Source organism: Alteromonas sp. ABH4_456 (genome assembly GCF_056160645.1).
Genome location: NZ_JBSWXO010000003.1, coordinates 346029 through 461371, shown reverse-complemented (window position 1 = coordinate 461371; position 115343 = coordinate 346029). Strand labels below are relative to the sequence as shown.

109 protein-coding genes and 1 other RNA gene (2 of these 110 cut by a window edge) are annotated in these 115343 nt (G+C 47.9%); 42 read left to right on the top strand and 68 right to left on the bottom strand.

Annotated elements, in window-relative coordinates:
• Nucleotides 1-1513, top strand: partial view of a right-handed parallel beta-helix repeat-containing protein gene (locus tag ACXAG2_RS07365; RefSeq protein WP_474865582.1) — the 3' portion only. Its footprint begins 578 nt before the window's first position; 1513 of the gene's 2091 nt are visible here — the last part of the coding sequence; its start codon lies beyond the left edge, outside the window; the stop codon is at nucleotides 1511-1513.
• Nucleotides 1514-1559: 46 nt separating this feature from the next.
• Nucleotides 1560-3011 (top strand): oligosaccharide flippase family protein, encoded by a 1452-nt coding sequence (locus ACXAG2_RS07360; RefSeq protein ID WP_474865579.1) that lies wholly within the window; start codon nucleotides 1560-1562, stop codon nucleotides 3009-3011.
• 46 nt (nucleotides 3012-3057) lie between these two features.
• Here the strand turns inward: ACXAG2_RS07360 and ACXAG2_RS07355 are convergent, their stop codons facing one another.
• Nucleotides 3058-3897 carry a class II glutamine amidotransferase gene (locus tag ACXAG2_RS07355; RefSeq protein ID WP_474844862.1) on the bottom strand — a complete coding sequence of 280 codons (840 nt, stop codon included), beginning with the start codon at nucleotides 3895-3897 and terminating at the stop codon, nucleotides 3058-3060.
• A gap of 166 nt (nucleotides 3898-4063) precedes the next feature.
• Between ACXAG2_RS07355 and ACXAG2_RS07350 the strand changes: the two genes are divergently transcribed.
• The gene (locus tag ACXAG2_RS07350; RefSeq protein WP_474865576.1) at nucleotides 4064-5347 is read left to right on the top strand and encodes a PAS domain-containing sensor histidine kinase; all 1284 of its coding nucleotides are present in this window, start codon (nucleotides 4064-4066) and stop codon (nucleotides 5345-5347) included.
• Between the two features lie 29 nt (nucleotides 5348-5376).
• Here ACXAG2_RS07350 and ACXAG2_RS07345 read toward each other — a convergent pair whose 3' ends face one another.
• From ACXAG2_RS07345 to ACXAG2_RS07335, 3 genes are all read right to left on the bottom strand, one after another.
• Entirely contained in the window at nucleotides 5377-6183 is an 807-nt protein-coding gene (locus tag ACXAG2_RS07345) for a polysaccharide pyruvyl transferase family protein (RefSeq protein ID WP_349584529.1), read from the bottom strand.
• Nucleotides 6184-6254: 71 nt separating this feature from the next.
• Nucleotides 6255-7046: a Stf0 family sulfotransferase gene (locus tag ACXAG2_RS07340; protein WP_474844864.1), complete on the bottom strand. Its 792-nt coding sequence runs from the start codon at nucleotides 7044-7046 to the stop codon at nucleotides 6255-6257.
• Nucleotides 7047-7077: 31 nt separating this feature from the next.
• Nucleotides 7078-7938 (bottom strand): glycosyltransferase family 2 protein, encoded by an 861-nt coding sequence (locus ACXAG2_RS07335; RefSeq protein WP_474865573.1) that lies wholly within the window; start codon nucleotides 7936-7938, stop codon nucleotides 7078-7080.
• A 77-nt stretch (nucleotides 7939-8015) separates the two neighbouring features.
• Here ACXAG2_RS07335 and ACXAG2_RS07330 point away from each other — a divergent pair, with 77 nt between their 5' ends.
• Complete coding sequence (locus ACXAG2_RS07330) at nucleotides 8016-8825, top strand: sulfotransferase family 2 domain-containing protein (protein ID WP_474865570.1); 810 nt, start codon at nucleotides 8016-8018, stop codon at nucleotides 8823-8825.
• A 67-nt stretch (nucleotides 8826-8892) separates the two neighbouring features.
• Here ACXAG2_RS07330 and ACXAG2_RS07325 read toward each other — a convergent pair whose 3' ends face one another.
• The 4 genes from ACXAG2_RS07325 to ACXAG2_RS07310 are packed head-to-tail and all read right to left on the bottom strand — an operon-like array spanning nucleotide 8893 to nucleotide 13520.
• Nucleotides 8893-9882 (bottom strand): glycosyltransferase family protein, encoded by a 990-nt coding sequence (locus ACXAG2_RS07325; protein ID WP_474865567.1) that lies wholly within the window; start codon nucleotides 9880-9882, stop codon nucleotides 8893-8895.
• Entirely contained in the window at nucleotides 9882-11009 is a 1128-nt protein-coding gene (locus ACXAG2_RS07320) for a glycosyltransferase family 4 protein (protein WP_474865564.1), read from the bottom strand. Before ACXAG2_RS07320 ends, ACXAG2_RS07325 begins: the two co-directional genes overlap by 1 nt.
• A 38-nt stretch (nucleotides 11010-11047) precedes the next feature.
• The gene (locus ACXAG2_RS07315; RefSeq protein WP_474865562.1) at nucleotides 11048-12367 is read right to left on the bottom strand and encodes an O-antigen ligase family protein; all 1320 of its coding nucleotides are present in this window, start codon (nucleotides 12365-12367) and stop codon (nucleotides 11048-11050) included.
• Nucleotides 12351-13520 (bottom strand): glycosyltransferase, encoded by a 1170-nt coding sequence (locus tag ACXAG2_RS07310; protein ID WP_474865559.1) that lies wholly within the window; start codon nucleotides 13518-13520, stop codon nucleotides 12351-12353. Before ACXAG2_RS07310 ends, ACXAG2_RS07315 begins: the two co-directional genes overlap by 17 nt.
• 453 nt (nucleotides 13521-13973) lie before the next feature.
• On the opposite strand from ACXAG2_RS07310, the gene ACXAG2_RS07305 reads away from it, so the two are divergent.
• Nucleotides 13974-14387 carry a 3-phosphoshikimate 1-carboxyvinyltransferase gene (locus ACXAG2_RS07305; protein WP_474865557.1) on the top strand — a complete coding sequence of 138 codons (414 nt, stop codon included), beginning with the start codon at nucleotides 13974-13976 and terminating at the stop codon, nucleotides 14385-14387.
• Between the two features lie 56 nt (nucleotides 14388-14443).
• Here the strand turns inward: ACXAG2_RS07305 and ACXAG2_RS07300 are convergent, their stop codons facing one another.
• From ACXAG2_RS07300 to ACXAG2_RS07285, 4 genes are all read right to left on the bottom strand, one after another.
• A complete protein-coding gene (locus ACXAG2_RS07300; RefSeq protein ID WP_474865554.1) occupies nucleotides 14444-15172 on the bottom strand; it encodes a tyrosine-protein phosphatase in 729 nt (242 codons plus the stop codon).
• Between the two features lie 19 nt (nucleotides 15173-15191).
• Entirely contained in the window at nucleotides 15192-17408 is a 2217-nt protein-coding gene (locus ACXAG2_RS07295) for a GumC family protein (RefSeq protein WP_474865551.1), read from the bottom strand.
• A 61-nt stretch (nucleotides 17409-17469) separates the two neighbouring features.
• The gene (locus tag ACXAG2_RS07290; RefSeq protein WP_474865549.1) at nucleotides 17470-18018 is read right to left on the bottom strand and encodes a polysaccharide biosynthesis/export family protein; all 549 of its coding nucleotides are present in this window, start codon (nucleotides 18016-18018) and stop codon (nucleotides 17470-17472) included.
• Nucleotides 18018-19220 (bottom strand): outer membrane beta-barrel protein, encoded by a 1203-nt coding sequence (locus ACXAG2_RS07285; RefSeq protein ID WP_474865546.1) that lies wholly within the window; start codon nucleotides 19218-19220, stop codon nucleotides 18018-18020. Before ACXAG2_RS07285 ends, ACXAG2_RS07290 begins: the two co-directional genes overlap by 1 nt.
• A 327-nt stretch (nucleotides 19221-19547) precedes the next feature.
• On the opposite strand from ACXAG2_RS07285, the gene ACXAG2_RS07280 reads away from it, so the two are divergent.
• The gene (locus ACXAG2_RS07280; RefSeq protein ID WP_474865627.1) at nucleotides 19548-20954 is read left to right on the top strand and encodes an undecaprenyl-phosphate glucose phosphotransferase; all 1407 of its coding nucleotides are present in this window, start codon (nucleotides 19548-19550) and stop codon (nucleotides 20952-20954) included.
• 155 nt (nucleotides 20955-21109) lie between these two features.
• Here ACXAG2_RS07280 and ACXAG2_RS07275 read toward each other — a convergent pair whose 3' ends face one another.
• The 5 genes from ACXAG2_RS07275 to ACXAG2_RS07255 all read right to left on the bottom strand — a co-directional run bounded on the left by ACXAG2_RS07275 (nucleotide 21110) and on the right by ACXAG2_RS07255 (nucleotide 25328).
• Entirely contained in the window at nucleotides 21110-22057 is a 948-nt protein-coding gene (locus ACXAG2_RS07275; protein WP_474865544.1) for a hypothetical protein, read from the bottom strand.
• A 15-nt stretch (nucleotides 22058-22072) separates the two neighbouring features.
• A complete protein-coding gene (locus tag ACXAG2_RS07270) occupies nucleotides 22073-22738 on the bottom strand; it encodes a hypothetical protein (RefSeq protein ID WP_474865541.1) in 666 nt (221 codons plus the stop codon).
• The gene (locus ACXAG2_RS07265) at nucleotides 22725-23273 is read right to left on the bottom strand and encodes an RNA polymerase sigma factor (RefSeq protein WP_474865538.1); all 549 of its coding nucleotides are present in this window, start codon (nucleotides 23271-23273) and stop codon (nucleotides 22725-22727) included. Before ACXAG2_RS07265 ends, ACXAG2_RS07270 begins: the two co-directional genes overlap by 14 nt.
• 234 nt (nucleotides 23274-23507) lie before the next feature.
• Complete coding sequence (locus ACXAG2_RS07260) at nucleotides 23508-24416, bottom strand: hydrogen peroxide-inducible genes activator (RefSeq protein WP_119500242.1); 909 nt, start codon at nucleotides 24414-24416, stop codon at nucleotides 23508-23510.
• Nucleotides 24417-24479: 63 nt separating this feature from the next.
• Complete coding sequence (locus ACXAG2_RS07255; RefSeq protein WP_474865535.1) at nucleotides 24480-25328, bottom strand: hypothetical protein; 849 nt, start codon at nucleotides 25326-25328, stop codon at nucleotides 24480-24482.
• Between the two features lie 227 nt (nucleotides 25329-25555).
• Between ACXAG2_RS07255 and ACXAG2_RS07250 the strand changes: the two genes are divergently transcribed.
• Nucleotides 25556-26536 (top strand): universal stress protein, encoded by a 981-nt coding sequence (locus ACXAG2_RS07250; RefSeq protein ID WP_474865532.1) that lies wholly within the window; start codon nucleotides 25556-25558, stop codon nucleotides 26534-26536.
• Nucleotides 26537-26661: 125 nt separating this feature from the next.
• Here ACXAG2_RS07250 and ACXAG2_RS07245 read toward each other — a convergent pair whose 3' ends face one another.
• From ACXAG2_RS07245 to ACXAG2_RS07225, 5 genes are all read right to left on the bottom strand, one after another.
• Nucleotides 26662-27933 (bottom strand): inorganic phosphate transporter, encoded by a 1272-nt coding sequence (locus ACXAG2_RS07245; RefSeq protein WP_474865530.1) that lies wholly within the window; start codon nucleotides 27931-27933, stop codon nucleotides 26662-26664.
• A gap of 280 nt (nucleotides 27934-28213) precedes the next feature.
• Complete coding sequence (gene phoU / locus ACXAG2_RS07240) at nucleotides 28214-28933, bottom strand: phosphate signaling complex protein PhoU (RefSeq protein WP_474865527.1); 720 nt, start codon at nucleotides 28931-28933, stop codon at nucleotides 28214-28216.
• Nucleotides 28934-28945: 12 nt separating this feature from the next.
• A complete protein-coding gene (gene pstB, locus ACXAG2_RS07235) occupies nucleotides 28946-29752 on the bottom strand; it encodes a phosphate ABC transporter ATP-binding protein PstB (RefSeq protein WP_119500238.1) in 807 nt (268 codons plus the stop codon).
• 2 nt (nucleotides 29753-29754) lie between these two features.
• The gene (gene pstA / locus ACXAG2_RS07230; protein WP_474865525.1) at nucleotides 29755-31329 is read right to left on the bottom strand and encodes a phosphate ABC transporter permease PstA; all 1575 of its coding nucleotides are present in this window, start codon (nucleotides 31327-31329) and stop codon (nucleotides 29755-29757) included.
• A complete protein-coding gene (locus ACXAG2_RS07225) occupies nucleotides 31322-33496 on the bottom strand; it encodes an ABC transporter permease subunit (protein WP_474865523.1) in 2175 nt (724 codons plus the stop codon). Before ACXAG2_RS07225 ends, pstA begins: the two co-directional genes overlap by 8 nt.
• Before the next feature lie 170 nt (nucleotides 33497-33666).
• Here ACXAG2_RS07225 and ACXAG2_RS07220 point away from each other — a divergent pair, with 170 nt between their 5' ends.
• The 3 genes from ACXAG2_RS07220 to ppx all read left to right on the top strand — a co-directional run bounded on the left by ACXAG2_RS07220 (nucleotide 33667) and on the right by ppx (nucleotide 37890).
• Complete coding sequence (locus ACXAG2_RS07220) at nucleotides 33667-34173, top strand: glycine cleavage system transcriptional repressor (protein WP_474865520.1); 507 nt, start codon at nucleotides 33667-33669, stop codon at nucleotides 34171-34173.
• Nucleotides 34174-34278: 105 nt separating this feature from the next.
• Nucleotides 34279-36348, top strand: coding sequence for a polyphosphate kinase 1 (gene ppk1 / locus ACXAG2_RS07215; RefSeq protein WP_474865517.1), 2070 nt, complete (start codon nucleotides 34279-34281; stop codon nucleotides 36346-36348).
• Between the two features lie 6 nt (nucleotides 36349-36354).
• A complete protein-coding gene (ppx, locus tag ACXAG2_RS07210; protein ID WP_474865515.1) occupies nucleotides 36355-37890 on the top strand; it encodes an exopolyphosphatase in 1536 nt (511 codons plus the stop codon).
• A gap of 28 nt (nucleotides 37891-37918) precedes the next feature.
• Here the strand turns inward: ppx and ACXAG2_RS07205 are convergent, their stop codons facing one another.
• The 5 genes from ACXAG2_RS07205 to tkt all read right to left on the bottom strand — a co-directional run bounded on the left by ACXAG2_RS07205 (nucleotide 37919) and on the right by tkt (nucleotide 44603).
• Nucleotides 37919-39079 (bottom strand): GGDEF domain-containing protein, encoded by a 1161-nt coding sequence (locus ACXAG2_RS07205; protein ID WP_474865512.1) that lies wholly within the window; start codon nucleotides 39077-39079, stop codon nucleotides 37919-37921.
• Nucleotides 39080-39342: 263 nt separating this feature from the next.
• Nucleotides 39343-40242: a fructose bisphosphate aldolase gene (locus ACXAG2_RS07200; RefSeq protein WP_474865510.1), complete on the bottom strand. Its 900-nt coding sequence runs from the start codon at nucleotides 40240-40242 to the stop codon at nucleotides 39343-39345.
• A 124-nt stretch (nucleotides 40243-40366) separates the two neighbouring features.
• Nucleotides 40367-41542 carry a phosphoglycerate kinase gene (locus ACXAG2_RS07195; RefSeq protein WP_474865508.1) on the bottom strand — a complete coding sequence of 392 codons (1176 nt, stop codon included), beginning with the start codon at nucleotides 41540-41542 and terminating at the stop codon, nucleotides 40367-40369.
• A 31-nt stretch (nucleotides 41543-41573) separates the two neighbouring features.
• The gene (gene epd, locus ACXAG2_RS07190) at nucleotides 41574-42587 is read right to left on the bottom strand and encodes an erythrose-4-phosphate dehydrogenase (RefSeq protein WP_474865506.1); all 1014 of its coding nucleotides are present in this window, start codon (nucleotides 42585-42587) and stop codon (nucleotides 41574-41576) included.
• A 24-nt stretch (nucleotides 42588-42611) separates the two neighbouring features.
• A complete protein-coding gene (gene tkt, locus ACXAG2_RS07185) occupies nucleotides 42612-44603 on the bottom strand; it encodes a transketolase (RefSeq protein WP_474865504.1) in 1992 nt (663 codons plus the stop codon).
• A gap of 464 nt (nucleotides 44604-45067) precedes the next feature.
• Between tkt and metK the strand changes: the two genes are divergently transcribed.
• Both metK and ACXAG2_RS07175 read left to right on the top strand, forming a co-directional pair.
• Nucleotides 45068-46213: a methionine adenosyltransferase gene (metK, locus tag ACXAG2_RS07180; RefSeq protein WP_119500228.1), complete on the top strand. Its 1146-nt coding sequence runs from the start codon at nucleotides 45068-45070 to the stop codon at nucleotides 46211-46213.
• A 191-nt stretch (nucleotides 46214-46404) separates the two neighbouring features.
• The gene (locus ACXAG2_RS07175; RefSeq protein ID WP_474865503.1) at nucleotides 46405-46902 is read left to right on the top strand and encodes a hypothetical protein; all 498 of its coding nucleotides are present in this window, start codon (nucleotides 46405-46407) and stop codon (nucleotides 46900-46902) included.
• Between the two features lie 23 nt (nucleotides 46903-46925).
• Here ACXAG2_RS07175 and ACXAG2_RS07170 read toward each other — a convergent pair whose 3' ends face one another.
• Nucleotides 46926-47615, bottom strand: a complete 690-nt coding sequence (locus ACXAG2_RS07170) for an aspartate/glutamate racemase family protein (RefSeq protein WP_474865501.1) — start codon at nucleotides 47613-47615, stop codon at nucleotides 46926-46928.
• Nucleotides 47616-47633: 18 nt separating this feature from the next.
• Nucleotides 47634-48149, bottom strand: coding sequence for a hypothetical protein (locus tag ACXAG2_RS07165; protein WP_474865499.1), 516 nt, complete (start codon nucleotides 48147-48149; stop codon nucleotides 47634-47636).
• Between the two features lie 176 nt (nucleotides 48150-48325).
• Between ACXAG2_RS07165 and ACXAG2_RS07160 the strand changes: the two genes are divergently transcribed.
• The gene (locus ACXAG2_RS07160; protein WP_474865496.1) at nucleotides 48326-49504 is read left to right on the top strand and encodes an ABC transporter substrate-binding protein; all 1179 of its coding nucleotides are present in this window, start codon (nucleotides 48326-48328) and stop codon (nucleotides 49502-49504) included.
• A complete protein-coding gene (locus tag ACXAG2_RS07155; protein WP_474865494.1) occupies nucleotides 49501-52350 on the top strand; it encodes an ATP-binding protein in 2850 nt (949 codons plus the stop codon). The genes ACXAG2_RS07160 and ACXAG2_RS07155 overlap by 4 nt, the downstream gene beginning before the upstream one ends.
• Before the next feature lie 104 nt (nucleotides 52351-52454).
• Here ACXAG2_RS07155 and ACXAG2_RS07150 read toward each other — a convergent pair whose 3' ends face one another.
• Nucleotides 52455-54815 (bottom strand): TonB-dependent receptor domain-containing protein, encoded by a 2361-nt coding sequence (locus tag ACXAG2_RS07150; RefSeq protein ID WP_474865492.1) that lies wholly within the window; start codon nucleotides 54813-54815, stop codon nucleotides 52455-52457.
• A 265-nt stretch (nucleotides 54816-55080) separates the two neighbouring features.
• Here ACXAG2_RS07150 and ACXAG2_RS07145 point away from each other — a divergent pair, with 265 nt between their 5' ends.
• Nucleotides 55081-56046, top strand: a complete 966-nt coding sequence (locus ACXAG2_RS07145) for a hypothetical protein (RefSeq protein ID WP_474865489.1) — start codon at nucleotides 55081-55083, stop codon at nucleotides 56044-56046.
• Nucleotides 56047-56137: 91 nt separating this feature from the next.
• Here ACXAG2_RS07145 and ACXAG2_RS07140 read toward each other — a convergent pair whose 3' ends face one another.
• Both ACXAG2_RS07140 and ACXAG2_RS07135 read right to left on the bottom strand, forming a co-directional pair.
• Nucleotides 56138-56293 (bottom strand): lasso RiPP family leader peptide-containing protein, encoded by a 156-nt coding sequence (locus tag ACXAG2_RS07140; RefSeq protein WP_119500220.1) that lies wholly within the window; start codon nucleotides 56291-56293, stop codon nucleotides 56138-56140.
• Between the two features lie 11 nt (nucleotides 56294-56304).
• Complete coding sequence (locus tag ACXAG2_RS07135) at nucleotides 56305-56952, bottom strand: PEP-CTERM sorting domain-containing protein (protein WP_303573647.1); 648 nt, start codon at nucleotides 56950-56952, stop codon at nucleotides 56305-56307.
• Between the two features lie 643 nt (nucleotides 56953-57595).
• Between ACXAG2_RS07135 and ACXAG2_RS07130 the strand changes: the two genes are divergently transcribed.
• A complete protein-coding gene (locus ACXAG2_RS07130; protein WP_474865487.1) occupies nucleotides 57596-59017 on the top strand; it encodes an asparagine synthase-related protein in 1422 nt (473 codons plus the stop codon).
• Here ACXAG2_RS07130 and ACXAG2_RS07125 read toward each other — a convergent pair.
• From ACXAG2_RS07125 to ACXAG2_RS07110, 4 genes are read right to left on the bottom strand one after another with little or no spacing between them, the layout of a single operon-like run.
• A complete protein-coding gene (locus ACXAG2_RS07125) occupies nucleotides 59014-59460 on the bottom strand; it encodes a lasso peptide biosynthesis B2 protein (protein WP_303573649.1) in 447 nt (148 codons plus the stop codon). The genes ACXAG2_RS07130 and ACXAG2_RS07125 overlap by 4 nt on opposite strands.
• 5 nt (nucleotides 59461-59465) lie before the next feature.
• Entirely contained in the window at nucleotides 59466-59729 is a 264-nt protein-coding gene (locus ACXAG2_RS07120) for a PqqD family protein (protein WP_303573650.1), read from the bottom strand.
• A gap of 1 nt (nucleotide 59730) precedes the next feature.
• Entirely contained in the window at nucleotides 59731-61404 is a 1674-nt protein-coding gene (locus ACXAG2_RS07115; protein WP_474865483.1) for an ABC transporter ATP-binding protein, read from the bottom strand.
• A gap of 45 nt (nucleotides 61405-61449) precedes the next feature.
• The gene (locus tag ACXAG2_RS07110) at nucleotides 61450-62847 is read right to left on the bottom strand and encodes an undecaprenyl-phosphate glucose phosphotransferase (protein ID WP_474865481.1); all 1398 of its coding nucleotides are present in this window, start codon (nucleotides 62845-62847) and stop codon (nucleotides 61450-61452) included.
• Nucleotides 62848-63548: 701 nt separating this feature from the next.
• Between ACXAG2_RS07110 and ACXAG2_RS07105 the strand changes: the two genes are divergently transcribed.
• Nucleotides 63549-64379, top strand: a complete 831-nt coding sequence (locus ACXAG2_RS07105; RefSeq protein ID WP_474865479.1) for a hypothetical protein — start codon at nucleotides 63549-63551, stop codon at nucleotides 64377-64379.
• Nucleotides 64376-65719 carry an O-antigen ligase family protein gene (locus ACXAG2_RS07100; RefSeq protein WP_474865477.1) on the top strand — a complete coding sequence of 448 codons (1344 nt, stop codon included), beginning with the start codon at nucleotides 64376-64378 and terminating at the stop codon, nucleotides 65717-65719. Before ACXAG2_RS07105 ends, ACXAG2_RS07100 begins: the two co-directional genes overlap by 4 nt.
• Before the next feature lie 7 nt (nucleotides 65720-65726).
• Here ACXAG2_RS07100 and ACXAG2_RS07095 read toward each other — a convergent pair whose 3' ends face one another.
• The 5 genes from ACXAG2_RS07095 to ACXAG2_RS07075 are packed head-to-tail and all read right to left on the bottom strand — an operon-like array spanning nucleotide 65727 to nucleotide 72041.
• A complete protein-coding gene (locus tag ACXAG2_RS07095) occupies nucleotides 65727-68663 on the bottom strand; it encodes a CHAT domain-containing protein (protein WP_474865474.1) in 2937 nt (978 codons plus the stop codon).
• A gap of 23 nt (nucleotides 68664-68686) precedes the next feature.
• Nucleotides 68687-69151, bottom strand: a complete 465-nt coding sequence (locus ACXAG2_RS07090) for a hypothetical protein (protein ID WP_474865471.1) — start codon at nucleotides 69149-69151, stop codon at nucleotides 68687-68689.
• Nucleotides 69152-69157: 6 nt separating this feature from the next.
• Nucleotides 69158-70585, bottom strand: a complete 1428-nt coding sequence (locus ACXAG2_RS07085) for a peroxidase family protein (RefSeq protein WP_474865469.1) — start codon at nucleotides 70583-70585, stop codon at nucleotides 69158-69160.
• 51 nt (nucleotides 70586-70636) lie between these two features.
• Complete coding sequence (locus ACXAG2_RS07080) at nucleotides 70637-71248, bottom strand: hypothetical protein (RefSeq protein ID WP_474865467.1); 612 nt, start codon at nucleotides 71246-71248, stop codon at nucleotides 70637-70639.
• Complete coding sequence (locus ACXAG2_RS07075) at nucleotides 71241-72041, bottom strand: RNA polymerase sigma factor (protein WP_474865464.1); 801 nt, start codon at nucleotides 72039-72041, stop codon at nucleotides 71241-71243. The genes ACXAG2_RS07080 and ACXAG2_RS07075 overlap by 8 nt, the downstream gene beginning before the upstream one ends.
• Before the next feature lie 292 nt (nucleotides 72042-72333).
• Here ACXAG2_RS07075 and ACXAG2_RS07070 point away from each other — a divergent pair, with 292 nt between their 5' ends.
• On the top strand, nucleotides 72334-72858 hold the full coding sequence (locus tag ACXAG2_RS07070; protein WP_474865461.1) for a hypothetical protein: 525 nt from the start codon (nucleotides 72334-72336) through the stop codon (nucleotides 72856-72858).
• Here the strand turns inward: ACXAG2_RS07070 and rnpB are convergent.
• The 4 genes from rnpB to zapE all read right to left on the bottom strand — a co-directional run bounded on the left by rnpB (nucleotide 72858) and on the right by zapE (nucleotide 78415).
• An RNA gene (gene rnpB, locus ACXAG2_RS07065) (RNase P RNA component class A) lies at nucleotides 72858-73206 on the bottom strand. The two genes, ACXAG2_RS07070 and rnpB, sit on opposite strands and share 1 nt — an antisense overlap.
• Before the next feature lie 135 nt (nucleotides 73207-73341).
• Complete coding sequence (locus ACXAG2_RS07060; protein ID WP_474865459.1) at nucleotides 73342-76089, bottom strand: OmpH family outer membrane protein; 2748 nt, start codon at nucleotides 76087-76089, stop codon at nucleotides 73342-73344.
• A 381-nt stretch (nucleotides 76090-76470) separates the two neighbouring features.
• Nucleotides 76471-77193: a YebC/PmpR family DNA-binding transcriptional regulator gene (locus ACXAG2_RS07055; RefSeq protein WP_119500204.1), complete on the bottom strand. Its 723-nt coding sequence runs from the start codon at nucleotides 77191-77193 to the stop codon at nucleotides 76471-76473.
• 124 nt (nucleotides 77194-77317) lie between these two features.
• A complete protein-coding gene (gene zapE, locus ACXAG2_RS07050; RefSeq protein WP_474865456.1) occupies nucleotides 77318-78415 on the bottom strand; it encodes a cell division protein ZapE in 1098 nt (365 codons plus the stop codon).
• A 396-nt stretch (nucleotides 78416-78811) separates the two neighbouring features.
• Between zapE and ACXAG2_RS07045 the strand changes: the two genes are divergently transcribed.
• The 3 genes from ACXAG2_RS07045 (at nucleotide 78812) to ACXAG2_RS07035 (ending at nucleotide 81948) form a co-directional block, all read left to right on the top strand.
• Entirely contained in the window at nucleotides 78812-79252 is a 441-nt protein-coding gene (locus tag ACXAG2_RS07045) for a ZapG family protein (protein ID WP_474865454.1), read from the top strand.
• A gap of 80 nt (nucleotides 79253-79332) precedes the next feature.
• Nucleotides 79333-80703, top strand: a complete 1371-nt coding sequence (locus ACXAG2_RS07040) for a DegQ family serine endoprotease (RefSeq protein WP_119500201.1) — start codon at nucleotides 79333-79335, stop codon at nucleotides 80701-80703.
• Between the two features lie 240 nt (nucleotides 80704-80943).
• Nucleotides 80944-81948 (top strand): trypsin-like peptidase domain-containing protein, encoded by a 1005-nt coding sequence (locus ACXAG2_RS07035; protein ID WP_474865625.1) that lies wholly within the window; start codon nucleotides 80944-80946, stop codon nucleotides 81946-81948.
• A 62-nt stretch (nucleotides 81949-82010) separates the two neighbouring features.
• Here the strand turns inward: ACXAG2_RS07035 and ACXAG2_RS07030 are convergent, their stop codons facing one another.
• The gene (locus ACXAG2_RS07030; RefSeq protein WP_474865450.1) at nucleotides 82011-82235 is read right to left on the bottom strand and encodes a hypothetical protein; all 225 of its coding nucleotides are present in this window, start codon (nucleotides 82233-82235) and stop codon (nucleotides 82011-82013) included.
• 530 nt (nucleotides 82236-82765) lie between these two features.
• On the opposite strand from ACXAG2_RS07030, the gene ACXAG2_RS07025 reads away from it, so the two are divergent.
• The 4 genes from ACXAG2_RS07025 to ACXAG2_RS07010 all read left to right on the top strand — a co-directional run bounded on the left by ACXAG2_RS07025 (nucleotide 82766) and on the right by ACXAG2_RS07010 (nucleotide 85944).
• Nucleotides 82766-83629 (top strand): MipA/OmpV family protein, encoded by an 864-nt coding sequence (locus ACXAG2_RS07025; protein WP_474865448.1) that lies wholly within the window; start codon nucleotides 82766-82768, stop codon nucleotides 83627-83629.
• A gap of 92 nt (nucleotides 83630-83721) precedes the next feature.
• Nucleotides 83722-84009 (top strand): DUF3019 domain-containing protein, encoded by a 288-nt coding sequence (locus tag ACXAG2_RS07020; RefSeq protein WP_474865446.1) that lies wholly within the window; start codon nucleotides 83722-83724, stop codon nucleotides 84007-84009.
• Nucleotides 84009-84713: a response regulator gene (locus ACXAG2_RS07015; protein WP_474865444.1), complete on the top strand. Its 705-nt coding sequence runs from the start codon at nucleotides 84009-84011 to the stop codon at nucleotides 84711-84713. The genes ACXAG2_RS07020 and ACXAG2_RS07015 overlap by 1 nt, the downstream gene beginning before the upstream one ends.
• 1 nt (nucleotide 84714) lies before the next feature.
• Nucleotides 84715-85944 carry an ATP-binding protein gene (locus ACXAG2_RS07010; protein ID WP_474865441.1) on the top strand — a complete coding sequence of 410 codons (1230 nt, stop codon included), beginning with the start codon at nucleotides 84715-84717 and terminating at the stop codon, nucleotides 85942-85944.
• A 43-nt stretch (nucleotides 85945-85987) separates the two neighbouring features.
• Here ACXAG2_RS07010 and murA read toward each other — a convergent pair whose 3' ends face one another.
• From murA to ACXAG2_RS06975, 7 genes are all read right to left on the bottom strand, one after another.
• Nucleotides 85988-87250, bottom strand: coding sequence for a UDP-N-acetylglucosamine 1-carboxyvinyltransferase (gene murA / locus ACXAG2_RS07005; RefSeq protein ID WP_474865439.1), 1263 nt, complete (start codon nucleotides 87248-87250; stop codon nucleotides 85988-85990).
• Nucleotides 87251-87264: 14 nt separating this feature from the next.
• Complete coding sequence (locus ACXAG2_RS07000) at nucleotides 87265-87522, bottom strand: BolA family protein (protein WP_119500196.1); 258 nt, start codon at nucleotides 87520-87522, stop codon at nucleotides 87265-87267.
• 30 nt (nucleotides 87523-87552) lie between these two features.
• On the bottom strand, nucleotides 87553-87861 hold the full coding sequence (locus ACXAG2_RS06995) for an STAS domain-containing protein (protein WP_474865436.1): 309 nt from the start codon (nucleotides 87859-87861) through the stop codon (nucleotides 87553-87555).
• On the bottom strand, nucleotides 87858-88517 hold the full coding sequence (locus ACXAG2_RS06990; RefSeq protein WP_474865622.1) for an MlaC/ttg2D family ABC transporter substrate-binding protein: 660 nt from the start codon (nucleotides 88515-88517) through the stop codon (nucleotides 87858-87860). The genes ACXAG2_RS06995 and ACXAG2_RS06990 overlap by 4 nt, the downstream gene beginning before the upstream one ends.
• 84 nt (nucleotides 88518-88601) lie before the next feature.
• A complete protein-coding gene (gene mlaD / locus ACXAG2_RS06985) occupies nucleotides 88602-89084 on the bottom strand; it encodes an outer membrane lipid asymmetry maintenance protein MlaD (RefSeq protein WP_119500194.1) in 483 nt (160 codons plus the stop codon).
• A 9-nt stretch (nucleotides 89085-89093) separates the two neighbouring features.
• Nucleotides 89094-89870 carry a lipid asymmetry maintenance ABC transporter permease subunit MlaE gene (mlaE, locus tag ACXAG2_RS06980; RefSeq protein WP_474865434.1) on the bottom strand — a complete coding sequence of 259 codons (777 nt, stop codon included), beginning with the start codon at nucleotides 89868-89870 and terminating at the stop codon, nucleotides 89094-89096.
• A complete protein-coding gene (locus ACXAG2_RS06975) occupies nucleotides 89867-90667 on the bottom strand; it encodes an ATP-binding cassette domain-containing protein (RefSeq protein ID WP_474865431.1) in 801 nt (266 codons plus the stop codon). Before ACXAG2_RS06975 ends, mlaE begins: the two co-directional genes overlap by 4 nt.
• Before the next feature lie 510 nt (nucleotides 90668-91177).
• Between ACXAG2_RS06975 and ACXAG2_RS06970 the strand changes: the two genes are divergently transcribed.
• From ACXAG2_RS06970 to ACXAG2_RS06915, 12 genes are all read left to right on the top strand, one after another.
• Complete coding sequence (locus tag ACXAG2_RS06970) at nucleotides 91178-92134, top strand: calcium/sodium antiporter (protein WP_119500190.1); 957 nt, start codon at nucleotides 91178-91180, stop codon at nucleotides 92132-92134.
• Nucleotides 92135-93106, top strand: coding sequence for a KpsF/GutQ family sugar-phosphate isomerase (locus ACXAG2_RS06965; protein ID WP_474865429.1), 972 nt, complete (start codon nucleotides 92135-92137; stop codon nucleotides 93104-93106).
• Entirely contained in the window at nucleotides 93106-93660 is a 555-nt protein-coding gene (gene kdsC / locus ACXAG2_RS06960) for a 3-deoxy-manno-octulosonate-8-phosphatase KdsC (RefSeq protein ID WP_474865428.1), read from the top strand. The genes ACXAG2_RS06965 and kdsC overlap by 1 nt, the downstream gene beginning before the upstream one ends.
• Nucleotides 93657-94220, top strand: a complete 564-nt coding sequence (lptC, locus tag ACXAG2_RS06955; RefSeq protein WP_474865426.1) for an LPS export ABC transporter periplasmic protein LptC — start codon at nucleotides 93657-93659, stop codon at nucleotides 94218-94220. Before kdsC ends, lptC begins: the two co-directional genes overlap by 4 nt.
• The gene (gene lptA / locus ACXAG2_RS06950) at nucleotides 94189-94758 is read left to right on the top strand and encodes a lipopolysaccharide transport periplasmic protein LptA (RefSeq protein WP_474865425.1); all 570 of its coding nucleotides are present in this window, start codon (nucleotides 94189-94191) and stop codon (nucleotides 94756-94758) included. Before lptC ends, lptA begins: the two co-directional genes overlap by 32 nt.
• A 5-nt stretch (nucleotides 94759-94763) precedes the next feature.
• Nucleotides 94764-95489: an LPS export ABC transporter ATP-binding protein gene (gene lptB, locus ACXAG2_RS06945; protein ID WP_119500185.1), complete on the top strand. Its 726-nt coding sequence runs from the start codon at nucleotides 94764-94766 to the stop codon at nucleotides 95487-95489.
• 95 nt (nucleotides 95490-95584) lie between these two features.
• Complete coding sequence (locus ACXAG2_RS06940; protein ID WP_474844921.1) at nucleotides 95585-97069, top strand: RNA polymerase factor sigma-54; 1485 nt, start codon at nucleotides 95585-95587, stop codon at nucleotides 97067-97069.
• 32 nt (nucleotides 97070-97101) lie between these two features.
• Nucleotides 97102-97389 (top strand): ribosome hibernation promoting factor, encoded by a 288-nt coding sequence (hpf, locus tag ACXAG2_RS06935; protein WP_119500183.1) that lies wholly within the window; start codon nucleotides 97102-97104, stop codon nucleotides 97387-97389.
• 8 nt (nucleotides 97390-97397) lie between these two features.
• Nucleotides 97398-97841: a PTS IIA-like nitrogen regulatory protein PtsN gene (ptsN, locus tag ACXAG2_RS06930; protein WP_119500182.1), complete on the top strand. Its 444-nt coding sequence runs from the start codon at nucleotides 97398-97400 to the stop codon at nucleotides 97839-97841.
• A gap of 46 nt (nucleotides 97842-97887) precedes the next feature.
• Nucleotides 97888-98733, top strand: a complete 846-nt coding sequence (rapZ, locus tag ACXAG2_RS06925) for an RNase adapter RapZ (protein ID WP_474844923.1) — start codon at nucleotides 97888-97890, stop codon at nucleotides 98731-98733.
• Nucleotides 98733-99005 carry an HPr family phosphocarrier protein gene (locus ACXAG2_RS06920; RefSeq protein WP_119500180.1) on the top strand — a complete coding sequence of 91 codons (273 nt, stop codon included), beginning with the start codon at nucleotides 98733-98735 and terminating at the stop codon, nucleotides 99003-99005. The genes rapZ and ACXAG2_RS06920 overlap by 1 nt, the downstream gene beginning before the upstream one ends.
• A gap of 53 nt (nucleotides 99006-99058) precedes the next feature.
• Nucleotides 99059-99802, top strand: a complete 744-nt coding sequence (locus ACXAG2_RS06915; RefSeq protein WP_474865423.1) for a substrate-binding periplasmic protein — start codon at nucleotides 99059-99061, stop codon at nucleotides 99800-99802.
• Between the two features lie 17 nt (nucleotides 99803-99819).
• Here the strand turns inward: ACXAG2_RS06915 and yiaA are convergent, their stop codons facing one another.
• From yiaA to ACXAG2_RS06900, 3 genes are read right to left on the bottom strand one after another with little or no spacing between them, the layout of a single operon-like run.
• Nucleotides 99820-100212, bottom strand: a complete 393-nt coding sequence (gene yiaA / locus ACXAG2_RS06910) for an inner membrane protein YiaA (RefSeq protein ID WP_303573680.1) — start codon at nucleotides 100210-100212, stop codon at nucleotides 99820-99822.
• A gap of 18 nt (nucleotides 100213-100230) precedes the next feature.
• The gene (locus ACXAG2_RS06905; RefSeq protein ID WP_474844925.1) at nucleotides 100231-101004 is read right to left on the bottom strand and encodes a DUF2145 domain-containing protein; all 774 of its coding nucleotides are present in this window, start codon (nucleotides 101002-101004) and stop codon (nucleotides 100231-100233) included.
• Entirely contained in the window at nucleotides 101001-101342 is a 342-nt protein-coding gene (locus ACXAG2_RS06900; protein WP_474865422.1) for a hypothetical protein, read from the bottom strand. Before ACXAG2_RS06900 ends, ACXAG2_RS06905 begins: the two co-directional genes overlap by 4 nt.
• A 114-nt stretch (nucleotides 101343-101456) precedes the next feature.
• Here ACXAG2_RS06900 and ACXAG2_RS06895 point away from each other — a divergent pair, with 114 nt between their 5' ends.
• Complete coding sequence (locus ACXAG2_RS06895; protein WP_474865421.1) at nucleotides 101457-102212, top strand: helix-turn-helix domain-containing protein; 756 nt, start codon at nucleotides 101457-101459, stop codon at nucleotides 102210-102212.
• Nucleotides 102213-102352: 140 nt separating this feature from the next.
• Nucleotides 102353-103711 (top strand): magnesium transporter, encoded by a 1359-nt coding sequence (gene mgtE, locus ACXAG2_RS06890; RefSeq protein ID WP_303573685.1) that lies wholly within the window; start codon nucleotides 102353-102355, stop codon nucleotides 103709-103711.
• A 26-nt stretch (nucleotides 103712-103737) separates the two neighbouring features.
• Here mgtE and ACXAG2_RS06885 read toward each other — a convergent pair whose 3' ends face one another.
• The 8 genes from ACXAG2_RS06885 to petA form a co-directional block, all read right to left on the bottom strand.
• The gene (locus tag ACXAG2_RS06885; RefSeq protein ID WP_474865419.1) at nucleotides 103738-104484 is read right to left on the bottom strand and encodes a response regulator transcription factor; all 747 of its coding nucleotides are present in this window, start codon (nucleotides 104482-104484) and stop codon (nucleotides 103738-103740) included.
• A 63-nt stretch (nucleotides 104485-104547) separates the two neighbouring features.
• Nucleotides 104548-105252 (bottom strand): spondin domain-containing protein, encoded by a 705-nt coding sequence (locus ACXAG2_RS06880; RefSeq protein ID WP_474844928.1) that lies wholly within the window; start codon nucleotides 105250-105252, stop codon nucleotides 104548-104550.
• An 8-nt stretch (nucleotides 105253-105260) separates the two neighbouring features.
• Nucleotides 105261-105935 (bottom strand): spondin domain-containing protein, encoded by a 675-nt coding sequence (locus tag ACXAG2_RS06875; RefSeq protein ID WP_474865620.1) that lies wholly within the window; start codon nucleotides 105933-105935, stop codon nucleotides 105261-105263.
• A gap of 178 nt (nucleotides 105936-106113) precedes the next feature.
• A complete protein-coding gene (locus tag ACXAG2_RS06870) occupies nucleotides 106114-106572 on the bottom strand; it encodes a ClpXP protease specificity-enhancing factor (protein WP_474844929.1) in 459 nt (152 codons plus the stop codon).
• Nucleotides 106569-107201, bottom strand: coding sequence for a stringent starvation protein SspA (sspA, locus tag ACXAG2_RS06865; protein ID WP_119500171.1), 633 nt, complete (start codon nucleotides 107199-107201; stop codon nucleotides 106569-106571). The genes ACXAG2_RS06870 and sspA overlap by 4 nt, the downstream gene beginning before the upstream one ends.
• A gap of 112 nt (nucleotides 107202-107313) precedes the next feature.
• Entirely contained in the window at nucleotides 107314-108048 is a 735-nt protein-coding gene (locus tag ACXAG2_RS06860; protein ID WP_349584366.1) for a cytochrome c1, read from the bottom strand.
• Nucleotides 108045-109310, bottom strand: coding sequence for a cytochrome b (locus ACXAG2_RS06855; RefSeq protein ID WP_119500169.1), 1266 nt, complete (start codon nucleotides 109308-109310; stop codon nucleotides 108045-108047). Before ACXAG2_RS06855 ends, ACXAG2_RS06860 begins: the two co-directional genes overlap by 4 nt.
• A 2-nt stretch (nucleotides 109311-109312) precedes the next feature.
• Entirely contained in the window at nucleotides 109313-109942 is a 630-nt protein-coding gene (gene petA / locus ACXAG2_RS06850) for a ubiquinol-cytochrome c reductase iron-sulfur subunit (protein ID WP_119500168.1), read from the bottom strand.
• 491 nt (nucleotides 109943-110433) lie between these two features.
• Here petA and ACXAG2_RS06845 point away from each other — a divergent pair, with 491 nt between their 5' ends.
• Nucleotides 110434-111873, top strand: a complete 1440-nt coding sequence (locus tag ACXAG2_RS06845) for an amidohydrolase (protein ID WP_474865416.1) — start codon at nucleotides 110434-110436, stop codon at nucleotides 111871-111873.
• 130 nt (nucleotides 111874-112003) lie between these two features.
• Here the strand turns inward: ACXAG2_RS06845 and rpsI are convergent, their stop codons facing one another.
• Both rpsI and rplM read right to left on the bottom strand, forming a co-directional pair.
• Nucleotides 112004-112396, bottom strand: a complete 393-nt coding sequence (rpsI, locus tag ACXAG2_RS06840; protein ID WP_119500166.1) for a 30S ribosomal protein S9 — start codon at nucleotides 112394-112396, stop codon at nucleotides 112004-112006.
• Between the two features lie 12 nt (nucleotides 112397-112408).
• A complete protein-coding gene (gene rplM / locus ACXAG2_RS06835; protein ID WP_070123948.1) occupies nucleotides 112409-112837 on the bottom strand; it encodes a 50S ribosomal protein L13 in 429 nt (142 codons plus the stop codon).
• 334 nt (nucleotides 112838-113171) lie between these two features.
• On the opposite strand from rplM, the gene ACXAG2_RS06830 reads away from it, so the two are divergent.
• On the top strand, nucleotides 113172-114035 hold the full coding sequence (locus ACXAG2_RS06830; RefSeq protein WP_474865414.1) for a hypothetical protein: 864 nt from the start codon (nucleotides 113172-113174) through the stop codon (nucleotides 114033-114035).
• Here ACXAG2_RS06830 and ACXAG2_RS06825 read toward each other — a convergent pair.
• The gene (locus tag ACXAG2_RS06825; RefSeq protein ID WP_474865411.1) at nucleotides 113998-114450 is read right to left on the bottom strand and encodes a MazG nucleotide pyrophosphohydrolase domain-containing protein; all 453 of its coding nucleotides are present in this window, start codon (nucleotides 114448-114450) and stop codon (nucleotides 113998-114000) included. The two genes, ACXAG2_RS06830 and ACXAG2_RS06825, sit on opposite strands and share 38 nt — an antisense overlap.
• Nucleotides 114428-115343, bottom strand: partial view of a GTP diphosphokinase gene (gene relA / locus ACXAG2_RS06820; protein ID WP_474865409.1) — the end only. Its footprint extends 1268 nt past the window's final position; the window shows 916 of its 2184 coding nt (coding positions 1269-2184); the start codon falls outside the window, past its right edge; it ends in the stop codon at nucleotides 114428-114430. Before relA ends, ACXAG2_RS06825 begins: the two co-directional genes overlap by 23 nt.

Below are 115343 nucleotides of genomic sequence, written 5' to 3'. Positions count from 1 at the left end.
TGCCAGTATATCGGTATTTGATGTCACCGCTGACACCCGCGCAGAATTACTTTATCGCCGCTCAGGTACTGAACAATGGCAGCAAGGCAGGGATTTAAGTTTCGAACCGGTCAACGGTATCCTGACCGGGCCGGTTGTGTATCTTGAAGCCGGCACAGCGTACGATGTGAAGGTAGTTCTGCATGCGCCTCAGCAGCCTGTGAGGATAATTGAAAGCCAGTTTACCACCCGCGCGAATAAACCTGTGATTGACCCGGATAAGGTATATAAACTCTCCGACATTTATAAAGGCGGCATGCTGGATCTTGAAGCGCTGGGCATTGAAGGCAGCAAAGACGGGTACGCTAAAATTGTGGGGGACGCCGGCACAGTCATTACCCCTGACGATTCAGATAAATACGCTATCTTTACCGGCGACAACAGCTATATCTACTTTGAAAACATCACCATAGAAGGCGCGAGAGTGCATGCTATTTATGGTGAAAAAGGCCATGATATCTGGATAAACCAATGTGATATTTCAGGCTGGGGCCGGGCACCGAATGTCATGAAAAATGGCATTGCCTATGAAATGGAGGATGCCGGCCCGATTAACTATGACTCAGCCATTTACTTTCGTCAGTCCGGCGTGATCACGGTGGAAAACTGTCACGTGCACGATCCCCGCGCCATTGCCAATGACTGGTCTCATGGTCATCCCAAAGGACCTAACGCGTTTCTTGCACACGCAAACCATCCTGACCCGCAATTTAAAGGTCAGGTGATTGTTCGTAACAATCACTTTACCGGTACGGCAGACCACCGTTTAAATGATGTCATTGAAGGGCGCAAGAATGCAGAGCCTCTTGGCGGTTTTGTCCGTGACTCGGCGATTTATAACAATGTACTGGCATATTCCAACGATGATGCCATTGAAGTGGACGGCGGCCAGCAGAATGTACTGGTTTACAACAACGACATTTCACACACTTACTCGGGGATAAGTATTACGCCGGTCCGCGTTGGCCCGGGCTTTGTGTTTAATAACTATATCCATGATTTGGGCGACTTGCGGGGTAAGCAGTGGGCGTCAATCAAGATGGGCGGCCTGCTCACCAGTCCGCTGGGACAAAGCATTATTCTGCATAACCTGATCACCACAAAACGTAACGGATTAACCGCTTCGCGGTTTAAGGACGACAACACTTTCTGGACGCAGGTACAGAATAATGTGGTAATTAATCAGAAAGACGCGAACCGTTCAGGCTTTGCCGTTTTCGATCCGCAGGGCTACCCTGAATCAGAATATATCAACAATTACTTCTATAACCTTTCTGCGGGCAAGCCGAAAATTCAGGCAAATATTACCGTGCCCTATGAATTTGATGAGGCTAAACTGAATCAGCAAATCGCAGAAGCTTTATTTATAAAAGGCAAAACCGTATTGCTCCCAAATTCTGACAAATACCGTATAAACAACTTCACCAGACTCAATGAAGACGGCACACAAGCAATCTACGGAATTATTGAGTAACAATAAATAAGCAACATCAAGTGCAGTAACAAGGACGTCAGTCTCTATGTCGTTGAAAGCCAAGTCCCTTAAGGGCGCGTTTTTTAATTTATCCGCGAATGGCGCAGGCCAGCTGGTAAATTTTGTCGTCTACGCCATCATGGCGCGTATTCTGGGCGTTGAAGAGTTCGGTCTGGTGGCTATTTGTCTGATGGTCACCGATTTCTGTAACCTGTTCGTCACCGTGGGCGTATCGCAAAATCTCATTCAGCGCAAAGAATGGGACAATAACTTCGCCAGTTTATCCTTCTGGTTTTTGATGGGTGTGTCACTGGTCATCGCAATTTTGATGTTCGCTGTGGCAGTGCCCGTTGCCTGGTACACCTATTCCGAACTCGCCGCTCAACTTATTGCGGCGCTGGCAATTATTCCGCTGGCTAACGGTTTGCGCCTGGTCCATAAAGCAAAAATGGAACGGGATTTTGCCAATAAACGGCTGGCGGCCTACGACACAGCCGGCGTGCTGGTTGGAGGCGTAGTGTCTGTCGCCACGGCATTAACCGGCTTCGGCGCATGGGCGATTATTCTCGGAAAAGTTGTTCAGGCTTTTGTTTCTACAGCCCTGACCTGGCACGGCTCGGATTTCCGTCCCGGTAAGGTAGAGGATAAGTCCCACCTGCCTGAAATCATCCGCTTTGCGAAACCGCTGATCGCCATGTCTTTCATGAATTTCTTCTCCCAGCGTACATCAAACATCGTTATTGCGGCCTTTCTCGGGGCCGCCACCTTTGCCTACACCTCAGTGGCAAGACAAGGGTTTTCAGTATTGAACAACCTCACTTTCCAGCCACTGAACAGAATTGCTCTGGCCGGTCTGGCAAGGGTTGAGGACCACAAACTACCGGCAACCTTCGCCCGTGTGGTCAGCATGACCGCCATCTTCGTTACACCGGTGTACTTCGGTGTCGGTGCTATCGCTCATCCGTTTATTGATGTGGTGTTCGGTGATAAATGGACTGACAGCGCATACTTATTGTCTATTCTGGCGCTGCAAACGCCCTGTAACGTGATGGCGTACTATCTGCCTAACTTGCTGATTGCAAGAGGCTTACCGGCTCAGGCATTTAAACTTAACCTGATAAACCTGACCTTTAACTTCCTGTTTCCGTTAGCTGCTGTTCCCTGGGGCCTGTATGCAGTGATCTCTGCGCTGGTTGTTGCTAACTTTGTCACCCTGGTGCTGAAATTTATGCTGGTGAAAAAATCTCTGAACATTAGCCTTACAGACGCATTCAGAGAAACCTGGATGTTCACCCTTACCGGTACAGTAATGTTCTGTGTGGTGTTATATGTCGAGCGCAATCACTTACTGGGACTGGATAACGTATTTCTTGAGCTACCCGCTCTGGTTGGCCTTGGCGCATTGATTTACTGCGGCAGCCTGCTACTGTTTTTCCGCAAGAAAACCCTGGCCATTGCGAAAGAATTTAAATCAGGAAAGAAAAAGAAGAAGGTGTAGCTGTCTTATCCTGCCGGACTGACCGACAGCCATGCTGAGAGATTTGCTAAGCGCAATCTCTCGGCATGTTTGAGGGACTGATCATGGCGGCTTCAGACTTGTGTACCGGCACATCGACTTTACCACTGGCAATCACTTCACCCAGTTGCCATAACCGCCATTCTCCCCGTTCATAAATATCCCAGGTTTCATCGTGAGTCAGCGGTTCTGTTGCGATAACACTCACCACGTCTGCCGGCGTGGTTTCAGAGGCAAAATCCACTTCCACCTCCACATCTTTCAGACAGGCCGGTCCGAATGGTGCCCGGCGGGTAATGCTGGCCAGCTTGGTACTGCAAAAAGTGAACAGCCAGTCACCGTTACTCAGCAAGCAGTTAAACACACCCTGCTCAGCATATTCTTTTGACAGGGCCACCAGCGAAGCAGCCAGTTGCTCAGGCATGGCATCGCGGGGCAAAGTCTGACGGATTTGATTCATTAAATCGCAGAACAGCTCTTCACTGTCTGTGTCACCGATAGCTTCGTACATACCGGCTCTGCGGGTAAAACCGGGGATCTGGCCATTATGGGCAAACACCCAGCAACGCCCCCACAATTCACGGGTAAACGGATGCGTATTAGAAAGGTTGATGTTACCCACATTCGCCTGGCGAATATGGCAGATTGCCGTTTTGCTCTTTATCGGTAACTTCGAAACAAATTCAGCGATTTGAGAAGTCGCGCAGGGTTCGGGATCGTGAAAAAGCCGGACGCCCTTTCCTTCATAAAAAGCGACACCCCAGCCATCTTTGTGAGGACCGGTTTCCCCTCCCCTGCGGGTCAGGCCGGTAAAACTGAAACATAAATCGGTTGGAGTATTGGCACTCATGCCAAGGAGTTCGCACACTGTGCATTCCTTTCTTAGAGGCAAAGGCTGGTAGCGTAGCCAAAAAATTTGTCGGTGGCAATGCTTTGACTTGCGGCAAATGTTAACGTATTGTGAGAGACGAACGTCATTAAAAATAAGCTCTGTTGAAGTGACATTTTATGATTAATTTTGTAGTGAGGTAAAAATGTCAGAAGATTCAGTTTCAACCACCGACGATTCACTATTTTCCACTTTTCTGACCAACACCATCGATGGCGCACTTATTATCGAAAATGGTCGTATAAAAAGTTGTAACGACAGCTTTCTCCGGCTTCTGCGTTACGAAAGCAGGGACTCTCTTACCGGACGCGATTTACTACACATTTCTGCAGAATACCAGACTGCAAACGTATCGTCTGAATCGATGTTCCACAGTATTCAAAAAGAAAATGCAAAAAACTCAAGCTTCAAATTTGATTGGTTATTTCAAAAATCTGATCAAACGTTGCTCTGGACAGAAACAACCATAACCAGATTAGATTCCGGCGATGCCAGCGTATTGTTGTTGATGATTCGGGACATATCTCTGCAAATGGAACTGGAGAAGGAGATATATAAGAGAAATCAGGCTCTTGAAGCTTCAAATGTCGGTTTGAACTTTATAATAGAGAATCTGGCTGAAACGCAGGGACAGCTTATCCAATCAGAAAAAATGGCCAATATCGCCCGTCTTGTTGCCGGTATCGCCCACGAAATCAACACGCCTGCTGGCATAAGCCTGACCGGTATCACTCAACTGCTGGAGGAAAGTAAAATTGTCCAGCGTCAATATGAAGATGGCAGCCTGACTCAGGATGAATTTGAAGATTTCATCAGCAGCGTCACTGAACTCTCAGAAATGGTGAAAGGCTCAATTGATAAAGTCTCCCATCTCATCTCAAGCTTTAAGAAAATTGACATTACACAGAGCGCCGATGAGGAGCAGCCGGTAAATTTAAGGACACATATCGGAGATACTTTATACTGCCTCGAGAGTTCACTGAGCGCATCAATGATTGAAAATCAGATTGAATGTGCAGAAGATATTAACGTCATAATTAAGCCTGAATTGTTATCACAAATCATCAGCAATCTGGTGATAAACTCTATTCAACATGGCTACGGGCCGGACAAGCACGGCCATATCTATATTTCTGTGAAACGTGAATCTGCCAATCAGTTTACCTTGCTCTATAAAGACGACGGGTGTGGTATCGATGCGGAACATATTCATAATATTTTCTCTCCGTTCTACACCACCAGAAGGAAAGACGGGCACATCGGTCTGGGCCTGAGTATTGTGTACACCATCGTCACTCAGGGACTGGGAGGAACGATTGAATACATTGACAACGAAGGATGCGGCGCGCAATTTCTTATTAAAGTAAGGTTGAAGGAGGCACAGGCTTCAACAAGTACCGGTGCATTGGCAGATGCAAAGTCAGTGTGACACACTGACTTTGCTATTGGTGTTTACCGTCACTCTGCACCCCAGAGATCGAAGGGGAAAGCCTGATAAAGCTTATCTGTGATTGCGGTGAAATCCGGTGGCGCAGGTAAATTCATAGAGATGCCTTCCGCCAGGCTGGTCACCTTGGGAATTTCAGTACGACCTGTGCCCTGATAGTAATCTTCATATTTAAACATCGACTCACCACTGCCGGAATCGTAAAAAATGGCAGGCACGCCGTATGCTTCGGCAATGATGACACCATGTAATGAACTGGAAATAACCCGTTTGCTGTTCACGATAGCTTCAATGAACGAGCCGGGATACTGCATGGGTGTAACCAGATCCTTTTCATAGCCTTCATACTGCGCCATATCATCGTTCATATGGTTGATAATGATGTAGTCTTTTTTGTGCGCCTTTTCCATCAGGTGCTTTGAATAAAAATGAGGAAGCAGTAACGCCGGGTCACCGTAAACTTCCGGTACACTGATGCCACGGTTCATAAGGTATTCACGGGTAAGAGGGCCGCGTACGGCACGGACGTCGAGGTTATCAAACTGAATGACCTTATCGCCCATTTTTTTGTTATAACCTGTGCCCCACAATGTATCTCCGTCCCGCGCAAAATGCAGAACAGAACCCACACTGACCAGCTTGGTTGAGGGATCCAGTTTGTCTTTGATGAGCTTTCCTTTCATAGCGAGTACGCGCTTCACCAGATCGTAAGCCACATAATCGCCGATATTTGGCCGGTCATCTTTCTTCGACTGCCACCAGTACACCCGCTTTTTCTCTTCTGCCAGCGCCTGTTTTTCTGCCCATTGATTTAACATAGTTTTCCTTTAATACTCACGGCGGATTACGCCGTCGTTCCACTCTTTATCTGGCTCAGAACCTGTCTGAATCAGGATAATTTTTTCGACAACTTGTGCCAGAAACTTTCACGGTTAAAACGTAACAGTTCATCGTCGCCGTCAAACTCCTGCTGAAACCGTACCTGCCATTGTTTGTTTAAAATGTTACTTTGCTTTTTGGTCACCGGCGTTGGCGGAATACGGTGACTTTCCACCGCCAAATCCATAAAGTCAGCAATTCGGAGTACAGAATTAGCGGTGTTGGCTTTGACATCTGCAAAATTCAATTCCATATATTTGCTGCCGGTTGCCGCCAGGGTGTATCGCCAGGACGCATTTTCCAGGCTGACGCGGCGCAGGCCTGCTTCAATATCTTCAAAGTTGTATTCCGGATCTGCCGCCGGCTTGCCCTGCTGTGATATCCATGCCCCGGTTTGTCTGGCTACTGCCAGCGATACAGCCTGAGCCATCACATCTTCACGGGTAAGCAACACAAAATGCGGATTCGGCAGCATTTTGCACATCGCTTTGAACCCGCCGAACTCTTCGATATGCGAATAGTGCACTTTGATACCGAACACACCATTCGGGGATGTCCGCCGCGCCCTGAGTTCATCAAGCACTTCCGGCAAAGTCCTGCGGTTAAGACGCAGTTTCCATTCGTCGAGGTTTTTTCTGTTCACGTATTCAAGGGGAAAGCCAAAAGCGCCGGTTTCGTGAAGCACATGACCAAGCATATGACTGCCTGAACGCACGGTTGATGCAATCACCAGTGTTTTTTGGGTTTCCGTCTGATGAGGGAAGTCGTGTTCTGAAGAAAACTGATCCTGATAGAGTTCCATGACTCTTCTCCTGTAATGAGGGCCCGTAACCCTAACTGACCCGCTGTCGCACTTTTTTTACCGTTACCGCAGCCAGGTGGTTCAATGTCACAGACAAACCGGCAATGTGAACAGACTTCATCACCCATTTAAGCTTGTCTTTTTTTAGTGGCAAATACACCAGTAATTGAGCAGCCACCCGTTTACGGTAATTCCCGTCTCCGAGAAACTGGCGGTGTTTGTCTGCTGAGCGCAGGCGCACCACCGCTTCGTCCGGCGTCATTTTCGCTACTTTGGCGCCGATGCCGTCCATATTCATGAAGCGGTACAAAAAGATGGGCTTGGGAATATTCCATAATGAATAGCCCTGCTCTGAAAGCCTCACGTACATATCCCAGTCCTGCCCGTTGGGCAGGGTTTCATCGAAACGTTCCTTTAGAGCGATATCACGTTTCACACTGAAACCGCTCATACCGCAATATTGATTACCGGTGCGGAGTACTTCGCGCTCTACCCGTCTTGAAGGCTGCACGAACAGTTGCTCACCACCTAAAACCTGATAACCGCTGACCACAGCGTCCGCGCCGTTGTCGTAAGCTTTCTTGTGTTCCCACAAATATTCCGGCAGCCATATGTCGTCGTCATCGAGAAAGGCAATGTAATCACCTTTTGCGCTGTCCACCCCAATGTTACGAGCCTTGTTCGCACCCGATGATTCTTTCAAAAAGTGATAGTGAAAATTCGGCTTTTCTGAAAATTCAGTGAGAATGTCATCATATGGCAAGGAAGATGCATCATTCACTACAATCACCTCAAGCGGCTGCTCAACTTGTGCATATACACCGTCCAGCGCTTCTTTGAGTTCTGCAGGTCGATTGAATGTTGTAATAACAACGCTGAATTTGTCGCTCATTGGTATCCCTGTGAGTTGCAATCCGAATAGGAAGTCTGCGTAGATTTCCCGAACATGAATATGATGGAGCAAGAATCATGCAAGAAATCTTAAAGCAGCAATCAGAGAAGTATCTCGCCCGATATCCGAAAATCTTTTTCTGCCACGTTCCCAAGTGTGCCGGCGTCTCTCTGTCTAATGCCATCTATCAGTCTGTCTATCCATCACTGCTGAAAGCAACCCGCTTCACCGGCCATATTGATCTCAGAGCCAGCAGGGAGTGCGAGAAGTTACTGGGAGTGGACATGATGACCGCAAGGGAAACCCAGTTAACCTTCCAACTCAGCAGCAAACACCAGGTATTTACTACCGGCCATTGTGTGGCGCGCCCTGAGGTAGTCAGTAACTTTTACAAAGACTGGCACTTTTTGACGATACTCAGAAAGCCTGCAGACCGCTTTATTTCTGAATACGTATACAACCGCTTTAAAGAATCGGAATGGCAGAAAAACGAAACTGACATCGAAGAATATCTGCAGTCAGAAAAGGCGCTTAACTCGGCGGTCACCTATGCCCGCTATTTTTCCGGATACCGCAATGCCGCTGACATTATGGCGAATGCAGATGATGTGATTGCTAAAGCTGTTGCAAATTTGCGTCATTTCTCGGTGTACGGCACGCTGGAGCAAATGGATAAATGGCAGGAAGATTTTAATCAGCGCTTCAGTACCCGTATCAATATTGCCAGCAAAAATACCAGCCCGAATCGTGGTGCCTCATCAGCCATTACCAGTAACCCGAAATTAATGGGCGTTATTACAGAGCTGAACCGCGTTGACCAGGCCATTTATGATGCTGTGTATGCAATGGTGAATGACAAACAAACCTTGCAGGCCAGAGCAGGCTGATATTTGGCTGCAACGAAAAAGCCCTGCTACGACGCAGGGCTTTTTGTTATGAAACTGAAAGAGATAATCAGGTAGTCAGTACTACCCGCCAGGATTCTCTGATAGCTTCCTCACCGTAGCGGTCTACAGCTTGATTCACTACCACACTGGAATCAACGTACTCCAGATTGGCCAGTTGGGTTTCCAGATTATCCGGTTCAATAATTTTAACGAAAGGAAACTCTCTGGCCTTCATTCGCGCGAAGGCGGAATCGAAACACAGCACGTTGGCGCCTAAACTCATAGCCATGTAAAAGGTGCCGGAGGATATCATCGCGTTATCATCGTGGGCCATGATAACAAAGCGCGTGTCAGACACCGCGTCTTCCAGCGTTTCTTCTTTTACAAATTCATTATTCCAGTCCACCTGCAAACCTCTCTGGTCAATAATACTGTACAACCTGGCTGCATATTCCTTGTCGGAACAAAAGCCCATCACCTGCAATTTTTGATTCAGCGGCCACACCTCTAACAGTTTATCGAGGCGCTTGTAGGGCTTAATTGATCCAAAGTACAGAAAGTCGATACCTTTTTGGGTATCTCCGATGGCCTCAAAGAATTGAAATAAATCCCTGTCGTTAAAATAAAGCGGGTGCTTCACCACGCTTGATTCTATTCTGTCGGTCATTTCAAGGGTGACAACCCGGTCCGCAATAAGCGTCAAGAGCTTCAATATGAATGTGTAAAGGGTAGAGTGAGTACTTACATTGTGAGGCTTGTAGTTGTGACGTACCCAAATTACTTTGCTAATGAACAAGGGAATGGAACAGACAGTAAGAAAGAATGCGAGGAGGAAGGCCCAGCGTTTGGGCCCGCTCATGCCCTTGCGAAAGGGCTGATCTTCATACCAGTTTAATACCAGCCAGTTTTCCTTTCTGCTGAACAGGTTTGCCGGACGGAAGAGGTGTTTGAACGGGCGGATATCATATCCCAGCTCGCTGAACGCCCCTTTTATCCTGTCGACAAACCCGTTGCTATGTACAAAAGGATACAGAAACAGCTTACGTCTTTCAGTCATCAGGCCGCCGTACGTGGTTGAACAGGAATGCCCATAGCAAGGTTATTCGCAATCACGTAAGTATCATCAGAGATAGCATCCCAGTTGAAGGTGTTCAGGAACGCTTCTTTATTAATAGCCAGCTTCATATCATCCACGTGAGTAATTTTGTAGGCCAGCGCGTCAGTATCGCCAACCTTGAAGTAAGCATCTTCCGGCAAACCGATATCGGTGTTCGGTGTAATATCACTGATTATCACTTCTGTACCGGCGCTGATGGCTTCCAGTGCGACGATAGGCAAGCCTTCGTGGTAAGACGGTAATACAAATACCCGGGCGAACTTGTACAGAGCGTTCAGCTCATCCCCCTGACGGCGGCCGGCAAAAATAATTTTATCGCTGGCCTGCTTTTTCAGTTTCATAGAGTATTCATCTTCGTGGTCTGCACCACCTACAATGACCAGTTTCAAATCTGTGTCAGATTTTTTGTAAGCTTCGACTAAGTCGTGAAAGCCTTTCTCAGGAACGAGGCGACCAACAGTAAGTACATACTTACCCGATTCAATACCTAGATCCTTTGGCAATGCTTCAGCACCCATCTGAGTATCCATATCGGTTTTAGCACCGTTGGGTACGAACAGGATACGGTTCGATTTACCGGAGAAACGGTTCTTCAGCACGCCGGTGAGAGAACGGCCAACCACAATGGCGCGGTCTGAAAATTTCACCGCCATGGTTTCGCCAAACTTCAAAATATTTTTGGCAAACTGATTCCATTTCTGTCTGTCATAGTCAGCACCGTGGTGAGTAACCATAACCTGCATACCCAGCAGCTTTGCCAGTGGTGTAAACAGAGCCGGCCCGATACCGTGAATATGTAATACATCCGGCTTCACGACGAAGCGGGCGTAAAAAATAGCCAGGAAGGTGTGTAAAAATGTCTCGATGAACTTATGCTTCAAAGTCCACACAGAACGCAGTTTTACGCCTTTGTATTCTTCAACAGATTGATCCACATACGGTGAGCGGCAAATCACAGTGACATCCATGCCCGATTTGACCAGCCGCGGATACAGTTGCTGGCAATGAGATTCGATTCCGCCCATTACGTCGGGAATTCCTCTTAGTCCTACGGCACATAGTTTCATAACTTTCTCCAATATCTCAGGACAAACCTGAGTTAAAATCAATTCGCCAAACGAGACGCAAAGGCAGGTGAGTCAAACCATGCATTGCGAGGTAATTTCACCGGTCCGATGGCGTTGCCAATTAAGATGGCAAATAAAATCAACCCCTCGATATTCCAAAGAGGCATGGTGGCGAAGTTCATAATCAAAAATCCCACCATTGATGAACAAAGCATCCAGGCAAACTGCTTGTTCTTTATCCTCATCGCCTGCACTACAAAGCTGGCAGCAGCGAAGAGGAATGTGAGCAGACCAATCAGGCCATACTCATACAAATACGATACGTAGGTGTTGTGTGCGTATTTCGGGAATACGCCGGACCATGATTCAGGGCCCCACCCCACCAGCTGATGTACAAATGAACCGTTCACATACTCATAGATATACAAACTCCAGAGGTACACCCGGGCAGAGAAAATGTCTTTTTCAGCCTCGGAGTAGTAGAACGGTGCCTTGATCAGATCGTCGATACTGGTCAGGAATACAAATACATCAGCAAAACGGTCCTGCATGGTGTACGAGGCCATGAGGAACAACATCCCCATGCCGAAGAACGCGGCAAGGAAAAACACAGTCTGGTAACGCGGTGCGATTTTTGATGACATTGCGGTGTAAGCAAAAATGGCAGCCAGCGGTAATATCGCCAGAACCGAGGTGCGGTAGTTCACCAACACCAGTACAACACAACCTAATGCAAACAGCGCGCCACGAAATCGTATCGCGCCCGGAGACAGCAAACCCACTACTAAAATGAAGCCGGCGATGATCATCGAAAACGCCGCTTCGTGGTTATAGCCCCCGATATAGCTGGTTGAACCATCGGCTTCAGTGGCTTTCACCTCACCCAGCAGTACTGACATCACAGCGAGAGAAACAGGTAAAAAGAAGCTCACCAGCAGCTTCTTTAATACAAAATCTTTGTCAGTTTTTCTTATCGCCATGAACATTGCACACGCTATTGATAAGAAAAACATCCACTTAACCATTACGTTAATCAGACCGCTTACTCCGCCGTTAATCAGTCCGCTGGCTACCACAACAGCAAAGAAGGCGTAAAGGGGCAGCAAAACACGCAACTGGTACACTTTTGGCGGCAGAATCAGTAAACCGGTTGCAGCAATGCCGATTGAAGCGAGGGCATTAATAGAAAATCCGGCAATAAGCGGGTCATAAGTGATTTGATGGTACGCGGAAAGGAAAAAGCGTAACCAAATTGCGACAACTACAAAGGCAAGATACTTATTACAGTGCTGACGAATTGTCTGCCAGACCAGCCAGGCGCTGATAAGGCTGAACAGTAATTTAACGGCCAGAAACATGCTCTGTCTCCGGCTGTGATTGTTCTAATTTAAGGGCTTTAAGCAGTTTTTCGCGGAACACGGCATTACTGAATGTAGCGGCACGTTCAGCACTTCGCTGTTCGTAACGCCGTTTGTTTTCGTCCCGCGACATATAATCCAGAGCACCAGCAACGCCTGATACACTGTTTACTTCACAAATACAGCCGTATGACTGAGCTTCAAATCCTGATACTTTGTACGGATACTCACCGGTAAGAATTTCAGCAGGACCTGACTCACAGTTTGTCGCCACCACGGCCTTGCCCAAGCACATTGCTTCAGCAATGGCGTTGGGGAAACCTTCAGCGTTCGACGTCGACACAAAAAAATCTGCGCCTTTGATATAAGGATACGGATTGGACTTAAAGCCCAACAAATGCAGACGCCCGTTTAACCCTAAAGACTCAGCCCGTTGCAATAAGGCCTGCTTTTCCTCTCCCTGCCCGAGAACAACGATGTCGTGTTCGACAGAAGAAGCCGCTACGGCTTGCAGCAACAAATCAAAATTCTTATTACGAACCAGTCTGCCAGTGCCAATGATGTAAGGCTTTGACGGTAAATCGTCCACTGGTTGCTGTGCCATGGCGCTGATGTTGGCCATGTTGTAAGGGTTGTAGATAGTTTTAATCCGTTCCCGTTTTACCGAAAAGTTTTCGATAAGGTCTGCTTTTACGCCTTCGCTCACAGCAATTACGCAATCTGCAGAAGGATATGTCGCTTTCACCAGGCAACGGGAGATAAAATCTTTGATACCACCGGACAGGTGACTGGATGTATTTACCCGTTCGCTGATCACAGCGCGATACCCGAGGCGTTTAGCCAGAGAGACATTAAGCATATTGGCGCGGGTGAGAAAACTTACGCAGGTGTGCGGCGCTATTTTTTCCAGCGCTTTTTTCAATGCGCTGTAACCGCTGTGCAAACTACCTTTCGTATCGAGTACGACCTGATTCACATACTCAGGACACTGCTGTTCCTGCGGCAAATCATCAAGCAGTATCAAATGCACGTTATAGCCAGCACTCTGAAAATCCGCTTCCATGATAGTCAACAACTTACACATCACCCGCTCAGCTCCACCGCCTTCGAGGGAGTTGATAATAAACGCGATGTTGTGTTTTGCCTGTTGCATGTGCTTTTCCCTGCTGGTCACTTCCGATACATAATTAAATGCGGTATACAGGGTCTATTCAGCTTTTGTGCCAGATCGTAAAATAATGCACGGGCTTTATGTCTGGCTGAAAGAATATCTAAATCCGATGTTCTCTCTTACTAAACCAGATGTTCTTAACCAACTGATTTTGATGAAATTTAAAAGTTTAGCTTGAGTTCATTTTATGCTTGCAGGCGGATTAGGAATCCATGCACCGAACCCAGAATTGCAACTTTAGTATAAGAAATGGCATTTCAGATCTGAATGACTGTTGCTGTGAAGCAACATTTACGCTGTTGATGGCAATTTATTCCCTGTCACATGAATTTTCTCTGCCCGTGTCACAGTACTTCCTGAAGCAGAGCACATTTATACCGGCTGTCTTTTTGAGTTAAGATGACGGAAAGTCACATCACCGGAAGATTATTCGCCGTGGATAACACACCTCATCCTGTCCATGAGTCACAACTGATCCAAAAACTACTCAGTAAAATGCCACCGGATATTGCCGCATCCTTTTCAGAAGAACAGCTGATAGCCATGAACAAAGCGATTGGCGGGCGCAGCTGGGCCAGACATAAACTGGATGTCCGGGGCACAATCAATATATGGCGGACGAGTTTCTACTTTGTTGTGCTGGCCGGCAAGAACCGCCGCGAGCTGTCCCGGCTGGAGCAACAGGTTGGACGGGCGACAATGGCTCTGATGTTTGCTGTGTTCATTACATTCAGTGTTCTGAGCGGGCTGCTCATCCTTTATCTGATCAAATCAGCGCTGGGAATTAACTTGTTTGAAAACTTTTCGCTGGGGATATGGAGCTGGTTTAAAGCTAACATTCTTAATTAGAAGCTTAACAATACAAAACCCGCCGGATGGCGGGTTTGTTATTACCATTGTGTCCGTCAGGCGGTTCCACCAGCAGCAATGATGTTGCCGGGCGTAGTTTTGAACAGAGTATTCGCCACCTCTTCAGAAGCCAGTTCACTGACCACCGCAAAAGCCTCGCCCATATCGTTGGGACGACGTTTGGTATCATGGGTATCCGATGCTACCAGATCAATCTGATTATCCCGCAACATGTCCTTAGCAATCTTTTCTACATGCTCACCGAAGCGTCCGGTGAAAGCCCCTGCAGTAACCTGTAACAGACAACCCTGATTGCGCAACCACTGGATCTTTTCCGGACGTTTCCATACGTCACGATTGCGCTCAGGATGAGGGATCAAAGGCTGCACGCCTGCATTCAGTAACCAGCGAAATAGTTGATCGAGTCCTGCCGGCATATTGCTGTGGGGCATTTCCAGCAGTAGTACTTTTTTACCACGGTATTCACCCAGATAAGGTAATTTATCCTCCCTGAACCACACCGGCACCATTTCGTTTATCCGCACTTCCCCTGCACGGGATAAAGACAAGGGGATCCCTGCTTTGTCGACAGCGTCTTTCAGGGCACTGAATCCTGTGGCAATAATTTCGGGGGTATTGTCAAAAGTGCCCCAGTGAACATGCGGTGTGCACACCAGGTGAGTGACTCCGGCCGCAACAGTCTGCCGCGCCATATCCAGAGCCATGTCCATGTCGCGGGCACCATCATCGATGCCCGGTATTATATGACTGTGTAAATCAATCACAATTTGTCCTCACACTAACTCAGTTAGCATTGTAACCATACTGGTCATAGAAACCACCATAGCGCTCAGACACATCTGATTTTTTAAGGTCGACCTGGTTCAATACTACGCCGTCAACACGGTGCCCCACTTGCAGGAACCGGCCCAGACCGTTTTTAATCATCTTTTCACTGGTACTATCAGCACGCACAACATAAATAACCGAGTCACAGCTTTTCGATACAACCATGGCATCAGAGACCGCCTGTGTAGGCGCAGTATCGACAACCACGTATTTGTAGGTTTTCTTAAGATAATTGATCAGTGCTTTGAAGCCGTTACCCGCCAGCAACTCCTGAGGATTTGAAGGAATACTGCCCGCACAAATAATATCAATACCCGATTGCTCGTCATGAACCAGACATTCTTCCAGAGAGTGGGTTTTCATGATCAGGTTAGACAGTCCGGGCTGGTAATTAGGTACATCGAACCGCTTGCCAACGGCCGGACGACGTAAGTCGGCGTCGATAAGAATGGTTTTGTCCAGTTGACCCAGAGCGAAGGACAGGTTGATAGAAACCGTTGTTTTACCTTCTTTCGGTACTGATGACGTTACCAGTATCGCCTGATTCTGCTTCTCAAGATTTATCAGAGATAAACTGGTACGCAGGGTTCTTACCGCCTCGCTGAACTGATGATATTTACTGTCAAAGAAGGCGCGCAGGTCCATGTCTTTACGGCGTTTTACCGAAATAACAGGGATAAGTCCCAACATGCGCTGACCCAATTTCTTCTCAACATCGTCCACAGAGCGCACACCGCTGTTCATAGCTTCCAGCACAAAGGCCAGCAGCACGCCAAAACCAAAGCTGGCAATGAATGCCGCCACGATTAACAGCGTTTTGTTCGGTGCAGTGGGATTGTTCGGTACCGGAGCAGGATCCAACACACGGGCATTCGCTGACTCGAAGCCGCCCATCTCACTGGTTTCTTTCAGGCGGGTAAACATGGAATTGTACAACTGCTGGTTGATATCCACTTCCCGCTGTAATGCACGCCGTGTATTTTCCAGGTTAGACAACTGACGATATTCAGATTTAGCCTCTGCAACTTCTTCCTGCAAAGTCACAACCCGTTCCTGTGAAGCACGGTATTGTGTAGTAATACTGGAAATAAGATCGCGGATCTGAGTTTGCAGTGTGTCGCGGACGGAATCCAGTTCCGCATTGGCGGCTACCATTTGCGGGTGTTTAGGACCGAATACTTTGCTGAGCTCTGATACACGGCTCATGGCTTCCGCCTCCTGACGACGTACGCTTTGAATATTCGGATGATTCAGTACTTCCGGCAAGCGGGCCAGTGCACTGTAGTCAGCACCGTTACGTTGAGTTTGTTCGTAAATCGTTCTGTTCTGCTTTAACGTAGTTTCAGCTTTCAGCAATTGATTACTGAGTTGTTCAAGTTCTTCCGCTGCCAGTCCGACAACACCATTGGTAAGATTTACCAGCTGATTTTTCTCGTAAAAGTCAGATAAGTCTTTCTCAGCAGAAGTAAGCTTATCCCGCAGGCCTTCCATACTTTCAGTCAGAAAAGAGGTTGCTTTGGTGGTCATTTCCACCTTGGCCTGCAGATAGTTTTCTACATATACATCGCCCATCGTAGTGGCAATGGCGGCTGCCAGTCGCGGAGAATCACTGGTCGCAGTAATATTGATGACCTGTGTATTTTCTACCAGTGATACATTAATAGACTTCATCAATTTATTGATTGCTGCCTGGCGACGCTTTTCTTCCCGTTCGCTTTCGGTTAACTCAGTTTTGGGCGCTTTTTCAATGAAAGGCAAATTAGCGAAAAGCCAGGCTTTCGCTTCTTTAATAATTGAGATCTCCCCGTCGGAAGGCGGCATAAATACCGGATCGTTCGCGAGATCCAGCTCATCCACAGCGCGGGCTGCAACCTGCCGGGACTGGATAATTTGATACTGGGTGCGCATGTAGTCTTTGCGGGTCGTGTCAGACTTATACACTTCCTCAATAGACATCACGTTGGCCGGTTGCGATTCAATCAGCAAACTGGCTGTGGCGGAGTAAATAGGGGTCATTTTCATCACCACTATTGCCACCAGTGCAGTAAAGACAATCGCCAGCGTAATGATGCGACCAAAATAACGTTTAAATACCTGCCAGTAGTGCGCAAAGTCGATGGTTTCATCATCCAGGATGTTCGCTTGCAGCGAGTCCTTCATTTTCAACGACATACTCTATCCTTTAATTCCATTAATCTTCCCGTTGTCAGCGGGGCTGCAAAATACACTACGCTCAGAAAAAACGTTGCGAAATGGTGATGATGTCACCCGGTTGAATCATGTGACTTACGTTTACCTCGAGGGTGTCCTGACCACTTTCCTGTTCACGGACAATCTGAATGTCTGAACGGGACGCCCGTTCCGTATACCCGCCAGCTAATGCTGCGGCTTTGTTCACAGTTAAACCCGGCTGATAAGGATAACCGCCGGGATGTTTGACTTCACCATCAATGAAAAACGGGCGGTACTCAACAATAGACACGGCCACGGAAGGATTAACAAGATAATCCCCCTCCAGACCGGTATAAATCAGTTTTTCTACTTCAGAAAGTGTCAGCCCGACAAGCTTTAACTCACCCAGAAACGGATAGTTAATCTTACCTACGTCAGGCAGACGGGTTTCCATCGACAAATCACTTTGACCAAACACATTGATCAGCACTTTGTCACCAACACCCAGGCGATAGGAACTCATACTTGCATTTCCTTCCTGCGCGCCGGCAACACATGCCATGGTCAGCAGAATTAAAGTGGCAAATATCCTTTTCGCATTTGTCATCATTACAAGGTTACCTTTGCTGTTAAACCGTAAACGTTTCTGTCGAACTCAATATCGCTGCGGTTACTTTCACGATCGTTCATTGAGTAGTAAAGACCGAACGTCAACCAGCGACGAAACTCGTAATCAGCCGCTAATGTCAGTTTCTTTGTATCGTCTTCACGTAAGTCTTCTACGTCGCCAACGTAATCATCGTTCATTAATGCCATGGTGGCGGTAGTCGAAAAGCGTTGAACCCAACTATGTTCCCAGCTGATAGCATAGTCTGTGCCACGAATGTAGTCCGCACCGGTGGTGTTTGTTTCGCGGGTGTCCTGTTTTGTACTGACGGTAAATTCTGAATAGGAGTATGGCAGCCAGCTCATTCCAACTTCCCATGCCAGACCAGAGAAGTCATCACGGCTTGCGGCCTCAAAGGATTTCTCTTTATAGCCAACCTTGGCATAGCTTTGCGTTACCACGTTAACATCCCAGCTGAAGCCTGCCAGCAGACGATTCTCAATACTATCCAGTGGATTGGCCGGGTTTGCATCATAGTCATAACGTATTTCGTTGCGGTCAGCATCCAGTAACAAATTCGTGCCGTCGACAATGCGATAAACAAATTCGGCACCGTATTTTGTCGTGCTTCTGTCGCGAATAAGATACAGTTCTGTGTCGCCGTCATAGTCCATGTCTTCGTAGCCTACTGACAGATCAATACGGCCAAAAGCAGACAATGCACCGTAGGAATAGATGGCTCCGACTTCAGAATTTTTGTAGGTATCCACACTGGTCAGCTCGTTACCAAAACCGTTCGAATATCTGCGGCCACGCTCATCGTGTCCGGCCTCGTAGGCTGCAACGCCCTTGAATCTGTTTCTGTCATTAATTTCAAAGTCGCCCTTAAGGTGAGCGAAATGGTCGGTGTAATCGTCGGCGTCGGTAGAATAGTAGTCCCCGCGCTCAAGGCGGTAGCCCATTTCAATGATATGTCCGTTAAACTCAGTGTAAGCATCAATTTTTGGTGAAACGACTGATACCCAGCTATCTATTTCATCAGCTTCTTCACTGGCGTACGCCACGTTATCGATATGAAGAACATCGGTGGTCAGGCCGGGTTTTATATCGAACTTCCCCACCTGAATAGCGCCTTCATCCTGCGCATGGGCAACATTGCCGGCAAATAAGGTGACAAGAATTGCGCCTGAAGTCCGTTTAATCATAGTTTCTCCCGGAGTTTGAAATTGAATAGCTACTTTTTCCTTTTGCAAGGAGGCGAGCCCGTTCGTCCGGATGGGACTATGCGATTACTGTGCCATTGCTATCAGTCTATTAGTACTTTTACTTTATTTACTATCATATTCTCAAAAAGTGGAACGGGATCTGCATTAACTCATACAGGAAACGGTTTTATCTGTGACATAAATGATATGAGATACCGGTAGTTATCCTGTAACCCATTGATTATCAAAGAACGTCACGACTCGGAGAGACGAAAAATGAAATTCAATTTGCTGCAGAGCCAGACGCTGAATAGCAACGTTACAAGAATGAGCGATGAACGCAGTGGTCTTTCAGGCTCTTATCAAAGTAGCTTTTCTACTATTTACCGGTTAGTCGACCTGACCGCTATCACATTGTGTTTCTATGTCGCGATGTTCTACTACGCCGTGCCGGTGTCCACTGGTGCTTTGATCCTTTTATTCATAAATGTTGTGGCTTTTCAGGTATCCGCTGAAGCGCTGGATTTATACCGCTCATGGCGTTCCAGCAATACCAGCGCAATGATGAAAATGGCAGCCGTTGCCGGTATTATCAGCTTTGTTGCAACACTGGTTTTCGCGTTTGCATTTGCTCACACATTGTCCACCACTGTTGCGGTAACCGGAATGTGGTTTGGTGGCTCTCTTATCACTCTGACAAGCTGGCGCTTTGTGATGCGTCAGTTCCTGTTTAAGGTACGCCGCAGCGGGCTTAACAGCCGCTCAGCCATCATCATTGGCGCCACCGAAGCCGGCTACAATATGGCTGTACAGATGATGGAAAACGATCAACTGGGTATTCGTTTCGAAGGGGTTTATGATGACCGTCCTCACGACCGTGTTACCGGTGAATTTCGTAACCAGATCAAAGGCAGCATTGATGAAGCCATTGAGCTGGCGAAGACCCACAAGGTAGATTATATCTATATTGCTCTGCCTACGGCTGCGGAAGACCGCATTAAAGCGATTCTGGAAAAATGCAGTGATACCACCGCTAACGTGTATCTGATCCCCAACTTCTTTATGTACACACTGCTTAATTCTCGCTGGCAGAGTGTAGGAAATGTTCAGGCTCTGAGTATTTATGACACGCCTTTCCAGGGTGCTAACAACATTCTTAAACGTATTGAAGATGTGGTCGTGAGTACGGGCATTCTAACTGTACTGGCAATTCCCATGTTGTGCATCGCTGCCGCTGTGAAGCTGTCTTCACCGGGTCCTGCAATATTCCGTCAGAAGCGTTACGGCCTCGATGGCAAAGAAATTACCGTGTATAAGTTCCGCTCCATGTCGACACAGGATAATGGTTCTGTGGTAAAACAAGCGACTAAAGATGACCCCCGGGTTACTAAATTAGGAGCCTTCTTACGCCGTACTTCACTGGATGAATTACCTCAGTTTATCAATGTGTTGCAAGGACGGATGTCAATCGTTGGACCACGTCCTCATGCGGTCGCGCACAACGAAGAATACCGTAAACTGATCACGGGTTATATGTTGCGACACAAAGTGCGTCCGGGAATTACCGGCTGGGCTCAGGTCAATGGTCTGCGCGGCGAAACTGATACACTGGATAAAATGGCGAAGCGTGTGGAATACGATCTGGATTATATGCACCGCTGGTCTATCCCGTTTGACTTGAAAATCATTCTGCAAACAGTCACCGGGGGCTTTAGTGACAAAAATGCTTATTAACGCCCGTAAGTAAGCAACAGACTGACTAAATAAAAACGCCGCAGCTTGAAAGTTGCGGCGTTTTTTTTGAGGCGTGTGTAATCTTTGCGTTGCCAGATGTACGAGTGCTCAACACACTTTTTTAACAACTATTTCATGCCAGAACTGTCTTGCAGTTAAAAATCGTAAACATTGGCACTGTTTAGCAGCCCGTCAGTATTCAATTTTTCTTTTACGCAATCTTCAATTTTTGATTTCTTAAACACATACACTTTATCATTTTGTCCTGACTGACCGCCCTGAACAAAACCTTTCAGCACAAAAGTCACATGCTCATCATCGGGTAACGCCCGCATTCCGCCGCCAAAGCGACAAAGCGCTTCCCCTATCCCTGCTTCAAAATTACTTAAAAAGGCTTTTGCTGCTTTCAACTGTGCCTGCTTTCGGGCGTCTGCACTTTCCTGTCTTTGTTGCTCGATACTTTCTCTGCGGGCACGCAAAGATCCTTCTTTGCTGCTCAGTGCCGCCAGTTCTTTTTCAAGGGTCTTCACTTCATCTTTGATAGCTTTTGCCCGCGCCTTATCAGCCTGTCCGGCTTCAAATTCAAGATCTCTTTTACGGCGCTCAATATCTCTGCGTTCCCAGGCGATTTCCCTTTCTTCACTCCGTAAGTCGTACATCTGTTCTGTGGATTCAGCGAAGGCTTCACCAAACCGGGAGGCAGTCTCGTCAGTAAAGGCTTCCCACTCACGGCTTAATTCAATATCAATTTCACCGTTACTGACGATCGCCGGTACATCAGGAACCGGGGGGATGGGAGGAATGCGATCAACAATATCTGTTATACGCGACATCCAGTTACCACTTCCCGTTGAGGAAACCGTAAATACAACACCTTGTCCTGCCAGATACATAGCATCCAGTGAACGGTAACGTATTCCCTCTGAACGCTGTTGCTGCTTCAGGGAGGTATCGACAATTCCTTTCACAATTTCAATTTCCTTAGCCAGCCCGGAATAATTCTCAGCGACAGCAACTCCCGTATGACATACCGCCACTGTCATTACGGCCAGTGTTGTACGGTTAATGATTTTAGCCAGTTTCGTTTTGTTCAGATTACGCATACCCAAGTCCTCGTATTATTCGGTTACCGGTAAATCCGCGCTGTAGCCATTTTCCATCGCGTTGATTTCCTGTTTAAGATGATTTAACTGGCGGGCCATAAAGCGTTGGTCGTCGTCCCGCTGTTGATTAATAAACTTTACGAATTCAGCAAAATCTTCACGGCGCTCCTGTCTGCCGGATGCCAGTAAATATTGAGTCAGTTGCGCTGAATTCTCTCTTTGCTGAGTAGCCATGGCATCGGCATACTTGCTGAACATCAACTCATTGAGCTGCTGATATTTTTGTAATTTCTCATCGACGATAGCAGCGACTTCGTTTTCTTTGTGAGCCGGCTGACTGAACCCTATTGTCACACCGCCTTCAGAGATCTGTAGCTGAAAGCCACTGACTACCATCACCAGGGCAACCAATGACATCGCCACTGACGTGGCCGGCAAGCCCTGCCATTGCCACCACCTCTGTTTTTCAGGAGCGGTAAAAGTACTGTCACGATTCCACTCCGGTACATTCATATTTTCGCCGGTGAGCGTTGCCAGCTCAGTTAAATGCCGTGCAGCGGCAACCCGTTCTGCAAAATCAATATTTTCCGCGCATAGTGCCTCAAACTGTTCCTGCTCAGTGTTAGTGAGCGTACCTTCCAGCCACCCTGCCAGCAGTTTTTCCTGTTCATGCTTTTGCATGCTCATCCTCCATCAACACTTTCAGTCTGGTCATCGCACTGTATAAGCGCGACTTCACTGTATTTGGTGATAAACCTGTTTGCTGAGCAATCTCATCAAATGTGAATTGCCCGAAAAATTTAAGCTCGACCACTGCCTTCTGAGCCAGCGGCAGGGTTTGCATTGCTTTTAGCAGTGCCTGACCCGACAGGGTTTCCAGCATGACGGTTTCAGGGCAAGGCTGGCCACTGTCTGGTTCCGGTATATCCTCCAGCCCCTGCTCAGGCTTTCTTTTGCGATAGAATTCGATACACCGGTAATGCGCTACCTTGAATAACCAGCCTTTGAAACTGCCCTCCCCGCGGTAGTTTCCCAGGCTTTTAAATACGGACACAAAAATATCCTGCATCAAATCAGCGGCGTCATCTCTGCTGCCTGTCATGCGAACCCCGTAACTGAACACAGCTTTTTCATAGCGTTTAATCAGTGTTATCCACGCCCGCTTCTGCCCTTTCAACGCGCTGGCCACAAGCTGGTCGTCGTGTTTTTCAAACACGTGCATTCCTTATTACTGTTTAATTGGTTTTCCGGCAGGCGGGTATGCCTGCCATGCCGCTTTTTCTCTGAAGCTTACAAGTAAAGTCGGAGTGACACAGGAAATAGTTTGAAGTGTTTTTGAATTTTTTCGAAAAAGGGAGTGGAGACGATTTTTGACTTATCCGGGAGTGGGATTACGAAAGGAGCTGACGGCCAGCAATCATGCGGATTGCGGGCCGTCCATAAAGTAGAACTATTTTAGTACCGGAACCGGTAATAAAGGTGACAGTACTTCACCAATTCTTCTGAACAAACGCATCCGTGTGGTACCGGAACGCCATACCAGGCCAATTTCCCGGTATGCATTGTCTTCCGCGGGTAGTGCTTTCAGTTCAGTATTTTTAATGATGTTCTGATTCAGTGCCAGCTCAGGCATGAAGGTATAGCCCAGTTTACTGTTGGCCAGTTGCACCAGTGTATATAAACTGCTGGCAGCCAGACTGCTTACCTGCTCACGATGTTGCAGGTTACAGGCGCTTACGGCATGACCGGTCATACAGTGTTCCTGTTGTAACAGGAAAATACTGTTGTTAGGCAAAGTCGTGATATCAAAGGGTTCCGGCAATGTGCTGGCAAGACTTTCGTGAGCCACCAGATGAAACGGATCATGACCCAATACCATCTGCTTACAACCCGGCGTTTCCATCGGCAACGCAAGGATAAGCAGATCCAACTGGCCATCAGTGAGTTGCTGAAGCAAGTTGTGGGTTGTGTCTTCCTGAAGCTCCAGACTGATGTCCGGCAGAAATGTTTTGAATGCGCCAATCATGCCTTCAAACATGAACGGAGCAATGGTGGGGATCACACCCAGCTTCAGTTTACCTTTTTCCCAGTTACCGGCATTCTGCGCAAACTCCACCAGCTCACCGGCTTCCTGTAGCAATACTTTACTGCGCTCAACAATCTCCAGTCCCAGCGAAGTAAAGACAAAGGTCTTGTGCTCACGTTCCAGTAACTGACTGCCAAAGTGCTCTTCCAGATTCTGGATGGCGGTACTCAGTGTCGACTGGCTGACATTACATCGCTGGGCAGCACGGTGAAAATGCTGTTCCTGATGCAAGGTCACCAGATAATGCAGATGTTTTAAATTTGGCCACTTCATAATAAAAACTAGATTGAAAAAATAAAAATCAATCTAACATAAAGATTAGAAGTGCTACAACATTTATCCGCACTTTCGTCTGAACAAAAGGAGTAAGACGGCAGAAAACAGTCCAGCCGTTGCTGGCGCGTCTACTTCAATTTGCATTGGGCGCAAATTGGTATAAAGAGCAGTTACTGATGCGTTTTGCGCAGTAACAGTGTTTACAAGCGTGTTTGCAGAATCAACCCAGCCACCATTCATTCCTCCCCCCTGAACAATACTCATAAGATAAAACGTATCGCCGTTTTCGACATTGAGGGAAACGGAAATGGTTTCCTTCACCAGCTCCCCTCCGGTAATGCTATAGTCGCCGGAATAATACCGGGTTATAGCCAATGGTGAACAGGTAACGTTTGGATCAGGACAATACCTTGGGAACAACCCTCCTGCATACATAGTTGAAAACAGTACAATACTGGCGCTGTAGTAGCTGTCAGTTGTGCCATTCCAGTCACCTGCAGACATCGTATAATCAAAGGCAGAAGTGAAAGTTAAAACGTCGCTGTTACCATTCCAGATGTATTGTTGATAAGCTGCCACGTTACCGGTTGCTCTTTCCTGAGTGTTTGACTGCGCATAAAAGTGCACCTCAGGCAGTGACAAATTATTTTTGTCCAGAGTGACAGCTGCCCAGCTGTTATATGCTTGTACTTTTGCGATAGAGCCGTTCGTTATGACTTGCTCATCTGAAATAATTTGGTTTGGGAGCCCCGTAAACGATTGTTCAATACATTCTTGTTCAGAATTGGCAAGTGGACAAATCCTTGTAGTGGTATTTGCCCCAACTCCGGATGTAATAACTGCACTTTGAGCCTTAAAACATAAAAAGCCCGTGAATACGACGAAACTCACGCTTAAAATCCTTTTCATAACCTTCCCTTTTAATAAACTGATTGAATTTCATACACTACTCTCTTGACGGGGATTATTCAATGCTTGCGCTTACTGCTTTGTTGTTTCACCAAATATTCATCAACAGGGGCTGATGCGGAATTATTTAAAAACTATAATTAAAAAGACAATGTATGAATATAATCACAGCAGTTTTGTGTTTCCGGTAACACGCATCATTTTCTGCCGGAAAAGGAGGGAAATAAATGAAAGGGCAATTTACTAATATACTGTGCGTGTTGCACGACACACACGGCCAGGATGTGCTGGTAGAACGGGCGATGCAAATTGCAAGTAAGCATAACGCATCACTGACAATCATGCTGGCACTTGAGGCACTTCCCCCTAATGCCCGTATGATCATGCAGTCCTTTGAATACCTGGAGTCAGATTCATCGCTGACTCAGTCTGCACAAAGCTGGCTGGATGAGCAGATTGCGGTGTGGAGTAAACAATACCCGGCCAAAGGGATTGTCAGCACCGGTCACCGGTTTATCAATATTATCCGGCAGGTCGTGTCGGCGGGCCATGATCTGGTTATTAAGCTGAATGAAAGCGACGTTGTCAGTAAAATTACCGGCAGTGACGACAGGCACCTGCTGCGTAAGTGCCCCTGCCCGGTCTGGATCATGCACAAAGTACGCACCACATCGCTGCGAAACGTAGTGGCAGCCGTCGATGTAAATTATCACTACCCTCAACACGAAGTGGCTATACGGAAACAACTGGCTCTGGATATCCTCAATACGGCCTGGCGGGTGGCTGAAGCGGAACATGCCACACTGCATGTTGTGCATGTGTATGACGCGGTGCCTGAAAATATCCTGCGGCAGGGCTTTATCAGCGTTGATGAAGACGCGGTGCAGCACGATTTAAGCAAAATCAAACTGGAGCGTGAAGAAGAAGTCAACCGGTTGCTGGGTCTGATAGCCCTGGATCACAACGACAAAGCACCAACCATAGCGGAACCTGCCGTTCACCTTGTGCGGGGCTATCCCCGCCGTGACATTGCCGCTACAGCAATTGCATGTAACGCCGACCTTATTGTAATGGGAACATTGTCCCGTCTTGGCGTGCCCGGCTATATCATGGGCGGTACCGCAGAAGAAACCATTGAGCAGATTGATTGCGCGGTGGTGGGCTTAAAGCCTGACGGCTTTGTAACACCGGTGGATGTAGACGGCTAAACCACAACAAGCGGAAGACTTGTGGCCGGATTTGAGCGCCGGCCTGTAACGAAAAAAGCGAAATAGTGACTGTTTCGCTTTTTTTGTTATTCCGGTATCAACGGGCTGGCAATCAGCTTTACTGCTTACTCAACGCCAAACCAGGCCTTAAGACCAAAGAAGCAGATAATCGCCAGAATGGCGCCTGCGGGCAGCGTAATAACCCAGGAAACGACGATATTGCGTACGATACCCAGATTAAGCGCTGAAACACCCCGTGCCATACCCACACCTAACACCGCGCCCACCAGGGTTTGTGTAGTGGAGATAGGCAAACCTGTGCCCGAAGCAATAACAACCGTACAAGCAGCAGCAAGCTCTGCAGCAAAGCCACGGCTCGGTGTCAGATGGGTGATCCCCTGACCGATCGTTTTAATAACACGATGACCGAATAACGCCAGACCAGCAACGATACCCAAACCGCCCAGAGGCAGGATCCATGGCGCTAGTTCCGAGTTTGCGTTAATTTCACCGCCAGAGGTAACCACACTGACGACTGCCGCCAGCGGACCAATGGCGTTTGCTACGTCATTTGAGCCGTGAGCGAAAGCCATACAGCAGGCCGTTACTACCATCAGCATTGCGAATATCTTTTCGATATTGGCGCTTTGAATATCAGCACTCTGATTTTCAGAAAATGTCATGCGGGAAATCGCATACCGGCCCAGGCCTGCCAGCATAATGGCAATAACAACGGCCAGCACATATCCCATTTCCGGAGACAGTGTCAGACCAACATGTTTGAGGCCTTTCTTGATGGTAACCAGCGACATGACGAAGCCTGCCAGCCCCATGTAAAACGGTACAAAGCGTTTGGCATTTTTAAACGGCGTTGCCGTATCAAAAATAAGTTTATGCGCACTGATAAAAATAAGATAAGCAATGATGCCGGAAATAGCAGGTGTCACCACCCAGCTACCAACAATGCCGCCCACTTCGCCCCATTCAACGGCATCCATACTTACGCCGGTGGCTGTGAATCCGATGATGGCACCAATGATAGAGTGCGTAGTTGATACAGGCCAACCTAACCAGGACGCCAGTCCCAGCCAGATACCTGCGGCAAATAACGAGGCAATCATCCCCAGAACCAGATAATCCGGCCTGTCGGTGAAGAACATGGGATCGATGATCCCTTTACGAATAGTGCTGGTGACTTCCCCACCCGCCAGATAAGCTCCGGCAAATTCGAAAATCATCGCAATGAAAATTGCTTGCTTGATGGTTAAGGCTTTAGATCCTACCGATGTACCCATTGCATTGGCTACATCATTGGCACCGATTCCCCACGCCATTATAAAGCCGACTACCGCGGCCAGGATAATAAGCGTCATGCCATAACTTTGCAGAAGTTCCACAGGTCTCGCTCCTGGATTATTCGCTGACTAAGCTAGAAAACGCCATTTGGCGCAAAGTAAAGGAGGTTTTATCTTCGCAGTCGAAAATGACAACCGGCGCTAACGGTGTGATATCTGGCATAGATTATTTTTTAAACGTTTCCAATTCGGCTGCGGCGCATGATAACGAAATTCAATCCAATGCAATAGTGTAAATTTGCGGAATAAGTTAAATCGCAATAAAACTCCGCGCGTCCGCTTATTTATACACCAAATATTTCAATTTTGTGACAGATCGCCACTAACTCAGGTGCTTTAATTTCTGTTGCATGTTCTCTAATGGCGAATGCCGCACATCGGTTCCCCGCGATAAGTAAACAACATACTCACAAATATTCTTACACCGGTCACCAATCCGTTCCAGAGAACGTAATGCCCACAGTACTTCCAACCAGTCCTGCATATCGTCGGTACTTTTCTGCATTTCTCCGGTGGTGTATTTCAGCAACTTCTTATATTCCGCATCAATGCGGTTGTCCTGCTCATACACTTCCAGCGCAGAATTTTCATTTTGCCGCGCCAGAGCATCGAAGGTACCCCGCATCATTTGCACTACACGGTCACCAATCAGAATCATGCTGCTTTTAATCGTTTCTGAAGCAGGCAGTTTATTTTTCGTTACCAGACGGGCTATCCGTTCTATCTCATCACCCATGCGCTCAATATCGGTAATGGCTTTCGACACCATCATCACCAGCCGTAAATCGGAAGCGGTGGGATGTCTTCTGGCTATGATGCGCAAGCACTCTTCATCAATCTGCATTTCCATGGCATTGATTTTAAGATCATTTAATATAACTTTTTCAGCCAGACCGGCATTATTCTGCTTAATCGCCCGCAGGGTATCCACCAGTTGCAGCTCGACTTCCCCTCCCATGGTAAGCACGGAATTTCTGAGGTTCTCCAGCTCAATATTAAACTTGCCGGAGATATGGGTATTTAACGCAATCTGACGTGGCATGTATATCTCCCGTTAACCATAACGGCCTGTAATGTAATCTTCTGTCTGTTTATGTTCCGGCATGGTAAAGAGTGAATCGCTGTCAGCATATTCAATCAGTTTCCCCTGATGCAGGAATGCCGTGTAATCAGACACCCGCGCAGCCTGTTGCATATTATGGGTGACAATCACGATAGTGCATCGTTTCTTCAGGCCGGCCATCAGCTCTTCAATAAACAGTGTGGTCAGCGGATCCAGTGCAGATGTAGGCTCATCCAGCAGCAAAATCTCCGGCTTCAACGCCAGCGCCCTGGCGATAACCAGACGCTGCTGCTGACCACCGGACAAAATATGTGCTGATTCAAACAGCCGGTCTTTAACTTCTTCCCATAGCGCAGCCTCTTTAAGCGACTGCTCAACGGCATCATCAAGAAAACGTCTTACCCGTATTCCCTGCAAACGCAAACCATAGCAGACATTGTCATAAATGCTCATAGGGAACGGATTGGGTCGCTGAAACACCATGCCGACTTTAGTACGCAGCTGAGACACATTTTCCTTGCGACCATTAATATCCCGGCCGCCAATGTAAATGCTGCCGTCGTAACGACAATCAGCAACCAGGTCGTTCATCCGGTTGAAAGCGCTGATAAGGGTAGATTTACCGCAACCGCTTTGCCCGATAAATGCCGTTATACGGTTCTTCGGAATGCTCATGCTGATGTCCTGCAGCACATGCTTCTGACCAAAGCGCAGATTAAGATGCTCCACCTTAATGGCCGTATCGTCATCATTCAGGTGATGGACATCCAGCGTTTCATGTTCAAATAACTTCAGCATAATCAGCTCGCTAAGTACCGTTTTCTTAACCGTGCTCTGAGTAACACCGCCAGAATATTAAGAATGAGCACCACCAGCAATAACAGCAGACAGGTGGCGAACATCATGGAAGCCCCTTCTGCGTCAGTCTGGCTGTGGAAAGCACCGTCGTATATCAGTACACCCAGATGCATAAATTGCCGTTCCAGATGGAGATAGGGAAACTCGCCGTCAAAAGGTAAGTTCGGCGCAAACTTCACAGCCCCCACCAGCATCAGTGGTGCAACTTCGCCGGCAGCCCGTGCAATCGCGAGGATGACACCGGTCATGATGCCGGGCGAAGCCATGGGCAATACAGTATGCATAATGGTTTCCGCCTTCGTCGCTCCCAGGGCGTAGCTTCCCGCCCGCAATCCCCGCGGTACCCTGCGCAGCCCCTCTTCGGTAGCAACAATTACCACAGGGAGAGTAAGAATAGCCATGGTCAGCGCCGCCCAGAACAGTCCGGGCGTACCCATAGTTGGCGAGGGTAATGTGTCTGAAAAGAACAACGAATCGATGTTACCGCCCACAATATAAACAAAGAAGCCCAGGCCGAATACGCCATAAACAATGGAAGGCACACCCGCCATGTTCGACACACTGATGCGGATGGTTGCTGTGAGGATATTATCCGGCGCATATTCATTGAGGTACACCGCGGCCAGTACACCAAACGGCGTTACAATGATGGTCATGATAAATACCATCAACACTGTGCCGAACAGCGCAGGGAACACGCCACCGGCGGTATTGGCCTGCTTGGGTGCCTGGATCAGGAACTGTCCGATATGACTCAGCGTAACCCCGATTTTACCGGCAATGCCAAGCTGACCCGGAAAAATCATTTCCTGTATGCTCGCTACCGGAATCGCGATGACTGAACCGTCAGCCATGGCAATGTGCAGTGTGTAACTGTCCCGCTCGGTTTCCAGTGCAATAATTTTGCTTTGCCACTGCCGGAAAGCATCATTCAGCTTTTCCCGCGCCGGCGCATCTGCAGCCACTCCCCGGGCATCCAGTTCAGCCAGTTTCTGGTGGATCCCTGACAACCAGCGGGTACGTAAATCATCAATACTGTCTTCCAGACGGCTGACTTTTTCAGTGACCGTGCCGTAGGCTGACTCATCGAAAACATGCTGCCCGCCGGCAGTGATCTGTACCGGCACACCCAGTACGGACAGCCCGTCATTGAGGGTGATGTCAGCACTGTTTACCGATTCCACCAGCGTAAGCGTGCGATCTTCGTCTACAAGCGCCTGTGTACCGTGGGGATTTTGCTCCGACGAATACACCACCCAGCGCACGGTGTTATTGTTTTCTTTGTACTCACTGAAAACCTGAGCATAAACAGATCTGGCCTCTTCCGTCTGCTCATCGATAAACGTGAGTGAATATACCGGTGCAGGCCAGAAATAAGCGACACCCCGGTAAATGATCAGGGCAAGAATACTGACAAGCGCCAGCAATAACAGCGTGGTTAAAAATGCAGTGAAGCTGATAACAAACGACTGACGCTGTGCCGGCGTCATAATGGCTTCAATTTTGGTTTTAATCATGACGGGCATTGACCCGAAGTTTTTGCCGTAACAGTTCAGCCAGCGTATTCACAATGAAAGTGAAGCCGAACAGGATACAGGCAGTTAAAAATAAGATCTGATAGTGCGCGCCCTGCACGTCTGTTTCCGGCAGTTCGATAGCCAGGTTCGCGGTCAGTGCCCGCAGTCCCTCCAGCAGACTCCAGTCAGATACCGGCGTATTCCCTGTGACCATCAGTACGATCATGGTTTCACCAAAGGCGCGGCCAAAACCGAGCATAATCGCTGCCAGAATACCGGGCATGGCCATTTGCAACACCACGTATTGCAATGTCTGTAACCGTGTTGCCCCGAGGGCAAAAGACGCGTGCTTGAGATAATCCGGTACCCCGCTGATTGCATCTTCAGCCAGTGAATAAATTGTCGGGGAAATAGCCACGCCGAGGGCCAGCGCAACCACGATTGTGGTTTTTCCAACCGGTGTTTCAGACGATGCCGACATGGCTTCAAAACCGTCTACGCCCGCCAGACTGAATATCCATTCAGGCGCCCATTGCATGCTGACATACCCCAAACAGAATACCATCAAAGGCAAAACAACCAGTTCTGTGCCCTGACGCAATACATGGGGTAATTTTCGCGCCAGGCGGTTTTGTACAAAAGCCGCTGCAAATAAAATCAGCGGCACAACCACAAGGAAAAACGCAAAGGAAAAAAGCACCCGCTCAGCCATAGGAGCCAGCCAGATAGCGGCCACAAAGCCGATAAGCACAGAGGGCACTGCTTCCAGCAATTCCAGAGCCGGCTTCAGCCAGTGCCTGAGTGCTGCTCTGGAGAAATATGCAGAATACACCGCAGCCCCCACGGCTACAGGTATCGCAATGATAAGAGCCAGCACTGAAGCTTTCAGACTGCCGATTAATAGTGGCACCAGGCTATATTTTGTTTCCTGATAATCTGAGCCACTGGTGGTTTGCCAGATGGTTCCGTCTTCTTGGTATCCTTCATATTGCTGAGGACTGAATAACGAGGACCACGTGGTGATACCGGTGAGCCAGTTAATTTTTTCCACGGATACACCGGTGTCTGACCACAGATAAAGCCGCTGTCCGTACCAGCTGATATGATTTTGTGGCGTTGCATTCCTGAAATGGCTTACCACTTCTCCGGTGACTCTGTTCATCAGCAACACCTGTTGTTGCTTTGTAAGCAGCGCCAGACCGTTAGTGGTTGCATGGGCAGTCACATCCGCGGGGAGCTGCTTTTCTGGCAGTGTGATGGTCCAGGTAGGGTAGTAACGCATCTTACCGTCAGTATTCTGCAGCACCCAGCGGGTTAATTTCCCTTCCGGCGACGCCATCAGTACGGTGCGATCTTTTGGCAGGCTGTGCCACCAGGAAACCGGCTCTCTGGTGAGCTTTTCTTCAGGAGCGCCTTTCAGGGGATATTGTCCGAGCACGCCATTCTCATAAACCAGCGTGATACCACTGCCGGGCAAAGGCAGTACACTGGCATCAGAGGTATAATGATGATCCGTTATTTTCACCGGGTTTCTGCGGTTTACCCAGCGGACGAAAATTTGAGACGGCGTGTGAACAACGGCGACAATCCACTGCTCCCCTAATTCAATTTGCCAGCGGATGCGCCCATTCCAGATATCCTGCGGTAATGCAAAGCTGATTAATCCGGCGCCGATTGTTCGCGGCTCGCCGGCATTAAATTGTGGTTCAGCGGTACTCAGAGCCAGCGACTGTACTTCAACAATCCTTACCTGACCGGAAGAGGAGACATCAGCAATGAAATGCTGTCCGGTTTCACTTACCACGCGGGTTTCATGATCGCAGGGACGAATATAGTCATGAAAAGGCTCAAAGCCTGTTTTTTTGCCGTTCAGCGCCAGCATTTTCACCCGGCATTCATCTGACCGCGTCATCAATGGCTGACCTTCCATCAGATCGCCACTGGCCAGCACCGCCTGTCCCTGCTGTATCTGTTCCGGGCTGAGTGACGCACTGGTCACATTAACCATATCAGGGCGCATAGCCAGTGGCATTGCCTGTGAAATAAGGTGAGTAATGAGCAATACCAACGTGAACAGCACCATGCCACCAAACAGTGTCACGATGAATGTCAGGCGCTTGTCTTTACGCTGCCTTTTCTTAATTTGTTTGTCCGCAGGTGACTTCATTATTGTAAAAGCAACTTTTGCCTGATTTTTCAGAAGATCAGATAGGGTTGATTGCCAATGATGTGTTATTTTAATACTTCTAATCAAGTGAAAGTTACGCAGTCTCTCTGCGCCAACCCACTCGTCAGCACCGTTGCCGGGTGCCGCCATTCAAAATAACAGGAGTGCCAATGCAACCTCTGATCATTACTATCATGGGCAAGGACAAACCCGGTCTGGTTGATGCCCTTGCCAAGTGTGTTTATCGTCACGATGCCAACTGGCTGGGCAGCAGCTTTGCTCATATGGCTGGCCTGTTTACCGGTTTCGTTGAGGTACATGTTCCCAAAGAAAATCACGATGATTTGGTATCGGCCTTAGACAGCCTGCCCGATTTAACTGTGCAGTCTGTCACTGTTGCTGAGAATTCTCAGACCTTCAGCGACCCCCTTAAAGTAGAAATCATGGGTAACGATAAGCCCGGCATCGTACAGGAACTGACAAATATTCTAAACCAGTTCAACCTGAATATTGTCTCTTTTGATTCCCGTTGCGAGAGCGCCCCCAACTGGGGAAGCCTGATGTTTAAAGCTAAAGCGGTTATCGCAGTGCCGGAGTCATTTGACAACAGTGCACTGCAGACAGCGCTGGAAGGTATCGCGAACGACCTGGTTGTCGACATCAACACCAGCGTATAACGCTGCGAAAATCACCTCCGGTTCCGTGCCGGAAACCCCGCCTGTCACACGGTTGTAACGGATAAGTGGCAGGCTTTGCAACTTTTGAATTGTAAAACCGTAAGTATGGAACACAACGAACTGTATTACCCCAAAGAACTTAGCTGGCTGGCCTTTAATGAAAGGGTGCTGCAGGAAGCTGCCGACAAAAATAATCCGGCAGTAGAGCGCATTCGCTTTTTGGGCATTTATTCGAACAACCTGGACGAATTTTACCGAGTCCGCGCCGCCGACGTAAAACGTCAAATCACGATTGCAGAAGACAATGGCAGTGATGATGAAGCCAACAAACTGATGGCTTTAATGGCGGAAATTCAGAAGAAAGTGGTACACCTTTCCAACAAGTTCGATGAAATTCACAAAGATGTGCTGAAGGCTCTGGCCCGTTACAACATTTTCATTCTGCGAAAAGATGAACTGAACGATTACCAGCGGGTGTGGTTGCGCAACCTCTTCGTCAATAAAATTCTGCGCCACATTGCGCCTATCCTGATTGATAAAAAAACCGATCTGCTGAGCCGCCTTAATGGCACATCCGTTTACTTGTATGTGGCATTACGTCGCACAGGCAAAAATACCCGATACGCCGTTGTTCAGGTGCCCACGTCAGAAACCTCACGTTTCATCCTGATCCCGCCGGAAAAAAGCCGTAAGAAAAAGCACATTATTTTGCTGGATGACGTCATTCAGCTTTGTCTTGAAGAAATATTCCGTGGCTTCGTGAAATACGATTCTCTTGAAGCTTATTCCTTTAAAATGACCCGCGACTCTGAATACTCCATCAATGACGAAATTGATGAGAGCTATATGGACAAGATGTCCGAGAGTATGAAGCAACGCCTTATTGCCGAACCTGTGCGTGTTATCCACGACTACTCCATGCCGGAAGACATGGTAGTGGATTTACGTAAGCGCCTGAAAGTCACTAAGCTGGACACCATGCATGCTGCAGGTCATTACCGGAACTTCAAAGACTTCATCGGCTTTCCGAATGTAGGCCGTGAGTATCTGGAAAATCCTAAACTGCCGGCAATCGACACGAAGATGTTCTCAACTCACAATACCGTCTTCGATGCCATTACCGCTCACGATATTCTGCTGTACTATCCGTATCACCGCTTCCTGCATTTCACCGAGTTTTTACGTCAGGCAGCGTTCGACCCGAGCGTAAAGTCTATTCGTATTAACATTTACCGGGTAGCAAGCAACTCGCGGATCATTAACTCACTCATTGATGCGGTAGACAACGGCAAGAAAGTAACCGTAGTCGTAGAGCTTCGTGCCCGTTTCGATGAAGAAGCCAACATTGAATGGTCCCGCCGGATGACAAACGCTGGTATCCGCGTTGTATTAGGCGTTCCTACGTTAAAAATTCATAGTAAGCTGTGTCTGGTAACCCGTGAGGAACGGGGATCGCTGGTCAATTACGCGCACTTCGGTACCGGTAACTTTAACGAGAAAACCGCGAAGATTTATACCGACTTCAGTTTGTTTACCCGCAATCAGGAGCTGGCAGAAGAAGCCGCCAGTGTATTCGATCTTATCCAGTACCCGTACCGCCGCTATAAGTTCCAGCATCTGCAAATTTCGCCGCTGAACAGCCGTAATAAAATTCAGTCGCTAATCCGCCAGGAAATTCAGTATTTGAAGGAAGGCCATGACGCCCGGATCACCTTCAAAATAAACAACCTGGTAGACAAAGAGCTGATTGACGACCTGTACCGCGCCAGCCAGGCCGGCATGAAGATTCGCGGTATTGTGCGGGGTATGTGTTCACTGGTCCCGGGTCTTCCGGGCATAAGCGAAAACATCACTATTATCAGCATCGTCGACCGGTTCCTGGAACACCCCAGGGTGATGGTATTTGAGGGTGGCGGTGACAGAAAAGTATTTATCTCATCAGCGGACTGGATGACCCGTAACATGGACAACCGGATTGAAGTAGGTTGCCCGGTATACGATAAACGTCTGCAACAGCAAATTGTCGATGTCCTTGAGCTACAATTTAAAGACACGTTGAAAGCGCGGGTGATTGACAAGGAACAGACGAATAAGTACGTTCGTAGAGGTAACCGTAAAAAACTACGCTCACAGATAGAAATCTATGACTATCTTAAGCGTCTCGAAGATGAGTAACGCCATTTGAGTCCATCCGAATCCGTATTTGAAGCTGTTGAAAGCCGTGACACCACTAAGGTTGCGGCGCTTGATATTGGGTCCAACAGCTTCCACCTGGTGGTTGCCCGTATTAATGCGGGCTCCGTTCAGATCCTTCACCGCCTGAAAGAAAAAGTCCGTCTGGCGGCGGGTTTAAGCGAAGACAACATATTGTCTGATGAAGCGATTGAACGTGGTCTTAAAATGCTGCAACTGGTGGCTGACAGCCTGCGGGGCTTCGAACCGGATTCGGTACGCATTGTTGCCACCCATACCCTTCGCCGTGCAGTCAATGCCCGTGCGTTTATCAATGCAGCCCGTGAAGTATTGCCCTACCCCATCGAAATTATCTCCGGTGTGGAAGAAGCCCGCTTAATTTATCAGGGCGTAGCTCATACCAATCACAGCGACGGCCGCCGTTTAGTGGCTGACATTGGCGGCGGCTCCACAGAATTCGTTATTGGCGAAGGTTTTGACCCGCTGATTTGCCGCTCTTTACAAATGGGATGCGTCAGTTATACCAACCGCTTCTTTGCTGACGGTGAATTAAAAGCCAAAAACTTCAACCGCGCCATTACGGCGGCGAAGCAAGAACTTGAAATGATTGAGAACCGCTACAAGCAGTTAGGCTGGTCTCAGTGTATCGGTACGTCCGGCACAATTAAAACCCTGTTCAGCCTTGCCCAGCGCGACAAATCAAACGGTCACGATGAGCCGGTAACACTGAAGAGTTTGCGCAATCTGATGAAGTCTTTCATCGAGGCCGGCCATACCGATAAACTCACTATGCCGGAAATCAGTGATGACCGGCGTGGGGTGATAGCCGGCGGCCTGGCCATTCTTATCGGCATTTTTGAATCCCTTGGCATCGACACTTTGCAATATTCCCCGGCCGCTCTGCGGGAAGGTGTGTTGTATCAGATGGAAGATGAACTTAAACACACCGATATCCGTGAGCGGACAGCAAAGAGCCTCGCCACGCGATACGATGTGGATACCGACCAGGCAAACATGGTGCTTACCACTACCCTGAGTCTTTTCGACCAGGCGTCCGGTGACTGGAAATTCAAAAACAAAAATTTCCGCGCCATGCTGGGATGGGGAGCCCTGTTACACGAAGTCGGTTTACAAATAAACTCCCGTGGCGTTCAGCGGCACTCGGCTTACATTTTAGCGAATGTGGATATGCCCGGTTTCACCCAGGAGCAACAGGATTTACTGGCCACGCTGGTGCGTTTTCACCGTAAGAAAATTAAAGTGGCTGAGATCCCTGAGTTTCAACTGTTTGACAGTAGTGCAGTGAAACGGGCCATTTGTATTATCCGCCTGGGCGCATTGCTGAACATCAAACGTCAGGAAGCGTTTCTGCCGGAAATGAAAGTGAATGCATCCAAACATGCCCTGACGCTTACGTTTCCTACCGGATGGCTGGAAACCAAACCCATCATGTCTGCCGATCTTCAGCAAGAAATTCTTTACTGGAAAACACTGGAACTGGAGTTAGTGATTCAGGAAAACTGAGTAATGCAGAGCTGTTTATAAGCCAGATTCAGCTCTGTGCCCGTTTTACCTGATCGCGGCCTGATGCCTTGGCTCTGTACAGGGCTTCATCAGCGTAGCGGATACCATCAAAAATAGTCTCATCGTCGCTGATACCGGCAACACCAAATGACGCAGTGAGTGTGATCGTCGCTTTTTCCAGTTGTATTTCGCTGCTGCGGACCTGCTCACAAAGCCGTTCAGCCAGCGTACTGGCCTCCATCAGCTTGCTGTTCGGAAGCAGGATCAAAAACTCTTCGCCCCCCATACGAATCATGGTATCGCCATCCCGCAGAGATGTTTCCACAATTTCAGTAAATCGCCTCAGGGCAATATCTCCCATGGGATGACCGAACTTGTCATTCACAGCTTTGAAATAATCAATGTCGCAGGCCACAAGGGACAGGGGCTGGTTATGCCGGCGTGTATGAGACAGCATTTTCGGTGCTTCTTTGTAGAGAAAATGGCGGTTTTTCGTGCCTGTTAAAGCATCAATATACACCTGGGTGCTGAGCCGCTGAAATAAAGATTGCATCAGACTGGTGGGAAAGCCCAGCATGAACAGAATAGTCAGAAAAAAGATAGCGACAAACGCCACATTGGTACTGACTGACTCCCCTTCTTCCAGCATGGAGAGGTAAACAGGTACTCCGAAAACAACGCCCACTGTAGTGATAGCGACCACGACGAAAATCATTTCATCGCCGCCCTTATTTTGCGGAATATGCCGGTAAATGAGCTTCAGCGCCATTCCCAGCGGTACCAGCACACATGCGGAGACAATGAGTTCCCTGATAAGCACCTGGTCATTGACCAGATAAAAATACAAAGACACGGCTTCACACAAGATCAGGTGACACACTATGCCGGCAGCTTCCAGTGGCCTGAGAGGTAATCCGTAGCGCCGCATTACCACCATCAGCAACATATACATCGCCAGTAAAATACACAAATTCAGAGTGGCCGCGCTGGCCAGAGGATAGCCCAGCGGTTCCAGACAAATAGCCAGAAATGCAAACCAGACTGAAATGAGGAACAGCCGGCCGAAAACCGGCGATTGCGCTTTATAGCGGTGATTAGGCACAGGCAAGGCAAAAGTAAACACAACACCTACCGTTACCAGCAAACTGAGAATGCCAATTAAAAAATAGATGTGTTCTGTATTACTCACTACAACGGATCCCTATTATTGGCGAAGTATTCCGGCGCATGCCTTCGCGCCGCTTTGTTGGAGTTTTAGCCAATGTGAAACCATAGTCCAGCAGGCTTCAATCTGTCAATTTCGTAGCATGAAATGCTTAATAAACTGCACCCGGACAGAATATAAATTAGAATCTACTAATAAAGTATAAAGCAGAACTTAAAGACAGCAAAGTGTGTGAGGAAAAAGAAAGCAAACCGGTAAGCGGGATCTTACCGGTTTGTTGATATGAATTAAGATTTTGACGCCTGATAGATAGACTCAATGGCAGCATCCAGCGTACTGTCGAACTCTTCCTGCGACTGCTGAGCGCTTACACCCTCGGTTAATGCGCGGGAGAACGAGGCGATGATACCAGGGTTTTCTGCCAATTTTGCATTCGCTTCATCACGGGTATAACCCCCTGACAATGCCACCACTTTAATCACTTTAGGATGATCAACCAGTTCCTTGTAGAAGTTATCCTGAGTTGGCAAGGTAAGTTTCAGCATCACTTCCTGACCTCCATTCAACAGGTTCAGCTGCGTCATGATTTCCAGTTTAAGCAATGCTTCTGCTTCCGCCTTCTCAGGGCTGTTGATATCGACTTCCGGTTCGATGATAGGCACAAGACCTGCAGCCAGAATCTGCTTACCCACTTCAAACTGTTGCTCAACGATGGCTTTGATACCTTCATGATTAGCCAGCTTGACCACTGAACGCATCTTGGTACCGAATACGTCCTGCTCCACGGCTTTAGCAAGCAGGGTATCCAGGGTAGGAATAGGCTTCATCAGTTGAACACCGTTTGCCTCATCCTCAAGTCCCTTGTCTACCTTGAGGAAAGGAACCACACGCTTTTTCTCCCACAGGAATTTTGCCGAAGGCATGCCTTCGATATCCCTGTCGAGGGTGTTTTCAAACAGAATGGCACCCAGAACGCGTTCACCACTGAACACATCGCTGGTAATAATGCGGGTTCGCATGGCATGTACCATGTCGAACATTTCTTCGTCTGTGCTGTAAGCAGACGGATCGATCCCATAAAGTTTCAGAGCTTTAGGTGTACTGCCTCCGCTTTGATCGAGGGCTGCAATGAAACCTTTTTGGACTTTAATTTTATCCAGCATAGCCTGCTGCGCTTGTGATGCCATGAGCAACACTCCTTTTTATGTGCCGCGTGTAAAAACGGCTGTAGGGTTTATAATATTGCCGGCAAACGTCACTGTTCGCCGGACAAGTTGAGTAACGAATTTCGTTACACGAGCGCTGTTTTTATTATTGGTTTTTTTCTTCTAAAACAGCGACCGCTGGCAGGGTTTTACCTTCCAGGAACTCAAGGAAAGCACCACCGCCGGTAGAGATGTAAGATATCTTATCTGCGATATCATACTTATCTACTGCAGCTAACGTGTCACCGCCACCTGCAATAGAGAATGCGTCACTGTCTGCAATAGCCTGCGCTAACGCTTTTGTGCCTGCGGCGAATTGATCAAATTCAAATACGCCTACAGGACCATTCCAGACAATTGTGCCCGCATTTTTCAAAATTGTTTCTAATGCCGCCGACGAATCAGGACCGATATCGAACACCATATCGTCATCGCCGATTTGATCCACTGCCTTTAATGTGGCCGGCGTGGTCTCAGAAAACTCAGTACCGGTGACCACGTCGGTAGGTACCGGAATATCGCCGCCGTTTGCCTGCGCCTGTGCAATGAGCTCTTTCGCTTCATCAACCAGGTCCATTTCAACCAGTGATTTGCCCACATTGTGGCCCTGAGCAGCAATGAACGTATTGGCGATACCACCACCAACAATAAGCTGGTCCACTTTCTCTGCCAGCGTTTTCAGCACGGTGAGCTTAGTTGATACCTTTGAACCGCCCACAATAGCGACCATCGGACGCTTAGGGTTATCTAATGCTTTACCCAGTGCATCCAGTTCAGCTGCAAGCAGCGGGCCAGCACATGCTTTCGGAGCAAATTTTGCGACACCATGTGTCGACGCCTGGGCGCGGTGTGCAGTACCGAAGGCATCCATGACAAAGATGTCGCACAGCGCAGCGTATTGTTTTGACAGGGTTTCGCCGTCTTTCTTTTCGCCTTTATTAAAACGAACGTTTTCCAGAATAACCAGTTCGCCCGGCTTCACGTCAACGCCATTCAGATAGTCTTTAACCAGCGACACTGACACGTCGAGTGCACCATTTAAGTAATCAACGACTGGTTGCAGTGAATATTCTTCTTCGTATTTGCCTTCTTCAGGACGACCCAAATGAGACATCACCATTACCGCTGCGCCGGCTTCCAGAGCAGCTTTAATTGTAGGGATAGATGCTTTGATACGCGCATCTGACGTAACTTTACCGTCTTTTACCGGTACGTTGAGATCCTGACGGATCAACACGCGCTGACCGTTCAGCGCCAAATCCTGCATGCTTGGAATTGCCATAGTTTTCCCTTAAAAACTGAAGTTAATTTCCTCAACACCCCGACTGGTACATAGCCAGCGTGGTATCAATCATTCGATTTGCAAAACCCCATTCATTGTCACACCACACCAGCGTTTTCACCAGTTGACGGTGACTGACCCGGGTTTGCGTACCATCAACAATGCATGAATGAGGATCGTGATTAAAATCTACTGAGACTAACGGCGCTTCCGAATAACCCAATATACCGGAAAGTCGCCCTTCACGCGCTTTTTTCAGTGCACTGTTCACATCAGTGATGTTCACTTCGGTGTCCAGCGTGACACTTAAATCCATGGCCGTCACATTGACTGTGGGTACCCGCACCGCAATGGCTTCAAACTTACCTGCAAACTTTGGCAGAATACGTTCGATGCCGGCGGCCAACCGGGTGTCGACAGGAATGATAGACTGACTGGCAGCTCTGGCACGACGGAGATCTTTGTTATAGGCATCAATCACCTGCTGATCATGCATTGACGCATGTATGGTAGTGATAGTGCCGCTTAATACGCCGAAAGCATTATCCAGCGCCTGGATGACAGGAACAATACAGTTCGTGGTGCACGAGCCGTTAGATACCAGTTTGTGTTCAGGTAACAACGACTCTTCGTTGGTGCCAAAAATGATGGTGTTGTCTAAATAGGTGCTGCCGGGCTGTGAAAAGAGCACTTTGCCGGCACCGGCATCAAGGTGGGCCTGACCGGCCTGCCGGTCAGAAAATACACCGGTACATTCGAGCACAATATCCACCCCCAGAGTGTCCCAGGGGAGGTTGTGAATATCTGGTTCAGCCAACAGGCGGATACTGTCACCCGCCACCATTAACTGTTCGTCTTGTAGTGCCACATCAAACCCGAACCGACCATGCGTGGTGTCGTATTTGAGCAGATGGGCTATGCCTTGAGGTTCTGCCAGGTCGTTAATCGCAACTACTTTAATCAATTGATTGCGCCCTGTTTCATACAGGGCGCGCAGTACGTTACGACCAATGCGGCCAAACCCATTTATGGCTACACGGACCATAAAAAACCGCCTGTTGTCGAACTATTATAAAGACAACGCTGCCTCAACAACGGCATCTGTTGTAATGCCGAAGTGTTTGAACAGTTCTCCTGCCGGACCGGATTCACCAAAGGTGTCCATGCCCACAATTGCGCCGCCGAAACCTGTGTATTTATACCAGGAATCTTTCGCTAATGCTTCAACTGCAACACGCTTAGTAACACTTGAAGGCAGAACGGCTTCACGATATACAGCATCCTGACGGTCAAACGCATCAGTACAAGGCATAGAAACCACACGGGCTTTAATGCCCTTCTCTGCCAGTTGCTCGCTGGCAGCGACAGCCAGTTGCACTTCAGAGCCTGTGCCGATTAGCAGTACATCTGGTGTACCGTCAGTATCTTTCAGGATATAACCACCTTTAGCGATGTCAGCAACCTGCTCAGCAGAGCGCGCTTGCTGCGGTAAACCCTGACGGGTAAAAATTAAGGTGGTAGGACCTTCGGTACGTAAAATTGCTTCTTTCCAGGCAACCGCAGACTCAACCTGGTCACAAGGCCGCCAGTTGTCAAGGTTAGGCGTAGAGCGTAATGCCACCAGTTGCTCAACCGGCTGGTGCGTAGGACCATCTTCACCCAGACCAATAGAATCGTGGGTATAAACAAAGATAGACGGCGCTTTCATCAGCGCGGCCATACGCACTGCGTTGCGTGCATATTCCATAAACATCAGGAAGGTAGCGCCGTACGCTTTAAAACCGCCATGCAGGGTAATGCCGTTCATCATTGCCGACATACCGAACTCACGCACACCGTAGTAGATGTAGTTACCGGACGCGTCTTTCGCATCAACGCCTTTTGAGCCTGACCAGATTGTCAGGTTAGAACCGGCAAGGTCAGCAGAACCGCCCAGCAATTCAGGCAGCAACGGACCAAATGCATTCAGTGCATTCTGCGATGCTTTACGGGTTGCCGGAGCATCAGGATTAGCCTGCAGTTTCGCAATGTAAGCATCCGCTTTTTCAACGAAGTCAGCCGGTACATCACCATTTACACGGCGGCTGAATTCTGCTGCCAGTTCAGGGAACGCTTTTTCATAGGCTGCAAACGCTTCGTTCCAGTTCGCTTCTGCCGCGCTGCCCTTCTCTTTGCCATCCCACTCAGCGTAAATATCCTGTGGTACTTCGAAGGCACCGTGGGTCCAGCCAAGTTCTTTGCGGGTTAATGCAATTTCGTCATCACCCAGCGGAGCGCCGTGACAATCTTCTTTACCTTGCTTGTTAGGGGAACCAAAACCGATAATTGTTTTGCAGCAGATAAGTGTAGGCTGTGTGGTATTCGCGCGGGCTTCATCAACCGCTTTACGGATTTGATCAGGGTTGTGACCATCAACACCGGCAATGACATGCCAGCCGTATGATTCGAAACGCTTCACGGTATCGTCGGTGAACCATCCCTCAACTTCACCGTCGATAGAGATGCCGTTGTCATCGTAGAACGCTACCAGCTTGCCAAGACCTAATGTGCCGGCTAACGAGCATACTTCATGAGAAATACCTTCCATCAGGCAGCCGTCACCCAGGAACGTGTAGGTGTAATGGTCGACGATATCGTGGCCGTCCTGATTAAACTGTGCAGCCAGCACTTTCTCTGCCAGTGCCATACCTACGGCGTTGCTGATCCCTTGCCCCAGCGGACCGGTGGTGGTTTCAACACCCGGCGCATAGCCATATTCAGGGTGACCAGGGGTTTTAGAATGTAACTGACGGAAATTTTTCAGCTCTTCTAACGGCAGATCATAACCCGTGAGATGCAGCAATGAATAAAGCAGCATAGAGCCGTGACCGTTTGAAAGCACAAAACGGTCGCGGTTCGCCCAGTTGGGATTGGACGGGTTATGAGAAAGATAATCGCACCACAAAACCTGTGCGATATCCGCCATACCCATAGGGGCGCCCGGGTGGCCTGATTTGGCTTGCTGAACTGCATCCATGCTAAGTGCGCGGATAGCGTTGGCAAGTTCACGACGAGTTGGCATGCTAACTCCTTTAATAATTTGCTTAAAACTTTGACAATGACAACTCGGAGATTAATCCGGAAACGGATAGGAATTCCTGCTGCCGACTATGAATTTTCAAACTGGCGACTATTCTTACCTAAGCGCATAACCAGTTCAATGTGTTTTATACCGGGTGCACTTATCGAATTTAGTTAACTTATAACAATTATTCGGATAGTCGTTGCGCAAAACAGGTTCTCTGCTGACAGAAATCGTTTTTCGTCTTACTCACGTAATAACGAACCGGACTGTCAACGAAACGTAACAAATAGACTTTTAGACGTCCAGAAGTAAAGATGGTATTTTCATACGAACCCGGTACAATGCTGTTCATCGTCCGGGACGACAGAATATACCCGGGGGCGAACGAATATACCCAACCAGCCAGTCACTTAAGCTTATGATAGTGATGTATTGGTTAACCCAGAAATAACGGAGGATTTATGGCCGCACATTTATTCACATCGGAATCAGTCTCAGAAGGACATCCGGATAAAATTGCCGACCAGATTTCAGATGCTGTGCTTGACGCCATATTAGAACAGGATCCCAAAGCACGGGTTGCCTGCGAAACGTATGTAAAAACCGGTATGGTACTGGTAGGTGGTGAGATCACCACATCCGCCTGGGTCGATATTGAAGAATTGACCCGTCAGACGGTAAAAGAAATTGGTTACAACCACTCAGATGTAGGCTTTGATGCTGACTCCTGTGCTGTACTGAATGCGATTGGTAAGCAATCTCCTGACATTAATCAGGGTGTTGACCGTGCCCGCCCTGAAGAACAGGGTGCCGGTGACCAGGGTCTGATGTTCGGCTATGCCAGTGACGAAACCGACGTATTAATGCCGGCACCGATCACCTATGCACACCGCCTGGTGCAAAAGCAGGCTGAAGTAAGAAAGTCCGGTCAGCTCGATTTCCTGCGCCCTGATGCAAAAAGTCAGGTAACTTTTATTTATGAGAACGACAAGCCGGTTGGTATTGATGCCGTTGTTCTGTCTACTCAGCACAATGAAAAGGTCACCACAGAGCAACTTCGCGAAGCCGTTATGGAAGAAGTGATTAAGCCTGTACTGCCTTCGGAATGGCTGACCAAAAACACTCAATTCCACATTAACCCGACTGGTCGTTTTGTTATCGGCGGACCAATGGGTGACTGTGGTTTGACTGGCCGTAAAATTATCGTAGATACCTACGGCGGTATGGCCCGTCACGGTGGAGGTGCATTCTCCGGTAAAGATCCATCAAAAGTAGACCGCTCGGCGGCATACGCAGGTCGTTATGTGGCGAAGAATATCGTTGCAGCCGGTCTGGCGAAGCGTTGTGAAATTCAGGTGTCTTACGCTATCGGGGTAGCAGAGCCAACATCTATCAGTATCGAAACGTTTGGTACAGGTGTGGTTGATGAGAAAACACTGGTGGCACTGGTACGTGAACACTTTGACTTACGTCCTTACGGCCTGATCAAGATGCTTGATCTGGAACGTCCGATTTACCGTCCAACGGCTGCTTACGGTCACTTCGGCCGTGATGAATTCCCATGGGAAGCCACAGACAAAGCAGAAGCGCTTAAAGCCTCTGTATAAAAACAATGATAAAAGGAAGGCGGCATGTGGAAACATGCCGCCTTTTTATTTAAATTATTTTAAAAATAATTACATTTTCCCACTGGGATAATCATCCAAACCAACTACACTTAAGTATAAATCGCATTGCCTGCCCGATAATCAATCCCTAACTGAGCTGCAGACTCAGGCACACACATAGGAACCATGCCATGAAATGCTTCTGGCTAGTGAGTTGTCTGACTTTATTAAGTACGCTGAGTCATGCAGGCGGCAGTGTGCTTTCTGATACGAAAAGAAGTCAGCCGGTATACGTTGCCTCCCCCTATCAGTCTGAAATTTCATTTCGCAGTCAGCGCCTGCCGGCCTGGCGATTTGGTGTGCGCTACAACCGTGAGTTGCCTTATCACGACCAGTGGGTTGACAAGATCAGTACGTATCACTCTGTAGACTCCGTGAGGGTCTCGGCCAGCCGCTCACTGTTAAAAGACTCCAGTCAACGCATATTCGCAGCGCTGCAAACCAGTAACGATCAACAGGCCGCCCATTCTGACTGGCTTTATCTGCCTTACAACGCAGGCACCGCCGCCAGCGTCGGCTGGCAAATCGGAGAATTAAATTCGGTGAAAATGGCAGTGGAGTACCAATACAGGGAAGTGAGTGATAAAGACATCAATTCATTGTTGCTGGGTGTGCAGTACTATTTCTGAGCCTTACTAAGACAACGGCTGCGTTAACCCAGCATAAAATCCACAATGCTTTCGCAATGAATTTCAGTGGTATCCAGTACCGGAATACTGATATCTCCGGCCTTTATCAACATACCAATTTCCGTGCAGCCGAGAATGACAGCCTGCGCACCGTCTGCTGCCATTTGCTCAATGATTTGCTGATAAATCTCTTTTGAGGATGCCCGTGTTTCGCCTTTGCACAGTTCATTATAAATGATGTCATGAATGACCTGCCGGCCGGCCATGTCCGGCGTCAGCACATTGAGCCCATACCCTTGCAGCCGTTCAGTATAGAAAGCTTGCTCCATGGTAAACCGGGTGCCTGTCAGAGCTGCTTTATTTACACCATCACGCCTGCACACACTGGCTGTCGCATCAGCAATATGGAGTAAGGGTATGTTCAGCGCCTTTTCTACTTCAGGAGCGACTTTGTGCATCGTATTAGTCGCAATAGCAACGCCGTCTGCGCCGCCGGCTTCCAGTTGTTTTGCTGCCTGAACCATCGCCCGGGTAAGTGCATCCCAGTTATTTTCATGCTGCCACTGGCTAATCTCTGCGAAATCCACGCTGTTCATTAATATGCGTGCGCTGTGCAGACCACCCAGACGTTGCTTCACATAGCTGTTGATCAGGCGATAATACGTTGCCGATGATTCCCAGCTCATGCCACCGATAATACCAATCTGCTTCATTGAAGTTCCCTGTCCGTATTATCTTGCCAGTACCGGCATCGGCATGGATGCTGTAGTCATGAAGGTTTGCTGGATGAGCTCCGCATCTACACTGGCACGATGGCGTTTAACACACTGCTGATTGACCAGAGACTGTTTCACTTCATGCCAGTGTTGCATCTGGTTTTCAGATAACAGGTATTCCAGCGCTGTCAGCTTAAAGTTCATCTCTATACCAGCTTCTGCATAGAGTTTTATCAGCCAGGGATAATCCACTACCCAGCCGTCCGAATAAGCGGTACTGTTTTGCATGAAGGCATTGAGCTGAATGCACACTTCCCTGCCGTCAATACCGTATTGGGAAAGCACATCACGGGTTATGCCGTGTAAAGATTCGGCCTCGCTGTTCCAGTGCGTCCAGCTCTTATAGGGTTTTATCAAACGGCAAAAACGCGCACCATCAGAACGCTTCACACCGATTTCGATGGGAAAACTGCCGCTGCCGAATCCGCTGGCTTCGACATCCAAAATGGTAGGAGGATAATGATTTTGCACGCTAATTTTGATTTATTTGTTATACGTTAAAACTAAGTCTCTATCCTGAAAGGTGCAAGTTTTTATTCTGATAAATTCCACCATCCTTTGTCTAATTGCAGAATCACATGCAAATACTAATATTATCCCGATCCCTTTTTAAACAACCGTTTTCCTTTACGTTTCCGTGACTGAATATGACCAGATTTCTATTAATCTTTCTGCTTACTCTGACAGGTGCCGGCAGCGAGGCCGTGGCACAGGAAAAAGCGCAGCTGGTACTGGCACTCGATGCCGATCTCAGTGCTGTTGCCGTGGAAGGCGGAACCGCGATACGCCGGGGAATGGAAATTGCCATCTCAGAAGTCAACGACAATGGCGGCGTTCTTGGTCACCAGCTCTCACTGGTCACAACGGATCACCGTGGTAACCCGGCCCGCGGCGTATATAACGTTGAACAACTGGCAAAGCGGCAGAATTTACTGGCTATCTTTGGTGGCGTACACACACCGGTAGCCCTGGCCGAGCTGGATGCTGTGCATAAGAACAATATGCTGTTCCTGAGCCCCTGGGCCGCCGGTACATCACTGGTCGATAATCATTACACTCCAAACAACGTTTTTCGTGTCTCCATCCGTGATGAGCAGGCAGGGGAAGTTCTGATAAAGACAGCCAGAGAACGGGGAGTTAAAGAAATTGCCCTGGTACTTGAGCGTACAGGCTGGGGGCGTTCAAATTTAACATCATTATCTAAAGCGGCTGAACATCAGGGCCTGAAAATCGTGAGCACACAATGGATAAACTGGCGCCAGACAGATTTTACCAATGAGATGTCGACGATTATCCAGTCTGGTGCACGGGCTATTATTCTTGTATCTAATGCGCCTGAAGCTGCTGTTGTCAGCAAAACTCTGCTCAAACTGGAAGCGGCAGAAATGCCGATAATTGCTCACTGGGGTCTGGCAGGTGGGGATTTTGTCGCGGAAATGGGTCTGACAGATCTATCTAAACTCGATTTGTCTGTCATTCAAACTTTCAGCTTTTTATATCAGAACAATAGCCGCTCTGCTTATTTACTGAAAGCGTACCGCGAACGTTATGACGATATTGCTCCACAGGCAATTCCGGCTGTTGTGGGCCTTGCTCATAGCTATGATCTGGTCCATATTTTGATTGCTGCAGTGAAAAAAGCCGGCTCTGTTGAAGCTGATGCTGTTCGTCAGGCCCTTGAGAACTTGCCGGTGTTGCAAGGCGCAGTGAAAGAATATGCGCCGGCGTTTACGGAAAATATGCATGATGCATTAATGGCGGAGGATTATTTTATGGCGATGTTTAACGAAAACGGACACCTTATCCCGGTTTCAGATATCCGGTGAGTACCCGCCCCTCGCTGTATACTCAGCTGCAGCAAACCATACTCCCACGGCTATTAGTCGCACTGATTGCTGTCAGCATAATCTTGTGCCTGTGTATTTTTTATGTGGCACAGAAGCAGGTGGCAAATGAACAGCGCACTTATATCTCACACCTTAAGGCAGATCTCACATTCACCCTCGACAGTACGCAACAGCTTATGGAGGGTATCGCGGCTAATGACCTGCTGATAAACAGTTTTATTGATATTCAGCAGCGGCAGAATTATCTGCCCATCTTTTTTGAGTCTTTGCGCTTTACCCGTGCCCGATCTTTCAGTCTCGGATTGTTTCAGTTTAATGGTGAACCGCTCATCACAAACAACTGGGAAGGTCAGGTGCCGGCATCGATGGCCAACGCGTGGCAGGAGACGGTACTGAACGAATCGAAACCTTACAATAATATTTCCGGTGACGGCACAATTATCGCGGTACCGGTATTACTCGCGGATTCAGCAGAAGGTGCGCTGGTACTCCATATTCCGGCTCTGCAGGCATTAATTTATCAACGGGACAGTGATGCAAGCCAGTTAATTCTCGACAGTGAAAAGAAGATCCTTTACTCGAATAAACCGGCGATGTTCAGGCCCGGCAGTGTGTTCGACCATGCAGCCTACTCAGGTTGGGAGTCTGAATCAGAGCAGTGGCGGGGACTGACTCTTATCAGTCAGGCGCCGGCACTGGAAGCTTACTCTAATGTACTCTGGTTAATTCCGGCAATTTTGATCACCCTGGCCTTTGCTGTGATCGTGAGTGTTTACGCATCCAGTCACGCTGCGAAACTGAGCGCAGTGACCCTGCGCCAGCTTCACGATGATATTCAGCGCAGTACCAGCCGGAAGAAAGGGGTAACCAGCACCGGCAGTGAAAATGAACCTGCAGAACTTAACGAGATCCGGACAGCGTTCAATCAATTAATCATCAATTTATCTACTATCTCCCTGTCCAACAAACAATTTTCGAATGTGCTGGATTCACTGGAAGAGATCCTGGTTGTGCAGGACGAAACCGGTGAGAACATCCTGGCAAACCGTGCTTATAAACGATACGCCCTCTACTATGATCTGTCAGACAACACCCTCAGAGACATAAAAGGCGACTTATCCGCTGACAAACAGTCTCTTACCGGCCACTACGCCTCTTTAAGTGACAAGAGGCCGATCACATTAAGCTGGCGGGTGCTTCCTCTGATGGACGATGAGCGTAAGCAGGTTGGCAGTATTCTGGTGGGCAACGATCTGACTCAGCGGCGGGTGCTGGAAAATCAGATAAATGTAATCAGCCATGCCATGAAATCTGCCACCGTGTCGATACTCATTGTCGATGCTCAGGAAGCGGGCTTTCCTGCCATCTACGTTAACCCTCATTTTAGTCTGATCACCGGCTTTGATGAAGATGAAGTCATGGGACAAACGTTCCTGATGTTAAATCAGATGAAAGCTGAAGCAAGCCAGCTGCATAAAATAAAATATGCCCTCAGACATGGCCATGCCTTTGACGAAATGCTGATTTGTCATAAGAAAGACGGTTCTGTTTTCTACAACCAGTTGATCCTGACGCCTGTCTACACTGAGGATAAGCTAACGCATTTCGTGGCGTTCTTTCAGGATGTTACAGACCGGGAGCGAACACGACAGTACCTTGAAGACGCCCGCTTAAAGGCAGAAGAATCTGCCCGTTTGAAATCCGGCTTCCTCGCCAGCATGAGTCATGAAGTCCGCACCCCGCTGCATGGTGTATCTGGTGCATTGCAACTGGTGAATAGGACGCCACTCGACAGTACACAGAAACGTTATGTCGATTTAGCAAAAGACAGTCTGAAGAACTTGCAGCACATTGTGGATGACATACTCGATTTCTCAAAAATCGAGGCCGGTCAGCTCAATCTGGAAGCCATTCCGTTCAATCTGGAACTACTGATAAAAACCATATACGACCAGTTTTGTATCAGTTGTGGTGAGAAAGGACTGACACTGAATCTGGAAAGCGATCTGAATGGTCAGACTATGGTCACCGGCGATCCGGTAAGATTACGACAGGTACTGGGTAACCTGCTAAGCAATGCAGTGAAATTTACATCAGAAGGTACCATTACCCTGCGTCTTGCTCTGACTGTTGGTGATAAACACAAATGGACCTTACGGGGAGATGTTGAAGATACCGGTATAGGTATTGCGCCTGAGAATCTGGACAGCATTTTTGAAGTATTCAGCCAGGAAGACGTGTCCACAACCCGTAAATTTGGTGGTACCGGGCTGGGATTATCCATCAGCAGGCAGTTATGTCTGTTGATGGGCGGAGATTTAACCGTCACCAGTGAGAAGGGCCGTGGCAGCTGTTTCAGCTTTGTGATGCTTCAGGGTAATGCTGAAGGTACACAACCGGCACAAAGCCACAACGACTCTAAGGCCCCTGCCCCTCTGCTTCAGGCTAAAGACTTCTGCGCCAAAATTCTCATTGTCGAAGACAATGAAATAAACCAGCTTATTGCCAGAGAACACCTGAGCCAGCATAAAACCATGACAGCCCGCAACGGTAAAGAAGCGCTGGAAGCGTTAAACAGAATGAAACTGACTTTTGATGTGATCCTGATGGATTGTCACATGCCGGAAATGGACGGATTTGAAACAACACGGCGTATTCGCGCCGGAGACGCCGGTGAGAAATACCTGAATGTGCCGGTCATTGCCCTTACCGCAAACGCCATGAAGGGTGACAGAGAACGCTGTGAAGCGGCCGGGATGGACGATTACATAAGCAAACCTTTTTCCGCAGAAGATTTGCTGAGTGCTGTTGCACGGATGTGCTGAAGGTTAGCTGTTTTATTCGCGCTCAGCTCATGAAAACTGCTGAACACTTTCTCAGAGACAAACAAGGCCGGAATTTCCGGCCTTTGCTACACTTTCAAAGCGATTTAAAATGCCGCTTTGACATTTATCGCGGCCGTTCTTGGTGCACCAATCCAGCCTGCACCGGCAACCACTGTGCCCAGATAGCTCTCGTCAAACAGGTTATTCACCGTTAAGCGTACATCCAGTGATTTAATGCCACTTGCCACGTTGTACAGCACGACACCTGCGTAGAAATCGCTGACCACATACTCCTCAACTTCTGTCTGATTAGCCTGGTCCATAAACCGGGGGCCCACATACTTTGTGCTCAGGCCGGCAATGTAATTACTTTTCGCATAATCCAGGCTCAGAACAGCCATGTCTTTTGCGGTGCCAAGAACAGTATTGCCTTCAATATCTTCGTAACGGGATTCTGCATATTTAGAATTGTTATATGTATATGATGCATACACGCTCAAGTATTCCGTCGCCTGCCATTGTGCGGATGCTTCAATACCGTCTGACTCAACACCACCGTCATTAACATAACCACCGGCACCTTCTTCAAGGAAATCGATCCCTTCGGACTGCTCGGCACTGATAAAACGAATGCGGTTATCAAATTTGATTGTGTAGTACGTCAGGCTGGCGTTAAAGCCCGGGGTTGAGTAGCGCACACCCAGGTCTATATTGTCTGCAGTTTCAGGTTCAATTACCGACAAGTCAGCGTCATCACGCTCAAGCACTGCATCTTTGATTGCTGCGTAGTTTTGCGCGAAGCCACCGAAGAATTCCAGATTGTCAGCCAGAGGCGCAACAAAACCGGCAGAGAACAGCACATCAGAATCGGACGATACAGCCAGGTTGTTATTGGCATCAAACAAATCGTTTTTCTTTACGTCTACATTGAATTGCTTAGCACCAAGGCGTACTTTTGCCACGCCCAGGTCCAGCTCGTCTTCAAGGTAATACATGATGGTTTCAACCGGGAATTCACGGCTGTACTGCACCCAGTAAGGAATGTGGTCATAATAGAAACTGGTTTTCGAATCGATGATCTTGTGCCAGTCACGTGATTCTTCGCGGTTGTAATCTTCATACCACAAGCCTGCACGTAACACGTTGTCCATATCGCCAATCTGTGTATTCCAGATCATGTCAGCGTTGAAGCCGGTGCGTTCCTTTTTGTAATGCGTATGACGATAAGAGCCCACTGGCACTGCGCTGCTGTCGTAACAGGCAGGATCGTATTCGGCAGAACTGCCGCCGTAAGGGAATTTAAGCGAGCTGACACAGCCTGTTGCAGGCGATAACGCCGCGCCTTCAGGAGACACATAGAAAAGCTGACCCAACTGAGAACCGCCGTATACTGTGTTACCCGAAATCAGTTCAGAATTAGGCTGATTCAGCCCGTCGTCAGTTACATCAACCACGTAAGGAGGCAACCAGTCGCCCCGCCCTTCCTGATTGTGGTAATAAACGTTGGCACTGAAATCCACTGCGCCTACCGACATATCAGCCTTCAGATAGGTGAAAAAGTTCTCACGCAATGTTGACCATCCGCGGCGATATGCCTGATCCTGATAAGGCACACCCGACCAGTCACTGGTAAGCTGGTCCCATTCCGGATTTTGGGCAAATTGTTCGTTGCCATAAATGCGCTGATAGTTGTCTTCATGCGTATCGTCGTATGAAGCGTAGCCGGTAAAATTGATACCACTCACATAGCTGATAACTTTGGCTGCAAAGTGGTCACGGGTATTTTCAGCTGCCTGATCCATCCAGTCTGAACTGTCCTGTGACGATACACTCACCCATGCGTAGGTGTCTTTTACCAGCTCTCCGGTTTCATAACGGGCATAAATTTTCTGACCTTCATATTCAGCCAGCGTACCACTCAGGATAAGACCTTCTTCTGTACCGGGGTCAATGGTTGTGAAGTTAAGCGTACCACCCAGTGCTTCGTTCGAACGGGAAGCGATATCAGCCGTTCCCTGAGACACCTCTACCGCCCGCAGGTTTTCTGTATCCATATAACGGTTGGCCTTCGAGCCGCCACCGTAGTTTGAATTACCGTTAGCGATACCGTCTACCGTCATACCGATTTGTTGCTGATCCAGATCCACCTGAAAACCACGGATGGAAATACTGGTAGACCAGTCATCGGCACCGAATGTATCGCCTTCGTTAATCAGGACACCCGGCAGGTTATCAATTGTCGCCAGCACGCTGGTCATCGCCGTTTGCTGCTGTTTCATGTTTTCGTCGGTGGCGTTGTTGGCATAAGACACGCTGCGGCCGATAACCTGAATTTCTTCAATAACTTCGCCATCACGTGACTCTGCAGCCATCTCTTCGGCAAACGCATTTGTGGTGCTTGCCGCGATTGCTGACAGCACAGACATCGCCAGCATGTGCTTTTTACGAGTGAGTGTGTGTTTCATGTGTTTTCCTTGCGCTTATTCTTCTGATTAAAAGTGAATCGCGAAGAGCGTACGCAGGGAATATGACAAGGTTGTTTTGATTCGTTGACTGTTTGATTACGAAAACTTGACGCTTGAATCTGTAAGAAAGCTTCCTTCCTGTGGCTTCAGCAGATCATTCCTGATTTAATTACTGTACAATCAATCAAAAGCACATTGTTGCATGCTTTACGGAGTAGCACTGCTAAGTGTGTTGCGGCAATTCAATATCTGAAGTAGAAATGGAATGGATAACAATACGGCGCTTTATTCACTTTGCAGTGTGCCCTTGCACGGGGTGAGTTTATTTACGGATTCAATGCCGGCAATAAAGAACAAATACGCACTGCGGCTCAGTAGTGGCAAAGTCGAATCACCATCACAAGAAAGTGCGATATGGAAACTGACCGACAAAGGTGAAAGGTATACATCAATAATCAAGCTCCACCGGGAAAATGACCGGCAGGTGCTGATGATTGATTGCGAAGGCAAAGGCGCATTCGAACTCACTGAAGAAGGCATAAAAGTTGACTGGCATGCCAATGGCACAGGACCTGCTCACTACCTGCAAACTATCGGTTTATCTGTTTTTCTTGAACAAAAAGGTCACCTTTGCCTGCATGCTAATACGCTGGTAAAAGAAGGACAGGCGCATCTGTTTCTTGCTCCCAGCAGGACCGGGAAGTCGACATTAACCACAGCATTAACTCACGAAGGATTTACTCTCACGACTGATGACATGGCAGCCCTGTTTTCTGACGGCAATGCTTTTTCGGTATATCCCAGTTGGCCTAAAGTTCGTCTGTGGCCAGATAGCACAGAGTATTTTGCAGACAGTGCCTCATTTGATAAAACAACGGTTAAGAAAGTACACGATCGCTTCGCAAAAAATGAAATCACTTTCGCCGGGCAGATGTCAGAAGATAAACCCGCTCAAATAAGTGCATTGTATTTTCTGAACAGAGCTGAGAATTATACCGGACCTGTTGAAATAACACGCATAGCCAATAGTAAAGCGCTCATACTACTCATGCAAAACAGCATGCTGGGTGACGCTTATAAAGCGCTGGGAATCGACAAACAACGGGTTGGCTCACTTGCTACGTTGATAAATACGCTTCCGGTTTATGAAATAAAATATCCTGATGGACTTGAACGACTGACTGAAGTTTGCAGGCAAATTAATGAATGGATTTCAGCGAAGAACAGGTAGAGACGCAGCGCTTGAATGATGGGTACGGATACATGCTCAGAGCAAAACAAAAAGGCCAGTCGTATGACTGGCCTTTTTTTATTCGATCAGCTTAACCCTGGAATGGGTTACGCTTAGTCTGACCGCCTTGTTCGTCAGGAATGCTACCTGCGAAACCTTCAGTCAGTTCAGCCAGGGTACCTACTTTTTGCAGTTCCGGCTTTACATACTCTTGTTTGCTTTCAGAAGCATTTTCAAAAGTTTTCATGTTTTCTATCCTTATGCCTTTCTACGGCGGTTGAAGCCCATAAATCCTAGAGCAGCGGCAAAGATACCCAGAGTTGCAGGTGCTGGTACAGCTACTTTGTCTGTATCAACAACAAACTGGAAGCTGCCTGCCGCGTCCATCAGGTTGCCGCTAACGCCACTCAGTGTTAAACCACCAAAAAGCTCGTCTTCAATATTCATTGAATATGAAGCATCTAACACATAACCGTCTGTAACCAGTTCACGACCGGCAAGAGAACCATTAGCACTCGCATCGCCTGAAACAGTATCAAAAACAACATCAGCAGCATATGCATCAACATAAACAGATGCAATGCTCAGGCCAGTACCGTCATAGGTGAAAGTCCATGCACCGTAAACATATGCGGCACCAGGAGGCTGATCAGCGATAGTATCGCCAGTTTGTGTTAAAGACCACGAAGTACCGGTAACGCCGCCGCTGTAACCTTCCATATAAGGTACAGTCGCGTCGCTTGAGGTTACACCCCAAGTTAACGTCTCAGTGCTCAGGTCAGAGTAAGTAACAGTCACTTCCATGCCTGCCATGTCAGCGCCGGTGACAGTGCTGATGTAGCTAGCTGAAGCTTGACCGCTTAAAAGCAGGGCTGCTGCTGCCCCAAGTAAAGCCGACTTTTTCATTCCATATTCCTTGTAAGTATAAAACTACGTGGTATAAATTATTGTTGTACACAATAGGAAAGCAAGCATCACGCCACATTTGAAAACATGTGTATTTTCAATTATTTAAAAAAAGATAATGTGAATTTGATGTTAATGGATGATATTTACAAACAGATCTGTAAAAAATTCAGACAGATCCTTTTAGATCATATTTGCTGCACCAATCTTTCTCCCGAACTGATGCAGAAAACAGATTATAAATTATAAAGTTAAATTGGCAATGTTAATTTTTCTCCTGAATTTATTAATGTTAGCATTCAGGCATACTCAGCAGAACCTGTTACTATGTCTGATCGCTCAGTAATGGTGCATTTACGCAACAAGACGGAACTTTGTGAAACCATTTCTCTTCATATACAGCCATAGGTCCCCGGGTCCGCTTCAGTCCGGCGGGCTTGAAAGCCAGTTTTTTACCCATTGCTTTGTTCGCAACGGCAGACTTAGTGGTTTTTCAAACAGTGGTGACACAAAATTACCCGTTCAGGCAGATGAGCGGACTCCAGAAAAGTTAGCATCTATAAACTGTCCATTTTTTATACAGCCTAAAAATGATGCTGTTATCATCGGTACGGACGCGCTTTCTCTGACTACTCTGTACTTCGTGTCTACACCTGATTTCACCGTCATCAGTAACAGCGGCGCCCATGCGCTGGATGTATCCGGACTAAAGCCGGTACTTTCAGACACTGCCATAGCCGGATGGCTTGCCGGTCAGCCAGTCCCTCAGCTAAGTATTTATTCAGGGCTGCAGATATTGCCGGCAGGCCACTACCTGCGATGCAGTAAGGATAAGGTAACAAGTCATCAATATTGGGATATTGATCCGGAAAACCGGATCAGACTCACCAGTGATGATGAGTATGCAACTGCCTTTCGCGAGCTCTTTACTTCTGTGGTGGAAGAATACACTGGAACGACAGAAGTAGCGGGCTGCCAGATGAGCGGCGGGATGGACTCTACCTCGGTTACCTCTCTTGTACACCAGTATCAGAAGCAGCATAAACGCCGCTGTATTGCGGTTTCGCATTACTATAAGCACGATCCTAAATCAGATGAGACTGAATTGATCCGTGACATGCGCGAATATCTTCAGTTAGAAGAGTTTCATTTTCAGGATGTGGACAAATCACGATATCGTAATTTTCTGAGTCTTTACCCGCCACATTTTGATCATCCGGGTATTGTTCTGTCTCCCCGTTACCGGGATGAACTCTCAGATTTAAAGCAAATGGGTATCAGTAAACTGTTTACCGGAAACGGGGGCGACGAAATTTGCTGGGGGCATGCCAGTGCATACACCCAGCGTTTGCGTGAAGGAGAATGGGGTGTTCTAACTGAAGTGTACAAAGCCTGCGTAGAAACTGGCATGTCTTTTAAATCTGTTGCCCGTGAACTCTTTATTAAACCTTTCGTACCCACTGCCTTGTTGAATATGGCCAAACGTCTGAAAGGAAAAACACCCGGTGTGCTGCCACTGCCAGCCTGGTTAACAGATAAATCTCGCCTGCTGGCCAACGAAGCTTTCGGGTTCCATAATCCTTTTGATCCTGTCAAAGAACCAGCCAGCCATGCCAGATACTTTGCGCTCAAAACGACTACCACGTTCAATTCTGTCAGATCTTACGATGCCATTGCTGCCGAATTTGATATAGAGGTGAAGCATCCTTTCTTCGATTACCGGCTTGCTGAGTTTTCTTTCGCAGTGCCACCCTCACAACTGATACGCGGGCCTTATCCCAAATTCGTCTTACGTAATGCGATGAGCCGCCACTTGCCGGATTCAGTATGCTGGCGTCAAACGAAAACCACCTTTGATCATCATTTCGGCAATCTTGTCAGAGAAAATGCTGGTGAACTCCGGGAATGTTTGTCACACCCGTATCTGAGCGATCGTGGACTGATTGATAATAAGAAAGTGCTTAAAGCTTTTGATGATGCGGTATATAACCGGCATGGCGGTGTACATGTGGACCTGTTGTTTGTCATCCTGACCCAGCGCTGGATTCAGGCATTTCATGTCTAAGTCAACGCGCTGAGAAAAGCCTGCTCACTTCCTTTTTTCGTTCTCAATTCTGTATAAGTGCTGACAACATCATGACTATCATTAATGATTATGCCGTCATGTGTCAGCCAGCAGTGGGCCTCCGTTTTCCCCGCCGTTACCCGCACCCCGAAATGTAACCCGGGATAAATTTGAAGGTCATTGAGTAATGACATGGTCACCAGACACCTTCTCAGGCAATTCATTTTCCGGATATGATGCCTGCCCGCCTTCTCAATGACAGAGATAAACGATTCAGGCACCGGCGTTTTCGTACTTTGAAATTGATCCGGGGTAAAAATATGTCCTTTCCATTTTTGATACGGCTGTTTTGAAATACGCCAGTCCCATATCAGAAACATCAGCCATGCCTTAATGAAAAGCTTTTTATGGCTCAACGGTAATCGAAAGAAAGCACCTGCCATTATGCTTACACTTTCTCAATGAGACCCTGTTCAAGGAGCGAAGTCACAAGCTCAGCGTAGTCCTTCCTGACTTCATCTTCAGATACATCAAAACGGGATACCATTGCTGATACCACATCATCCTCATCTTTGCCCTCTTCAAGTAATGAAATCATCTCGGTGCCGACACCGTTAACTGTAAAATACTCACCGTTCTCCGGCTCAAGGATCACCATTTCATCGACGACTTTTTGAGCGAGGACGTCTTCTTTCAATTTATAAGCTGTCATGTTATTCCTTTACTACCAATTCAGTTAATGTCCGGTTTTGCAATTCAAACAACCGGTCTGCCACATCGGCAATTGTAGGGTCATGGGAAATCATCAATACCGTATAGTGCTTAAAGAGATGTTCAAATTCGTCTTTAAAACGGTGTCTTCCTCCCTCATCCAGCATCGATGTAGGTTCGTCGAACAATAAGATTTTTGGCCGTTTCAGTAATGCTCTGGCCAGAGCGATACGTTGCCTTTGTCCGCCAGATAGCCTGATACCGCCTTCGCCGACTAAAGTGCTCATTCCTGCCGGCATCTTCGAAACAATATGAGTAAGTCCGGACAATTTGCATACTTTATCGATATCATCCGGTTCTGGTTTCTCAACACCGTAAGTAATGTTATCAAGAATACTGCCATTGCATAATACGACATCCTGAGAAACATGGCCTATACAAGCCCGCACTGACGTGGTGGTGACTTTGAAAATATCCTGACCGTCAATGCTGATATGTCCCCTGGACGGCTCAAAGAAGCGCATGAGTAAGTGCAACAAGGTAGATTTACCTGCCCCGTTCTCACCCGTTATCAACGCCGTTTCACCGGATTTTAATGTAAAAGAAATATCTGACAATATATCTGCATTGTCCTGATAGGAAAAACAGACATTGTCGAAACGCACCTCGCCTCTTTCTGCAGCCAGTTCAGCAAGCCCTGTTTCTGTAGGTTCTCTTTCCTGAGCGTGCATTGCGAGTAAACGTGATAAAGCACCACTCATCTGCATCGTCTGTCCATATAACCCGGCGAGCGCACTTACGGGCCGTGTAAAAATCATGCCGTAAAGAAGCAAACTGACAATGTCTGATACATCAATCTTGCGCGCTTTAAACTGCAACAAACATACCCCGATAATTGTAATAATACACACTGAGGCGAGAAACTGAATCAGCGGCGGCAGCATAGCCTGATAACGAAATTGTCTGGTTCTTAACGACAGTACTTCACCTGTATGAGATTTATACCGGCCGGACTCTGCCTCTTCGCGGTTAAACGACTTTATCAGGGAAATTGTGCTGATATTCTCACTGGCAATCGCCAGAGTATCGGCTTGCTTCTGGACAATTTGTTTAGAAAGAGGATGAATCTGCCTGCCAACCAGTTTGGTCACGACATAAACCAAAGGCACAAGGGTGATGATAAGCACGGCGACCAGTGGTTCAATCAGATACATCATGATCACACTTCCCACCAGCACCAGTATATTCGGGAGTAAGGTTGTCAGAACACTGGTAACGAAATAACTCACTGTTCCTAAATCATAGGTAAGCAGCGACAACACATCACCCTTATTCGTATTCTGAAAATACTTCATAGGCATGATTTGCACGTGGTCATATAACCTGCAGCTAAGGTTGGCCATTAATCTGGCCCCCAATACATTCAACTGATAAGTAGAAAAGAATTTCAGAAGTGACTGAACAGCGAAAAGCACACACCATGCTGCAAGGTAAAGTGTGAGTTCGTTTAACGAAGTGAAACTGCTGTTTACTGCGGCGGCTGACTGCTTACCAACAACATAAGGAATAGCAAGATTGAGAGCAGTTTCTGCCATCAGGATGGCGAAGATAAACAGAAAACTAAGCCTGTAGTGCCGAAATATGTTCCTGCCAAAGTACAGGCTTTTAGTCCACATGTTTATCCGATACTGTTACTGCAACTGACTTCGGGAGAAGACCCGTTAATAAACGTTTTTGCCCACGAAGCCTTTAAAGAAAGTAAAGATAACAATTTTAAAGTCGAGCCACAAAGACCAGTTTCGAATATATTCCAGGTCGTACTGCACACGCATTTGCATTTTTTCAACGGTGTCTGTTTCACCACGCCAGCCATTTACCTGCGCCCAACCCGTGATACCCGGCTTGATTCTGTGACGCAGCATGTAATATTTAACGGTTTTACGATACATCTCATTGTGCGCGACAGCATGAGGACGGGGACCGACAACAGACATTGAGCCCTGCAAAACGTTAATGAACTGGGGTAATTCATCCAACGATGTGCGGCGTAAAAATGCACCGACTTTAGTAATCCGGGCGTCGCCTTTGGTTGCCTGAGTGACCTTATCACCATCTTCAGTAACGGTCATAGAACGGAATTTCCATACTTTAATTTTCTTGCCGTCTACCCCGTACCGGTTCTGTTTGAAAATGACCGGACCTTTAGATGTCAGCTTCACAGCCGCTGCGATAAATAACATAGGGACGGCAATAACAGCCAGAATGCACGTTGCGAGGAAAATATCTTCAGCGCGTTTAATCGCAGTTGTCGCTCCGCGCATGGGCGTATCGAACACACTGATTGTTTGTAAATTACCAATATTACAAAGACGGGAATGAACCATGTTGTACATGAAGAAATTCGGAACGAAGTGAACTTCAGCGTTTGTATCACCCAACTGATGCAGAATTTGTTCAATGCGTTTGTTGGCTGTCATCGGCAATGTTATGAATATTTGATCAAACTCACCATTTCTGACTGCTGCAATGGCGTCGTTAATTGAGCCCTCTACTTTCATACCATCAGGAATCGCCAGACGGTCTGTATCACGATCATCGAAGATACCGTCGATTCTGAAACCTGTATGAGGGTTACGTTTCAGCTCATTGGCCAGCGCAACAGCATTCTCGTTCATCCCAATAATACCAACGGAACGGCTGTTAAAGCCCTTCTTGCGCACATGATACAAGAAGGCCCGCATAAACATACGCCAGGAGCACAGGAAAACAGGGGCAACGATAACCCATGATGACAACGCAACGCGGGAATAGTCGTCAGACGTTTTAGACAAGAAGAGATAGGAAAGCACCACAACAGTACTGACAAACCAGCTTACAACGGTATAAAAAATCAGTTCTTTAGAGGTACCTGAACGCCAGGAACGATACAGCCAGAATAGTTCAGCAGACAGCAGATAAGTAGTACTTCCAATCAGGCCAAGCAAATGATAGTGCACGTCGATGGGCACACCATACAGATTACATGCAGCCAGCAAAGTGAGCTGGATGAGCAGAAAATCAACAAAGCGGTATACTACGGCAAATTGATTTATGTTGTTTCTAACGAAGCCGTTTCCCATGATGAACCATCCTTGCGTGTAACGTTAAATTTTGGGTAACTATAATTCGGTTACTCACGGTATTTGTTTGAAGTCTCGTGAATGCGCCTGCTCCATTAGTCTAAGCAAAGCAAAAAAAACACCAACTTTTTCAATTAAAGGCTATTTTTCTCTTCCGTGAAAAAACCTTGAAGTAACTGCGTGAATTATTTTATTTATAATAAAGTGAACCTGACAGCTTATTGTTACATATTGATGTAAGCATCAAAAACTGACCATTTTCGGCGTGTTTTACTGCCCAAATTTTGTATCTTTAATTCGCTTTGTAAAGAATACTGACAACAAGGTGAAAGACGCACCAAAAATTAACAAACTAAGAACATTTCATGTTATTTTGTGAAACATTTATAAATGTAAAACAGATTATCTCAAATTAAATACTTGCAGTTAAGTAGCTGCCACAAAACAAATGTTCGGTGTTTAAAGGGCTGTTACTACGAATATTCAACTTTTTTAAAAACAATTTTCCTAGGGACTTTAATGTTATCGGTGTAAATTTTTACGACACTTTGAGGATACAGAGCCTACGTAAAGACTTAAAGTGTGTAATTTAATTACATTTGCTTTTTACCTATACCTTTCACCTGAAGCGCAACCTTTTAAATCTTTTCCCGAACTGCGAAAGTTGGAATACTCGTTGCATAGGAATACGATTTGCGAGAATGCAAATATACGAGGAAAACCGGTTGCTGTCCCGCCGGTTGCCACACCAGTCTTACTTTATGGCGTACCCTATTTTGAATCAGGTCACTCTGGATAACAAAGAAAATCAAGGACTCGGGCCGCTTACCCTATCGCTTACAAGGCTAGTTTTGGCATCGGGCTCATTACTTTTTGCCGGCTGGTGTTTGTTTTTAGCGTCAGATTACGTTGAACTGCACCGGCTGACTGAAACGATTTCAGGTGAAAAAGCGTTGTCCCGGTCAGCGCTCCCGGGTCCCGGAGATTCACTCATTCCGTTTGAAAATTACAGCGAAGCATTAACCGTGTTATCAATGCGGCAACCGGGAGAAGCAGAGATCCCGTATCTACAGGCTTCACTTGCCCTGCACAAATTACAAATTGCACGGGTTGGCGGTGACAACAACGGGCCGGAGTTTTTTAACGCGTTTATCGACAGAATCCATGCGCTACAGCCAACACATTATCAGGCATTTGCCCTTACCATGGCGAATGCATCTTTAAACGATCTACCTGTCACCGCATACCATGATTTACTCAGAACATGGCTTCCGCTGGCGCCAAATGAAGAAGAAGTGCAGATTAATGCGGGTAGCTATCTGATTGCGCACTGGGAGGAATTACCTGCAGATATTAAGGAGCTCGTTCTTCCTGTTATTCAAAGCGGATTAAGACAACAACCGGTAAAACGTATCCTGATTCAGGCCATGAAAACCTATAACGTGATACACCCTTTTTTAAAAATTTCACCTGACAGAGCAACCACGGCGAAATTAAAAGCGATTACCGGCAATCCGGATGCAAATCAATGATAAACAGGTTTGTAAATCGCGCTGCTTTTGTATTGCTGGGTAGTCTGTTTGTAGTTTTCCCCTGGTTTCACGGACTTGATTTAAAATGGGAACAGATCCTTGCTGCGGCTTGTATCAGTGTTTTTTTTGCACTTTCCGTTCTCTCATCCTCTTTCCATTTCAGAGGCAGCATCCGCTACGTTTTAATAATGTTCGCAGCATGGCTGTTATACGCAGCCTTGTATCTGATCCCGCTTCCCGCTACCGTCATTGACTTTTTGTCCCCGCACATGAGCCACTGGTACATGTTAAATGGCCCGGAAAGTGAAGTACGGATGACGGTTTACTATCAGGCCAGTCTGATTGAATGGATAAAATTTCTCGGAATAGCACTACTTTTGCTTTCGGTATGGCTTCTTTGCCATTCTGAAGAGAGATTGCACAAACTAATAATTATTCTGGTGACCGGATGCACCATCACAGCACTGTATTCTTTGCTCAATTTCTTCAGTGTAGGTCAATTTGAACTGGTGGGTAACATTCCGCCATGGGATTTGAAGTGGCAAGACGGCATAAGAGGGACCTTCAGCTATAAAAACCAATATGCACTTTACATTGCTTTTGGTATTGCACTTTCTGCAGGTATGCTGGCCGATAATATCAGGGGCCGCCGCAATCGAATGGTTACTGTAATGCTGATTCTGACTCTGATAGTGCTTACTCTTACCCTTATCAATACCAGCAGTCGTGGCGTTATTGTCGCCTTAGCCGGCGGGTCAGGACTCGCTGGCGCATTGTTCCTGCTGCGTCATAAATCACTCGTCAAACAATGGTTGTCTGTAAAGCGCATTGCCGCCGGTGTGGTAATGTTGCTGGCAGCTGCCGTTCTTTTTATGCAGTCATCTGTGTATGACCGTTTTGCTCACCAGAAAATGGCCGACAATGGCAGAATGCACCTCAGAAATACTGCTATCAGTGTTATCAGTGATCATCCGGTGACAGGCACAGGTCCCGGTACTTACCCTTATATTCAGCATGTTTACAAACCGATGGCACTGGGCATTTCCAAAATGTCTAAGCGGGCTCACAATGACTACCTCGAAACCATGGCGACAACAGGTATAGTGGGTTTCCTGATACTGGCTATGCCTTTGGGGTACATGCTGTGGCGGATTTTCAGGCCTGTAGATTGTGCTTTCAATGGCCTGCTGACAGGCTGCAGGGCAGCAATAGCAACTTATTTAATTCAGGCCGCTTATGATACTAATGCAGGAATATACTTCCTGCCTTTGCTGTTTCTAACGGTACTGACAGCAGCATTCGTATTGTGCGAAAAGTTTGTCGTACCGGCTCCGGAATAAAAGCAGATTAATGCTCTAATGACAGGAATTCGTAGTCAGGACCGGTGACAGTAAACACGAAGGCCCCCCAATATCTCGGATCGCGGAATCGACGCTTTGACGCCAGCAACACTCTGGCATTTCGCATGGCATCCGCGATATCGCCTCCATTACCGGCCAATGAAACATAGAAATGTTGCATAAATTCAGCTGTTGCCCGGTCCGGCACTTTCCAGAGCGTTGAAATGGTTGCTCCGGCCCCCTGATAGAGAAATCCGTGGCTTAAACTTCTCATCCCGATCCCCTGATAGGATTTGCCCATTTCCGTTTCACAGGCACTGATAACCACTAAACGGTTGTGAAAAACATGAGAGAACAGATTTTCATAGGAGATATAGCCCTGATGTTCATTTTCATCGCCTGTTGCAGTAACCAGCCCCACGGTTTCCGGCGACTCCGCCGAATACCAGGCATGACTGCCCACATGTAATAAGGAAGCATCTCTTGCAGCCGCGGAAGTGATGCTTTCGTTTGTTGCATCATCACCGGTAAACACTTGTAAGGGGACTGAAGGAAAGGAAGTTGCCAGTACATCTGCTGCTCTCGCTGTCCATGGTAACGGAGGAAACCCTGCGCGCCACTGCATTGCCTCACTGTCAGACATGTATTCAGGTGATGGATTCGAGGGATTGGTAAAAGCAACAATGTTTGCAGCAGTAGTATTTTCATCATCATCGATCTGATAATCCATCAAGGATAATATCCTGACGATACCCATTTCAAACCCGGGATATCGCTCATCAGCTCCATTATTCAGTGCAGCAAACGATGTGTTTCTCCAGCGTCCTTCAGGAAGCAGATAGAGTGTTCTGATGTCAAGGTGGCCCATCACCTTATTGCTTATCCACGCTTCCAAATCGTCCGGATTTGAGGCACATTTTTGTTCAATATCAGGAGTGGATATCAGGTAGGCACAACTTTTATTTTCAAGGGCGAAAATTTTCAGGATCGCACGCTTTTTACCGAGGCGCTGACGAATTTGATTTAAAGAGAAAGTGGCGCGGGGTTCAGCACCAGCCCCCCTTTTTTGCTGGTTGGCCAATTGAACACGTTCCCAGACTTTGTCTCTGACAAATTTCTTTTCGTCATCAGTTACAGAAGATTGAGGCTCAGGCATAGCAGTATTTACCAGCATCCATTCGCTCTGTAATGTTTCATCAACTTGTCTGAAACTCTGGCTTGCCAGAGCCATTCTGTGCCGGTTAAAGACGATTGCAGAGAATCTTTCAGATATAAACAAAGCTTCTTCAATAATTCGCTCATCCTCTGAGGGAAGAATAGCTGACAAGTAGTTATCGATGAGTGTGCGCGACTGACTTAACCAACTCATGCCGGTTTCATTACTACTGAACCTTGTTGAGGCTTCCGTTATGCTGGCGAATGCGTCGTAAAATATCGCGGCGATATCTGTGAGGTGCTCTCCACCACCGGACTTTAACAAGGTGATTTTGGCATTAGCAACAGCCAGATTCACTGACAAAGTATTTCGGCGTTGCTGGCTGATATCTTGTATTAGTGTTTCAGCCATAGCATAACGCTTTACCAGCAAAAGCACTTCGAGCCATTCGCTCATTAACTGGGAACGCTGAGTGACGGAAAATTGGCCGGTAAGCTCTCCTAATTCTGTCAGAAAAGCATCCCCGTCAAACTCTGAAGGCGATAACCGGGCTCTCATCCTTGCCTGCAAAACCTTGTAACGTGACTCCTGAAACCTGTTACGTTTCACAGGAGCTATCTCATCCAGCCATGTTTGAGCGGATGTCAGATCTTTCTTTGAAATTGCGATACCTGCAAGGGAGAGCAACGTATTAACGTAATCAATGGTGAACTTATCCGGATTACTGAACTGCAATACCTGTTGATAGTATCGTTCAGATTTTTCAATATCCCCCACCAACATATAAGCCTGCCCGAGATTAGCATAACTAACAACCAGCTTTTCCGGTGCAAGGTTATACGTATGCCGGTAAACTGACTCTCTGAGTGTAGCGAGATATTCCGGTAGCTTCCCCTGATGGCGGTAGACCCAGGCGAGATTACTGGTGAGATCATCCAGCATCTCCTGCTGTTGCAAATACTCAGGTGATGGTAAGCAGGCAATACCTTCTTCAAGAAACTCTTCAATGCGGGGAAGGTCAGCCTTCGACATATAGTAACTCGCCAGACCGTTATTTATCTGCGCGCAAAGTTGAGGATCGGTGTCAGCAGTTATTCGTTCGCGACCAAGATGCAGCCGGGCATACCCCATATCCCTTATTATGTTGTCATCAGAAAGTACGTCATTAAATCCACAAACCCCATAGAATACCGCTTCTTGTTGACTGTTTACGGCTTCTGCCAGCACGTCCCCGGATTCACAAATCCGGGCGACTTTGTCGTACTGTTCGATTGAAAATGCACTTTGAAGATATATGAGTCTGATCGTATTTTCATAAACAGTGCCTTCGAAAATATTGCGGAAAACAGCGTCCTCCGCTATTGACGTAGTTTCCCTGTAAGCCATATTCTCCTGTTCTATAAGAAGATACCTTATCAACCACTCACGGTAGTAAGGGTCACTTCTGCTAACTGAGAATGCGCTCATCTGATTCGCAAATTCGTCAGGTTGCGATATCCCTTGCTGGCCATATTCATCATCAAACTTGCTCAGTAAGGTCAGCAGTGAAACCTGATTAGCATGACTTACGCTTAACGTTTGCGCGGAACGGCCAACACATTGAAAGAAAGCACCGTTGCGTTCATAAATTTGTCTCAACGCAGCCCATCCGGCTGGCTCCCCGCAAATCACTTCCCGCGAAACGGAGGTAGCAGAAACAGAAGTTACAGATGCAAAAATAGCCAGCACTACAAAGCCAGCTCTTGCGAACAGGCTCGCCAGATAAAACTTCCCTGTTAAAAAACGCATTCTTCTGTTCCTGCAACTTTCAGTCAGTTGTGTCTCCAGCGGTAGCTGGTCAATACAACTTCAGAAGGGTCTCCGTCATTTATCGCAGGACCATCTCTCAACCAGGCCAGCGTAGAGGTATATTCCCGAACGGTTGTTTTTTCATGCTCATATTCGTGAGCAACAATGGATACCCTTACCGATTTGAAACCTGCTACGTCAGTCCCCTTAGCCCCATCTAAAGGAATAGTGTTAGAAATAAAAATACCCGCTTTATCAATTACCTTAAACTCACTAAGCTTCATAATCGCTTGCGCAGTACCATTCCATAACCCGCCAAGAGCCACCTGGTAGGTGCCTTTTTTCTCATCATAGATGAACTTTACCGGATAGTTCTGTCCCAACCCCTCGGGATGATAGCTACTTAAGGAAGGGACAATACTGCGGTGATTAACATAGTTAACGCCGGCTTTACTGGTTTGCCAATATCCGTCTTTTAAAGACTCCATGGTGGTTTACTCCTTTTTACATAAAATTGCAGACATAGTCAGAGATGCTGCGTTTTCTACGCCACATTGCCTGCTAAATTTATCCAGGCAGACGGCGACTTCTTGTTGTGTTTCTTGTTTCGGGAATAACTGTTTTTTTGCTGCATTGATGGCATGCAATAACACATCAGCAATAATCACACTACCCAGTTTCCCCATTCTGTGGCCCGGATTATCCTCCTGAGCAGAAGACTCGGCCAATAAAAATGGCCAGAGCGGAAGCCGGTTTTCCCCGTGAAGCGTATAAAACAATGATGCCTGATTCATGGGATCCATCTTCAATTCTGTCAGCAGCGACTCGCTGTCGTCCATGGTCAACCCGCAGCCTGTAAAAAGTTCAGGATATTCTGCTTCCAAACATTGCTTGCACTCCTGAACAGTCATCAATTCTACTTTCATACCGGCGGCAATATTACGCTCAGCAATATTACGGGAAACAGGTATCCCTCCCATGCCAGACACTACAATTAAGTTAATGGGCTGAACTTCCTGAGCAAACTCACCGAAAAACAATGACCAGTCGATAGGTGGAATTGCCTTTCCCCTTTCAGCCTGGTGGGTGAGCAACGCATGTAAAGTAAAACTATCATTGCCACGAAGTTTGTAAGTTTCGCGCACCATACTGTGTCCGAAACGAAATGCTGCATGGCTGAACTCGTAAGGTACTCTTGATAGACTAACGTTGTTATCAAGTATGGTGACAGCGGGCTGACGGGTAGAAAAGTAATAGTCATAAACCTGCCGGTCTAATATCGCAGGTAACCATTCATGAATGACAAGCTGGTGAAATAAAGCAACGGTGACTTGTTGCGCTTTGTGAAACCATGACGCGTCTTCACACAGATGAGGAAGATCTTTATCAGTCGATTGACAAAAGCCGCTCAATATTCGGTTGTGAATGCGCTGCCATTGACTATGAAACTGAAGGATGATTGCATTATCATTGTTGCGGGGTTCATACAGCAGGGGAGTATTGCAGCTATCCCGTAAACAATCCCAGTCATTATCAGGTAATCTGAAAAAGCCCTGCTCATCGGTAAGCCAGTGCGGCGGTAAGCTCCCGGCCTGACCGTAAAGACTGTCCATATTCAGAGCCGGGGAGACCTCTCTGGATGAATAGTGATTCTGTGCCGGATGAGTGGGTGAAATAATATCGTGAGCGATCCACTGCCCCCAATAAGTAAACCCTGCAGGCAATTTGCCGGTATTCAGAGGAATTTTTATAACCTCTTCGCTTTCCGCCGGCTTTGGTTGCTTAACGGGGTTATCACCGTCTGGCGTCAATAACGCTTGCATACCCGCAGCGGTATAAGGTGCTTCAGGCGTCCCGGAAATGGGATCTGACCAGGGAATGATTGCAGCTACCATCTCTGCAACTTCCTCTTTTTCAGGCAACGGTCTCCTTGTTTTCCCAAAAAGATAATCCCTATCTTCACCACCCATTTTTTAGTCCTTTTTTATTTCCAGGGAGAACCGGTTAATCTCATTGTTGTGATTATTTTTGCCGGAACGGGAAAGAATCAGCTGATAGTCTCCGCTATTGATATCTCCGGCACGGATAACCATCGTTATCTCATTGTTGCTATTCGGTTTCAGTATCCGCGACTCAACTTCCTCTCCATTAGTATTGGTGAGAACAGCATAGACTGAACCACTGAAGTCCGGCGGTGCATCGCTGACGACCACTTTAAATTGTTCACCTTCACTGAAATGCAAAGTCACCGGCTGAGTCACATGACTACGAAAGTCTTCGAGATAAACAATCGCCGGGCTCACCTCCGGCCCTGAAGTTACCAGCGCTGCAGGTAACCAGACCCATGCCATCACACCTGCAGCAAGAGCAAAAGCCCCCAGTGCAGGTAACGAGGTTGTCTTTCTGACTTTCTGCGGCAGTACCGACACATCAGGTCCAGCCTGACAGAGCGCCTGGCTCAGTACCACCTGTTCCGTTAGCTCACGGGAGTCAAGCATAGCAATTTCAAAAGAAATTTCTTCGTCCGGTGTCAACTGCTTTGCAAGATAACGCCGGGTGAATTCATCATCGTATTTTTCAGACATAAAAGGCCTGGTCAGTTTTTTGGCCTGATTTTGGTATCTGGCCATTCTGTCCAGTTAAGTGCTCGTAAGAGCGGGAAACTCTCACTTCCTCGGTTAAAGATATAAATTGCGGAGTAAAAGCACTCTGCCCGCCCGGTGGTAAAAACATCATTAGTACAATAACACCATCAAGTATCTGCCTGACACCCGAAGCGGTCTCATCATCACCCTCAATAAGTTGTCTGAGGCGCTGTCTTGCACGGAATAACACACGGTCAAAGTGCGCAGGTGTCAAACCCAAACTGTCGCAAATCGTGTTTTTATCTTCATCATGCAAATAAAACCGGCTCAGAACTTCCCTGTCTCTCTCAGTACCCAACTGATTAAGTACCCGGAGAACGAGATTTGTTGTATCACGCTCATGCAACTGGTGAAGTAAAGTAGGCGTCTGCGCAGCAAATGTATCTGTAAGATCGGACACCTCGGTTTGTCTGCGGGTTTGCATGCGCCGGTATGCAATCAGGGTGTTTATACCTGTCTGGCGAATAAAAGAAGACAACGCAGCGGGGTTACGGAGATCTCCATCCCGCAACTTTCTGAGAACGACAACAAACGTGTCCTGGGTGAGATCTTCAGCCAGCGATAGAGAATCGGTTTGTCGGTATAAAATAAAAAGGAGCCCCTGATAATAATCTTCTACAAGCTGCCTTTCTGCATTTTTATCACCCTGAACGATACGTTCAATAAGTGCGGCGGGGTGCGTCACGGGTGTTCCTAATCCGGGTAATTTTTTTACTGGCTTTTGTTCCTTCAACCTTATCCGCTAACACCATCAAAATCAATGGGTATAAAGGTGTTCATATCCATCGCATACCGCCATTTACACTCACCTATATACGGGAAAAAGCCAAAAGTATGATGATTTTGCAGTAGCTAAGCCATTGAAAAACATAAACTGCAAACTTCGTGCAAAATTTAATCTGCATTTATTATTTTAAAAAATAACTGATTTTTATTCTCTTTTAAGTGAGATATATGAGTGAGTTACCTCACTACACTGAATAGACAGACCACAATCCAGCAACTTTAAAAGCGAGAGAAGAAGAATGTCCAGCAATGTTATTGCAGTCGTTATTCACGGTTTTGAGCCTCATCACCGGACTTTTGCCAACGATCTGATGAGCACTGTGAAATCTACAAGTAACCAGCTATTTTCACCGCAGCACGACATTCACTGGCTACCGGTTAATATTGATTGGATTAGTGTGTTACGTGCAGATGAAAATAATGACCCGTTGCAACTTAAAAGTTGGGTTATCCCCATCATCCATTCAAAATTGCAAGCCGCTGTTAATCTGCGACCAAGAACAAATACGGTTCTCCTGAACACGTCACTGCAGGCTGTTATTGAATCAAAGATTGAAAGCCTGATAGATGAGAGTAATGGAATTCTCACTTTAAAAACGCCTGTCATTATTGCGTCCGGGCTAGGGGGTAGTATGACTTCTTTTCAATTCCACTGGCGTGATAATTTAGTGCGGCACGAACATAAAAACAGTTGCAGTTTTGCGGCTTTTGATGATCAACTATCAGGAAGCGCAAATGACAGCTTGATTTCGGTGAATTATTAAAAGGGAGCTGGCCGTAAGCCGGGTTCTGTCGTGGACAATCATTCCTCTAGGCCTGCAATTACTCACAGGCTCAAGCAACCTACCCGCCTTCCGTGCGGGCCGCACGTATAGAAGGCCTATTTGGTCTTGCTCCGGGTGGAGTTTACCATGCCACACACTGTTACCAGTGGCGCGGTGCGCTCTTACCGCACCCTTTCACCCTTACCGGCGCTTGCGCGCTTAGGCGGTTTACTCTCTGCTGCACTTGTCGTCGGCTCACGCCGCCCAGACGTTATCTGGCACCCTGCCCTGTGGAGCCCGGACTTTCCTCCCCTCTCTTGCGAGAGCAGCGATTGCCAGGCCAGCTCCGGCGCGCATTCTACAGAAGTTTTTAAGCGTAAGCGACAATAAAAAACTGGTTGGGAATTTCGATACGATAATACTGGTCCGGTTAATTAACATCTAACATCAGAAAATAGTCGACCCGCAGATTTGCTTAGTACTTTATAAATGCGAACGGGTAATACCAGTTAACGCACTCTCCAATGTTTTCATTTCCTCACTGTCGCAGGCATATCGCTGCATAAACGTTGCGACCCCCCGCAAGTTATCACTCATTGAAAATAAAGACTCTTGTGCATCTTTAGAAATGATTCCTAAAGCGCCATATATGCCTGCCATCGTCTCAATGTGTCCGGCGCTGGTCCCTTTACCCAACTGGGTGAATATGTCGGCATGGCGTCTGGCAATTGTATAGTGATACGTTTTACTATATGTATTGCGATATACCTCTTCCCCCATAATCGTTCGACTTATATCATCCCATACTTCGGTACGCGTAAAGTCGATAGGATCGGGGCCTAAGCATTTGGCTGCCAGGTGCTCATATGAAACAATGAAAAAACCTGTCATTGCTGTACTCATGCTAATACCCTTCAAGCTGTCTCGCATCTCTTGCTTCATGTTCTCTGGCTCACTATGCCTGCCAGCGAATAGAGACGCGAATTCCACTATGCCCGAATTAAGCGTAAGCTCAGTCAATTCGAGCATTGCTTTTTCAAACTTTTTGTCTTCCTCTGCAATAATTCGTATGTCGTTCCGGTACAGCGCGTTAATGTAAACAGCGCCATCATCACCGGCGCTAAACGGACCATTTCCTACCCTTGCCCGATACGCAATAACTTCAAGTTCTGCAAGGCGGCGCTGTTTAGCATCGTTAATCACTTGCCAGGTAGAGGAGTGATGCTTATCTGGCCGTATAAACAGGTCTGTAGTAAGTTGGTTTAGTTCATCAATACTGGTGATTTTATTGATTTCATCGATAACTTTCTGGCTGGCTTGTTTAAGAAAGGGCTCACGCGCTTTAAATAGCCTGGCGAAAGTGTTGCTCACTACGGGCTGATTTCTGAATCCGACATACAAATCTTTATGTTGCTCAAACCACTTTCCGGAGGCAAGAAGTGCTTCTTCCGGCGTTGTATAGTCCGAATCCGCAGGCAAAGTATGTATCGAAAAATAATTAGTTAATAAAGCGGGAAGTTCACTATTAATATACCCTCTGACCTCGTCCCGGGCTCTTATGTTTAGATCATTCCAACTGGCCAATGTCCGCGGTTCTACGGCGCTCATCAGTGCTTTCAACTCTCCATTTTGAGCGTGTTGAATGCGCGCATTAATTTCAGCGTATACGTCTTCTCTCTGCGGCTTTTCTCTGTGCTCAACCCGCTTTGTTTCGGCCTGTATTTTTTCTTCAGGCGTTACTATTTTAGATTCACTCTGATTCTTTTTCCTTTGTTCTACCAACCTCGTTTCAGCCGGAGTTTTTTCTTCTGGCCACAATGCATTGCGAACATAAACAGACTGCACTTCAAATTCGCTCAATGCCTCAGACTCATTCGTTTTGGCCAACTCATCCATAGTGTAAGCCTGCCACGCGGCTGCACCATCGAGCGCCATGCCACCAATGGCGGCACTCATGTAATGCAAAACCCGCGGTATCTCGCCAAAGCCGCCCGATAAGACGTTAATGTGCGATCTTCTTACCGGTAAGTTATTCTGCTGCGAACAAACACGCCCTAATTCGTAGACATACCCTTCACGCAATTCATCATCCATATCTAACAGGTTTTGCTCAAAGTAACTCTTAAAGACCGAAGGCCTGAACAAATTAATCAGTTGAATAATCTGGACGCTTTGCGCCGGCGCTCCGGGATTTTTATTAAGCTCGTCTAACCACGCGGTAAGAGAAGGCATACAGCCTGAACCAGCTTTTTGTTGTAAATCTGGATGCCGGCCACTGGAAACATGCTGTTGACGGGATCGAAGCAAAAGCATTTGGTGGGTTAGCGAATCTACAGCGTCCTTGTTTCCTCCTGATTGCTGTTGCGCTAATTCTGTTTGTACTTTTTCCATTTCCTTTTTGATTTGAACCAGGCGGGCTTGTTTTTGCTGTTGTTTTTCGCGTTGGGCTTTTTGCTTTGCAGCCATAGCCTTTTGCCGCAAACGGTTCTGCTCAGCATTAATTTTTGCGCTCTCGCTAAACAAGTCATTAACTTTTTGGCGCAGCTCAGCAACTAATGCTGTATTGCCGTCGGCTCTGGCTTGTTGTCCCTGAATTCTGAGTAACTCAACCTGCTGATTAATCAGATCTGTTTTTGCTTTTGCCTCAATACCTCGTTGTCTGATTTCATCGATATCCACCTCCGTATGCAAAGCTCTCTGCATGTATTCGGGAAGTGTTTTACCAGCCACCAGCAAAACCGGAGCTTTTTGGTTGCTTTGCGGGCCACCAAAAAACAGATAAATCTCATCTCTGGTTTTGCTAATTGCACCAAAAAGCATCACAGCTGGTTGCCTATGAGGCTGATACTGTATTTTGAGCATGTTAAGCTTAGAAATAAGCTCGCCGGTAAGCGGGTAAGTAGCGGGCGCAGGGATTGTATTCAGGTCATCAACTTTTGCGACATCGATTACTACCTTGCCACTTAAGGGGGCACCTTTACCCAATTGCATTGCCTCGTGTTGAGCTCCCGTCCTCCTACTCCTGCGTTCCGGCGCGGTTGACAGATTAGGAGCTGGTTGTGTGGACGCAATGTTCTCATCTAAATGCAGGGTTATTCGTTTTATATTGCCTTGTTCAACAGCCAGTCCTATCCAGTCTTTGGGCAGCTCAGGTAAGGATGTTTTTCCAAAGCTTAATTGACAAAAAAATACACCTGCTAAAAAGACTGACACAATCAAATATCTGTTCAATTTAAATCCCTATAATCTATGGCCGAGCGTACTTACAAGCACTAATTCCTGAGCTCAGTAAGCAATTTTGTGCAAATAATAGACTAGCCTTAACTGTATCCAAAAGAAAATTTTTAATCAAAGGTTGAAACTCATACGAAGAGGAGTTGCTATCTCATGCTACTGATATTTTTTTGTAGTTTTCCAGACGGATTTAGTGAATTAGACGGGTTCAGGGGAGATTAGCTGGTTGTTGCTGCTTCCGAATCCGGGTCAGCCTGATGCAACATAGTCATGTCTGACTATTAAATAAAAGCTGTAACCGAATAACATTGGTTTATAAATGAAGGAACCCACTGACGTGGGCTTCCTGAATTTAGATTAGATTATTTTCTATACAGCTTAGTTTGGCGTGATGGCGTTGTGATAAACGTCCTGCACGTCATCGCAATCGTTCAGCATGTCCATGAATTTTTCAAACATGGGCATATCTTCTTCACTGATCTCTACTTCAGTCTGCGGAATAAAGCTGATTTCTTCGGCATCTAAAGTGATATCAGGATACGCTTCAGTCAAAGCGGTTTTCACACTGTAGAATTCTGTATGGGGTGCATAAACAGTAATTTTACCGTCTTCACATTCCACTTCAGTCACGTCTACATCGGCTTCCATTAATACTTCCAGCACAGCATCTTCATCATCACCGGCAAACTGGAAAATCGCCTGATGGTCGAACATGTGAGCTACTGCACCGGGACCACCGATTTTGGCATTAGTTTTAGTGAAGCAATTACGCACATCGGTAATGGTACGGTTATTGTTGTCAGTCAGACAGTCAACAATCACCATGCAGTTACCCGGACCGAAGCCTTCGTAACGTGCAGGTACGAAATCTTCACCGGCACCACCTACAGCTTTATCAATGGCTTTTTCGATAACGTGGCTCGGCACCTGATCTTTTTTCGCTTTTTCCATCAGACGCTTAAGCGACAGATTGGTATCCGGGTCAGGACCACCGTTCTTCGCGCACACGTAAATTTCTTTACCGTATTTAGAATAAACTTTGGTTTTTGCGCCAGCCGTTTTGGCCATGGCGTTCTTTCTTACTTCAAATGCTCTGCCCATCTTAGGTCTCTGTATCGTACTTTTATCTGACAATGCCCGTGAAAAAATTCAGGCACAGTTTAAAAAATTGTCGTGCAGTTTACCGGCTTTACCGCTGAGTTAACAGTTTTGCGTTCCAGCCAACTCAGGGCAAATGTTCCCTGGCCAGATATTCTCTGGATTGCATTTCTTTCAGCCGGCTTAAGCAACGGCGGAACTCAAAATTCAGCCTGCCGTCAGTATACAGCTGCTCCAGTCCCACTTCGGCGGTCATTATAAGTTTAACGTGACGTTCGTAAAATTCATCCACCATCGCAATGAAACGGCGGGCGGTGTCATCGTTGTTTGCTCCCATTTGCTTCACGTTGGCAACCAGTACCGAATGATAACAGCGGCTCAGTTCAATGTAGTCGCTCTGGCTGCGCGGCCCTTCACAAAGTGCAGAAAACTCGATAGACAATACCCCTTCAGCACTGCGGCGGGTAGGGATTTTACGGTTGTTCACCTCTATCATCTCGCCGGTCTGGTAATTTTCCGGCGCCAGTTGCTCAAAATACTCGTGCAGGTGTTTATCGCCATCGGCATCCAGCGGTGAATGAAAAATTTCTGCCTGCTCCAGAGTACGAAGCCGGTAATCAATACCACTGTCCACATTAATCACTTCAGTGTGTTTATTAATGAGATCAATAGCCGGTAAGAAACGGGCCCGCTGCAAGCCGTTTTTATACAGTTCATCAGGCACAATATTCGATGTTGCTACCAGGGTTATTCCACGGTAAAACAACTCTTGCATCAGGGTGCCAAGGATCATGGCATCGGTGATGTCGGACACAAAGAATTCATCAAAACAGATCACTCGGGCTTCACTGGCCAGCCTGTCAGCCACAATTTTTAGCGGATCCGGTTCATTAGGCAGGGTTTTCAGCTCGTCATGAACGCGGTGCATAAAACGGTGAAAATGCACCCGTGATTTTTTAGTGAAAGGCAGACACTCAAAAAAGGTATCGACCAGATACGTTTTACCCCGGCCGACACCGCCGTAAAAATAAATACCGGTTACCGGCTTGGATACTGGCTGCTTGCCGAACAGTTTTTTGATACTTGCACCGAATCCGGAAGATGACGGCGCTTTGATGAGATCATCGTATAACCGCTGAAGCGCTCTGACTGCATTTTCCTGCGCAGGATCATGTTTAAACGTGGGCAACTGCAAATCTTGCTGATATTTTTCCCATGGCGTCATCGCCGAAACTACTCCCAATAGAAGGTAGGCTGGAGGTCCGCTGCACCGACCTCCTTGAAAAAACAAAATCTGATCTTAAATTCCGGATAAATACAGGTAGAATCGCAGCGCTGTGTGTTATGCGGGGTGGTATTGGTCGAAGTAAAACCAAATACCGTATAAACCTGAATAAGACATTATCATAACGCAATGCCGGGCTGCAGATAAGGTTTACAGGCAATGATTTGCTTTGAATCGTCGAAAAAAACGACGAAATCAAACTTTATCGCTATATCCGCATTTTGCAACAATTCGCAATGCGCATTCACGCTCATTACTTGCTATAGTCGGCATGAGTGATTGTTTTACTGTGCTTAACTCAAATAGTTATGAACACAGAGATTTTTGGAGAAATGAATGGACGTTTTAATTCCTGTTGCCCTGCTGATTGCGGGCCTGATTATCGGCTTCTTTGTTGCCCGCTATATGTATACCCGTGACGGCGCTTCCGGTTCGGCAAAACAGGCAGAGCAAAACATTAAGGAACTGATGTCACAGCAAGCGACACATCACATTCACCAGACCCGTCAGGCGGTTGAGTCTATTGAAAAGCAATGCCAGGCATTGAAGCAACAGGTTGCTGATTATGAAACCTTGCTTACTCAGGGCGAAGACGGTGATGCGCTGGGCGTACCTTTCTATGGTGAGCAGGCTACTACCTATTTACGTAACAATATGCAGGGGAGAGAAAAGTCCAAACCTGCACCGGTTTCTGACACTCAGCCTAAAGACTTTGCTAACGCAAGTTCCGGTTTGTTTGTCGGCAACGCCGGTCGTTCTACCGCAGAAAAGGACTGATTCAGGAACTTTTTCTCACTTACCTGAGTCTGTCAGTGATAGTAACCATATCGCATGAAACATGAGGAGTGTAAGCGAATATGAAGAAATCTCTACGCCAGATGTTGGTTGTCTCCAGTGTTGTCGCCAGTACTTTGGGTATGTCTGCCACGGCAGGCGCTGCGTTACCTTTCTTCGGCGATGATAAGAAACAGGAAGTGCCTTCACTGGCACCCATGCTTGAAGAAGCCATGCCGGCTGTGGTGAGCATTTCCGTCGAAGGTACTCAAACTGCCACACGGCAGGTACCGGAAATGTTCCGCTACTTCTTTGGCGGCCCGCAGGAGCAGGTTCAGGAAAGACCATTTAAAGGGCTAGGTTCCGGCGTCATTATCGATTCGGAAAAAGGCTACGTAGTAACGAATAACCATGTCGTTGAAAACGCCGACGAGATTACCGTAAAACTGAGTGACGGCCGCGAATTTAAAGCCAAAAAGCTGGGTGCTGATGAACAAAGTGATATCGCACTTTTGAAAATTGAAGCGGAAAAACTCACTGCATTACCCCTGTCCGACTCAGATGAAATGCGTGTTGGCGACTACGTAGTAGCTATCGGTAATCCGTTCGGTCTGTCACAAACCGTTACTTCCGGTATCATTTCAGCCATGGGCCGTTCCGGCCTGAACATTGGCGGTTATGAAGACTACATTCAAACCGATGCTGCCATCAACCGTGGTAATTCCGGTGGTGCCCTGGTGAACCTGCGTGGTGAGCTGGTAGGTATCAACACGGCCATTTTCGGGCCGAACGGTGGTAACGTGGGTATCGGATTTGCTATTCCAAGCAATATGATGAAAAACCTCGTGGATCAGATTGCCGAATTCGGTGAGGTGCGTCGCGGACTGCTGGGAATTACCGGCAATGATGTGGATGCCGGACTGGCAAAAGCGATGGGCGTGAGTGCCAACCGCGGTGCCTTTGTACGTGAAGTAACGCCGGAGTCTGCTGCTGAAAAAGGCGGCCTGAAAGCCGGTGATATTATCACTGAAGTTAATGGTCGTGGTCTTCACAGTTTCCGCGAAATGGCTGCCAAAATTGCCAGTATGGGTGCCGGCGCTGAGGTTGAGCTGACGATTATTCGTGACGGCGAAGAAAAAACCGTGAACGTGGTGCTCGATGATGCTGCAGACAGCAAAGTGACTGCCGCAACCATTCACCCTGCGCTGGAAGGTGCAACCCTGGTGAACGGAAAAGACGAAGCCGGCAACGATGGTGTGAAAGTGTCTGAAATCGAGCGCAATACGCCAGCAGCACGGATTGGCCTCCAGCCTGAAGACGTGATCATCGGTGTTAACCGCCAACGAGTGACCACTGTCGCGGAATTCCGTGAGAAACTGGATGATTCCGGTGAAAATGTCATTGCACTGAATGTCAGACGGGGCTCCGCCACCATTTATCTGGTCATTCGCTAAGCAATTGAAATGCAGTGAAGATACAGCGGGCCGGCAGGGAATACTGCCGGCCCGTTTTGTTTTTGCTAAACCGATGACCTGATTGGTATTCAATCATTTAGGTGATATCCTTAACATTAATGAACCCCGCCTCGTTCATAATGTTAAGAGGCAAAATGGAATGAGTCAGGCGTGGCAGGCAAGCAATTCTTTTTATTTATCATCAAATCTATCGTACTGGGCCTTGTAGTAGCAGCACTTATGCTGGTCTTCATGCCGGATTTAAGAAGCGGTACAGGCTTTGGTGACAACTTTTTCTCCGGCAACTCTACCCGTCCGGCAAGGCAATCTCATTACACTGCATTAAGCCGCTCCGCGCCTGCTGTTGTAAACATCTACAGTGTCAGTATTGAAAACGACACCGGTATTTTCCGTAACCGTGCACGTGAACGGGCCAGTTTGGGTTCCGGTGTCATCATGACAGAGAACGGTTACCTGTTAACCTGTAACCACGTAGTCGAAAATGCCGACAGCATTTTTGTTGCTGTGCAGGACGGCCGGGTTCTGGAAGCACAGATTGTCGGTACTGATCAGCTTACTGACCTTGCCGTGCTTAAAGTGAATGCGGACAGCCTGCACGTTATTCCTCAGATGGACGAGCCTGATTTGCACGTTGGTGACATGGTCATGGCCATCGGCAACCCTTTCGATCTCGGTCAAACGATTACTCATGGTATTGTCAGCCGCGCCGGACGCAACGGACTGTCTAACTACGTTGATTTTATTCAGACAGATGCGGTACTGAATCAGGGTAACTCCGGCGGCGCACTGGTCGACAGCAACGGTACTCTGGTAGGCATTACCAATGCCAACTTCCAGGTCAGGGATTCCCGTAACGGCGTGCGTAACGTGGACGGTATCAACTTTGCGGTCCCTTATGAACTGGCGCGACGGGTAATGGATGACATCATCCAGAATGGCAAGGTGATCCGCGGACAACTGGGCTTCCTTGGAAGCGAATATCGTGGTACGCCCGGTATTGAAGTCACGGCAGTGGCCAACGGAAGCCCTGCAGATCAGGCCGGTTTGCGGGCCGGAGATGTGATTCTGGCCATTGACGGCATACAGTTGGAAAGTGCATCGAAAACACTGGATATGATTGCCGAAACAGATCCCGGTACAACACTCGAGCTGAACGTCAGCCGTGGCGGGGAGAATATGATGATTTCAGCAACGGTGGCAGAGCTGGGGCAACCGGCTTCATAAAGACCGCCTCATGCTTTCCGGTTGTTGCCGGCGACGTTCGTCTGAAACAAAAAACCGGAGTTTTAACTCCGGTTTTTCATTGTCTGGCAGGGAAGATTGTCAGGACAATGCCTCTCTGTCTGTGCTGTTTTTTCTAAATCAGGCTCTTTAGCCAGTGCATAAGGCGGCTCACCGATAAATACGATAGTGGCCACCATCAGGCTGAACAACACTGCTGGTATAGCATCCTTCGGATCAATACTCAGTACCCGCCGGAACTGTTGCCGGACTGAAATTACATTACTCACGCGCGAACCCCAATAAATTCAATCTTATCCATTAATTTTGACACTTCCCTGAACCACATACTTGTATTGTGTCTATACAAACAAATTGAGATGGATTCGTCAGGTCTATCTCTGAAATGCTCAACCGGGTAATCAGTTACCTCTTAATACAAACCAGAAATGCCTATGGACTTGTTATTTTTTTGTCTTTTTCGACCGGTAGACAGATTAAAAAGATAACTGTCAACTCAGACAAAAGTATATGTACCACAGATTGCAAAAAATTGACAGCCAGCAAAAGCAATTCAGTATTATTTAATATTGTTTTCAGTGATTTTCCCGAACTATCCCGTAACGTTTACTGACGATGTAAACCTCTTGTTAATTCTGTTTGAGAAAATGTGCAGCCAGCATACCTGCCCTGACACACTCCGTCAGATCCAAAGCGTACAGATTTGTTTTAAATTGTAACTGCCCCTTTCTTGCAATCCGCCGGCAGGCTAATCTGTTGGCTGCATCAGATTACCGGTACGTCACCTGAAGAGTTTTGTTTGTTGAAAATTCGTTTGTTCATTCTTATTTGCACCCTTTTCACAGGCCCTGCCCTCGCAGCGAGCGGATGCAACAGTAAAGGTGAATGCATTGATACAGGTCAGTGGCGGGTAGCTGCGGCCGTTGGTGCTGGCGGCCGGACTAATCCGTTGAGAGGCGGCAGTACACAGTCACTCGTTCTGATTGGCGATATAGCCTGGTACGCTGAGTCCTTTTATTTTGATAATTTTGAACTCGGTTATCAATGGCAAAGTAACCAGCCGGGTTTGTCTGTTGATGCCTATCTGGTTATCGATCGTGAAGCCCGCCCTTTCTTTTCCTATGAAGGTTTCGATGCCACCCCGGCAGAGCTGTTTTCCCGCGAGCAGCTGGCTGTCACTCCGGCCGCCGAAGCCAATACAGAGATCAACGTAGACAGTATTGCAGATCGCAGAAATGGCGGACATGCAGGAGTACGGCTCCACGCCGGCAGCTCACCAGCCAACGAGTGGCAATTTTCTGTAGAGAAAGACATCGCAGGGATCCACCAGGGTGTAAAGGCCCGTATTGCCTGGCGTTTCAGTCACCGCTGGCAGAAATGGCTGTTCAGTGTCAGTCCGCAACTGGTATGGAACAACAGGACATTTAACGACTATTACTATGGTATTGATGGAAAGGACACTCAAGATAAGCGGCTCTGGTACAGTGCCGGCAGCGGATTCAGGCCGGGTGTCAATGTAGCGGTAACCAGGCAATTTAACAAACACTGGGGCTTACTGGCCTTTACCCGTTATCAGTATCTTCCCGACGCGGTTACGGAAAGCCCGTTGTTGACCGGTCATGATATTCTCACGGTCTTCACCGGCCTGACATACCAGTTTTAGCGGAGCCGGGCGTGTCAGGGAAGATCATAACAATAATACTCGTATTTACTTTTCTGCTCTGCAACGCGGCACGGGGAGAAAGCTGGGAGATCATGCCCCGGATATGTGTTGGAGAACAACAAACAGAGCCCTGTGAAATGCGCGTCACTATTCATGTACCACAGCATGCGGTTGACAATGAATTTTGTGTTTATGCAGATGAGAAACAGCTTTTCTGCGGTACAGGGATCCTGCCGCCTCAGACTGTCCGGCTAATGCAGGACAGCTGGATTTTTATAAAAAATACCCGTGGCGATGTTATCTATTCCCAAAAATTGCTGGTGAAATGGAAACAAAAAGAAAAGCGAAAACGGGTTCGTGATCCATGGAGTCTGTTCTGATGACACATATTGTCCTGGTGGAAGATGACGCCCGTTTACGCACGCTGGTCAAAGATTTTCTTCAGCAGCATCATTTTGAAGTCACTGCAATGGCTGACGGTAGTCAGCTTATCTCAACAGTAAAGCTGCAGAAGCCGTCACTGGTCATTTTGGATGTGATGTTACCGGGTGATGATGGCTTTACACTCTGCAGGCATCTGAGACGTCATTACGAAGGCCCGTTGCTGTTTATGACAGCCCGGGATGATGATTTTGACCAGGTGCTGGGACTGGAAATCGGCGCAGACGATTATGTCACCAAACCCATAGAACCCAGAGTTCTGCTGGCACGTGTTCATGCACTCCTGCGTCGTATCAAATCTGCCGGACGGCTCAATGAAGCGGGACGTGAACCGGTTTTGACTTATGGAAACCTTACCGTAGACAAAGCGGCCAGACAGGTATTATTACACGGTGACGAAATCACCCTGACCAGCCACGAATTCGATATGTTATGGCTGCTCGCCAGTCACCCCTCTGAAGTAGTGGACAGGAACACCATTTACGAAGAGATTATCGGCAGAGAATATGATGGCCTTGACCGTTCCGCTGACGTGCGGGTGTCGAGACTCAGGAAAAAGCTTCACGATAATCCCAGCAACCCTTACCGTATAAAAACAATCTGGGGTAAAGGCTTCTTCTTCGTTGCAGACGCGTGGGATTAAAGTGACCCGCCTTTTCCTGAGCCTTTATCTTTTTATCGCGCTTGCCCTGGCGGGGTTAAGTGCCGCGCTGGAGCCGTTATTTTTTACATCAGACGAAGGCCTGAGTGACGAGGCAACGGATATAGTCCTTGCACTGGAAACTGTTGCCAGGAAACCGGAAGAAAGAGCCGCCTGGCTTGCCGGGGCAAAACTGGAACCCAGAGTGATCCCTGCGGCCTCACTGGCTTTCAGTCCGGCATCGGAACAGGCGCTGGAAAACGGCGAGGTCGTTCCCCTGTTCTATCAGGACTCAATACAGTTGTACGCCCGCGCAGACGACACCACGCTGTATGAACTGACCCTGCCGGTTACCGGCTCTCTTTCACGCGCCCTGTGGTATTCAACGGTTTTCTACGTTCTGCTCGGGGCATTGATTGCGCTCTGGCTCTGGCCACTCTGGCGGGATCTCACCACCATTACCCGCGGCCTGAGCAATGTGAACGCCGATGGGTCTTTCGGGAAAATATGGCTGCCTAAACGATCGGTGGTTGCGCCTATCGCTAAAGCGTTAAATCAGCTCAGTGCACAGGTAACCGAATTATTTAACCGGCATAAAGAAATGACCGGTGCAGTCGCGCACGAGCTGCGTACCCCGCTGGCGCGGCTCAAATTTGCGCTGGCAACAGAACGTCCCGCTGATGAAGAAGGATGGAAGGCGATGCGGGAAGACGTGAATGAACTTGAGCGGATGGTGCAGGAAATGCTGGACTATTTGCGTCACGACGGACGTCAGCCTGAACTGAATGTCAGTCAGATCCCGTTAAGGGCGATGGCGGAAAATTTAGCAGAACGGACTGCCGGAAATACCGCCATCTCAGTTTCAGTTACTGCGGACAATGACGGTTTAGTGGTTCTGGGAGACGATTATTACATTGGCAGAGCTATTGAAAATCTGCTGCTAAATGCCATCCGCTACGCCCGGACGGAAGTGCGGCTCCGGGTGAGCGACAACCGGGCCCATATTGTTTTGCATGTAGAAGATGACGGACCCGGGGTAAGCGAAGAAAACAAAGAGAAAATTTTTGTCCCATTCTACCGTCCTGATGCAGCAAGAAGCCGTGAGCGTGGCGGTGCCGGTTTGGGTCTGGCCATCGTCAGGCGCATTATGCTGTGGCATGACGGGGAATGTGAGGTACAAAAAAGTCAGCTTGGTGGCGCTGACTTTTTATTACGTTTTCCGAAGATCCGGTAAGGGCAATCGTAAACAGGCAAACTGTAACGATGTCCTTGTCAGGTTATTCTTTTTCGCGGGTAATGTTAGCCCCTAAACCACTTAGCTTTTCTTCAATGCCTTCGTAGCCACGATCAAGGTGATAAATACGGCTCACGTGAGTTTCACCGTCAGCAATCAAACCTGCAATTACCAGACTTGCTGATGCCCGTAAATCAGTGGCCATCACCGGTGCACCTTTTAATCGCGATGTCCCTTTCGTCAGCGCACTGTTACCTTCAAGCGCGATTTCAGCGCCCATGCGTTGTAACTCGGGCACATGCATGAAACGGTTCTCGAAGATGGTTTCAGTAATCACACCGGAACCTTCTGCCACGCAGTTCAGCGTGACAAACTGCGCTTGCATATCTGTCGGGAAAGCCGGATGAGGGGCGGTTTTCACCTGCACCGCTTTAGGCTTTCTGCCCTGCATATCCAGTTCAATCCAGTCATCACCTGTGGTGATGACGGCACCAGCCTGTCGTAACTTATTAAGTACGGCTTCCAGCGTGTCCGGCGCAGCATCCAGGCACTTAACTTTGCCACCTGATACCGCAGCAGCGACAAGGAACGTTCCGGTTTCAATACGGTCCGGCAATACACGGTAATCACAACCGCTTAATCGTTCCACGCCTTCTATGGTGATATGATCGGTACCTGCACCTTTAACTTTTGCCCCCATCTGGTTCAGACAGTTAGCAAGGTCGACAATTTCCGGTTCACGGGCCGCGTTTTCCAGCTCAGTGGTACCGTCTGCCAGTGCAGCAGCCATCATCAGGTTTTCCGTGGCCCCGACACTGACCATATCCATAAAGATACGCGCCCCTTTCAGGCGGCCGTCTACTTCAGCGCGAATATAACCTTCGTCGACTTCAATTTTTGCCCCCATCAGCTCCAGGCCAGATAAATGCAAATTCACCGGACGTGCGCCGATAGCACAGCCTCCGGGTAAGGAAACACTCGCTTTTCCCTGCTTCGCAAGTAAAGGCCCCAAAACCAGAATGGACGCACGCATGGTCTTTACCAGATCATACGATGCAGTCACACTGTTCAACGATGCTGATGAGATAACCACTTCATTCGTTGCCGGCCGGGAGACTTCTGCACCCAGTTCTTTCAATAAAGCCGTGGTGGTATTGATATCTCTGAGTGCAGGTACGTTAGTAAAACGACACGTGTCAGAGGTAAGAAGCGGGGTAAATAATAACGGCAGCGCAGCGTTTTTAGCACCACTGATACGTACTTCGCCATTCAGTGGCGGGCTCTTTTTTATTACGAGTTTATCCACAGATGTATTTACCGTTATTGAGGTACGTGGAACTGACGCTCACGCTGCCAGTCTGCTTCAGAGAAGGTTTTAATAGAAATGGCATGCATTGAGCCATCAGCAATTTTGTCCTGCAGCGGACCGTAAACAGCCTGCTGGCGCTGCACGCGGCTCATTTCATTGAAGCTGTCACTGACAGCAATAATTGTGAAATGTGAACCTTCGCCTTTAACGTGTACTTCAGTTAAACCCAGCTTGTCTTTCAGCAAAGTTTCGATATCAGATAATTCCATGGTCTGCTAACTCTTAGATTTGGAAACGTATTATTCTACGGGCAACAGGGTATCAACGTCGCTGATTTTAGCCAGTTTCAGTAGTTTCTCCGGCACCTGTGCCAGTACTACATCTACGTGATTGCCTTTGCCGTCACGCACAGCGTTTATCAACCAGGCGAGACCGGCACTGTCGATTCGCTCTACATCCCCTAAATCGAGTATGCAGCGCCCCTGCTTTGCCAGAGCGGATTTTTCAGCGGAACTTAACATGTCCCACCAATTTTTAGCGAGTGTATCACGGTCGAGGTGACCGTGAATATGCACAAAACCATTTTCACCTAGCTGAAAAAGACTCACGCAGCATCCTTATCTTGTGCGTGCTTAACTTGCTCGCCCACAGGCTGTTCAATTTTCTCGCGCATTAATTTTAGCACGGCATCAATGCCTTCCTGACGCAGAATAGGTTCGAATTCACTGCGCTTGCTGTCCAGCAGGCTGATGCCTTCAGCGACCATGTCATAGGCTTTCCATTCATTAGTCCGGCTGTCCTTACGAACCTGGAATGCCACTTTAATGTCCGGGCGACCGGGATCCTGAACGACAGCACGTACAGTCACAGACTTCTTATCTGAAAAGTCTCCTTCAGGCTCGAAAGTCACTTTCTGATTGTCGTAGTAGCCCATTGCTACCGCATAAGTCGTGATGAGGTACTGTCTGAATACCTGAACGTATTCTGATAATTTATCTTTAGGTACCGACTTAAAGTATTTACCCAGCACTTTAAAAGCCGCGAACTGATAATCGATATGAGGCAACAACTCTTCTTTCATGATGGTGCGCAGTTCTTCAGGATCTTTCTCGATCTGCGCCTGACTGGCTTTGATGCGATCAAAGGTTTTCTGACCGGCTTCTTTAACCAGTGCGTACGGGTTTTGTTCGTTAACTTCCTGGGCCTGCACCCCGCCAGTTACACTTGCAACCAGTAAGCCGGCAATCAATAAAAGCTTTTTCAACACTTAATCTCCTAAAAATTGTGTCCTTGTTGTGGTGCGGTAGCCTTAAGGAATCAGACCCCCGCATCACGGAATTTGTTTCAATTATTCGTTACTGTCGCTGCTGCCGCCGCGGTTGAACAGGAACTGACCAATCAGATCCTCAAGCACCAGCGCAGACTTGGTGTCCTGTAAATAGTCACCGTCTTTCAGCTCTTCAACCCCGTCGAAGGAAAAACCGGGCTGAAATCCGACGTATTGCTCACCCAGCAGGCCGGATGTCAGAATGGATACCGAACTGGTATCAGGAAATCCTTCGTAACTGGTAGAAATGCTCAGCGTCACAACCGGCGTGTAGTCTTCTTTATCCAGATGAATATCTGTTACACGTCCAATTGTCACACCGCCCACTTTTACCGCAGAGCGCACTTTCAGGCCGCCAATATTGTCGAATTTGGCGTAGAGGTTATACGTGTCGCCTGCGTTGGTCATGGTCTGGTTTGCCACTTTCAAAGCCAGCAATAAGGTGGCTGCAATAGTCAGCACCACAAATACACCAACCATCACTTCCGTTTTGTACTTATTCATTTCTATCCTCTACTCAATTCCGAACATCAGGGCAGTGAGTACGAAGTCCAACCCCAATACAGCTAATGATGAAAAAACAACGGTTTCCGTCGTGGCTTTACTGATGCCTTCTGAGGTCGGAACCGAATCATATCCTTTAAATATGGCAATCCAGGTCACAACCAGGGCAAACACGAGGCTTTTTATGACGCCGTTGACCACATCTTTTTGCCATTCAACCGTTGATTGCATCAAAGACCAGTAACTACCGCCATCGACACCCAGCCAGTCAACACCAACCAGGTGACCGCCTAAAATGCCAACCGCACTGAATATCAATGCCAGTGATGGCATAGCAATCATGCCGGCCCAGAAACGGGGAGCAACCACTCTGCGAAGAGGATCCACCGCCATCATTTCCAGACTGGATAATTGCTCTGTGGCTTTCATTAACCCGATTTCAGCGGTTAATGCAGAACCTGCGCGCCCGGCAAATAGTAATGCAGTGACCACCGGTCCCAGTTCCCGTAGCAATGACAGTGCGACCATGGGCCCCAGGCTGCCTTCAGCTCCATAGCCCACCAGAATGGTATAGCCCTGCAAAGCCATTACCATGCCAATGAACAGGCCTGATACCAGAATAATCAGCAGTGATTGCACACCTACAACATAAAGCTGACGAATGGTCAGTGAGATATTCTTAACTTTGGGAGCTGCAAATAAGGCACCGGAAAGCATGATGCCTGCACGGCCAATTGCAGCGACTTTGGCAATGGTTGCAGCGCCGGTTTCTTGAAGAAACTTCATGACTTACCTCCGAACAAACTGTCGGATAAGTCTTTCGCCGGATAGTGAAACGGCACCGGACCATCGGCTTCACCATTCAGAAACTGCTGCACCAGCGCAGAATCGCTGTTTTTAATTTCTTCGGCAGTGCCCTGACCGATAATGCGCTTATCCGCCAGAATGTAGATGTAATCAGCAATGGTAAGCACTTCCGTGACATCGTGTGTCACTACGATACTGGTGACATCAAGGGCATCATTCAGTTCACGAATCAATTTGACCAGCACCCCCATGGAGATGGGGTCCTGGCCAGCGAAAGGCTCGTCATACATGATGAGATCCGGATCCAGAGAAATAGAACGGGCCAATGCAGCACGTCTGGCCATACCACCGGACAGTTCACTGGGCATCATATCTGCCGCACCACGTAACCCTACAGCCTGTAGCTTAAGTGCGACAATGGTGTTGATAATATCATCGCTGAGTTTTGTATGTTCTTTGAGCGGAAACGCTACGTTGTCGCGTACCGTCATGTCAGTAAAAAGCGCTCCGCTCTGAAACAACATGCTCATGCGACGACGGGTTTTGTATAACTCGCTGCGACTCATAGAAACAATACTGTCGCCATCGAAGCGGATATCGCCTTCATCCGGCGAGAGCTGCCCGCCAATCAATTTCAGCAACGTTGTTTTGCCGATTCCGCTCGGGCCCATTACCGCTGTAATCTTGCCTTTGGGAACAACAATCGACACTCCGTCATAGATAACGCGGGATCCACGCCGGAATGTCATGTTGTCTATTTCCACTAAATTTCCCATATTCTTGAAGACGCGCCTTCCCTTTATGTTCTTTGCCGGCGGTAGCAGAAAATGCTACTACCCGATTTTACATACACCATTGTATCTTCATTTGAGGACAGCCGCCAAAACGAAAAAGTTACAAGGTGTGTTCGCATTTTTCGAAAACTTTACGCTTGCTTTTATTGCCACTGTCTGCGCAAATTTCTCCGGTTCCGGCAAGCTAGCCAGCGAGAATCATGCCATCAGAGCCAGCTTCAAGACTGACCACTCTCTTTTGTACGTAAAAAAACCCGTCACAGCGCGATTACACTTTTGTCATCATGCTGACAGTTTTTGACAATCCGGATGATTTATCACATTGATGTTGTTGATACAGAGCAGAAATATGCTTGCAGATAGCGGAAAAGCAACAGCAACTGTTGCACTTATAACCAGTTGCAACCGTATTAGCAGGTATTCTATCTAAACCGTATGCAAATGCTGTACTTTTTGCGACAATCCGAAAAAACAAAGGACGAATGGTAACTTGTGATACTTTCTATCTGTATTTTCCTGCTGGGTCTTGCTGTACTTAGCTGGAGTGCCGACCGCTTCGTTTATGGCGCTTCCGCACTGGCGAAAAATATCGGAATCTCCCCCATGATGATTGGTTTAACCATTGTCGCTATGGGGTCATCAGCACCGGAAATTGTTGTATCGGCTATCGCCTCCTCAAATGGCAATATGAACACAGCGGTAGGTAATGCGCTGGGCTCAAATATTACTAATGTTGCCCTCGTGCTGGGTATCACGGCCCTGGTAAAACCGCTCGTCGTCTCTTCCTCTACATTAAAACGTGAATTCCCCGTTCTGCTTGGTGTAACCGTGCTTGCCATGTTCTTTCTTAATAACGGCAAACTGGCTCATCTGGAAGGCATGATTCTCCTCGGCCTGTTTGTATTTGTACTCGCAGGTATGGCCTGGATATCGTTACAGGTAGATAAGGAAGATCCGCTGGTGAAAGAAACCGACGGAGAAATCCCTGACGGTGTAAATACCGGTTCTGCGGTGTTGTGGGTTGGCGTGGGTATTGTGTTACTGCCACTCAGCGCCCATTTTATGGTGAATGCGGCAGTAGATATCGCCCATTTTTTCGGTGTGTCCGACCTGGTAATCGGTCTGACAATCATAGCGCTGGGCACCAGCTTACCGGAACTGGCCGCCAGTGTGGCCGGTGTACTGAAAGGTGAAAGCGACCTGGCACTGGGAAATGTTATCGGTTCGAATATCTTTAATCTGCTGGCGGTATTGGGTATGCCGGGACTCATTGCTCCCGGGCTACTGGATGAGAATGTGTATAACAGAGACATGTGGGTGATGTTTGGTCTCACAGTGTTATTATTTTTCCTGAGCTTTAATTTTATCGGCAAGCGCCAGTTAGGCCGCCTGGAAGGTGGCATCTTTGTACTATGCTTTGTGGCGTATCAATTCTGGTTATTTGGTTAAATGAGTAATTCACCGTATATCGCGTCAGCCAGACGGGTCATAGAAATTGAAACCAGCGCTGTAAGTGCGCTGGCATCCCGGCTGGACAATAAATTTGAGCAAGCCTGCAACTTGTTGTCTGAATGCAAAGGCAAAGTAGTCGTATGCGGCATGGGGAAATCCGGCCACATCGGGTGTAAAATTGCTGCGACACTTGCCAGTACAGGCACACCGGCTTTTTTCATGCACCCGGGCGAAGCCAATCATGGCGATCTCGGCATGCTTAGTCAGACAGATATATTGCTGGCCATTTCAAATTCCGGAGAAACCGGCGAACTGGTGAACCTGCTTCCCGTGGTCAAGCGGCTGTCTGTGCCTGTCATCGCGATGACGAACAGCGAATCAAGCACGCTCGGCCAGCATGCAGATGTGGTACTCAATATCAGTGTGGAAAAAGAAGCCTGTTCGCTGGGGCTTGCACCGACCTCAAGTACTACAGCAACCCTGGTAATGGGTGACGCGCTGGCCATTGCACTGCTGGATGCTAAAGGATTTACTTCAGATGATTTCGCCCTCTCTCACCCGGGCGGCAGTCTGGGCCGGAAACTGTTACTCAAAGTGGGCGATATAATGCTGACCGGCGACGCTCTTCCTCTTGTATCGTCTGCCGCGACCATTTCACAGGCTCTGCTGGAAATATCTTCTAAAGGTCTGGGAATGACAGGTATTACAGATGACAGCGGCAAACTCAGCGGTATTTTTACCGACGGCGATCTGAGACGAATCCTGGACGCCAGAACCGACATTCATACCACTCCGGTAGCCAATGTTATGACCCGCGGCGGGAAAACTACCCGCTCCGGTACACTGGCAGTGGAAGCGTTAAATTTAATGGAAAAACACAAGATCAGTGCGCTGATGGTGGTGGATGAAAATGATCACCCAGTGGGCGCATTCAACATGCATATGTTGCTTAAAGCAGGAGTTCTCTGATGGGACATGAAGTCACTTTTTACGGTGTGATCAGTGAAGAGCGGTTTGAAAAACTCAAAGGGCTGAAACTGCTCGTTTGTGATATCGACGGCGTATTTTCTGACGGCAGAATTTACCTTGGCAACAATGGTGAAGAGTTAAAAGCCTTTCACACCCGCGATGGCTATGGCGTTAAGGCATTAATAAACAGTGGTGTGGACGTTGCTGTCATTACCGGCCGCGACTCGGCCATTGTAAAGAATCGCATGACCGCCCTGAAGGTGAAGCACATTATTCAGGGTCAGGAAGATAAAGCCACTGCTATGGCTCAGTTGTGCGAAAAGTTGAATCTGGCGCCATCAGAGGTCGCAGCCATCGGTGATGATATGCCGGATCTTGGCATGTACCGGTTTGCCGAAACAAAAATTGCGGTGAAAGATGCCCATCCGGCCGTCACCCGCGAAGCGAACTGGATCACCACAAAAAATGGTGGATTCGGCGCAGTCCGGGAAGTCTGTGATGTGATTTTACAGGCGCTCGGCACGCTGGACACCATACACGGGGCCAGTGTATGAGCCGTTTAGGGATCAGCATTTCTGCGCTGTTTGTTATGGCGCTGCTGATGTACCTTCCGGTCTGGATGGCAGAAGAGCAGGCACCGGCGAAAAAAGCCGGAGCAGACGCTTTACGCCCTGCTTATAAAGCGAAGAATTTGACAACCACGCTGTATAACGAAGAAGGCAAACTCAATCACGAAGTCTTTGCCGCCTCTATGGAGCATTACGACCAACTAGGCTTTGTGTTATTCGACCAACCCAAATACACTGTCTATGTGAATGATGACGAGGCCCCATGGCAAGTCACCGCTGATGAAGGCACACTCTACAACGATGACCTGATCCAGCTGGAAGACAATGTGCTGATAAAAAGCCTGAGTCCTGAAGAGTTTATCCAGACTATCACAACCAATTTTATTAAGGTGAATCTGGATGACAAAACCATGACTTCAGACCAGCCGGTAGATATACGCGGTGTACAGACCATCATTAAAAGTAACGGTTTCAATGCAAACCTGCGTACCCAACAATATGAGTTAATTGATCATGTGCAGACAATTTATTCCCCGGGCAGTTAGCCTTTTCGCAGCAATAGCGCTGCTTGCTGCTGCCGGTGAGGCAATGGCCGGCTCCGGTGATTTTGAAAAGCCTATTACCGTGGATGCTAAGTCACAGTTTATCGACGGTAAAAAGAAGAAATCGGTTTTTAAAGACGATGTGAAGATCACCCAGGGTTCACTCATCATTGCCGCAGATGAAGTTGAAGCCATCGCCAGTGAAGGCGAAGGGAAAGAGGTTTTTATTGCCCGCGGAAAACCAGCCACTTATTCTCAAACGCTGGATGACGGCGCAAAAGTAAAAGCCAGCGCAAATGAAATTCGCTACGAAGTAGCCAAACAACTTATTTCCTTGCAAGGTGATGCGAAAATCCAGCAAGATACCAGCATGGTCCAGGGAGATAACATCACCTATGACATGTCAAAAGAGCAACTTCTGGCAACCGGCGGTGAAAGTAACAGCAACGGCCGGGTAACCACGGTTTTCCGTCCTGACACAGTTAAAGAGCTGAAGGAAGAGAACAAGACTTCAGACAGTAACGAAAACGAGGGTAACTGAGTTACATGGCAACCCTGAGTGCGACTCACCTGGCAAAGTCGTATAAATCACGCCAGGTCGTCCGTGACGTTAGTTTATCGGTTTCTACCGGACAGATAGTAGGTCTGCTGGGTCCTAACGGTGCAGGTAAAACCACAACGTTTTACATGATTGTGGGTCTTGTGCCGCTGGATAAAGGCAAAATCCTCATTGATGAGCAGGAGCTGACGCACCAGCCAATGCACGAACGTGCCCGCCGGGGAATTGGCTATTTACCCCAGGAGGCATCCATTTTCCGCAAGCTGACCGTACATGAAAACATCATGGCGATATTACAGACGCGTAAAGACTTAAAAAGTCATCAACGTGAACAGGAAGCGGATGCACTACTTGATGAATTTAATATTAACCATATACGTAATAGTACAGGTATGAGTTTGTCGGGTGGCGAACGCCGCCGGGTTGAAATTGCCCGCGCACTGGCAGCCAATCCGCAATTTATTTTGCTCGATGAACCCTTCGCCGGAGTTGACCCGATTTCGGTTAATGATATAAAGAAGATCATTCAGCACTTACGGGACAGAGGTATCGGTATCCTCATCACCGACCACAATGTCAGGGAAACCCTTGATGTGTGTGAAGAGGCCTATATCGTCAGTCATGGAGAACTGATTGCTCAGGGCACCGCAGAACAGGTATTAAGTAATCAAAAAGTTCGTGATGTATACCTTGGTGAGCAATTCAGGCTATAGTTAAGATATCGGGATGAGCATTTAGCGGAGATTTCGCCACCGGCACTCACACCGCTACAACCGGATGTCCTTTTTAGAGTTTATATAAGACGTAGATGAAACCATCTTTACAGTTAAAATTTAGCCAACAACTAACAATGACGCCTCAGCTTCAGCAGGCGATCAAGCTATTGCAGTTGTCTACGCTGGACTTACAACAAGAAATTCAGGAAGCTCTCGATTCTAATCCTTTGCTGGAAGTCGACGACAGCTCCGACAACGATGTAATTGAGAAAAATAACATCGACAATGATGACAGCATGCAAGAGTCTGCATCAGCCTCGTCTTCTGACAGCATGGATACCGGTGAAGCACTGGAAAAGAATGATTTACCGGATGAGCTGCCCATCGACAGTACCTGGGATGAGTACATTTCTGCGTCTTCTGCCCCCGCGCCCGGCCCTTCCGGTGGTGATGATGAACAAATCTTTCAGGGTGAAACCACCGAAAATATTCAGGACCATCTGCTGTGGCAAATGCGTCTGACACCTTTTTCTGACACAGACCGCGCCATCGCGCTGGCGATCATCGATTCCATTGATGAGTCCGGCTATCTAACGGTTACAGTTGACGACATTCTGCAAAGCGTAAACAGTGAAGATATGGAAGAGCCCGTAGAAGAAGATGAGGTTGAGTGCGTACTTAAACGTATTCAGCTTTTTGATCCTCTCGGTTCCGGCTCCCGCACACCGCAGGAGTGCTTGTTAGTTCAGCTGGCGCAATTTGCACCGGAAACACCGTGGCTGGAAGAAGCCAAACTACTGCTCAGAGAGCATTCCGATCTGTTAGGCAGTAAAGATTACCGTACGTTAATGCGTAAAACCCGCCTGAAAGAAGATCAGTTACGGGAAGCGATGCGTTTGCTGCAAACGCTTAATCCCCGTCCGGGCAGTGCATTAATTACGAAAGAACCCGAATATGTCATTCCGGATGTATCGGTTGCTAAGAAAAATGGCCGTTGGGTTGTAGAATTAAACCCCGACAGCCTGCCTAAGCTCAGTGTTAATCAGCAGTATGCTGCAATGAGCCGTAAAGCAAGAAACAGCAGTGATTCACAATTTATCCGCTCTCACATGCAGGAAGCAAAATGGTTTATTAAGAGCCTTGAGAGCCGGAACGATACGCTGCTGAAAGTAGCAAATTGTATTGTTCAGCAACAGATGGGCTTTTTTGAGCATGGCCCTGAAATGATGAAACCAATGGTGCTGAATGATGTCGCAGAAATGGTAGATATGCACGAATCTACTATTTCCAGGGTAACAACGCAGAAGTACATGCACACGCCCCGTGGTATTTTCGAGTTGAAGTATTTCTTCTCCAGCCACGTTGCCACTGAATCAGGTGGTGAGTGTTCATCTACAGCGATTCGCGCCCTGATTAAGAAGCTGGTTGCCGCTGAAAAGCCAAGCAAGCCACTGAGTGACAGCAAGATTGCTTCGTTGTTGGCCGATCAAGGCATTATGGTTGCCCGGCGAACAATAGCAAAGTACCGGGAATCCTTGTCGATCCCGCCGTCTAACCAACGCAAAAGCCTTATCTAACTTAAGGCTGCTCAAAATAAGGAAGACGAAATATGCAAATCAACCTTTCTGGTCATCACATTGAGATCACTGATTCTTTGCGTAATTATGTCGATACTAAGTTCAGCAAACTGGAACGTCATTTTGACCACATATCAAATGTGCACGTTATTTTAAATGTTGAAAAGCTTAGCCAAAAAGCAGAAGCAACGGTTCATCTTAGCGGCGCGGAAGTCTTCGCCTCTTCCGAAAATCAGGACATGTATGCTGCCATTGACAGCATGGTCGATAAACTCGACAGGCAGGTCCTGAAACACAAGGAAAAGCTTAAAAAGCACTAATTGAATTCATGGATATACAAGCCATAGTCAGCCTGGACCGCACCGAGTGTGCGGTCCAGTGCAATAGCAAAAAACGCATTCTCGAAATCATCAGCGGGATTGCAGCTAAAAATAACCCCGATGTTGATGAAGCCACCGTATTAAGTAGCCTGCTGGCCCGTGAGCGAATGGGCAGCACGGGTATAGGTAACGGCATTGCCCTCCCCCACGGTCGCCTGGCCGGACTGGAAAAAGTTATCGCCATTGTGGTTACCAGCACACCCGCCATCGATTTTGATGCTATCGACAACAAACCTGTGGATATTTTCTTTACTCTGCTTGTCCCTCAGGAACAAACCGAAGGGCATTTACAAACTCTGGCCATGGTTGCCGGAAAACTCAGCGATAAAGAAACCATAAAAACTATCCGCAAAGCTCAGACAAGTGATGATATTATTCGCGCATTACAGTAACTTAGTGTAATACGCACCGACAACACGTGACTTCAGGAGAAACGGCGTGAAGTTAATCATCATCAGCGGACGTTCCGGTTCAGGAAAATCAGTAGCACTTCGTGCCCTTGAGGATCTGGGGTACTACTGCGTCGATAATATTCCGGTTAATCTGTTACCAGCCCTGACACACACTGTCGCCGATGAATACGAGCAGGTAGCTGTGAGTATTGATGTCAGAAACTTGCCTAAAGAGCCTTCTGAGCTGGTTGAAATTCTCGACTACCTGCCGGAGTCATGGACTGTCACCATCGTATATATTGACGCAAGTGACGATATGCTGGTGCGCCGGTTCAGCGAAACCCGGCGGTTACACCCGCTGGCCAAACTGAATAAGTCATTGTCAGATGCCATCCAGACAGAACGTGAACTGCTGGCGCCTGTAGCGGAAAGAGCGGATTTGAATATTGATACCGATTCTCTGAGCATCCACCAGCTGGCAGAATTAATCCGCGAGCGTATCCTCGGTAAGAAAAGCTCACGACTTGTTCTGGTATTTGAATCATTCGGCTTTAAACACGGTATTCCCAAAGATGCAGACTATGTGTTTGACGCCCGTTTTCTGCCAAACCCTCACTGGGAACCGGATTTAAAACACCTGACAGGCCTGGATACACCGGTTCAGGTTTTCCTCAGTTCCCAGCCTATAGTGACCAAATTTATCTGGCAGATTCAGAACCTCATCACGACCTGGTTGCCACACCTTGAACGGAACAACCGCAGTTATGTGACAGTCGCTATCGGATGTACCGGCGGACAGCACCGTTCAGTTTATGTAGCGGAATCACTGGCGAAAAACTTCCGGGAATCTCATCCTGATGTCCAGATCCGCCACAGGGAGCAAAGTAAATAATGCGCATAGAGAAATCTCTGACTATTGTTAATAAACTGGGCCTGCATGCCAGAGCTGCAACGCAGTTGGTGCAACTGGCGAATCAGTTTGATGCCGAAGTTATTTTACAAAAAGGCGATAAGCAGGCTAATGCCAATAGTGTGCTGGGACTGATGATGATGGAAAGTCATCAGGGGGAACAGGTTACTGTGATCTCTGAAGGTCCGGATGCTGAAGCTGCAATGGATGCCGTCGAGGCATTAATTGCAGGCAGATTTAACGAAGATGAATAGCGCCTGTACACCACTGAGTGTGTAGTGCCGGCGAAGGCTTAAAGGCAATCCCGTTGAAACGTTTCATCAGTTTAATCATCTTTTTGACAGCGATGGCTTTTCAAAGCTCAGTATGGTGTGCTGAGCACAGAAAAAGTCTGATAACCGGTGGTACGGCCTGGCCTCCTTATCTGTACATAACAGACAATAACGAGCCGGCCGGTGAAGACTACCAATTGTTGAAGTCGGTTTTAGGCAAGCTGGATTATGCACTGGAAAGCCAGATCCTGCCTGAAAGACGGGTCACTCAGCAAATAGAACTGGGGCAAATTGATGTAGTTACAGGTGCAGCTTTCACACCGGCGAGAGCACTGAAAAACTATTTTTCTGTTCCTTACCGCAAAGAAACCATCAGCTTTGCCTTTCATCCTTCCCATCATGACGAATATGCCGGCAAATCTCTTGAAACCTTACTAAGGGAAGGCAAAACCCTGGCGTTAAATACCGGCGGATGGTATGGCGACTGGTTTAATAAAACTGTCACTGAACAGTACAGTGCGCAGCTTATTCATCTGGATTCCGTTAACCGGCGGTTACAGTTTCTGAACAGAGGCCGTGTCGATTTGGTGCTGGACGATATCAGAGTGATTAGCTTTAATGCTGAACTGCTGCATCTCGAACTGGAAATCAGTGATAATCCCGTGAACGTGCAGGACGTCCACTTCATGTTCAGTAAACAATCTGTGGACCCGGGCTTCATCGATAAATTCAATCACGTCCTGTCTGGCTATGTTAAAGACCCGGATCCTGCGATCTGAGCCTTCAACCTCACACCTTATTCTGCTGCCGTATTATCCCTGACATTTTTTTGCACCGTTATCGCGGCAAACAAACTCAGGACGAATGCCATTCCATAGAATCCTTTTTCACTCAGCAACAGGTTGGCGTTTACCAGACCAATGACTAACAGTGCAATAGCAGCACCAAGGCCAAACCAGCACAACATCAGATATATTTTCGTTGTCTGTATGCCTTCCATTTTGTCCCGCACTGTTTTTTGAACAGATACAGCAGCAAACAGTCCAAAGAGAAATACAGCAAAGTAGTAGCCTTTTTCATTAAGTGGCATATCGGCATTCAGTAGTCCGGTGATGTAAGCGGCAAATCCTGTCAGCAGTGCAATAACAGAAGCAATAAAAAAGGCTTTCGTAGGTTTATTTGCGTTCATGATGATCTCCGTTTTGTATCAGTGACTGGCATACAGCACGGTTTGATGTGCCACCAGTTGATTGTTTTCCAGATAATTAGCAATAGTGGTGAACGTAGCGGTTTGTATCGCGCCCGGATGGTCGCTTAACGACACACCGCTGCTCACCCAACTGCCTAACCGCAACTTCATTTTGTTAACCTTCACCGGCTGTGCTTTAAACCATGCCTGCGTATTGTTTTTAAGGCGATGACTGTCAGTGGTGTCGTAAATAGCAGCATTCAGCACATCAAGGGTGTACTCAGTGCAATTTTGCTTTCCTTCCGTAAACGGACTCGCAATAACGGAATAGGCCGGTTCGTGCAGCAATTTCGCTTTGTCCTGCGCATACAGGGCAACGATTTTCTGCTGCACTTCCCAATCGGGAATAATTATGCCGGTTTTTAACTCCGTTGCTCCCCAAAAGAAATCCACCGGATAATCCGTTTTCAGTACGCTTGTACCCGGCTTATCTGCCAGCTGATATAAATTGTGTATTGCATATCCCTGCTCTACCGTGCCGTCATCCAGCGTAATATCGGAATACAGCGCAATTGCCGTATGGGTGAATGAAATACCTTCAGGCAAGTCTTCAGGCGCCCGTCCAACCCGCGCAATAATGGCCGCATAGGCTCCCTGCTCAGCCAGGTAATGCTCAGTTTGCTTTGCAAACTTTATAATCGCCTCCGGCGCATACCGGCGGGGTGCTTCTTCCTGACTGCCGGCAAATACAGGCAACGCCAGACACGCAAGCATTGCTATCGCGGACCTCATTGAGGTTTCCCCTGTGTCACGATAGTCTGGTTTATCACCACATTAGGTGCCGGGTCTGCAGTAATCACCCGTTTTGTCACCGGTAAAGGTTTATTGCTTTTCTCAATGCTATGGTGAACGGAGTGCGCTGAATCTGCCGCAATCACTGCCACTCCCACACTTAACACGACCGGTGCAACCGATACCGCGCTGGCCACTGATGCTGTTGTTTGCATACTTTCCGTTGCTGCAAGCACACTGTGTTTACTTGCCTGACCGCTGTGTTGTATTGAGTCGTCGGCCATTACACCGCAACTCAGTGTCAGTATTGCTAAACCTGATATCAATCCATGTTTCATTTTTCAGTTCCTCAGTAGTGACTGTGTATTCACAGTAGTCCGGAGAAGAACATTAATAAACTCAAATAATTGATGTAGACTATTTCAACACCAAAAGTATCACTTATTAATACTATGCAGCAGATTAAGCAACTCATCGGTACCCTGAAGCGCTGTTTGAAGCAGCGGGGTTTTACTTATAAATCACTGGCGGAGCGCCTTGACCTGAGTGAGGCAAGCATAAAAAGATGTTTTGCACAGAAAGCCTTTACTCTGGAGAGACTGGTACAAATTTGCGATGTGATGGACCTGACCCTCAGTGAACTGTTCCAACTCAGCGAACGGGAACAGCCCGCCCTGTCCCAGTTAACTGAAGAACAGGAAAAAGAGTTACTGGCTAACCCGAAGCTTTTGCTTATGGCCGTGCTGGTAAGGGACGGATGGCAGTTTGACGATATCACCGGGCATTATGCGATAGACCCTCTGGAAGGTGTCAGGCTGCTGGCAAAGCTCGATAAACTCAGGCTGATAGAACTTTTACCCGGCAACCGCTACCGCCTGCGCATTGGCCAGAATTTCCGCTGGATCCCGGGAGGACCGTTAGCACAGTTTATGGAACAGGAAGTTATGGTGAAGTTCATGGCGCCGAAGCGGGGTGAACCCTGGCTGTTCAGGTTATACATCCGTGGCCGCTATTCAGAGGAATCCATCCGGATCATTGAAAAGCGCCTGAAGCAACTGTCAACGGAAGCGGCAGAATTAAACGATGCTGACTCATCTTTACCGGTTTCAGAACGAACACATATTGGTATGTTGCTGGCGGTACGCCCCTGGGAACCCTCCCTGTTTGAAAAGATGCGCAGAGAGCAAAGCGAAGCGCAGCAACAATAAATCGCCCCGATGCTCACAATTTGCGCAAACGGACGGTTTGTGGCGATTCGCAGGCAGATATACGCCGCTTTCCCGATGACAGTTTCCGGAGGGTAAGGTATTCTTTATCTACCTCCCTGTTTGTTTCTCAAAGGATTTCCGTGGCAGAAGCACTCGAAAGCAAATCAGCACAAAGCCAGCTATGGGCTCTTAATGCGGCGTTAAATGACGGCCGTTTTGTTTCTGTGCGCAAAATGCTGCATGAGCTGCCACCCAGCGATGTTGCCCTGATCCTTGAATCCAGCCCGACCCGAACCCGTGATGAACTTTGGGACCTCATAGACGGCGATTTTCACGGCGATATCTTAGAAGAGCTGTCAGAAGATGTACGTAACGGTATTATCAGCAAGATGGTGCCGGAGAAGGTTGTTGATGCCCTTGAAGAAATGGACACCGATGACCTGGCGGAAACTTTAAGCAGTCTGCCGGATGAAGTATTGCAGGACATTCTGCAGTCCATGGATACTCAGGACAGACACCGGGCAGAACAGGCACTGTCTTACGGTGAAGAAACCGCCGGTTTTATCATGAATACCGACACCATTACGTTGCGCCCTGACGTAACCGTTGATGTGGTGTTGCGCTATCTCAGACTGAAAGGCGATTTACCGGAAAACACGGACACATTTTACGTGGTTAACCGCACAGATAATCTGGTGGGCATTGTGCCGGTAGCACGCCTGCTGACAGCGGATCCCGACGATAAAGTGTCAGAAGTGATGGATGATGATCCCGAAGCGATCCCTGTTAATATGCCTGATGGTGAGGTTGCCAGTCTGTTTGAACGTTACAACTGGTTGTCAGCCCCTGTTGTGGACGAGAAAAACCGCCTTGCCGGTCGTATTACCATTGATGACGTAGTCGACATTATCCGCGAAGATGCGGAGCACTCGATGATGAGTATGGCCGGTCTGGATGATGAAGAGGATACCTTCGCGCCGGTGTTACAATCTACCCAGCGCCGCTCCGTGTGGCTGGCTGTGAATCTGGTTACCGCCCTTCTTGCCGCAGCGGTCAGTGACTTATTTGAAGCAACACTGAGCCAGATGGCCGTGCTTGCTATCCTGAATACCATCGTTCCCAGCATGGGTGGTGTAGCCGGTAACCAGACACTCACACTGGTTATCCGCGGTATGGCACTGGGCCATGTTAATGGCAGTAACGCAAAGTGGCTGGTTAATAAAGAGCTGGCAATCGGCCTGTTAAACGGCGTGATGTGGGCAGTACTTATCGCTTCTGTAATAGGTCTGTGGAAGCAGGATCTTATGCTTGGCCTCGTTATCGCCTTCGCCATGCTCGTCAACATGATTGCCGCTGCGCTATCCGGTGCAACCTTACCCATGATCATGAAACGTCTGAAAATCGACCCTGCCCTGGCCGGCAGCGTTATTCTGACAACCATTACCGATGTAGTGGGTATATTTGCCTTCCTGGGAACTGCGTCACTACTTTTAACCTGAGCATATTCACGCCCGGCAGCCACGTCTTAAAATGTGGCTGCAGGATATCTGTCAGCCGGCACATGATGCAGCCGGCGACTACTTACCGGCGGCCGGGGCGTAAAGCGGTATCCTACTCCCCTGACGGTTTCCAGCATAGCAGCCACGCTCTTATCTGCAGCCAGCTTACTTCGGAGCCGGTTAATGTGTGACACCACTGTATGTTCATAGCAGTCGAGCTGATGACCCCACACCGTTTCCAGTAGCTGATTCCGGCTGAATACCTGATTGGGGTGACGGACAAAATGCGTAAGCAACGTAAATTCCGTAGCGGTAAGCGGCAGAGCACTTTCGCCGATCATTGCCTGATGGGATCTGATATCCAGAGATAACCTGCCAGACTGCAAAAGATGGCAACCCGACGGCTTTTTCTCATCTTCAGGACGATAGCGGCGTAGCTGCACTTTCACTCTTGCCTGTAAAACCCTGTCGTGGCACGACAACATCACCACATCGTCTGCGCCGAGTTCCAGCGCGAGGATATGGTCAGTTTCACTTTGAGATGCGGTAACAATAATGACAGGCAGCAGAGGGTATTGCCGGCGTATTTGACGGCAGACGTCCAGTCCGCAGCGGCCGGGCAATACAATATCCAGAACCACCAGACTAAACTGATTTGCCGCGATTGCCTCACAGGGGTCGCTAAGCGTTGTCACACACTGGTGTCCCAGTGCCTCCAGACACTTGCGGATCCGCTGTGACTGAGCCTGATCATGCTGAGTTAACAAAATCATCTTCCCTCCGGCTGTTTTCATATGCAATGACTCGCATAGAAACAGACCGGAGGTGCCTGTATTTTATTCCATCCGGGTGATAATTAATTTCATCACCGGATTGTCAAAACGGTGTTCTGAACCGAGAACAGAGTCTGTCAGTCCACCCTCTGCACTGACAACGCCGCCATGAAATGTGACAGCATCAAGGGCCTCTCTGCCGTCGCTGACACCTTCCCCGCCATCTGCCGGACCAGGTATAGTGCCCGCCGACTCCGTATTTTCTTCTGTACCCGCATCGTAGACATGGGGAAACATGGTAAGCGTGTCATTTGTCACCAGCGCAGATAAATCCAACCCGGTTATTCCTGTGAATCCGTCATTGGTATTTACCAGCATAGTGACCACACTCAACAAAGCAGAATCACTGGCTTCCATGGTAAGCATAAAGGTTTCGCTGCTTCCGGGCATCAATGGCTCAGTACCGGCTTCTGCAACCAGCGTCTCGTCCTGTGCTGTCAGTGCACTGCTGTCTCCTCCTTCAGCAAGCATGGCTAGCCCGTCCGATGCAGCGCTGCCGGTTTGCCACAGAGTCACAGAGTCACTGGCAATCACCGCGACCGGCGAGAATGGTTGTGCAGCTGTCAGATTGGTTACGGTTATTTCATAAGTCCGCATTTCAGGTGCCGGGGGTTCAACGATGGTTTCATCATCGTCATCTGAACACGCCGCCAGGGTGAATAAAGCGACGGTCAGTGCGCTGAGGCGAATTATCCGTTGATTCATCATATCCACTCCTATTCACTTACCGTAACAACCACTCTGGCTACGGGATTGAGCCAGCGCTGTACCGTGTTTTGAACATCACTCATACCACCGCTGAGCATATCGTCTCCCAGATTGCCGGGATGGATATGAACGGTCGCATTGGTGATAGTGGCATTCACCCCGGTGCCGTCCGTACCGACTAACGCTTCCAGAGGAGGAGGAACCGGCATACCTGCTTCACCGGGTACGCCGCTCCCGCGAACTTCATCATTGGCCTCGGTACCGGCATCATAGGCATTTAAGTAAATCATGTAGGTGCCGGGAGTTTCCGGTATGGTCCAGCTGTCTAAACCGACAAAGCCATCATTGGTGGGCAACAACATGGCTACCAGACTCAGTTGGGTATTGCCGTCAGTGGTGGTCAGCATGGCAGATGTGGTCATTGCCGGCATAAGTAATCCGTCAGCGGGATTACTGACCATATCAGCAGATGCTCCGGCAGCCATTGTTTCCAGCCCTGAGATATCACCGCCTTCCGCCATAGCCTGCAATTCTGTGCTTGCTGTTTCACCGGTCACGAACAGATGGGTGTCGCTGCTGTGTGCTGCTATGAATAAAGGTGTGAATGCGATACCCCGGGTGAGGTTTTCCACTGATATTTCTACTTCAGCGGCGCTTAAAGTAAATGCCGGCAGGGTGGCCATGCAGAGGGTTGTGTAGCGAAGGGTTCTGTTTGCCATGATAAAGCTCTCTGTTGTTGTATGGAGCATTTATCCTGGCGCAGGATCCTCCCGGTTTGCTCACGGCCAGATCACAACAGCAGCACTTTTAAGAAACAGTATTAAACAGAATTAAAAAATCCGGCGCGCAGGCCGGATTTTTTTATTTAATGATTTTCAGCGTAGGTTTGCCTTTCTTCGGCGGCACCGGTGCGTTCTCAGAATCGCCATCGGTAACGTCGGAAGACGGTCCGTTCAGCGTGTCAGTATCGTCACCGCTCAACTGTTCAGGCGCCTGCATTTCATCTTCAACAGCAAAAACAGTTCCTGCGCCATTCTCACGGGCATAGATTGCCAGTACAGCATGACAAGGCATATAGATCTGGCGGGGTTGCCCACCAAAACGAGCCTGAAACGAAATAGCGTCCAGATCCAGCGAGAAGTTAACGCACGCAGAGGGAGAAACATTAAGCACGATCTGGCCGTCTTTAATGAATTCCTGCGGAACATCAACACGCTCCACCGTGGCATCTACTACAATGTAGGGCGTTAACTGGTTGTCTACAATCCATTCGTAAAATGCACGCAGCAAATACGGCTGATTGGATGTCATTTTACTCATAACGGATTATGAATTTCGCGTTCCTGATCAGTCAGAGAAGCTTTGAAAGAACTGCGGGAGAAAATGCGGTTCATGTATGCATTCACTTCTTTACTGCCATTACCGGTCAGAGTGATCCCCAACGCAGGTAAACGCCACAGCAGCGGTGCCAGGTAGCAATCAACCAGGCTGAATTCTTCGCTCATGAAGAATGGCATTTCAGCAAAAATAGGACCTAATGAAAGTAACGCTTCACGTAATTCGTTACGGGCAGCTTCTACATCACCTTCATTACGGAAAATACGTGCAGCCAGAGAATACCAGTCCTGTTCGATGCGGTGCATCATCAGGCGGCTCTGACCACGGGAAACGGGGTATACCGGCATCAATGGAGGATGAGGGAAGCGCTCATCTAAGTATTCCATGATGATATGGGATTTATATAACACTAACTCTCTGTCAACGAGGGTTGGCACAGTACCGTAGGGGTTCAGATCAATCAGATCCTCAGGCAGGTTAGTTGGATCAGTGTAGCTAATTTCAACACCCACACCTTTTTCCGCCAAAACAATACGAACCTGGTGACTATATATGTCAATAGTATCTGAGAACAACGTCATGATTGAACGCTTATTCGCGGCTACGGCCATTCATTTTCCTCCGTCGAGAGTGTTACCTTGCCCGGCCGTATAGCGACCAGAAACAAATGCTAAAAAAGGGGGCGGAATGCCCCCTTGCGTATTATACACAAATTAACAGAAATTAGTGCACTTCCTTCCAGTATTCTTTCTTCAGTAAGAAAACGAAGATGAACAGCACAATAATGAACACCAGTACCCACTTTCCGATAGCTTCGGATTGCAGGCGGAACGGTTCGCCACTGTATGCCAGGAAGTTAACCAGGTCAGCAATCGCCTGGTCATACTCTTCCGTGCTCAGCGCACCGTCACCATCGGTTTTAATACCCACAAACTGCTCTTTCATTTCACCGTCTACCATGGTTTCTTCATGGGTTAAACGGGGCGTGCCCTGAAGCGGTTGAAGGACATGAGGCATACCTACATCTTTGAATACCACATTGTTCACACCAAACGGACGGCTTTCATCAACATAAAAGCTGCGCAGGTAAGTATAAATCCAGTCGGAGCCTCTGACGCGGTTCACCAGCGTCAGGTCAGGCGGCGCCGCACCAAACCAGGTAGCTGCAGCTTCTTCAGGCATTGAGCGGGTGATGTAATCCGTCACCTTCTCACCGGTAAATTGCAGGTTTTCCTGACCAATCTCATCAGGAATACCTAAATCGGTGAAGGTACGCTGATAGCGCTGGTATTGCATAGAGTGGCAACCCAGGCAGTAATTCATAAAGATTTTGGCACCGCGCTGTAACGACGCTTTATCGGTTAAATCAACTGGCGCTTTGTCCAGATGGACATTTCCGCTGGCAGCCATCGCCATACCCGGTACGAGGAATGCCAGTAACAACATTAGTTTTCTCATTTCGGGATCCTCGCTGGTACAGGCTTCGTTGTTTCATTTTTGCTGTATAAGAACAGTGCCACGAAGAAACCAAAATACAACACGGTAGCCACCTGAGAAGCAATGATTTTCCAGTTTTCCTGTGGTGTACCGCCCAGGTAACCCAGGAATACGAATACCGCAGCGAAAAGCAGCAAGTTGACTTTGTGCAGGCCACAGCGGTAACGCCATGACTTCACCCGTCCACGGTCAAGCCACGGCAGTGCGAACAGGGCCGCGATGGCACCAAACATAGCAATAACACCAAACAGCTTATCCGGTACCGCTTTGAGGATGGCGTAGAAAGGCGTGAAGTACCACACAGGGAAAATATGCTCCGGCGTCTTCAGCGGGTTAGCAATTTCAAAGTTTGGATGTTCAAGGAACTTGCCGCCCATTTCCGGCGCAAAGAACATGATGTAGCAGAATACGAAAAGGAAGATACTGAACGCCACTAAATCCTTAAGCACGATGTGCGGGAAGAAGGGCACCACATCATCAGCGATGTCGTATTTACTGGTGTAGTATTCGTGGATTTCGTATTTAGTCTTTTCACTTTCAGGCAGAGAGCCCTTCTTGTGCTTGATTGCCACACCGTCAGGGTTATTAGAGCCCACTTCGTGTAGTGCAATGATATGCAGGAACACAAGAATGACGATGACCAGTGGCAGGGCAATAACGTGCAGGGCAAAGAAGCGGTTCAGCGTAGCTCCGGAAATAACATAGTCGCCCTGAATCCAGATGACCAGGTCAGGACCAATCACCGGAATCGCACCGAACAGAGACACGATAACCTGTGCGCCCCAGTAAGACATTTGGCCCCAGGGAAGTACGTAGCCCATGAAGGCTTCAGCCATTAACGCGAGGTAGATAAACATACCGAAAACCCACAGCAACTCACGGGGTTTCTGATAGGAGCCGTAAATCATGCCGCGGAACATGTGCATGTACACCACAATAAAGAACGCAGATGCGCCGGTACTGTGCATATAACGGATGATCCAGCCGAAATCGACTTCACGCATGATGTACTCGACAGAGAAGAAGGCCCCTTCCGCCGTCGGGTTAAAGTTCATGGTTAACCAGATACCGGTTACGATTTGGTTGACCAGCACGATGGTTGCCAGAAAACCAAATACGTACCAGAAGTTCATATTACGTGGAGCAGGATATTGAATGGCGTGCATATTCGCCACCCGCATCATCGGGATACGTTCTTCAATCCAGTTTAAAAAAGCATTCATAATTAAACTGCCTCCGCTTCTGAACCGATGATAACGGTGGTGTCGTTAACATACTGATAAGGCGGAACCACCAGGTTAAGTGGTGCAGGTACGCCCTGAAATACACGACCGGCCATATCAAATTTGGAACCGTGACAAGGACAGAAAAATCCGCTGGGTACACCCTCTACGGCTTCTTCGAAGGCACCGTCTTTCAAGTATTGAGGAGAACAGCCAAGGTGAGTACAAATACCCACCAGAATGAGGTATTCCTCTTTCAGAGAACGGTAACGGTTTTTGGCAAATGCAGGTTGCTGCTCTGTTTCAGATTCAGGGTCGCGAAGACTGTCTTCATGAGTAGCCAGCTCTTCCAGCACTTCCGGGGTACGGCGTACAATCCAGACCGGTTTGCTTCGCCACATAACACGAATTAACTGTCCCGGCTCAATCGCACTGATGTCTACCTCAACATCTGCGCCGGCGGCTTTGGCTTTCGCACTCGGGTTCCAGGAAGTAACAAAAGGTACCGCTGCACCTGCAACACCAACAGCACCAACCACCGAAGTTGCTACCGTTAAAAAACGGCGGCGGGTGTTGTCCGGTTGGCTTCCGTTGAGTGCAGAGTCTTTTGCATCTACTGATACGTTACTCATCCACAATTCTCCAGATTTGGATTTTGATACCGGGGCAACTTTTTAACATTAAAGTTACGTACCGGTATCAGTCGGCCTGTCTTGATTTGCACTGTCAGCGCCCGTCTGCTGTGAGCGTCACGATGCTTTATAATTATTTCGACCAAAGATGATAAGTGAAAAGCCCTTATTGTTACAAGGTTTTATCAACGATTAAAAAACGATAACCTGCGCTTAATCAAAGACCTTTTAAAAATTTAATGATTCCTGTCCTGTTATTATCATTGCAGTGACACGATGTATGGTGAATGTCACACAATGATGAAACCCGAACGGATTGCCGTTCAATTTCAATAATAAGCCGGAACCGGAGTCAAATCTTCAGCCGGACTTCAGTATAGTCTATCAGTTCCGGAAAACCGTTTTTCCGGCGGGAATTTAATAATAATTAAACCTCCGCCCCGAAATGCACAATTAACCGGTTAATTAAAGCAAGGAGCGTCACTAATATCATGAGAACACTCAGTAAAATTCTCTGGGTCACCCTGCCCTTTTGCACACACTTCACTTTTGCTGCGCAAGATGACGCAACGTTTGTTAAGAACGCCATTGCTGATCATCAACTTCAAATGGAGAACATTTCAGACTCTTTGTGGAACTGGGCCGAAGTTGGTTATAAAGAAACACAAAGCTCAGCATTAATGCAGACTGTCCTCCGTGAGCACGGCTTTAAAGTTGAAACCGGTGTGGCTGGTATGCCTACCGCTTTCGTAGCCACCTGGGGTGGCGATGGTCCGGTCATCGGCATGCTGGCAGAAATGGATGCTCTGCCCGGACTGTCTCAACGGGCGATTCCTGAGAAAAAACCACAAAGCGGCATGCACAACGGTCATGCCTGCGGCCACCACCTGTTTGCCGGTGGTTCGGTGGGAGCTGCGCTGGTTGTAAAGGACTGGCTGGAAGCCACCGGTACCGCTGGCCAAATCCGCGTGTATGGTACGCCTGCGGAAGAAGGTGGTTCCGGAAAGGTGTATATGGCACGTGAAGGTTTGTTTGATGATGTAGATGTGGCACTTCACTGGCATCCGGGAGACGGAAACTCTGCCGCAGCTTCTTCCACTCTTGCCAACAAGAGTGCAAAGTTCCGCTTCCGTGGTATTGCGGCTCACGCTGCGGCTGCGCCGGAACGGGGACGCTCCGCGCTGGATGCAGTAGAAGCAATGAACATGATGGTAAACATGATGCGTGAACATGTACCTGACCGCACCCGCATCCACTACGTGATCACAAATGGTGGTGCCGCTCCGAACATCGTGCCCGACTTTGCTGAAGTCTATTATTACGTGCGCTCTCCTGAACCTGAAGTGGTACTGTCTTTATGGAAACGTCTGGAGAAAATAGCAGAAGCCGCAGCACTGGGAACGGAAACAGAAATGGAAGAGGAAGTTGTTGGGGGCACCTGGAACATTCTGCCTAATCTGACGCTGGCCCGCCAGATGGATAGCAGTATGCACGCATTCGGCGGGATCAGTTACAGCGCTGAAGAAGAGAACTTCGCTGATAAAATTCGTCCGTCACTGGGTAAACCAGCCATGAAAGCGAAAGGCCAGCAAAGTGAGGTTGCTGAGTTTTCAGAGGATATCCCTGTCTGGTCTGCATCAACAGATGTGGGTGATGTGAGCTGGCAGGTACCTACAGCCGGATTGCGTGCAGCAACCTGGGTTCCGGGTACACCACCCCACAGCTGGCAGGCGGTTGCTGCCGGAGGCATGTCCATCGGCAAGAAAGGTATGACGCTTGCGGCCAGCACACTGGCTCTCACTGCGATCAAATTATTCGAACAGCCTGCAGTCATTGAAGAAGCAAAAGCAGAATTTGACCGTCGTGCATCAGACGTGGAATATGAAGCTCTGCTGGGTGATCGTAAGCCGGCGCTGAATTACCGCGATTAGCGCGACTAATCAGAGTATTTCCGGTGTTTCAGCGTGCAGCAGAAACACCGGACAAAATTGTCAGTAAATAAAATACAGGCATAAAAAAACCCGGTCGATGACCGGGTTTTTGATAACAGTAGTAAGCGAATTAACGCTTGGAGAACTGTGGCTTCTTACGTGCTTTGTGCAGACCAACTTTCTTACGTTCAACGCGACGAGCGTCACGAGTAACAAAGCCAGCTTTGCGCAGTGCAGGACGTAACGCTTCATCATACTCCATCAGAGCACGAGTCAAACCGTGACGAATTGCACCAGCCTGACCGTTTGAACCGCCACCTTTTACAGTAACGTAAACGTCAAACTTCTCAGTCATTTCTACCAGCTCAAGAGGCTGACGAACAACCATGCACTCAGTCTCACGACCAAAGTACGTATCCAGCGCGCGTTGGTTAACTACGATGCTGCCTGTACCCGGACGCAGGAACACACGAGCAGTAGAACTTTTGCGGCGGCCTGTGCCGTAGTATTGAGTATCTGCCATGTCAAATGCTCCTTAGATGTCCAAAACTTGTGGTTGCTGAGCTGCGTGCTTGTGTTCTGCACCAGCGTAAACTTTCATTTTACGGAACATTTCACGACCCAGAGGGCCTTTTGGTAACATTCCTTTAACTGCTTTCTCAATAACCATCTCTGGCTTGTGAGCGATCAGTTTTTCAAAGTTTGTCTCTTTCAGACCACCAGGGTAACCAGTGTGCGCGTAGTACATTTTGCCCTTCGCTTTATTACCAGTTACAGTCACTTTCTCTGCATTGATAACAACGATGTAATCGCCAGTATCAACGTGAGGAGTGTACTCAGCTTTATGCTTACCACGCAGACGGCGTGCAATTTCAGTCGCAAGACGACCTAAAGTTTTGTCAGTGGCATCTACCACGTACCAGTCACGTTGTACCGTTTCTGGTTTAGCAACAAAAGTTTTCATTTCAAAATCACCCGAAAAATTCTTCGTTACAGATTACCGGAACAGCCGGAAATCTAATTAAAATCAATGACCGGACCCCTTCGAGCCCATTGATTCTTCCACCTTCCCAAAGGTGGGTGTAACTGGGCAGGGCGCGAATTATACAGGATTTGAATAAAAAGCGAACCCCTGACGGGAAATTTCTGACAATTAAATAAAAAACTGGCATCGCTCAATTATTAAGCTAGAGTAAACAGTGTTTACGCACACATCCGGCACACAACAAACTTTGCTTATAAAAACACGATATGTCAGCCAGAGGCTGCTTCTGTGCATCACTCTACTGTGCTCCTTCATGTGCAGCGCTCCCGCGTTGTCTCAAACTTATACCTTTACCCAATCCTTCGCCGGTCCGACCTACGGCGTGTACCATATAGATGTGCTGCGCGCCGCACTGCGGATCACTGAAGATGACTACGGTGCTGTCACCCTTGAGAGACATCCCTTCCCCATGCCGCAGGGGCGACAAATTCTCACGCTGCTTCGGGGTGAAAGCGACATCATGTGGAGTGTGACCACTGATGAACTTGAACAACAGCTACTGCCGGTAAGGTTCCCTTTACTGCAAGGGTTAGGCGGTCACCGTATTTTCGTAATCAATAAAAATAAGCAAAATGCCTTTGGCCCGGGACAGACCCTTGATGGTATAAAGTTGATGACATCGGTTCAGGGGAGTGACTGGCCGGACACCAAAATTTTGCAGTATCACGATTTTACAGTTGCTAGTATCAGTTGGAGTGACTGGTACACCACCATGTACCGCAGTCTCGAAGAAGGGATCATCGATTATTTTCCCCGTAATGTGGTGGAGGTATACAGAGATTTGTCCTATCACAACAGCGATAAGCTGACTATCGAGCAGAATCATCTGATCATTTACCCCAGCTACGAATATTTTTTTGTCGCCCCCCATGCGCCCGAATTACAACAAAGATTGCAGGACGGACTGACAAGGCTGTTGAAATCCGGAGAACTGGCGAAAATATTTAACCGCTACCCAGAGCACCGCAAAGCATGGGACATGGTCAAAAAGGGGAAGCGGGTTGTGCATCTGCTGGAATCAAATGTGTTGTCATACTCATTTGAAAATCACGACTGGATTGAAGCACCTTACGCGTTACTTAACGAGATTTCTGCTTTGCAAGCTCAGCCGCTTTAGCTTTTACCCAGAAGGATTCTAAAGACGGCAAGTCGTAACCGGCTAGTGCCCGGCCTTCTTCATTGGCCAGCGCAACCACGTGTTCGAACCTGTGGCGGAATTTTTCACTGGCTTCACGCAGCGCCTGATCGGCATCAATATCCATATGGCGGGCTAAATTGACGATGGCGAACAAAGCATCGCCAATTTCTTCCTGAAGCCGGTCTTTGTTCACCAGGCTTGCATCAAGTTCCTGCTGAACTTCATCGACTTCTTCTTTTATTTTATCCAGCACCGGCTGCGTTTCATGCCAGTCAAAGCCCACGTCACGACAGCGCTGCTGCAAGGCCTGCGCATATTGGAGCGCAGGCAATGCGGGATCGGTGGCTTCGAAGAAGGCCTCAGCGTTACCGTTAACCGGTTTTACGTTTGACATCAACCACACCTTTTAACTGCAACAGCCGGGTCATCACTTTTGATAAAACCTGGCGGTCCGGAACTTCTACCGAAATAGAAATCATCGCCGTCTGTCGGGTTTTATCACTCAGACTGTTAACACCAAGCAGTGCCACACTCTCGTTTGCCAGTACAGTAGTGATATCTCTGAGCAGACCGGTCCTGTCTGAACAGAAAATATCGATACCGGTTTCAAAACCCACATTTAACTGTGTCGACCAGCTGACTTCGATTTGTCTTTCAGGATGTTGTTCTAACAAATGCTGCAACTGATCGCAGTTTTCTTTGTGCACACTGACACCCCGCCCCTGCGTGATATAACCCATAATGGATTCACCGGGTACAGGTTTACAGCAGTTCGCCAGCTGACTCATCAGGTGACCAACCCCTTCAATGACAACCGTATCCTGCTTGCCTTTAGAGCCGGCACTCTTGCGGGTTTTCACCTTCGGACTGATTTCCGGCTCTTCTGCCGGCTCCGGCTCCAGCAGGTGCTGAATATGATTCACCACCGTCATCACACGGATATCACCCACACCGATGGCGGCGTAGAGATCGTCCACGTGCTGGAGATTGTACTTCTCACACGCTTCGGCAGGTACTTTCACCGGCAAGTGGGCACGGGATAATTCCCGTTCCAGCATTTCCTTTCCGGCCAGCAGGTTTTTCTCTTTATCCTGCTTTTTAAAGAACGAGTGAATAGTCGCTCTGGCTCTGGATGAATGCACATAGCCGAGCCCCGGATGCATCCAATCACGGCTGGGGTTAAGCTCTTTACCGGTATGAATTTCTACCTGGTCTCCGCTTTGCAACTGGTAGGTAAATGGCACAATACGCCCGTTTACTTTAGCGCCGATACACCGGTGACCGACG

Excerpts from the sequence above, each read along its gene's own strand:
- ACXAG2_RS06975 (WP_474865431.1), bottom strand. The coding sequence starts at position 90,667 with ATGGGAAATTTAGTGGAAATAGACAACATGACATTCCGGCGTGGATCC.
- ACXAG2_RS07040 (WP_119500201.1), top strand. The coding sequence starts at position 79,333 with ATGAAGAAATCTCTACGCCAGATGTTGGTTGTCTCCAGTGTTGTCGCC.
- epd (WP_474865506.1), bottom strand. The coding sequence starts at position 42,587 with ATGGTCCGTGTAGCCATAAATGGGTTTGGCCGCATTGGTCGTAACGTA.
- ACXAG2_RS07175 (WP_474865503.1), top strand. The coding sequence starts at position 46,405 with ATGAAATGCTTCTGGCTAGTGAGTTGTCTGACTTTATTAAGTACGCTG.
- ACXAG2_RS07295 (WP_474865551.1), bottom strand. The coding sequence starts at position 17,408 with ATGTCGTTGAAAATGAAGGACTCGCTGCAAGCGAACATCCTGGATGAT.
- lptA (WP_474865425.1), top strand. The coding sequence starts at position 94,189 with ATGTGCAGACAATTTATTCCCCGGGCAGTTAGCCTTTTCGCAGCAATA.
- ACXAG2_RS07310 (WP_474865559.1), bottom strand. The coding sequence starts at position 13,520 with ATGCAACAGGCAAAACACAACATCGCGTTTATTATCAACTCCCTCGAA.
- lptC (WP_474865426.1), top strand. The coding sequence starts at position 93,657 with ATGAGCCGTTTAGGGATCAGCATTTCTGCGCTGTTTGTTATGGCGCTG.
- ACXAG2_RS06830 (WP_474865414.1), top strand. The coding sequence starts at position 113,172 with ATGTGCAGCGCTCCCGCGTTGTCTCAAACTTATACCTTTACCCAATCC.
- hpf (WP_119500183.1), top strand. The coding sequence starts at position 97,102 with ATGCAAATCAACCTTTCTGGTCATCACATTGAGATCACTGATTCTTTG.
- ACXAG2_RS07140 (WP_119500220.1), bottom strand. The coding sequence starts at position 56,293 with ATGAAAACTTTTGAAAATGCTTCTGAAAGCAAACAAGAGTATGTAAAG.
- ACXAG2_RS06860 (WP_349584366.1), bottom strand. The coding sequence starts at position 108,048 with ATGAGAAAACTAATGTTGTTACTGGCATTCCTCGTACCGGGTATGGCG.
- ACXAG2_RS07145 (WP_474865489.1), top strand. The coding sequence starts at position 55,081 with ATGGATAACAATACGGCGCTTTATTCACTTTGCAGTGTGCCCTTGCAC.
- ACXAG2_RS07350 (WP_474865576.1), top strand. The coding sequence starts at position 4,064 with ATGTCAGAAGATTCAGTTTCAACCACCGACGATTCACTATTTTCCACT.
- ACXAG2_RS07270 (WP_474865541.1), bottom strand. The coding sequence starts at position 22,738 with ATGCAAAAGCATGAACAGGAAAAACTGCTGGCAGGGTGGCTGGAAGGT.
- ACXAG2_RS06880 (WP_474844928.1), bottom strand. The coding sequence starts at position 105,252 with ATGATGAATCAACGGATAATTCGCCTCAGCGCACTGACCGTCGCTTTA.
- mlaE (WP_474865434.1), bottom strand. The coding sequence starts at position 89,870 with ATGAAGTTTCTTCAAGAAACCGGCGCTGCAACCATTGCCAAAGTCGCT.
- ACXAG2_RS07195 (WP_474865508.1), bottom strand. The coding sequence starts at position 41,542 with ATGGCAATTCCAAGCATGCAGGATTTGGCGCTGAACGGTCAGCGCGTG.
- ACXAG2_RS07045 (WP_474865454.1), top strand. The coding sequence starts at position 78,812 with ATGGACGTTTTAATTCCTGTTGCCCTGCTGATTGCGGGCCTGATTATC.
- ACXAG2_RS07255 (WP_474865535.1), bottom strand. The coding sequence starts at position 25,328 with ATGAAAAGGATTTTAAGCGTGAGTTTCGTCGTATTCACGGGCTTTTTA.
- ACXAG2_RS07275 (WP_474865544.1), bottom strand. The coding sequence starts at position 22,057 with ATGCGTAATCTGAACAAAACGAAACTGGCTAAAATCATTAACCGTACA.
- ACXAG2_RS07325 (WP_474865567.1), bottom strand. The coding sequence starts at position 9,882 with ATGACTGAAAGACGTAAGCTGTTTCTGTATCCTTTTGTACATAGCAAC.
- ACXAG2_RS07290 (WP_474865549.1), bottom strand. The coding sequence starts at position 18,018 with ATGATGACAAATGCGAAAAGGATATTTGCCACTTTAATTCTGCTGACC.
- ACXAG2_RS07120 (WP_303573650.1), bottom strand. The coding sequence starts at position 59,729 with ATGACAGCTTATAAATTGAAAGAAGACGTCCTCGCTCAAAAAGTCGTC.
- ACXAG2_RS06825 (WP_474865411.1), bottom strand. The coding sequence starts at position 114,450 with ATGTCAAACGTAAAACCGGTTAACGGTAACGCTGAGGCCTTCTTCGAA.
- ACXAG2_RS07330 (WP_474865570.1), top strand. The coding sequence starts at position 8,016 with ATGCAAGAAATCTTAAAGCAGCAATCAGAGAAGTATCTCGCCCGATAT.
- ACXAG2_RS07100 (WP_474865477.1), top strand. The coding sequence starts at position 64,376 with ATGATAAACAGGTTTGTAAATCGCGCTGCTTTTGTATTGCTGGGTAGT.
- ptsN (WP_119500182.1), top strand. The coding sequence starts at position 97,398 with ATGGATATACAAGCCATAGTCAGCCTGGACCGCACCGAGTGTGCGGTC.
- ACXAG2_RS07360 (WP_474865579.1), top strand. The coding sequence starts at position 1,560 with ATGTCGTTGAAAGCCAAGTCCCTTAAGGGCGCGTTTTTTAATTTATCC.
- ACXAG2_RS07170 (WP_474865501.1), bottom strand. The coding sequence starts at position 47,615 with ATGAAGCAGATTGGTATTATCGGTGGCATGAGCTGGGAATCATCGGCA.
- phoU (WP_474865527.1), bottom strand. The coding sequence starts at position 28,933 with ATGCCACGTCAGATTGCGTTAAATACCCATATCTCCGGCAAGTTTAAT.
- ACXAG2_RS07090 (WP_474865471.1), bottom strand. The coding sequence starts at position 69,151 with ATGGAGTCTTTAAAAGACGGATATTGGCAAACCAGTAAAGCCGGCGTT.
- ACXAG2_RS07020 (WP_474865446.1), top strand. The coding sequence starts at position 83,722 with ATGCCCCGGATATGTGTTGGAGAACAACAAACAGAGCCCTGTGAAATG.
- ACXAG2_RS07095 (WP_474865474.1), bottom strand. The coding sequence starts at position 68,663 with ATGCGTTTTTTAACAGGGAAGTTTTATCTGGCGAGCCTGTTCGCAAGA.
- ACXAG2_RS06855 (WP_119500169.1), bottom strand. The coding sequence starts at position 109,310 with ATGAATGCTTTTTTAAACTGGATTGAAGAACGTATCCCGATGATGCGG.
- yiaA (WP_303573680.1), bottom strand. The coding sequence starts at position 100,212 with ATGAACGCAAATAAACCTACGAAAGCCTTTTTTATTGCTTCTGTTATT.
- rpsI (WP_119500166.1), bottom strand. The coding sequence starts at position 112,396 with ATGGCAGATACTCAATACTACGGCACAGGCCGCCGCAAAAGTTCTACT.
- ACXAG2_RS07110 (WP_474865481.1), bottom strand. The coding sequence starts at position 62,847 with ATGGGAAACGGCTTCGTTAGAAACAACATAAATCAATTTGCCGTAGTA.
- ACXAG2_RS06940 (WP_474844921.1), top strand. The coding sequence starts at position 95,585 with ATGAAACCATCTTTACAGTTAAAATTTAGCCAACAACTAACAATGACG.
- ACXAG2_RS07135 (WP_303573647.1), bottom strand. The coding sequence starts at position 56,952 with ATGAAAAAGTCGGCTTTACTTGGGGCAGCAGCAGCCCTGCTTTTAAGC.
- ACXAG2_RS07260 (WP_119500242.1), bottom strand. The coding sequence starts at position 24,416 with ATGAAGTGGCCAAATTTAAAACATCTGCATTATCTGGTGACCTTGCAT.
- ACXAG2_RS07035 (WP_474865625.1), top strand. The coding sequence starts at position 80,944 with ATGCTGGTCTTCATGCCGGATTTAAGAAGCGGTACAGGCTTTGGTGAC.
- lptB (WP_119500185.1), top strand. The coding sequence starts at position 94,764 with ATGGCAACCCTGAGTGCGACTCACCTGGCAAAGTCGTATAAATCACGC.
- ACXAG2_RS06885 (WP_474865419.1), bottom strand. The coding sequence starts at position 104,484 with ATGATTTTGTTAACTCAGCATGATCAGGCTCAGTCACAGCGGATCCGC.
- ACXAG2_RS07345 (WP_349584529.1), bottom strand. The coding sequence starts at position 6,183 with ATGTTAAATCAATGGGCAGAAAAACAGGCGCTGGCAGAAGAGAAAAAG.
- rplM (WP_070123948.1), bottom strand. The coding sequence starts at position 112,837 with ATGAAAACTTTTGTTGCTAAACCAGAAACGGTACAACGTGACTGGTAC.
- ACXAG2_RS07055 (WP_119500204.1), bottom strand. The coding sequence starts at position 77,193 with ATGGGCAGAGCATTTGAAGTAAGAAAGAACGCCATGGCCAAAACGGCT.
- ACXAG2_RS07150 (WP_474865492.1), bottom strand. The coding sequence starts at position 54,815 with ATGAAACACACACTCACTCGTAAAAAGCACATGCTGGCGATGTCTGTG.
- metK (WP_119500228.1), top strand. The coding sequence starts at position 45,068 with ATGGCCGCACATTTATTCACATCGGAATCAGTCTCAGAAGGACATCCG.
- tkt (WP_474865504.1), bottom strand. The coding sequence starts at position 44,603 with ATGCCAACTCGTCGTGAACTTGCCAACGCTATCCGCGCACTTAGCATG.
- ACXAG2_RS06905 (WP_474844925.1), bottom strand. The coding sequence starts at position 101,004 with ATGAGGTCCGCGATAGCAATGCTTGCGTGTCTGGCGTTGCCTGTATTT.
- ACXAG2_RS07280 (WP_474865627.1), top strand. The coding sequence starts at position 19,548 with ATGAGCGATGAACGCAGTGGTCTTTCAGGCTCTTATCAAAGTAGCTTT.
- ACXAG2_RS07200 (WP_474865510.1), bottom strand. The coding sequence starts at position 40,242 with ATGGCATCACAAGCGCAGCAGGCTATGCTGGATAAAATTAAAGTCCAA.
- ACXAG2_RS07125 (WP_303573649.1), bottom strand. The coding sequence starts at position 59,460 with ATGGCAGGTGCTTTCTTTCGATTACCGTTGAGCCATAAAAAGCTTTTC.
- ACXAG2_RS06870 (WP_474844929.1), bottom strand. The coding sequence starts at position 106,572 with ATGAGTAAAATGACATCCAATCAGCCGTATTTGCTGCGTGCATTTTAC.
- ACXAG2_RS07080 (WP_474865467.1), bottom strand. The coding sequence starts at position 71,248 with ATGTCTGAAAAATACGATGATGAATTCACCCGGCGTTATCTTGCAAAG.
- sspA (WP_119500171.1), bottom strand. The coding sequence starts at position 107,201 with ATGGCCGTAGCCGCGAATAAGCGTTCAATCATGACGTTGTTCTCAGAT.
- ACXAG2_RS07105 (WP_474865479.1), top strand. The coding sequence starts at position 63,549 with ATGCAAATATACGAGGAAAACCGGTTGCTGTCCCGCCGGTTGCCACAC.
- ACXAG2_RS06900 (WP_474865422.1), bottom strand. The coding sequence starts at position 101,342 with ATGAAACATGGATTGATATCAGGTTTAGCAATACTGACACTGAGTTGC.
- ACXAG2_RS06875 (WP_474865620.1), bottom strand. The coding sequence starts at position 105,935 with ATGGCCACCCTGCCGGCATTTACTTTAAGCGCCGCTGAAGTAGAAATA.
- ACXAG2_RS06965 (WP_474865429.1), top strand. The coding sequence starts at position 92,135 with ATGAGTAATTCACCGTATATCGCGTCAGCCAGACGGGTCATAGAAATT.
- zapE (WP_474865456.1), bottom strand. The coding sequence starts at position 78,415 with ATGACGCCATGGGAAAAATATCAGCAAGATTTGCAGTTGCCCACGTTT.
- ACXAG2_RS07015 (WP_474865444.1), top strand. The coding sequence starts at position 84,009 with ATGACACATATTGTCCTGGTGGAAGATGACGCCCGTTTACGCACGCTG.
- ACXAG2_RS07225 (WP_474865523.1), bottom strand. The coding sequence starts at position 33,496 with ATGAAGTCACCTGCGGACAAACAAATTAAGAAAAGGCAGCGTAAAGAC.
- petA (WP_119500168.1), bottom strand. The coding sequence starts at position 109,942 with ATGAGTAACGTATCAGTAGATGCAAAAGACTCTGCACTCAACGGAAGC.
- ppk1 (WP_474865517.1), top strand. The coding sequence starts at position 34,279 with ATGGAACACAACGAACTGTATTACCCCAAAGAACTTAGCTGGCTGGCC.
- ACXAG2_RS07315 (WP_474865562.1), bottom strand. The coding sequence starts at position 12,367 with ATGTTTCTGGCCGTTAAATTACTGTTCAGCCTTATCAGCGCCTGGCTG.
- ACXAG2_RS07320 (WP_474865564.1), bottom strand. The coding sequence starts at position 11,009 with ATGAAACTATGTGCCGTAGGACTAAGAGGAATTCCCGACGTAATGGGC.
- ACXAG2_RS07335 (WP_474865573.1), bottom strand. The coding sequence starts at position 7,938 with ATGAGCGACAAATTCAGCGTTGTTATTACAACATTCAATCGACCTGCA.
- ACXAG2_RS07340 (WP_474844864.1), bottom strand. The coding sequence starts at position 7,046 with ATGGAACTCTATCAGGATCAGTTTTCTTCAGAACACGACTTCCCTCAT.
- pstA (WP_474865525.1), bottom strand. The coding sequence starts at position 31,329 with ATGATTAAAACCAAAATTGAAGCCATTATGACGCCGGCACAGCGTCAG.
- ACXAG2_RS07220 (WP_474865520.1), top strand. The coding sequence starts at position 33,667 with ATGCAACCTCTGATCATTACTATCATGGGCAAGGACAAACCCGGTCTG.
- ACXAG2_RS07160 (WP_474865496.1), top strand. The coding sequence starts at position 48,326 with ATGACCAGATTTCTATTAATCTTTCTGCTTACTCTGACAGGTGCCGGC.
- mlaD (WP_119500194.1), bottom strand. The coding sequence starts at position 89,084 with ATGAATAAGTACAAAACGGAAGTGATGGTTGGTGTATTTGTGGTGCTG.
- ACXAG2_RS06920 (WP_119500180.1), top strand. The coding sequence starts at position 98,733 with ATGCGCATAGAGAAATCTCTGACTATTGTTAATAAACTGGGCCTGCAT.
- ACXAG2_RS07285 (WP_474865546.1), bottom strand. The coding sequence starts at position 19,220 with ATGATTAAACGGACTTCAGGCGCAATTCTTGTCACCTTATTTGCCGGC.
- ACXAG2_RS06895 (WP_474865421.1), top strand. The coding sequence starts at position 101,457 with ATGCAGCAGATTAAGCAACTCATCGGTACCCTGAAGCGCTGTTTGAAG.
- ACXAG2_RS07070 (WP_474865461.1), top strand. The coding sequence starts at position 72,334 with ATGTCCAGCAATGTTATTGCAGTCGTTATTCACGGTTTTGAGCCTCAT.
- ACXAG2_RS07000 (WP_119500196.1), bottom strand. The coding sequence starts at position 87,522 with ATGGAATTATCTGATATCGAAACTTTGCTGAAAGACAAGCTGGGTTTA.
- ACXAG2_RS07115 (WP_474865483.1), bottom strand. The coding sequence starts at position 61,404 with ATGTGGACTAAAAGCCTGTACTTTGGCAGGAACATATTTCGGCACTAC.
- ACXAG2_RS07250 (WP_474865532.1), top strand. The coding sequence starts at position 25,556 with ATGAAAGGGCAATTTACTAATATACTGTGCGTGTTGCACGACACACAC.
- pstB (WP_119500238.1), bottom strand. The coding sequence starts at position 29,752 with ATGCTGAAGTTATTTGAACATGAAACGCTGGATGTCCATCACCTGAAT.
- ACXAG2_RS06845 (WP_474865416.1), top strand. The coding sequence starts at position 110,434 with ATGAGAACACTCAGTAAAATTCTCTGGGTCACCCTGCCCTTTTGCACA.
- kdsC (WP_474865428.1), top strand. The coding sequence starts at position 93,106 with ATGGGACATGAAGTCACTTTTTACGGTGTGATCAGTGAAGAGCGGTTT.